This window comes from Arthrobacter antibioticus, from assembly GCF_030063205.1.
In the GTDB taxonomy this organism is placed as follows: Bacteria; Actinomycetota; Actinomycetes; order Actinomycetales; family Micrococcaceae; genus Specibacter.
This window is the reverse complement of the sequence record NZ_JASISQ010000001.1, coordinates 811,497-926,839: the sequence shown is the minus strand read 5'-3', so window position 1 is coordinate 926,839 and position 115,343 is coordinate 811,497. Positions and strand designations below refer to the sequence as shown.

Below are 115,343 nucleotides of genomic sequence, written 5' to 3'. Positions count from 1 at the left end.
CTGGCTTTGCTGCTGATTAATCACCGAACCAGAACTCATGAAGGCGCCGGTGCGTTGTCCGGCTTCGGCCAGGGCATGGGCTACACCCTTGCTTGCACGGGCCCGTTGTTCTTTGGATTGCTACGTCAATGGACGGGCTCATGGACGGGTCCCTTTGTGTTCCTTTTTGCTACCTTGCTGCTCCTGGGCACCGGGGCATGGATTATTTGCCGGCCCAGAATGCTTGAAGACGACTTCGAACCGCGCGCGGCTACTTCCTAACACGGCGACAACTCCGTGCGCAGCGGAAGTGTCCGCCATAAAAAGTTGTGCCACAAACTGGACAAAACATCGGCGGATTGGGGGAGGATGCGGGCGGAACCGTACACTTAGAAGCGTGACTCCTGAAGAACTTTCCACCGCCATTACCTCCTGCCTCAAAGAAGCCGTCGACGCCGGTGAACTCAGTGTTCCGGCCTCGGCCCTACCCACGGAAGTGCGCGTTGAGCGGCCTAAAAGCCGCGAGCACGGCGACTGGGCAACGAATATTGCTTTGCAGCTGGCCAAACCAGCCGGTGTTCCGCCACGGAACATTGCGGCGATCCTGCAAACGCGACTGGGCGATATTCCGGGTGTGTCCAAGGTGGATATTGCCGGACCAGGCTTCTTAAACATCACCGTTGACGCTGCGGCCGCTGGCGAACTAGCCAAGGCGATCGTGGAGTCCGGAGAGAACTTTGGTACCAACACTGCCATGGCCGGAACCAAGATCAACTTGGAGTTTGTCTCGGCCAACCCCACCGGACCCATCCACCTCGGTGGCACCCGCTGGGCAGCCGTAGGTGATTCCTTGGCACGTATCTTCATCTCCCAGGGTGCGGATGTAACCCGTGAGTACTACTTCAACGATCACGGTAATCAGATCGATAAATTTGCCCGCTCATTGCTCGCCAGTGCGCAGGGGGCTCCTGCTCCCGAAGATGGCTACGGTGGAGCGTACATAGAGGATATTGCCAAAGATGTCATGGCCAAGAATCCTGGCATTCTGGAATCAGCGGACCCGCAGGAAGAGTTCCGCGCCCAGGGCGTGGAACTGATGTTTGCGGCTATCCGCTCCTCACTGCATGATTTTGGCGTTGACTTTGACGTGTACTTCCACGAAAATTCCTTGTTCCAGGATGGTGCGGTGGAGGAGCTCCTTGACCAGCTCAAGGGGTCCGGGAATATGTACCTCAAGGACGGCGCCTGGTGGCTGAACTCCACCGACTACGGCGATGACAAGGACCGGGTTGTCATTAAGAGTGACGGCAACGCCGCCTACATAGCTGGTGACATTGCCTACTTCAGGAACAAGCGCGAGCGCGGCTTCGACCTGTGCATCTACATGCTTGGCGCCGACCACCACGGTTACGTAGCCCGGCTCAAGGCGGCCGCTGCAGCCATGGGAGATGACGCCAACCGTGTTGAGGTGCTCATTGGCCAGATGGTGAATCTGGTCCAGGACGGCAAGCCCGTACGCATGTCCAAACGGGCGGGCACAGTGGTCACCATGGAGGACCTGGTTGATGCTGTGGGTAATGACGCAGCCCGCTATTCTTTGGCCCGCTTCTCCAGTGATTCCAACATCGATATTGACTTGGACGTGCTGACTAAAAAATCCAACGAAAACCCCGTGTTCTACGTGCAGTACGCTCACGCTCGCACCTGTGCTGTGGGGCGCAACGCGGCTGCGGCCGGCATTGAGCGCAGCAGTTTTGACGCGGCGGCGTTGAACCATGCCACCGAATCCGAGCTGCTTGCTGTTCTGGGTCAATACCCCGGGGTGTTGACCCAGGCTGCCACGTTCCGCGAACCGCACCGTGTGGCCCGCCACCTGGAAGTCATTGCCGGCGCCTACCACCGCTGGTACGACGCCTGCCGGGTGACCCCCATGGGCGAAGAAAGCATCACCGATGTGAACCGCACCCGTCTGTGGCTCAACGACGCCGTGGGCCAGGTTCTTGCCAACGGGCTCTCACTGCTGGGCGTCCACGCCCCGGAACGGATGTAGGACTATGAGCCAAACAAAGATTGCCGGCGCCGAGCTGGCACCGAAGTGGCTACCGGCCGCTGGAGACCTGAACACCTTATTGCCGGTCATGTGGTCGCACGACGTCGAACGCGGCCAAAGTGGCGAAGTCACCATCAGCGGTGTGCCCGTTAGCGAGTTGAAGGCACAGTTTGGCACACCATTGTTTGTCATGAGTGAAGATGATTTCAGGGCCCGTGCACGCATGTTCAAGACGGCATTCGATGACGCCTTCAAGGACATCTGTGGCGGTGTGGACGTTTACTACGCTGGCAAGGCGTTCCTGTCCATCGAGGTGGCTCGTTGGGTTGACGCGGAAGGTCTGCGCCTTGACACCTGTTCCGGCGGCGAACTGGCACTGGCTCGCAGGGCCGGGCTGCAAGGTGCCAACTTAGGGCTGCACGGCAATAACAAATCCGACGCTGAGATTAGGCGGGCGCTGGATATGGAGCTGGGCCGCATCGTGGTGGATAGCCTCCATGAGCTCAAACGCGTTGCAGAGTTGGCAGCTGCTGCGAACACCACGGCCAACGTCATGCTCCGGCTTACCCCGGGAGTGCACGCCCACACCCACGAATCCATCGCCACGGCGCACGAGGACCAAAAATTTGGGCTCTCCTTCATTGCCGAAGACCCCGAAGCGCCCGGAATGAGCGCAGCAGAGGCAGCCTCCAAGCTGGCAGTGGAAGCAAAGAGCATCAATTTCCTTGGCTTCCACGCCCACATTGGCTCACAGATTTTTGAGCCGGAAGGCTTTGAAATTGCAGCCCGCAAACTGCTGCACTTCACCAGCGAAATCCAAAACAAGTACGGCATCACGCTGCCCGAGCTTGACCTGGGTGGCGGCTACGGCATTGCCTATACTGCGGTGGATACCCCGCGCCCAGCTGGGGAAATCGCAGTAGCGATGGCCGCCGTCGTCCGAGACACCTGTGCTGAACTGAACATGAACGCTCCGCGGATATCCATTGAACCGGGCCGCGCCATTGTTGGCAGCACAACGTTCACCCTGTATGAGACCGGGACGCTGAAAACCGTGCAGGTTGAGGTTGCTGGCCAACCTGATGTGACGGCCCCGCGGCGTTATGTGTCGGTGGATGGTGGCATGAGCGATAACGCTCGTCCGGTGCTTTACGACGCCGATTATTCAGCAATTCTGGCTAACCGTGCCTCCGGCGCCACCCCTGCGCTGTCCCGAGTGGTGGGCAAACATTGCGAGAGCGGTGACATTGTTGTTAGAGATGTATATCTGCCCAATGACGTGGCGGCCGGGGATCTGCTGGCAGTTCCCGGAACGGGCGCGTATTGCTGGGCACTTGCCAGCAACTACAACTACGTGCCCCGGCCGCCCGTTGTAGCCGTAAGAAACGGCACCGCACGCTTGATTGTGCGGGGCGAAACAGAAGACGATTTACTGGCACGCGATTTAGGGGCCTAGAGACCTTTGACAGAGCGCAATACCGTGGAGAATTCAGTATCCACCCACATCAAAACCCTGAAGGTGGCGCTCCTTGGCGCAGGAAATGTGGGCTCGCAAGTTGCCCGCATTCTACTTGAGGACAGCAACACTTTGGCCGCTCGGACAGGAGCCCGGCTTGAGCTTGTCGGCATTGCCGTGCGCAACCTCGGAACTGTCCGAGATTATGCCGCGCCCCAGGAGCTTTACACAACGGATGCCTCGGCACTGGTTCGTGAAGCGGACATCGTCATTGAGCTCATGGGCGGCCTGGAGCCGGCCCGCACGTTGATCCTGGAAGCTATTGAACATGGCGCCGCTGTTGTGACAGGGAACAAGGCGCTGCTGGCAGTTGACGGACCCACCCTGTACGAGAAGGCCGACGCCGCTGGTGTCCAGCTCTCCTACGAGGCTGCCGTAGCTGGTGCCATCCCGATTTTGCGCCCCATCACTGACAGCCTGGCCGGGGATAAGATCACCCGCGTCATGGGCATAGTCAATGGCACTACTAATTTCATTTTGGACGCCATGGACTCCACGGGCGCCGAATTCTCCGATGCCTTGGCTGAGGCTACCCGGCTGGGCTATGCGGAAGCGGATCCTACCGCCGATGTGCAGGGCCTGGACGCAGCAGCCAAAGGCGCGATTTTGGCCTCGCTGGCATTCCACACCCGCTTTGCACTTGAGGATGTGCATTGTCAGGGCATCACCTCCGTAACAGCCACCGACATTGCTGCAGCAAAAGATGCCGGTTACGTTATCAAGTTGCTGGCCATTGCCGAGAAGATCACGGAAACTAACGACGCCGGTGAGCTCACCTCCGGCGTATGCGTCCGCGTGCATCCCACACTTCTTCCCCGTGAACACCCGTTGGCTGCTGTGCGTGGGGCGTTCAATGCGGTGTTTGTGGAAGCGGAATCAGCCGGAGAGCTCATGTTCTACGGACCAGGCGCCGGCGGTTCCCCCACTGCCTCGGCCATCATGGGCGATGTTGTATCAGCGGCCCGCCGCCTAGTGCTGGGTGGGCCCGGCCGGACAGATTCAACCATTGAGGTCCTGCCGGTGCTTCCCCTGGAGGCTGTATCCACGCGCTACTACATTGATTTGGATGCAGCAGATCAGCCGGGGGTTCTCTCAAAGATTTCCGCACTCTTCGCCGAGAACGGTGTATCAATTGAATCGATGCGCCAAACAGTTCACCGGGAAAGTGGTGAACGCGATGGAGACGGCGCAGCCGAGCTGCGTATTGTCACTCACCGAGCAAGCGAGGCTGCCTTGGCAGCAACCGTTGCAGCCATCAATGGCCTAGACGTCATAAATTCAGTTACTAGTGTCTTGAGGGTGGAGGGAGTCTAATGGCTCACCAGTGGCGCGGGGTTGTCCGCGAATATGCAGAGCGTTTGCCTGTCACGGCAGAAACTAAGATCATCACCTTGGGTGAGGGCGGAACACCGTTGGTGTTTGCGCGGCATCTTTCTGAACTAACCGGTTCCAAGGTGTATTTGAAGGTGGAAGGAATGAACCCCACAGGTTCATTCAAGGATCGCGGCATGACAATGGCCATGACAGCCGCCGTTGCATCCGGAGCCAAAGCTGTTGTGTGCGCCTCCACGGGCAACACCTCTGCTTCAGCGGCTGCCTATGCCAGAGCTGCAGGGCTGACCTGTGCCGTGCTGGTTCCCGAGGGTAAGATCTCCATGGGTAAACTCAGCCAGGCAGTGGCCCATGGGGCCACCATTTTGCAGGTGGACGGTAACTTCGATAACTGCCTCGATGTAGCCCGTAAGCTTGCGGATTCCTACCCGGTCTTTTTAGTTAACTCGGTTAATCCCGCCCGCATTGAGGGCCAGAAGACTGGTGCCTTTGAAGTGGTGGACGCACTAGGGGATGCGCCGGATTACCATGTGCTGCCCGTGGGCAACGCCGGGAACATCAGCGCCTACTGGAGGGGCTACCGCGAGTACGCTGCCCCGTATGAGAGCGCAACTGCGGGAACACTGCCAGCAGTGTCCACCCACACACCCATCATGTGGGGCTTCCAAGCAGCTGGTGCGGCACCCTTCGTGGCCGGTCACCCCATCACCGAACCCGACACCATTGCCACGGCCATTCGAATTGGCAACCCGGCATCATGGGACATGGCGATTGCTGCAAGGGATGAGTCCGGCGGGCTCATCGAAGCGGTCACCGATGAGGAAATTCTTGCCGCGCACCGCTGGCTTTCAGCTAAGGAAGGCGTGTTTGTTGAGCCCGGTTCGGCAGCAGGCGTTGCGGGACTTATCAAGAAGCACGCGGCCGGAGAGGTTCCCACAGGCAAGACATTCGTCATCACAGTCACTGGGCACGGACTCAAGGACCCTGATTGGGCGCTGAAAAACGCAGACGGCAGCTCAGCGGCTCCACAGTCGGTTGCCTTTGACGTGGTTACAGTCGCCGATGCTCTGGGCCTGACAGACTAGCCGCACACCATCATGACAGGCACCTCCATGACTTCCTCGATTCTAAAAACGCCCGCCATTGGGGCTAGCGTGACGGTGCGTGTTCCAGGCACAAGCGCAAACCTTGGGCCGGGCTTCGATTCTTTAGGCTTGGCAGTATCGCTGTATGACACCCTGAACATCGAAACCCTGGCCGCCAATGAGCTGGAGTTTGAACTCAGCGGAGAAGGGATTGCGGACCTTCCACGAGATGCCAGCCACCTGGTTGTTAAGACTATTGATCTGGTGTGGGCACGCCTGGGCTACAGCCGTCACGGACTGCGGGTCACAGCAGCCAATGTGCTCCCACACGGCCGTGGTCTAGGCTCCTCGGCCTCGGCCATAGTGGCGGCCATTATGGCCGCCAATGCTTTGGTGGAACCGGAGGATCGGCAAGACAAAGCCTGGATTCTGCAGTTGGCCTCAGAGCTTGAAGGTCACCCGGATAATGTTGCGCCGGCAATATATGGTGCCGTCGCCGTCTCCTGGCAGGAAGGCTCGGGATACGCCAGTGCCAAGGTCACGCCGTCGTCCATGGTTATTCCTGTGGTGGCAATCCCGAACGTTGAACTGAAAACTGAACAGGCCCGCGGAATGCTGCCGGCTATGGTCTCTCACGCTGACGCGGCGGCTAATTCAGGCCGGGCCGCGGTGCTGATGCATGCGTTGACGAAGGATCCGTCTTTGCTCTTTGCTGGCACGCGGGACTACCTGCACCAGGACTACCGGGCTGCGGCGATGCCGGAGAGTGCCGCTCTTGTTCGGCAATTGCGGGCGGAGGGTTTCGCAGCTTTTATTTCGGGAGCGGGTCCAACCGTTATGGTGCTGGCCAATGGCGGTGCCGAAGCGGAGCGTATTGTGGGCTACATCACAAAAAACGGCGGGAATTTCCTGAATTCGTCCGAACACGGCGTGTCCTGGCGAGTAGCGCGGCTTCAGATTGACCTTGAAGGTGCTAAAGTGGAAGTACATCCGTAGCCCATAAATGCTTTCCCTGAATGGCTGCCATCTGGCCAGTGCGGAAATAAACTTTGTTTATAGGACACTTGATGCCACTCTAACGGTCTGTGCGTTCTTGCACGGTGGCCGCTGGATCAACGCATGGCAGCCGCCGCATTGCTCCTAGGATCACTCCCATTTCAGATTTGATTCATAGAGTGAACCACACCATTTCCTGGATCCCTGACGTTGTTCAGGAACAGAAATGGAACCTCAGATTTTTCCCCTTGCCAGCCAGTGCGGTTGCACTTGGGGAGTCTGACACTAATCATCGCGGCCTCAATAATTGGGCCCGCCATCGAGGGGGAAGGATCCTTCGTGACCGAAACCGTAACTTCAGCCGCTGCTTCCAAAGCTGCTGATTTGGACACCACTGCTACGAGCGCACCTGCCAAGTCTGCAGGTTTAGCTGGCCTGAAATTGGCTCAGCTGCAAATTCTGGCAGGCCAGTTGGGCATCACTGGCGGATCGAGGATGCGCAAGGGCGACCTTGTTGAATCAATTTCCGCACACCAGCGTGGGTCTTCTGTAACTGACCGTCCGGCACGCTCAGCTGCTAAGACTGCTGACACGCAAGCTCCGGCGGCTTCTGCCCCTAGTCGGCGCGGAGCAGCCTCGAAGAAGACGTCTCAGGCACCGGGGCAACCAGCTGCTGATTCCTCGGAGACCAGCAATGGTGGCTCCAGCAACGGAACTGCCTCGGGTGCCAAGGCTCCGGAAGTAGCTGCAACAGATTCCAGCTCAGCCGCTGAACGACCAGCCCGCGGTCGCGGCCGAAGCCGCCGTGCTGCCAGCAGCGATGGCATCATCACCACCAGCGCAGGAAATGGCTCCGGAACTTCGGCACCAACTCAAGAGAACAGCGCACCGGTAGCGGCCGCTGTTCAGGAGCCGGCAGAGTCCAACGCCCAGGCCGCAGATTCCACCAATGCGGGTAACCGTTCAGGTGAGAATGACGGTGAAAACCGTCGGCAGCCACGTACACGTAACCGCCGTTCACAAAGCAACACACGCCAGCAGGATGCGGCTTCCGAAGCCCACGGGGACAATGAGGCAACTCATGCCGAGTCCGCCGAAACGACCAATACCGGCCAGAGTGCTCAGAGTGGCCAGACTGATTCCGGCCAGGGCGAGAGCGGCGAGAACGCCGATCGTAATTCACGTAACCAGCGCGGCAACCAGCGCGGCCAGCGCAACGGTGGCGATCGTTCTTCCAATGATCGTTCAGGTGGTGAGCGTTCAAATAATGACCGCAACACCTCCAATAACAACAGCAATAGCAACAACAACAGCAATAACAACGACGACGATGACGGATCGCGCAATAACCGCAACCGTCGCAACCGCCGTGACCGGAATTCCAACGATTCCAACGACCGCAACGACCGCAACAGCCGTAACGACCGTAATGATCGCAACGATCGTTTCCGTGACAGGAACGAACGCCGCCGCGGTCGCAGCCAAGGTCCTGACTTCGATGATACTGAAGTAACTGAGGACGACGTTCTGTTGCCAGTGGCCGGTATTTTGGACATCCTGGAAAACTACGCATTCGTGCGCACTTCCGGGTACCTGCCGGGCTCCAACGACGTCTACGTTTCTCTTAACCAGGTCAAAAAGTACAACCTGCGCAAGGGTGACGCCGTCGTCGGTGCCATCCGAGCACCGCGTGAAGGCGAAGACCGCAGCCAGGCGCAGAGCGCCCGCCAGAAGTTCAACGCCCTAGTGCGCGTCACTAGCGTAAACGGTAAGAACCCTGACGAGCTCAAGGATCGGGTGGAGTTCGCCAAGCTCGTGCCGCTGTACCCGTCAGAGCGTCTGCGCCTGGAAACCGATCCTAAGATCATCGGCACCCGTGTGATCGATCTGGTGGCCCCCATCGGCAAGGGCCAGCGTGGCCTGATCGTCTCGCCGCCCAAGGCCGGTAAGACTTTGATCCTGCAGTCGATCGCCAATGCGATCACGATCAACAACCCCGAGGTTCACCTCATGATGGTTCTTGTTGACGAACGCCCTGAAGAAGTGACGGATATGCAGCGTACCGTCAAGGGTGAGGTCATCGCCTCAACCTTCGACCGTCCTGCAGATGATCACACTCAGGTGGCCGAACTTTCCATTGAGCGCGCAAAGCGTTTGGTTGAAATGGGCATGGACGTAGTTGTGCTCTTGGATTCCATGACCCGCTTGGGCCGTGCCTACAACAACTCGGCACCATCCTCAGGGCGAATCCTCTCAGGTGGCGTGGACTCTGCGGCGCTTTATCCGCCGAAGCGCTTCTTTGGTGCGGCACGGAACATTGAAAACGGTGGCTCGCTAACCATTTTGGCAACAGCACTGGTAGAAACCGGTTCCAAGGCTGACGAGGTTATCTTCGAAGAGTTCAAGGGCACAGGCAACATGGAACTGCGTCTCTCACGCCAGCTCGCCGACAAGCGGATCTTCCCCGCTGTTGACGTCAACGGCTCGGGTACACGCCGCGAAGAGAACCTGCTTTCCCCTGAAGAAGTCAAGATCATGTGGCGTTTGCGCCGGGTGCTCTCCGGGTTGGAAATGCAGCAGTCCCTTGAACTGCTCACCTCCAAGATCCGTGAAACGCAGTCAAACGTCGAGTTCCTCATGCAAATCCAGAAGACAACCCTGGGTGCCAAGGCCGAACACGATAAATAGCGCAAGTAACGAGACCGCCTCATTTGTAAAGGGGCACACCGGCAGCGTTCAGTTAGCTGCCGGGCCCCTTTACAACGACGGCGGTTTTGTGCGTTAACTGCAGTTATAGATCCCGCCACGCAGAAGTAATTAGACTTGACGTACGTCGAGAGAGGTTTTTGAAATGTTTGAATCCATCCACGGGCTCCTTGATGAGCATGCCGAGCTTCAGATGCGCCTCAGCGAGCCTGAAGTGCATGCCGATCAGTCATTGGCGCGCAAATTAGGCCGCCGTTACGCGGAGTTGAGCAATGTGGTTCAGGGATACCATCAAGTTGAATCACTGGGAGATGACCTAGGTGCCGCCAAGGAGATGGCTGCTGAGGATGCAGATTTTGCTGCCGAGGTTCCCATTTTGGCAGAACAGCTGGCAGCCGCGCAGGAGAAACTACGCCGCCTGCTGATTCCTCGTGATCCTGACGACGCCCGGGATGTGATTCTTGAAGTCAAGGCCGGTGAAGGTGGCGACGAGGCTGCGCTGTTTGCCGCAGACTTGGTGCGCATGTACACGCGGTATGCAGATTCCCGCGGCTGGAAGACTGAAGTTATCTCAGCCACAGAGTCGGATCTTGGCGGGTACAAGGATATTTCCATCGCCGTAAAAGGCCGCTCAAACGATCCCGCCGAGGGTGTTTTTGCTCGCCTGAAGTTTGAAGGTGGCGTCCACCGAGTGCAGCGTGTGCCAGCAACAGAGTCTCAGGGACGTATCCACACTTCGGCAGCCGGGGTTTTGGTGCTTCCGGAAGTTGATGAGCCTGAGGAAGTGGATATCAGCCAGAATGATCTCAAGATTGATGTTTACCGTTCTTCCGGTCCTGGTGGCCAGTCGGTGAACACTACGGACTCCGCTGTTCGCATCACCCACCTTCCAACAGGCATTGTTGTTGCCATGCAGAATGAGAAGTCGCAGCTGCAAAACCGTGAGGCAGGTATGCGCGTGCTTCGGGCACGTATCCTGGCCCACCAGCAGGCCATCATTGATGCGGAGAATTCGGCTACCCGTAAGTCACAGATTCGGACCATGGACCGCTCGGAGCGTATCCGTACCTATAACTACCCGGAAAATAGGATCGCTGACCACCGTACTGGCTACAAAGCGTACAATCTTGATGCCGTCATGAACGGCGATTTGGAGCCAGTGGTGCAGTCAGCCATCTCCATGGATGAGCAGTCCCGATTGGACGCCCTTGGCGACTAGTCCCCACGCCCTCCCAAACCCTGACGCTGGCGCGATTTCTTCGGAACCGGGCGAACGTGGGCCCACCCGCGCCGTCCCAAACCCTGACGCTGGCGCGTCAGTGCCCGGGGCCCTCGGGCGCGGGGGCCCAGGGTCTTCGGAACCGGGCGAACGTGGGCCCACCCGCGCCGTCCCAAACCCTGACGCTGGCGCGTCAGTGCCCGGGGCCCTCGGGCCCGGGGCCCTCGGGCGCGGGGGCCCAGGGTCTTCGGAACCGGGCGAACGTGGGCCCACCCACGCCCTCCCTGAAACTCGGTTGGCAGATGCCGTGAACGCGGCAACGCAGATTCTCGGCGCGGCGGGCGTCCCTTCTCCAGCCGTGGACGCGCAACTTCTGGCCGCTCACTTGCTGGGGGTAAGCCGCGGTGAAGTAGCTGCAATGTTATTTGGTACAGCTGTAGTACCTGCTGGTTACGACGCTCTCATTGCTCGCCGTGAAGCGCGGGAACCGTTGCAGCACATCACGGGAGTTGCCTATTTTAGGCACCTGGAGTTGGCGGTGGGGAAGGGTGTTTTTGTGCCCAGGCCTGAAACCGAGTCAGTGGTTCAGCTGGCCATCGACGTTTTAACACACATGTCTCAGGAACGTGCCGACAAGTCTGAACTGCTCGCCGTCGACCTCGGCACAGGTTCGGGGGCAATCGCCGCTGCTATGGCGACTGAGGTAGCCGGTACCCGGGTTTATGCTGTAGAGCTCAGCGATGAGGCTTATCCATGGGCGCAGCGAAATCTTGCTGGCACCGGAGCAGTCCTGATTCGCGGGGATATGCGCGACGCTTTTGTAGAGCTGAACGCCTTAGTGGACGTGGTTGTTTCAAACCCGCCCTACATCCCTGCTGATGCGATCCCGCGGGATATTGAAGTGCGCTTACACGATCCCCATATGGCACTTTATGGTGGAGGAGCCGACGGTATGGAAATTCCCGCGGCAGCCGCCGAAACGGCAGCACGTCTTTTACGTCCGGGAGGATACTTTGTTATGGAGCACGCTGAAGTGCAGGGCGAACAAATCTCCCAGCTGCTAAAGCAAAGCGGACACTGGGAGAATGTTCGTTCCCACCAAGATCTGACCGGGCGGGACAGAGCAACCAGCGGATACCGCTGCTAAATTCCCAAGTACCAATTTGTGATTGGCTGGACGCGTTCAACTCCATGGACGCCGTGATGAAAGAATGAGTCTGTGAGTACCACTTCTTATAACTGCACCAATGAAGCCCAGCGCGCTGAAGGTCTGGCCCATGCGGCGAAGGCAATAGCTGCCAAGCAGGTCATCGTCATGCCCACGGACACCGTCTACGGCATTGCCGCGGATGCTTTCTCGCCACAGGCAGTGGCGACCCTGCTTGCAGCCAAAGGCCGTGGACGGAACATGCCACCGCCTGTGCTTATACCTCGCATCGGCACCATGGACGGTCTGGCCGTTGAAATCTCCGACGATGCACGCAAGCTCGCTGAGAAGTACTGGCCAGGGCCGCTGACCCTGATCTTTCACGCTCAACCAACACTGACTTGGGATCTTGGTGACACAGTGGGAACCGTTGCACTGCGTGTCCCAGATGACCAGCTGGCCCTTGACCTGCTCACCATTACCGGGCCCTTGGCCGTTTCCAGTGCCAATAGGACCGGCCAGCCCGCCGCGCAGACCGGATCTGAGGCGCGTGCGCAGCTTTCTGAAGCCGTTGAGGTGTATTTGGAAGGTGGCTTCCGGCCAGAGGAAGGCACTACTGGGATTCCCTCCACTATTGTCGACGCCACGGGCCTACGCCTGCGAGTGGTCCGTGAGGGTGCCATTTCACTGGCGGAAATCCAGCGTATGATTCCCAGTGCGCTTGGAGCCGAGGCAGAGCCGCAAATGTGGTCTCCGGTAAATCTCACCAAGAGCCAGCCTGCGGAGGCCGCCGAAACCACTGTTCCTGCCGTCGATGAAGTTGAAGAAATCAAGGACCCTGCCGAGTAAACCGGACTGATGGAGCTAAGCCGAGGGGCGAGGTGTCCGGGCTTGCTCAAGCACTGTGCGCACGGACTGTTCGGCACTGAGCCCTACCGTCTCCGCCCAGCCGGGGGCTTGGACTTGGCCAAACCACATCAACTCGACTCTTCTGATGGGGCCGTGTAGGCGTTCCTTGATGAGCCCAGAGGCTAAGTATCCGCAGCGCAAGACCGTATGGCACAGCCATGGGGGCAGGCGTAGGGGACTACGCCCTCCTGCAGCAGCTAAAACGTCCGTGACGGATAAGCCTTCCCACGGTTGCAAGACCAATGGTGGAACAGTCCCTGGGTACTGACCGGCTTCCACCACAAACCATGCGAGGGCGTTGATTGAGCTCACTGGCGTGGGTGCCGTGCCCGGTGCGGCAACGGATGACAGCGGCGAGCTGGCGACCTTCACCAGAGACAATGTTGTGGGGCGGGAGGGCCCTTGCACAGAAGTTGCCCGCACACTCACCCAAGAGGTTTTTCCGGGCCCCGAAGCGCCATCCACGATGGCGGAATCCCTGGCCAACTCCTCCAGTGCTTCTTCTCCGAGCGCCTTCGAGCGCGAATAAGCGGAAAACGGCGCACGGCTGGTGGTTTCATCAATAAATTTCCGGTGTCCCTGCACCGATGCGCTACTGACGTGCACAAAACGCCGTACACCAGCAGTCTTTGCGGCCAGTGCTATGACGGGCGGAAGCAGGGCATTGGCACCTGTCAACGAGGGGGATTCGCTATCCCCTGGCGTGGCCAGCCCGGCGGCATTGACCACCACGTCAACGTTGGCAAATGCGCTGCACAGTAAGCGAAAAGCTGACGCTGACGCAGAATCACAGATGGCATGAGCTTCATCGATAAGGGCTTGAGCCGTTGTGGCTTCACTGGAAAGTCTGGGCGCAGAAAGCGTGTCAACAACCAGACCACGTTCTCGCAGTTGCGCAACAATGGCAGTGCCAACAAAGCCTGAAGAGCCAACGACTAACCAGCGCAACGCGGAGGAATCACCAGACATGCTATTTTTCCTCCGCTAGTGGCGCCATGATTTCAAAATCGGTGTCAGCTAAAATCTTGCGGGATTCACGCCAGCCGGCAAGAAGCTTCCCGCTGCCACGCAGCGTCCTTTCAACCCCCACCAGACGTAACAGTTCTTTGGCAGCGGTCAGGGCTGTGCCCAGTGCGAATCCGACTGGACTGAACTTTCCGTGGGCACGCAAGTACTGCCCTACCAAACCGCGATTGCGCATCACATAATAACGGCTCAGATTAGAGGAGTCATTGAGGTGTCTAATGCCCAAATCAATGGTTCGCTGCGTACGCGCCTTGTGCAGCACAAACTCATTGACATACATAACTGGGCGCTGAAGTGATATTTGCCACCCGTAGATGGTGTCGTCCCAGTTTAAAAAGAACCGTGGATCCGGCAAACCTACGCCTTGAACGGCGTCCGAGTGCAACAGCATTCCCTCGAAGCAACCAACGTTGGTGGCGAATTCGTTGGAGGTTTCAAAAACATCCCCGCGCACCGGCAGCGGAAAACCAAGGAAGGTGCTGAAATTATTTTGCCAGTAAAAAGGTTCCCCTGCGGCATCGTAACGGCGCCCTACAAGCGCATCGTATTTATCCATCCACGGACCAAAAGCGCCGATAGCCCCGGGAACGCACGTGACGTCGTCGTCCATCAGCCACATCCATTGGGCGCCATGGGCCAAAGCCTGCTCCACCCCCGCTGAGAATCCTCCAGCCCCACCAACGTTCTCAGGAAGCTGATGATTGACCAACACAATAGGCGAGGGGAGCCCCGCAAATTCTTCGACGGCGGCGTCAACAACCGAACTGGTCGAGTCGGTGCTGGCATTATTGACAACAATGACGCCATCCGGGGCCGGGGTCAGCTCAGCAATTGAGGCCAAGAGGTCCTTCAAATAGTCAACACGGTTGAAAGTGGTGATGACGATGAAAAAGCGATCTCGCCGGTCAAAACTCAAAACTGTTGATCCTTCATGGGGCCGAAGTGTGGTCCCCGCAGGCCGGCGCCGTAGGTTCGCGCCCATTTGGCCAGACCTTTAAGGTCACCCTTTTTAAGGAAATACAGGGGGTACCCGGCGGCGTCGGCCACCAGGGAGCGCACGCGGCGGTGCTTGCGGCTGAGAAATCCGCGGTTGCGGTAGTAATAAAAGCGCTTGAACGGGGTTTCCGGAACAAGCACATGGAGCCTGTCCCCAAGAACTTCCTGAACCTCGCCCCAGCCCGCCGGATGGGTCAGAGCCACGGAGGTGACAGTGCCAAACTTCACCTTGGCTTGGCGCAGTCGAAGCATGAAGTCAGTTTCATCACCACGGATGAACAGGCGCAGATCCGGAAGCCCAACCTTGAAGAAAACGTCTGTGCGGATCAGAGCGCCGTTAAAGAACTGCCCAACATTGTCAATGAAACCCAAGGGCTCCACCACTGAACGATCGTGGGTTAGATGACCGTCAATACGGAATGGAAAAGATAACTTGGTTGGCTCACCGGGTGCCACGATCAATGGCACAACAACATCCAAATTGCGGCTTTTGGCGGCCTCCAACAGGGTGGCCAGGCAGGCGGGGTCTTCCGGGTGGGCGTCGTCGTCCATGATCCAGACCCAGTCGGCGCCAGAGGCAATGGCGTTTAGGATGGCGAGGGAGAATCCGCCGGCACCGCCCAAGTTCGCCAAAGACCGAACGTAGGTAACAGGCGAGGGTGCTTGTGCCGCAATCGACTCCACCGACTGTGTACCTGAATCGACAAGTGCGATGGCATGTGGGGTGTGGGTTTGAGCTGATAAGGCCCCCAACAACGTTCGCACGTCCTCCGGCCGATCAAAAGTGAGCGCAGCGACGGCTACTGTGTCTATCAAGGGTAGTCCTTTCGGGTGGTGCTCGCGGCGTTGCCCGGCATCCGGCACGGCTAAACCGTGAGTAAGCATCTGGAGGGATTACTATTCTTGTGTAGCTTCTACTTTAGTACAGCCGCCGACCGGTGGACTATTGCGCCGTGAACAACAGCTCCATAGCAATCACCACCTTGGCAGAATACGGATATAAGAATCACGTTGAATACCTCAAGCACCCAGCCAAACGCAAAAGTCGCTGTCACTTCCACCGACGGCGAACGTAAACCGAGGCTGTGGCTTTGGTCGCAAGGAATTCTTGATTCGTTGTGTTGGGCGATCGCCTTGATGCTAGCCGTATTGCTGCGTTACGAGCTGGACGTCAACCTTATTAACTTCCCCGGCATGGCGTTGCTGATTGCTATAGCCGTTGCCACTCAGCTGATTGCCGGCTGGTACATGGCCTTGTACCGCGGCCGCCATGTGTTCGGCAGTATTCATGAGGCCCGCGTGCTGATTGCTGTGACATTAATAGTCGGCGTCGTGACAAGTATTTTATTGTCAGTTTTCATCAATGAGCTCCATATTGCCCGTTCGGTGGCAGTTATTGCGTTCCCCTTCGCCGCGCTTTCCATGGCGGCTGTGCGTTATGCAAAGCGACTCTACGTTGAAGGCAAACCAATTTTTGGGGAAGAAGCCCAAAAAACTTTGATCTATGGTGCCGGTTTTCTTGGTAATTCACTTGTCACCCGTATGGTTCAGGACCCTGAATCGCCTTACGTCCCCGTTGGACTAATTGATGATGACGCCTCTAAAAAGCATCTGCGTCTGAGCTCGGTTGGCGTCCTCGGCGGTGGAGACGACCTCCCTGAGATCATCAAACGCACCCGATCAACTGTTGTGGTCCTTGCAGTTGCCCACATCAGCGCAAAGCGGATCCGCGAAATCTCCGACAGTGTCTCAGGTCTTGGCGTGAAAGTCCTTGTGCTGCCGCCGCTGCAGGAGATGCTAAGTCCGGATACCAACCGGGACAGCAAAGGTGGCCTCACAGATTTCCGAGAGATTGACGTTGCTGACCTTATTGGCCGCACCCCTGTAGAAACACAAGTGGAACAGATCGCCGGCTATGTCAGAGGAAAACGTGTTCTGGTGACCGGTGCCGGAGGCTCGATTGGTTCCGAGTTGTGCCGCCAGTTACACAACTTTGACCCTGCGGAACTGATCATGCTTGACCGTGATGAATCCGGATTGCAGCATACTCAGCTCTCTATTGAAGGCCACGGCCTGCTGGATGATAAGAATATTGTGTTGGCAGACATCCGGGATGCGGACTTCTTGAATGACATCTTCGCCAGACGCCGTCCAGAAGTAGTGTTCCATGCGGCCGCGCTCAAGCATGCACCACTGCTACAGATGTACCCCGAAGAGGGTTGGAAAACTAACGTCATTGGTTCCTTGAACGTGCTTCAAGCTGCTCGCAGTGTGGACGTGGAAACCTTTGTGAACGTTTCCACCGATAAGGCGGCTAGTCCCACAACGGCGTTGGGCCACTCGAAACGGGCCGCCGAAAAGCTCACATCGTGGATGGCGGGGGAGACGGGCATGCGCTACGTGTCAGTCCGGTTTGGCAACGTCATAGGCAGCCGAGGCTCCATGCTTCCCTTATTCACCGACCAGATCAATAACGGCGGTCCCGTCACTGTCACGCACCCCGATGTGACCCGTTTTTTTATGACCATTCCGGAGGCTTGCCAACTTGTCATTCAGGCAGGAGCGATCGGCCACGGTGGGGACGTTCTGATCTTGGACATGGGGGAGCCAGTGCGCATCATGGACGTGGCAGAACGCATGATTGCCATGTCAGGACGCGATATCAAGATCAAGATCACTGGCCTGCGCCCTTCAGAGAAGCTGCACGAACAGCTGACAGGAGATGACGAGGTTAAGGACCCCGATGGGCACGCCAAAATTTCGCACACGCATGCTCGACCGCTCAGCCCGGAGAGTCTCGATCTTGCCCTATGGTTGCAGCGCTGCCGTGACGAGGCCGGGGCGCAGGCCCCCAGCATTGATGAGTCCGACGGCGACGTTGCGGCGGGTGCATGATGGAATTGTGGGCTCAAATCACTGTCGGCGCTCTTGCGCTTGTTCTGGCACTTCTGCTTCCGCTGGTAGCCCGGCCATTGTTGGCGCGGGCCGGGGTACTTGATGTTCCCAATGCCCGCTCCTCCCACACAATGCCGACAATCCGGGGTATGGGTATTACCACCGCCGTAGCCCTGTCTGTGGCGATCATTGTGGCGGTCTTTTTGCCCCAGACCGGTGCAACCAACCAGGGTGCGGCGACATTGTTGGTGATATTCGCCGTCGTGCTCGCTGCCTCAACAATCGGCTGGTTAGAAGACATCCGTGGTCTGTCTGTGAAGGTTCGGGCGGGTCTTCAGCTGTCAGTGGGCGGATTGGCCACAGCTGCCGTAGCGCTAATCGATCCGGGTCAGCAGCAGTTGTGGTTGATTCCTGCAGGGGCAATAGCGGTTGCCGCCTACGTCAACGTCACCAACTTTATGGATGGAATTAACGGAATTTCCGGGACACATGGCTTGCTCGTGGGAGGGTTTTACGCTTATGCCGGGCTTACTACGGCTCACGCCTGGCTGGTTTATGTTGGCATTGCCATCGCCATGTCGTTTGCGGGGTTCCTGCCCTGGAACCTGAGCCGCAACAAAGTTTTTCTTGGGGATGTTGGAAGTTACCTGCTCGGCGCGTCAATTGCTGTTACTGCCATGTGCGCATTTTTGGTGGGAGTGCCGGTTGAGTACATCTTCTCGCCAGTTCTGATCTACCTCACTGACACCTTTGTAACATTCTTGCGCCGGCTCCTTGCCGGTGAGCGTTGGTACGTTGCCCACCGCCAGCATGTCTACCAGCGCCTAACAATTGTTGGGCTCAGCCACGTACAGGCAACTGCTGTTGTTTCTCTCGCCACCATTCTTGTGAGCCTGCTCGGTGTTACAGCAGCCCAAGGCGGGGAGGTAGCTCAGATTCTCGCCACAGCCGCCGGTTTTATTGTTGTTCTGGCGTATCTGCGCACGCCAACCTTCTTTCAGAAGCTCTTGAGTAAGCGCGAGCAAAAGACTGGGTTCATCCACGGGACAGATGAAAATCTGTAGGACTAAACTCGGGGCATGGGACCTGTCGATGTTATGCGTCAACTTCAAGTTCTATCTCGTGTAGAATTCCCTGTGGTGACATTCACCTGGTCTACCCGGCCAAACTGTTTAACCTCTTGTGTGCCGCTGGAATACGGCAGGCCGCCCCAATGATGGAGATCTCATGAAGGACAAAAGTGCCCGCAACGGTGCTGTGAGGGCTCCGTTGACGGCGTCGGGTCCATCTGCGAGTCCCAGCTGGAACATTTTAAAAAAGTGCGTCTTCGTTGACGGCATTGCTGTTGTCATCATGGTGGTTTTAGCATTCATTCTTACCGACCCATACGGCGTGCTTAGCGTGTTGTTTGGTTCATTTCTTGTGATTGCTTTCTTCGGCTTAAGTCAGCTTGTTGGGCACCTCTTCAGCAAAAGGATGCCGGAAGCGGTGATGGGTATCTTTGTGATGACCTATTTCGTCAAGGTGGTTGGATTTGCCGCCGTGCTATTTGCTCTTGGCACCCCCACATGGCTGAACAAACCTTGGTTTGCTGGCGCAGCGGTGGTTTGTGTCCTACTGTGGCAGGCCACAGAGGTCATTATTTTCAGCAAACAGCGCTTCCTGATCTTTGGCGCTCCGGAGCAGAAAGTTACGCCAGCGGAATTTCCCCCGGAAGTGGCTTCATCACTCGAGGGCGACACAAAGGACGCAACGCATGACAAATAAGTTACCGGATGGACAGGAACCACAGCATGTTGTGGTTCCACCCCAGTCCAATACGGGAAAGCTGGACTACACCTACATTATTGGCGGAATCCTGCTCTGGGGTTTGATAGGGTGGGGACTGGACTTTTTGTTGGACACTGCTTGGATTTTGTTCGCTGCCATCCCCATCGGGGCTGTCTGCGGATATTACCTAGCCCGGCATCATCAAAGGCATGGTCGCCAAGATGATGGCAAGCAGCAATGAAGCCCACCATCAGACTTTTTCACGGTGCTGACCATCTTTTGATGGACCACCACACTTGCCCTATGACCGAAACTGCAGAGAGGACAGCGCGTTGACCGCGTTTGCGCTTCCGATGGCCTCGAATGACGGTGGTTTTATCCCACCGACGATTAGCGACACCCACCTCCCAGACATCCTTCCCTGGATGGCCGAATATGGCACCGGGATTGGCAAGCAGATGATCTTGGTCGTCTTGTCGGTGGTTTTGATCGCAGTGTTCTTTAAGGTCGCGATCCGAAACCCGAAACTGGTTCCGGGCCGAGTCCAATTCTTCGCCGAAGGCTTCTACAGCTTCGCGCGCAATACAGTTGGCCGCGACATCATGGGTGAGAAAAACTTCCGCCCCTGGGTACCGCTGCTATTCTCCGTGTTCTTGTTTGTGCTGCTGAATAACATCTTCGGCGCCATTCCATTCTTGCAACTGCCCTCCTTCTCCCATGCCGGCAGTGCTTACGCAATTGCCCTGATCATCTACTTCACGTGGATTGGTGTTGGAGTGCAGAAGAACGGTATCCGATTCTTCAAGCTGGCAGTTGTTCCGTCCGGGGTTCCCGGCTGGATTCTGCCGTTGCTGGTGCCGCTGGAAATCATTTCCAACTTCATTGTTCGTCCCCTGACGCACTCCTTGCGTTTGATGGCAACAATGCTCGCTGGGCACATGATTGTGATTCTTGCCGGTAGCGGCGCACAGTACTTGATCATGGAACAAGACAACATCTTGCTCAACGCCACCGGCGTTGCAGTGATCGCTGGTTCTGTGGCCATGTATGGCCTGGAACTGTTGATTATGGTTCTGCAAGCATTCGTCTTTACCTTGCTGACAGCGATCTATATCCAGGGCAGCCTGGAAGCTGACACACACTAAACGTTTTCCCCAGCAACAACCAAAGCTTTTCCCGAAATCAAGAATCACCTCCCAAACTGCCGGCACAACGTCGGTATCTTGAAAGGAACAAATAATGCACGGCTCCCTTAATATGATTGGTTACGGCCTAGCGGCTATCGGCTCGGCTATTGGCGTGGGCATGATCTTCGCTGCCTACATCAACGGTGTAGCCCGCCAGCCGGAAGCTCAGCGCATCCTGCAGCCCATCGCCCTGCTTGGCTTCGCCCTTGCAGAAGCATTGGCTATCCTTGGTCTGGTCTTCGCCTTCGTCGTTGGCGTCTAGTTCAAAGACTTTTTGTCCTTTCTTTCCAGGACTGAAATTTTCATGGACGTATATCAGATAAAGGATAAGTGAGAAATGGTTACCGCAGCAGTAATCCTCGCTAGTGAGGGTGCTAACCCGCTCCTGCCAAACTGGTGGGAAGTTCTAGTCACGGCTGTAGCCTTCGCTGTCCTGCTCTTTGTGGTGAAGAAATTCATTGCACCCAGCTTCGAGAAGTCATACACGGATCGTGTAGAGGCCATTGAAGGTGGGATCGAGAAGGCAGAAGAGGCTCAGGCTGAAGCTAACGCCCTCTTGGAGCAGTACAAAGCTCAGCTGATGGATGCTCGTACGGAAGCCAATGGCATCCGTGAGACCGCCCGTTCAGAAGGCGCCCAGATTTTGGCAGACCTGAAGGCGAAAGCTGCAGAGGAATCTGCACGCATCACCGCCCAGGCTCAAGTTCAGATCGAAGCCGAGCGCGTTGCCGCAGTGAACTCCCTCCGCAATGAGGTTGGCACATTGGCTACATCGCTTGCCAGCAAAATCGTTGGGGAAGCCCTTAACGATGATGCGCGTTCCAACCGTGTGGTTGAGCGCTTCCTGGCCGATCTGGAAAATCAGTCGAACGCGGGTGCATCGAAGTAATGGCAGGTGTATCAAGCAAGTCATTGGCAGCGGCTTTGGAGTCGTTGGAACCTAAGCTCGCCACTGCGTCGATCGTGTTGGCTCAGGATCTCTTTTCAATATTGGAGCTTCTGGACAGCAACGCCGGCCTGCGTCGCGCTTTGACCGATCCCACTCGAAAGAGTGCGGACAAAGCAGTTTTGGCCACCAAGCTCATTGCGGGCAAAGTCAGTGCAGAGGCACAGGTTGTGTTTCTGGAACTGGTTGCCGCGCGGTGGAGCACTGCACGTGACCTGGGCGATGCACTGGAAGTCTTGGCTGCAACATCGGCGATCGCGGTTGCCGAAGGTCAAGGTGGCGGTTCTGCCAACCTGGACAGGCTTGAAGAGGAACTCTTCTCGTTTATCCGAGTTGTTGAATCCAGTCATGAACTGCAGCGTGCCTTTGACGATGCACAGGCCTCGAACTCTGCCAAGGGCGTTTTGGCGCACAAGGTTGTTCCTGGGGCCAGCGACGTCTCCACGCTGTTGATCCACCAGGCCGCAACTTCCCCTCGGGGGCTCAAGTCAACGGCCTTGGTGCAACGTTTCGTGGAATTGGTTGCCAAACGCCAGCAACGCTGGATTGCCTACGTCAGTGTCACCCGTGACCTGAGCGCAGAGCAGTTGAGCCGTTTGCAGGCCGGATTGAACAATCTCTACGGTCGCGATTTGAAGATCAATGTCAATATTGACCCGACGTTGGTCGGCGGAATCAAGGTTGTTGTGGGGGACGAGGTTGTTGACGCAACCTCAGCCACGCGACTGGCTGATCTTCGCCGCCGGTTGGCAGTCTAAGTAACTTACGTTTCTTAGCTGCCAGTCCACAACAGACTGAATCAAACATTTAGGCTACCGCAGCAACTATTTACGCGGCGGTATCCACAACTTAGGAGAGCAGGGACTGCAGATGGCCGACTTGACCATCAATGCCGACGACGTCCGCAATGCCTTGAATGAGTTCGCAGCGTCCTATGAACCGGGCAACGCGGAACGCGTCGAGGTTGGCCGGGTCACCACGGCAAGTGACGGCATTGCCAAGGTAGAGGGTCTTCCCTCTGTCATGGCCAACGAGCTGCTTCGATTCGAAGACGGCACACTGGGCTTGGCCCAGAACTTGGACACTCGCGAGATTGGTGTGGTTGTTCTTGGCGACTTCACTGGCATCGCCGAGGGCCAGCAAGTCCACCGCACAGGGGAGATTCTCTCCGTACCGGTTGGCGATAACTTCCTAGGCCGCGTCGTTGATCCCTTGGGTCAGCCGATTGATGACCTGGGCGAGATCGAATCCGAAGGCCGTCGAGCTCTGGAACTTCAGGCACCCGGCGTTACCGAGCGCAAGTCGGTTCACGAGCCGCTGCAGACCGGTATGAAGGCCATCGACGCCATGATTCCGATCGGCCGTGGCCAGCGTCAGCTGATCATTGGTGACCGCCAGACGGGTAAGACCGCACTGGCCGTTGACGCCATCATCAACCAGAAGGCCAACTGGGCTTCAGGGGACGTGAAGAAGCAGGTTCGTTGCGTTTACGTAGCGATCGGGCAGAAAGCATCGACGATCGCAGCAGTTCGCCAGACCTTGGCCGATCACGGAGCTCTCGAGTACACCACCATCGTGGCTTCTCCGGCTTCTGACCCGGCTGGTTTCAAGTACTTGGCACCGTACGCCGGTTCGGCCATTGGCCAGCACTGGATGTACAGCGGCAAGCACGTTCTGATCGTGTTTGATGACTTGTCCAAGCAGGCGGAAGCTTACCGCGCAGTCTCACTGCTGCTGCGTCGCCCGCCGGGCCGCGAGGCTTACCCCGGTGACGTGTTCTACTTGCACTCCCGCCTTCTGGAACGTTGTGCCAAGCTCTCTGACGAGCTCGGCGCAGGTTCAATGACCGGTCTGCCGATCATTGAAACCAAGGCGAATGACGTTTCGGCGTACATTCCCACCAACGTTATCTCCATTACCGATGGTCAGATCTTCTTGCAGTCAGACCTCTTCAACGCCAACCAGCGTCCCGCTGTTGACGTGGGTGTATCTGTATCGCGTGTTGGTGGCGCGGCACAGGTAAAGGCCATGAAGAAGGTTGCCGGTACTTTGAAGCTGGAACTGGCTCAGTACCGTGACATGCAGGCGTTCGCCATGTTCGCCTCCGATTTGGATGCCGCTACAAAGCAGCAGCTGACTCGCGGAGCGCGTTTGATGGAACTGCTCAAACAGGGACAATACGCACCGTTCCCGGTTGAGAACCAGGTCGTCTCGATCTGGATGGGCACCAATGGCTACTTGGACACGGTCCCGGTGGAGGATGTTCTCCGCTTTGAAACCGAGTTCCTCGAGCACCTGCGTCACAACACGTCGATTCTGACCACGTTGGCTGAAACCAACCTGCTGGAACCTTCGACCGTAGATGCGCTCAAGTCCAATATTGACGCCTTCAAGAAGGGCTTCTTCGGGCAGGGTGACGACCAGTTGGTTGGCGCCGGCCATGAGGAGTTCGGTGCTCTTGCCGCCGAGGACGTTGACCAGGAAAAGATCGTCAAGCAGAAACGCTGACACCATCCCTGACTAGGGCTGCTGGCACCTTGGTGCCAGCAGCCCAAACAAGGATAAGGAAAGGACAAACATGGGAGCCCAGATACGGGTTTACCGCCAGAAGATCGCTTCGACCACGTCGATGCAAAAGATCTTCAAGGCGATGGAACTTATCGCTGCGTCCCGCATTGGAAAGGCACGTGTACGTGTCACGGCTTCATTGCCGTACTCCAATGCGATTACCCGTGCCGTTTCTGCCGTTGCGTCCCAATCCGAGGTCGACCACCCGCTAACCACCGAGCCCAAAGAGATTCGTCGGGCCGCGGTATTGGTGATGACTTCTGATCGTGGTCTTGCCGGTTCCTACTCCGCCAGCGTTTTGAAGCAGGCAGAGCACCTAATCGAGTTGTTGCACGGAGAAGGCAAGGACGTCTCGACCTATTTGGTCGGCCGCAAGGCTCAGGCGTACTTTGACTTCCGTGGCCGCGACTACGCCAAGGTGTGGACCGGTGGAACTGATGCACCGGATTTTGAAACTGCACGTGAACTACGCGTGGCCTTGCTAGAGGACTTTGCAACAGATTTTGAAGAAGGTGGCGTCGATGAGATCCATGTCGTTTACACCGCATTCAAATCAATGGTTGTTCAGGAACCGACAGTAATTCGATTGCTACCGCTGGAAATTGTTGAGGAAGAAGTTGAATCTTCATCCGAGTTACTTCCGCTGTATGAGTTCGAACCGCAGCCGGAAGACGTCCTTGACGCCTTGTTGCCACGGTACATTGAGTCACGAATCTTCGCGGCACTTTTGCAGGCGGCAGCTTCCGAGCTTGCCGCACGCCAGCGGGCGATGAAGTCCGCCGGTGATAACGCCAGCGACCTCATCAAGAAGTACACGCGACTTCGTAACAACGCCCGACAGGCTGAAATTACGCAGGAACTCTCCGAGATTGTTGCTGGCGCTGACGCGCTCAACGCCTCCTAGTAGCCCGAAACATACTTATTCAATGCATCCACACAAGTGAAGTGAGAGAGATGACTGCCCAACTTAACGAGCAGGGAACCGCTGCGAAGGCCGGTGCCACAGGCCGCATCGCGCGCGTCATCGGCCCGGTTGTCGACGTCGAATTCCCGGCAGACGGCATTCCCGCCATTTACAACGCGCTGACCACTGAGATCACTCTCAATGGTCAGACCAAAACCATCACCTTCGAAACCAGCCAGCACCTTGGCGACGGTCTCGTGCGTGCCATTTCCTTGCAGGCCACCGACGGACTTGTCCGTGGGACCAGCGTGCAGGACTTGGGTGCCCCCATCACCGTGCCTGTTGGCGACGGCGTCAAGGGTCACATCTTCAACGTTCTGGGCGAACCCCTGGACGTGCATGAGTCTGAGCTGAACATCTCCGAGCGGTGGCCTATCCACCGCAAGCCCCCGGCTTTTGCCAGCCTCGAGGGTTCCACGGAAATGCTTGAGACTGGTATCAAGTCCATTGACTTGCTCACCCCGTACATCAAGGGTGGAAAGATCGGATTGTTCGGTGGTGCCGGTGTCGGTAAGACCGTTTTGATCCAGGAAATGATCACCCGTGTTGCACGTAACTTCGGTGGGACCTCGGTATTTGCCGGTGTTGGTGAGCGAACACGAGAAGGTAACGACCTTTGGGTTGAAATGGAAGAAGCCGGAGTTCTTAAGGACACTGCGCTAGTCTTCGGCCAGATGGATGAGCCGCCGGGAACGCGTCTGCGCGTAGCTCTGTCAGCTCTTACCATGGCTGAGTACTTCCGCGATGTGCAGAACCAGGACGTGTTGCTCTTCATCGACAACATCTTCCGTTTCACACAGGCCGGTTCAGAGGTTTCCACACTGCTGGGGCGCATGCCTTCTGCTGTTGGTTACCAGCCAAACCTGGCCGATGAGATGGGCCTCCTGCAGGAGCGCATCACCTCGACCAAGGGCCACTCGATCACGTCCATGCAGGCAGTTTATGTCCCTGCTGATGACTACACCGACCCGGCTCCCGCGGCGACCTTCGCCCACCTGGATGCAACCACGGAACTTTCCCGTGAAATTGCTTCTCGTGGACTGTACCCGGCCATTGATCCGTTGACCTCCACATCACGTATCCTTGACCCGCAGTACGTCGGTCACGCACACTACAACACTGCGGTGCGCGTCAAGCAGATCCTACAGAAGAACAAGGAACTCCAGGACATCATTGCGATCCTTGGAATTGACGAGCTCGGCGAAGAGGACAAGATCGTTGTATCGCGTGCTCGACGCATCCAGCAGTTCCTCTCGCAGAACACCTACACCGCCAAGCAGTTCACCGGCGTTGACGGCTCAACGGTTTCCATCGCTGACACCATTGAGGGCTTCACTGCCATCTGCGACGGCGACGTGGACCACATCGCTGAGCAGGCGTTCTTCAACATCGGCGGCATGGATGATGTTGAGCGTCAGTGGGCCGCAATCCAGGAATCGACTAAGTAAACATGGCTAACCTCGAAGTTGAAATCGTAGCGGCCGACCACGCTGTGTTCTCGGGTGCGGCGACCCTGGTCAAGGGTTTTACCAGCGAGGGCGAGATCGGCATTTTGCCCGGTCACACCCCTTTGCTCGCGGTTTTGGCGCCGGGCTTGCTGGAGATCGCACCCGTGGAAGGCCCCCGCTTCTTCGTTGAAGTGGACGGCGGATTCTTCTCGGTTGATGAGAACCGGGTCGTGATTGTGGCCGACAATGCGCAGTTGAAAGACAGCGCAACTTCTGGCTCTGGTATTCGCTAGCTATCCATTGATGAACGAACTTGGTATTCCGTTCATCATACTGGCTGGAGCATTCCTGCTAGTTGTTCTAATGCTGTGCCTGTTCGGGGTGCGCCGCCTCATGTTGCGGCGTGCCCTGGGCACAGTAGACGCCTCCATTTCCACTGCGAGTAATCGCTGGGCGATGGGGGTTTGTCGTTATCAGGAGTCGGTCCTTGAGTGGGTCCGGCTCCTTTCGTTAAGCCCTATACCTGCCCGAACCATGCAACGCAGCAAGATTGTGTTGATTGGGCGCCGCGAGCCCAGCGAGAGTGAACTAACGCGTGTGCCTCCCGAAGTTGTCATCGTGGTGCTTTCTTATGAGGGAAAAGAAGTGCTGTTAGCGATGAAATTCGGCGCCTACGCCGGCTTATCTTCCTGGCTTGAGGCTGGTCCGCACACTGGCGTGGGCACATGGCGATAACGCTCAGCTGATTGCCAGCAAATGCCGTTAGCATCACTTTGCTGCCGCTTTCTTTCGGCAGATATCCCTCCTAAAAGTGCGGCAACGAAGTGAACTGGATCCAAAACCTTAGCCTGATCAATGGCCCCCTGCCCAGCATTTTTGGGATAATGTGTGTGGCTTCTTTAGTCTTCCTGCTCCTAAGACGTTCCGTTCGCTGGTGGCTGTTTGCGGTGGCATCTGCCATTGGCGCTTTCCTCATCAGTACGCTCGCCTGCTGGGCCGTGATCCACGCCTTTTACTGGTGGCCGGAGGACTTGCCCTCGGCCGTTGTTAACACTGTTGCGTTGATGATCTGGGCCGTGGCATTGGGGAGTGCGACGGCGTTCGGTGGCCTGCGTCGTCGTCGGAGAGGACAGAAATCCGCCGCCCGTGACGCTTCCACCGCACCAGTTTCCCGTCAGCGGATCTCGCCCTGGCGTCGAGGGGTGGCCATTCTTGCCACTGTGGTTGTCCTTGCCTCTAGCGGCCTACAGGTCAATGCCATCTTTGGCCAGTACCCTACAGTTGGCAGACTATTGGGTGTTCATACGCAGTTATCGGCGGCACCTGCGCCTGCTTTGCAACATATTCTCAGTTCGCGTTTTATGGACAACGCGGTGTTCCAGCGGTGGAGGGCTCCTGCAGGGTTGGCAACTTCAGGGACTGTGCTTTCAGCAGCTATTCCCGGCACCATCTCCGGTTTCAAGGCTCGCAACGCTCTTGTGTATCTGCCGCCGGCTTACGCATCCGCGAACAGGCCTGTTCTGCCAGTGCTGGTTCTTGTCAGCGGGCAGCCGGGATCGCCGGAATCGTGGCTGCAGTCCTCCGAGCTAATTCGTGAGCTGGACGTCTATGCCATGGCACATGAAGGATTGACTCCCTTGGTGGTGATCCCTGACCCCAATGGCGGGGAACAGGCAAACACCATGTGTATGGATTCAACACTTGGCCAAGCCGATACTTACATGTTCAAAGATGTCCCTGAGTGGATTAAGACCCATCTGGATGCCGACACCAACCCTGCCCATTGGGCTGTGGGGGGTTTCTCTTTCGGTGGCACGTGTGCCATGCAGATGGTGACCCGGCATCCGGATATTTTCCGTTCTTTCATGGCCTTCTCCCCAGAACGTGAGCCCGCTCTGGCCGTGAACCGTTCGGTGACAATCAACCGTGCCTTTCATGGTGACACTGCGGCTTTTGATGCTTTGGTGCCGCTGACCCTGCTCTCTATAAAAAAGTATCCAGAGATTGCCGGCTGGTTTGCTTCTGGAAGCCAGGATGCTGTGTATTCTGCGAATGTGTTGGTACTTCTAAACGCCACCCGCAAAGCAGGGATGCGAACTGACAGTGCGCTCTTTCCTGGTGGGCACTCATGGACTGTGGTCAACGAGGGCTTACCTGAGGGACTGGCGTTTATTTTTGAAAGAATGGGCCTGCCGTGACCATTCGGGACCCATCGAGTGCTAGCAGCACCGCCGCTGCTGTGGCCCCGGGAGCCATCGCCTCTCTAGCCAGAGCAACGGCGACCTGGATCGGAGGCACGCCCTTTAGCTCAGGTTTAATCGTTGCAGTAGTGTTTGCCCACTTCGTTTCAGGTGCATTCCTGCACCGTCTGCCCAGCCCTGTGGCCGGTACCTGGGGTTACCAGTCCGCTGATCTTTTCAGCAGCCACTGGTGGAACATGTTCACTACCTTGTTTCTTAGCTCCAGCACGGCCGCGATGCTCCTTAGCGTGGCTGTTCTAGGCACGGTCTTGGGACTGGCAGAAGCTACCTTAGGCACCCTGCGCACAGCAGTGCTGTTCAGCGCAACGCAAATTGCCGCCGTCGTGCTCTATACACTCATTATTGCGCTGGGCAGCATGGATGCGGTGGACCTGCCTGCAGGGATGGAACAAGCAACACTCTTGGGGCCGTTTGCAGCCTCAGCAGGGACCCTGATGGCAGCCAGCCAGGCCATCAGTCTGCTGTGGAGACGCCGTGTGCGAGTACTAACTGTGGCAACGGCGCTGATGCTCAGTGTGTATGTGGGCCATGCCCAGCACGTATATATTTTACTTGCATCCTTGACTGGGCTTGCTCTGGGGCTGCTGTTTGTCAAGGCAACAAGTCACGGATTCGCCAGACGATCAACAAGCCAAGAAGTGCGAACAATCTTGGCAATGGTGGTTGCGGTGTTCGCAATCGGTCCCATCGCGGCTGCTGTGGCGCATGTAGCCGTGGGGCCTCTCGCTGTGATGCGCACCTGGATCACCAATCAGGATCCTACGCTGGCACAATGGCAAGGCAGCTGCCATGTAGCCGATGCTGCCTGCCATGGGATGGTTCGTAACATGGGTCTGCTGGGATCCGGTGGCCATATTCTGGCGTTGATGCCGATGCTGTTGTTGCTTGTGTGTGCCGAAGGCCTGCGACGCGGGAACCGTTTGGCATTATGGGCAGCAGTGTATCTGCACCTGGTAATTGGACTAGTCTCAGCCATCTATTTCCAGGTCTTTGCCGGGCTAGGCCTGCCGTTGCGGCGCGGGCACCGCAGCCTGAGCATCAATGAATCGGTGTGGGAGCTCTTGCCGGTGGTGCTGGTGCCGGTGCTTATAGCCCTAGCCTTGGTAGTTTTCCGAAGGTATTTCCGGGTGGATCCCGATCCTGCACTGCGCAGACGGTCATTGATTTTCCTGCCCCTGCTGCTGCTAGCCGTGATTGTGCTCTACAGCGTTGCGTGGTTGGCCGAAGGAAATCTGGACAACCGTATGGGGATTGCGGCCTTGGTGGCTGGGATTCCGCGCATAATACTGCCCTATCCGTTTCCTTTTAGCTACGCGGCCAACGTTTATCCGCATGGATTCTTCTCTGAGCTTCTATTCAGTTTTGGTGGGCCAGTGCTGTGGCTGCTGAGCGCTGTGAGCATCTTTGTTTTGTTTCTTAGCCGGCGCTTGCGCAGCGGTGCTGATGATGCTCAGCGCGCGCAGGAGCTTGTGCGCAGGGGAGGAGATTCGCTGTCTTGGATGACGCTGTGGCCGAACAATCAATATTGGTTCAATGACGCAGGGACAGCCTGTGTGGCTTACCAGCCGCACAGTGGCGTCGCCGTTACAGTGGGCGGGCCAGTGGGAGCCGCCGATCAGTATTCAGAGGCAGTGGATGATTTCATTGAATTTTGTGCCGAGGAGTCACTGACACCCTGCTTTTATTCGGTGACGGGCGCGGCCGTTGAACTGCTGGGTCAGCGCGGATTCCGGCGGATTCAGGTGGCTGCCGAGACACTTCTTGATGTGCGGAGTATGGACTTCAAAGGCAAAGATTGGCAAAACGTCCGCACCGCCTTGAATAAAGCAACAAAGCTGGGCGTCACGGCACAATGGTGTAACTATGCAGAGCTCTCCACGGGACAACGTACCCAGGTCCATGAAATCTCGGAGGACTGGGTCAGCGGCCAAGCCCTGCCAGAACTTGGCTTCACTTTGGGCGGACTTGAAGAACTGAAGAATGAAAACGTCCAGCTTTGTCTTGCCATCGATGACTCAGGACGGATCCATGCCGTGACGAGCTGGCTCCCTGTGTTTGATCAGGGAGAAGTTGTGAGCTGGACCCTTGATTTCATGCGTCGGAATTCCGGAGCTTTCAACGGCGTGATGGAATATCTGATTGCCCAAGCTGTGCGTCATTTTGCCGCGACCGTGGAGTATATTTCGCTCTCTGGCTCGCCGCTGGCAAGCAACGTGGCGGGCGAAGGGGAAGAAAACGGCAATTTGGCCCGGATACTGGCTCTGCTTGCCCGCACTTTGGAACCTGTCTACGGTTTTTCTTCACTGGCAAACTTCAAGCAGCGCTTCAAACCACGCCACAGACCCCTGTACTTGATGTATCAGGACCCGTTGTCACTGCCGAGCATTGGCCGGGCTGTGGGGGAGGCCTATATGCCCAATATGTCTGTGCGGTCGTTGGCAAAGTTGCTGCGGAAGTCATAATCCTCCACGGGCGTCCCGATCTTGCGCGCCCCGAACCCGCCAGTTGCCACATATGGTGTCCAAAAAGTATTTTTGGGCACCATATGTGGCAACTCGCGGTACCATCAGAGCCGGGTTAGCTCAGCCACTCTCCAGCACGCATGACGTGCTGGAGTTCCAACTCAGCATCAACAATAAGCACATCGGCACGCAGTCCACGCCGCAGCGCACCCACCTCATCGGTCAGGCCCAACACTGCTGCCGGAACAGTTGTGGCGGACATAAGGGCATCTGTGAACGCCACACCGGATGCTGTGGTGCGTCTAACAACCTCAAGTAATGTTGCTGTGCCGCCGGCGATAGAGCCCGTGGCATCAAGTGTTGCCACACCGTTGGAGACTGTGACGGGGGAGGGCCCCAGCATGTATTGGCCATCGGCAAGTCCTGCCGCGGCCATGGAGTCCGTGACAAGTAAAATATTGGCCGCGCCCACAACGCCAAAGACCATTTTCACTGTGTCCGGGTGCAGGTGGGTGTTATCAGCAACGAGTTCGACGGCGGCGTTCCCGGCACTGGCGGCGCCCAAGCACGCGGCCACGGGGCCAGGTGAACGGTGGTGCATGGGCGGCATGCCGTTGAAGAGGTGGGTGACTGTGGGCCGTCCGGAAACGCTATCGAAACCAGTGGAATCCAGCCCTTCAAGGGCCTGCTCCAAGGATTCGGTGGTGGTGGCCGTGTCGGCGTTTGTGTGACCCACTGAAGGGGTGATGCCATGCCGTGTCAGCAGGTCCACCAGGTCGGCAGCACCGGCCAACTCCGGAGCGTACGTCATGGTGGTGATGGCACCACGGCCGGCCTCGATCAGTGTGGACATCAGTGCCATGTCAGGATCAAGAAGGAAAGCCGGATTCTGCGCCCCGCAACGTGCATGAGAGAGGAAGGGGCCCTCGAGGTGGATGCCGGCCAGCAGACCTTCAGCCGTCATTTTGGCGTAGATGCCAATCCCTTTGAGAAGGTCTTCGGGGGCTGCCGTGACCATGCTTGCAAGCAATGTGGTAGTTCCTGCGCGGTGCAGGAACTCCACTGCTATACGGGCTGAGGCCTCGTCCGCACTGGGGAAGTCTCCTCCATTGCCGCCATGGTTATGGACATCGATCAGACCAGGCAGGACTAGCTGACCGGCAGGCAATGAGACAATGTTCGCCGCGTCCATATCGGTTTGGCCAAAGCCAGGCTCATCAAAATGGTCGGCACGTCCGGCATACACAATCCTGTCACCTTCGACGGCCACCAAGCCACCTTCAACGATGCCGTCGTCGGTGACGACAGCGCCTTGGATCATGTATTTTGTGGATACTGGTGCAGGGTTCGGAGCAGTCATGCCTCAAGTCTAGTCAAGCTGGGGCCAGGTTGGTTAGAACAGCCGTGAGGCGCTGTCATCCACGCCGCGCATTGCGTCGTAATCGAGGGTTTTACACTCTATACCTCTGTCAGTGGCCAGCGTTTTAGCCTGAGGTTTGATTTGTTGGGCGGCGAATATTCCACGCACAGGTGCTAACAGTGGGTTCCTGTTGAGCAGTTCCAGATAGCGTGTGAGTTGTTCGACGCCGTCAATGTCACCGCGCCGCTTGAGCTCGATGGCGACAGTTCCGCCAGTAGCGTCGCGAGCAAGTATGTCCACCGGGCCGATGGCAGTGAAATATTCGCGTCGAATGAGCGTAAAACCCGCGCCCAGGAGCTCGATCTGTTCGGCCAGCAGACGCTGCAGATCCGCTTCTACGCCGTCCTTGATCAAACCCGGGTCGGTCCCCAAATCGTGGCTTGAATCGCTGATGTGCTCATAAATGTTGATGATCAAGCGGTCGTCAGTCTTGCTTGACTGCACTATCCACTGATCAAGGACCCCTTCTTCAAGATCGGTGTCCTCCGGACTGACTATGCGCAGCGTGGCAGGTGGGCTCATCCAGTTCAACGGCTTGTATGAGCCGCCGTCTGAATGCACAAGAACTGAACCGTCGGCTTTGAGCACTAGAAGCCGGACGGCGAGGGGAAGATGGGCTTTGAGGCGTCCGACGTAGTCGACGGAGCACTTTGCAATCACTAAACGCACGCCCTCCACTCTAGCCGTTGGGAGGCTGACAGTGGTGTCACGGCCAGTGGTGGACGGAAACCATGTATGCGGCGCACCTCGCCGCACCATAGAAAGCAAACGCGAAGCCGGCCCCCGTGCGGCACAATGGAAACATGCCCCGCTCGAACCAGCCCCGCCGCCGTCGTACATCTTCACGACGGAGCACCAACCCGGCGTTGAGTCCCAATGAAGAGGAAGAATTTGATCTGAACCGGGTCAGAATGGGTATACCGGCCACTGAAACGGCCCCTGACGGTGTCTGGGCTGTGCGCGCCATCAGTGTGGGGAACGCGCAGAAGGCCTATACGTGCCCCGGCTGCCACCACCAAGTTTTACCGGGTGTTGCACATTTGGTTGTGTGGCAGGAGGACGCCATGTTTGGGGCGGAGGCAGGCTTGCGAGACCGCAGGCACTGGCACACTAATTGCTGGCGTGGACGAAGCTATAGGTACAGATAACTTAGCTTCGCGGAGCTCGAGGCCCCAGGCCGGTAGGGTAGAAGTCATGGTTTTTGATCCCGCAACTTTTGATTACGTTGACTCCGGCTCGCCCGTTGCAGTCCGCGCTTCCACCATCTTGCCCGCCACTCGGGAGAACATTGAGCTCAGGACCGAGGACGGCCTCTTGCTGGTGGGTGAACTGGCGATACCAGCCGACGGCGTAGTGATGGCGACATTGATCACCCTCCACCCGCTGCCCACACACGGCGGTTTCATGGACTCACACGTATACAAGAAGGCCTCTTACAGGCTGCCGGCGTTGGCGGGAATAGCAGTGCTACGGTTCAACACCCGTGGCACATCCTCGCCTCGGGGCACCAGCGAAGGCTCCTTTGACGAGGGTATTGGCGAGCGTATGGATCTGGAAGCAGCCGTACAATTTGCCATTGATCAAGGCCTGCCCAACCGCTGGCTAGTGGGCTGGTCCTTCGGCACCGAACTAGTACTTAAATATGGAGTTTTACCGTCGGTAGCGGAGCACATAGAAGGCGCCGTTTTGCTCTCACCGCCGCTGCACAGGGCTGGGGAAGTGGACCTCCACGCGTGGGCTGCCAGCGGCAAACCATTGAGTGTCCTAGTACCCGAATTTGATGATTACCTGCAACCGGAGACGGCCACTGAGCGTTTCTCCCTTGTGCCACAGGCACACCTAGTTGCAGTAGCAGGCGCCAAGCATCTTTGGGTGGGGGAGAAGTATGCTGCACGGGCTCTCAACGAGATTTGCTCCACCGTGTTGGGAGCGACAGTTGAGCTACCTGTGGAATGGAATGGCCCCGTAGCAACGCTGCCTGCCTAATTTTTATCTTGCCTTGAGATGAACACTTCCTTCACCAAAAGCATGACTGCTGCTGCGGTTGGGATGGCAATGAGTGCACCAAGAACGCCCAAGAGGCTGCCACCTGCGATCACGGAAATCACGGCGACTGCGCCAGGGACGGCGACAGCCTTTTGCATGATGCGAGGCGAAACAAAGTAAGCCTCAAACTGCAGGTACGCCAAGTAAGCGATCGCGTAGATCAGGGCCGTCTGCCAGCCGGCAGTCAGGCTCACAGCAATGACAACAACCGCAGCGAGCATGCCACCAACCAACGGGATGAACGCCAATAAAGCCACAAGAAATGTCAAAAGCACACTGAACGGGACATCCAAAATAGTCATGAGAATAAAAGCTACTGTTGCATTCAGTGCCGCTACGCAGACCTGACCAATGACGTAGTTGCCCACGCCTCGGGTGATTTGTTCGCTGAGCTCTTCAACACGGACCCGACGTGAACGCGGTGCAAGACGGTAGCCCCATTTTTTGATGGCAGGCAGTGAAGCCAGGAAGTACAGACTCAGCACCAGGACAATTAGGGTGCCAAAAAGGCCGTTTGCAATGGTGCTGCCAACTCCTAGTACACCGCCAAAGATACCGCCAACTGCCTGGGCATCCTGAAAGAACTTGGCTACTTGCTCATTGACTGTGTCAATTACACGGTATTGACCATCAATTTGCTTGAAAAAATCAGAGTCAAGGAAGTCCTTGATCCACGTTGGTGCCTTAGTAACAATCTGGGTGGTTTGCTCAACAATCGTCGGGATGAGTGTGGCGAAGAAAGTAGCCACCAATCCCAACAGGGCCAGGAGCACCAAGACTATTCCCAGCGGCCGCGGTACCTTGCGCCTCTCCAGCCAGCGAACCACAGGATCCAACCCCAACGCAATGAACAAGGCCGTCACGATCCATAGCAACAAAGACTCCGTGTTGGCGAGCATGTAGCTCAAGAACAGGGCGATTCCAACACCTACAGTGCCCATGAAACCAAAATAGATGGGGTGACGGAACATGCTTGCCGTTGAGGCCGCATCAGCAGTTGTTTCAGCTGCATCTTTAGCGCTTCCGGTGGGATCAACCGGTAAGTCAAAGCGGACCCGTGGCTGTGCGCCCGGCAATGGTTGGGTAACTTTCTTGAGCACCCATGCTCGCCAGCCCTTGGGCTCAGCCACCCGGAAGTCCTGTTCGGATGCGGCTGCCGCAGCTACAGGCTCGGCGGTGGCACGGGCAGACTTAGGGTGTTCTCTGCCAGAATTCTCGAGGGTAAAGGTCGAGGAGGAGTTACCGCCGTCGGCCTGGGCATCCTGTTTCTCCGCGGATCCAGTCTGGGCTGCGGGTGGAACGGGGGTGCTCTCCGGGGCGGAATCTGCGGCGCTCGGATCAGGGGTGGTACTCACTGTTATTGCCTTCGGTTCAGGGGAGATGAGGATAGCTGCCTGCAATGCTCAATTGTCAGTAGACAATATCAGCGCAGAGGCTCACAGGAGGAGAGCCACGGGTTGTGGAACGTGATAAATATCAAAGGAAAATGCTCTATGTATAACGGTTCGGTTACCCTTGAAATAACGACCGCAGCAGTGATCCGTCGATGATAGGTAAGTTCTTGCGTTTTAAAATTGCAATCGTCATGGCTATTCTTGGCCTTTTGGTGTTGGGTACTGGCATAGGTCAGCGCACCATTTGGCTCCCGCCTGCCACTCTTACGGCCTCGGTTTCCTCCGATGTGAAGGCAGCGCCTTTGACAGTTATTGGACCCGAGTTGCTCAAGACCCGGGATGGCCGGTTCACCTTGACCGTGAAAAACGACGGCCCCATCCAGCTGGCCGTTGGTCGCGTAGATGACATCGCCGGTTGGCTTGGCGACGCCGCACACACCAGCATTGGTGCTGCCAACGAGGACTTCACCTCGTTGACCGCTGAGAGCACCGGAGGTGTTGAGAAAGTGCCCAATCCAAGTGGTTCGGACATGTGGGTCACTGAGGAAAAGGCTACTGGTGAGTTGAACTACACGTGGCAGTCGCCGGGCCGTGGTGATTGGGCGTTGTTGCTCTCAACTGACGGAACAGCACCTGCGCCGACAGATATTTCAATAACCGCTGATAACGAGACCGGAACCCCGTGGGCGATTCCGCTGATCATCCTTGGATCTATCCTGCTTGCGTTGGCAGCTCTGCTGTTCCTTGTGGCCCCCCGAAAGCCCAGGGCCGCCGAAGTTGGCGTCGGACGCCGCTCGGCCGGGCGAGCCGCAACGGACCCCGCCACTGGTGCGCTGGAAGTTGACAAAATTGTAGCGGCTCGCAGTGCCGCTCAAGCCAAGACCACTATTGCGCAAGCCCAGCGGGCCGAATCAGGGCCCTTAGTTTCAGATAGCTCAGCTGATTCAGAGACTGCGGCGAAAGCAGCTGCCGCTGGGGACGCAACAGCGTCGCTGCCCGCATCATTGCGAGGCGTGGAGGCCGATCCTGCAAACCAGGATACGGAAAATACCGTGAATCCAGCACCCGAGGACAGCTCCAACTCTGCGCCATCCGTGAGCGCGGATGATTCAAACTCATCCGCATCTACAGACGAGGGCAGTGTTGAAACAGGCACTACTGAAATATCTGACATAACCCACATCACGGAATCGGATTCAGACTCCAACTCCGGTTCGAAGAATGATTCAGACTCTCCTTCCGGCTCAGGAGGAGTAGGCCCAGCGCCCAAATCTGCCTCTGGGCGGAACGAAAAAGCAGCCAAGAAGCCGGGTAAAAAACAGGCCAATAAACAACGCCCTGCCAATGACACGGTTGAAGACGGAGACAAATCTGAGTTCCAGGTTCTGCCTCCTGCTAAAATCCGTGCTGATACACCAGCGCGGGAGCTCCAGCGCGTGAAGAAACCCTTCACTATGAAAGCGCGTTGGGGTGCCATGGTGGCAGCCGTTCTGCTAGCGGGAAGCGTTAGCCCAGCCGTGGCTGATGACGCCAGCACTCCGGCGCCGGCACCTAGCCCCACAGCCACCGAGCAATCTTCCACTGCGGGGTTCCCTAACTTAGTTGACAGCCAGGTTCAGCGCATCACCGAGTCGGTGGCTACTGTAGTTGCCTCCGGTGACAACGCTAAGAATGCACAGGAGCTTCAATCTCGTGTGGCAGGGATGGCGTTGGAAGTCCGCACCGCCAACTACAAAATTCGCGCCTCAGTTGAGAAGCAACCTGCTGTTGAACCGGTCAACGCAACGAAGCTGCTAGCCAAGGTGGTCACCACCACTGAAACGTGGCCCAGATCAGCAATGTTTGTCACACAGGGCGAAAATAATACCCTGCCGCAGTTGTTGACACTGGTTCAAGAAAGCCCGCGGGAAAACTACAAGCTGACCAAGGCCACGCCATTGCTGCCTGGCCAGACTTTCCCCACCGTTGACAAAGAAGGAACCAAGGTAGTAACGCTTGACTCCTCTGAAGGTTTGAAGATGAGCCCTGAGGCTGCCATCACGGCCTTGAGCGACCGGTTGACAAACGAAGACAGTAAATTCAAGGATTCTTTCACCGAGAATGTCTACCTCACCAACGTCTTTGATCTGCAGAAGAAGGTAGCTGCGGACGCCAAGGATGCCAGCTACGTGTTTAGCCACAAGGCAAACAAGGACACAGTTGTTTCCATGCGAACTGCCGACGGCGGTGCCATGGTGGTGGTTGGTTACACCTTTGGTATTGATGCAACCAGCAAGGCTGAAGCCACACTGACAGTGGGGGAGGATGCTGCGGTATTCACCGGTGGTAGGGAAACCACTAAGGGATTCAACCTCAACTACGCCGAACCCGTTGTTATGTACATCCCGCCCGCCGCCGGGGATGGAAAGATCACAGTTCTTTCTGCCACCCGCAACCTTGTCAGCGGAGCGTTCAAATAGTCTCCCGGATATAAGTCCCACCGAAACCGACATCCTAAAGTTTCACCCGCGGCGAGAAATCAAAACGTCGTGGGCTGGCACAGTTAGAGTGAGTTCATGAGTCAAAACAGCCCCATGCCGTCCAACGCCGCGCCAGGGATCAATCTTCGCGGTGCCGTCGATCTTTCAGCCTTGAAGAACCGGGCCACAGCCACCCAAGCGGGAGCGCCTACTGGTGGCTCGCCCTACGCTGTTGATGTCAACGAACAAAGTTTTCAGGAGTTTGTTCAGTTGTCCCAGAAAGTCCCCGTGGTTGTCTCATTGGGTTCAGGGCGGTCCCAGCAGTCGGCTCAGGTTAATTCGCTGCTTGAACCACTCATCACTGAGTACGGCGGCAAGCTTGCTCTGGGGCGGGTGGATGTGGATTCCAGCCCTCAGATCGCCCAAGCATTCGGCATCACGGCCGTACCTACTGTCATTGCACTGATTAATGGCCAGCCTGTCCCGATGTTCGAGGGCGAGCTGCCAGAGGAACAAATTCGTGAGTTCTTCACCGAATTACTGAAGGTGGCTGCCAGCAACGGTGTCACAGGCACGCTGGGTGGCCCTGCGGAACCAGCCGCCGAGGCGGAAGAACCGCCGCTACCTCCACTACATCAGGCTGCCCGGGATGCTATTGATGCCGGTGATTTGGCGCTGGCACAGTCGAGCTACGAGAAGGCCCTCGCGGAAATGCCCAATGACTCGGCTGCCAAGATTGGGCTTGCCCAGGTTCACCTGATGATTCGTACCGCTGAAATCAACGTTGTCCAAGCCGAAGAATTCCGAACTCGGGCAGCAGCTGATCAGGACGACCTTGAGGCCCTCCTGACCGTGGCCGATCTAGATGTTATAGGTGGGCATGTTGAAGATGCGCTGGCTCGTTTGGTGAAGTACATTAGTACGCATTTTGGTCCCGAACGTGACACTGTCAGAGTCCGCTTACTGGAGCTGTACGAAATTGTTGGTGTCAGCGACCCTCGGGTTTCCGTATCCCGCCAGGCTTTGGCGCGCGCCTTGTTCTAGGGCACAGCGCTTTAGCGCACCGGGCCTGGCAATCTCGTCCTTTTAGATGAGTCGTAAGACCAACCCCGGTTGCTAGGGTTTGAACCATGAACAACTCTTTTGCACAAACGCCAACTGAGGGACGCCCGCCAGCCCTGTCTATCCGTGGACTAACGAAACGATTTGGTCCTAAAATCGCCGTGGATAACATTGACCTGGATGTTCCGGCAGGTTCCTTCTACGGACTTGTGGGACCCAACGGTGCAGGCAAGACAACGGCACTGTCTATGGCTACAGGCTTGTTGCGCCCCGACTCCGGGGAAGTGTGGGTCCACGGGGTGGATGTGTGGCAGCATCCGCTGGATGCCAAGCGACTCATGGGTCTGCTGCCCGATGGGGTGCGTCTTTTTGACCGCCTGAGCGGCGAGCAGCTGGTGAGCTACGCGGGTTTGCTCCGTGGCATGGATAAAGACACTGTTGCTTCGCGTGTGAAGGACCTTTTAGCGGCACTGGACCTGAGCAAGGACGCGGGAACCTTAGTGGTTGACTATTCAGCCGGTATGACCAAAAAAATTGCTCTCGCGGCAGCGCTAATCCATGCGCCGAGACTGCTCGTTTTGGATGAACCGTTTGAATCTGTGGACCCGGTTTCCGCCGCGAACATTCGCGATCTTTTGCATGACTACGTCAACTCCGGTGGTACGGTCATTGTCTCCAGCCACGTCATGGACCTGGTCCAGCGTATGTGCGATCACGTTGCAGTTATTGCAAACGGTAGAGTTTTGGCTGCCGGCACAGTGGACGCCGTTCGCGGCAGTCAAAGTCTGGAAGAGAAGTTTGTTGAGCTGGTTGGCGGACGTCATGAGAGTGCAGGGTTGTCATGGTTGCGCAGCTCGTAAAACTTAAACTGGCACTTTTGCGCAACTCTCTCAAGCGCAGCCCATGGCAATTGGTGGGCTTGATTCTGGGCGGTTTGTACGGGCTCGGCGTCCTGGGCTTGGTAATCGTTGGGCTGGCAGCTCTGGGCTCGAACTCACCAGAGGCCATCGGCACGGTGATTGTTTTGGCCGGCGCTGCGTTGATTCTTGGTTGGCTGATTATCCCTGTGGTAGCTGCTGGTTTGGATATGACCCTCGATCCAGCACGTTTCACCACCTATGCCATCCCGATGAAGTCCATGCTGGCCGGATTGCTGGTCTCGAGTTTTATTGGAGTGCCGGGGCTGATCACTTTGCTTGCCTCTATTGGCACCGCAGCGTCCTGGTGGGGTCACCCGGCCGTTGTGCCGCTTGCGCTGCTATGCGGTGTGCTTGGCGCAATTACGTGCATTGCAGCCTCACGCGCCATTACGGCTGCTAGCGCTAGCTTGGCCTCAAGCCGGCGTTTCAAGGACATCAGCGGGATCGTGGTCCTTGTCCCCTTGATGTTCCTTGGCCCCATCATTTCTAACATGGCCATAGGCATCAGTGACCTTCGTGAGTATCTGCCGGCGCTGGCCAACAGTGTTTCTTGGACGCCGCTGGGCGCTATTTGGGCTGTACCAGCGGAAGCGGCTCAGGGTCACTTTGGTCCGGCTGTACTGAAGTTCTTGATAGCCATGGCAACCATTGCCGTTCTTGTCTGGGTGTGGAAAGTCTGCCTCGCGCGAGCCCTGGTGACTCCGGCTTACTCTGGTGGAACGCGACGCGGGAACGGCAAGTTGGGCTTTTTTGGTTGGTTCCCGGCTACTCCTACAGGGGCGGTTGCCGCCCGCTGCCTTACTTACTGGTTCCGGGATCCCCGTTATAGCGCGGGCTTGCTTATTGCCCCGCTGGTGCCGTTGGTTTTCGTTTTTGCCGGTTCGCAGACAGGGGCAGGAAACACTATTGGGGTGGCTCTAGGGTTCGGTGGAGCGTTAGCGGCATTCCTGGTGGTTTGGTCCATCAGCTCGGACATCTCCTATGACAACACAGCATTCGCCCTTCACATAGCGGCAGGTGTGGACGGCCGAACGGACCGCACTGGACGTGTCATTGCAGCTGCCGTGTTGGCGCTTCCGTTGGGCGTTTTGTATGCAGTTGTTGGAGCCATTGTGGTCCAGGACTTTGTTCAGTTGCTGGCAACTCTTGGGTTAGTGATCGGTGTTGTGGGATCAGGGTTGGGACTGTCAAGTGTTTTTTCGGCTCGTTTCACCATGAATGCACCACTGCCTGGGGAGAGCCCCTTGAAGAGCCGACCTGGTAACGGCTTATCCACCGCGTTGATACAACTGGCCGGATTTGGCGGCCTGGGCTTGTTGGTACTGCCTGAACTGATACTCGCCATCGTGGCAGTTGTAACGGGTCAGGTGTTCCTGGCCTGGGTGACGTTGCTGGTCGGAATCGTGCTGGGAGCCATCCTCCTTATTCTCGGGATTCGCCAAGGCGCCGGTATCTACAACAGGCGTGCACCGGAGTTGTTACTTGCTGTTTCTCTCGACCGTTAGTGGAAGACGCTGGGTAAAAGCTAAGGTTGAAGCAATTAATGAGCGATACTTGAGAACTGCACAGGCACAGGTGTGCCGCGAAGGGAAGCGTGTTTCATGGAGGTCATTATCCTCCCAAGCAGGAAAGAAATTGGGGCCTTGGCGGCTGACGCCATCGAGTCACTGGTGCGCACTAAGCCCAATGCCGTCATTGGCCTGGCCACCGGTTCCTCTCCGCTGCCGATCTACGACGAGCTGGCCCGGCGTCACGATGAAGAGGGTCTAAACTTCGCTCAAACGCGTGGCTTTGCCCTAGATGAGTATGTGGGCCTGCCCGTGGGACACTTTGAGTCTTACCGCGAGGTGATCAGGCGTGAGTTCACCAACCGTGTGGACGTTGCGGCGATTAACGTCCATGGCCCTGATGGTGCTGGGGCAGATATTGATAGTGCGTGTAAGCAATACGAAGATGCCATTGCTGCGGCTGGCGGGATTGACCTGCAGATTCTGGGCGTTGGCACCAACGGTCACATCGGTTTTAACGAGCCTGGTTCTTCGCTGGCTTCGCGCACCCGCATCAAAACCTTGGCAGAACAGACTCGCCAGGACAATGCACGGTTTTTTGAGAACATCGACCAAGTTCCGCATCACGTGGTGACCCAAGGTCTAGGCACCATTATGGATGCCCGGCACCTGGTTCTTGTTGCTTTTGGGGAAGGCAAAGCCGACGCTGTAAGGGACTTCGTTGAGGGCCCCGTATCCGCTTCCTGCCCGGCCTCGATTTTGCAGTTCCACCCCCGCGCGACAGTCATTATTGATGAGGCCGCCGCATCTAAGCTGGCAGATGCACCCAGCTACCGCAACGCCTACGAAAATAAGCCAGACTGGCAGAGCGTCTAGGCCCACGGGTTCGAGGGTCCCGGGCTGAGCTTGCGAGGTTTGGGAGAACTTGGGTGGGCCCACGGGTTCGAGGGTCCCGGGCTGAGCTTGCGAGGTTTGGGAGAACTTGGGTGGGCCCACGGGTTCGAGGGTCCAGGGCTGAGCTTGCGAGGTTTGGGAGAACTTGGGGAACGACGCCGGGAGGGGAGTTAATCACTTAACTCTCCTCCCGGCGTCGTACTTTCTGCGAACCCTTGTGCGCAACCCCCGTGAGATTGGAGATAATGACAGCTCCGAGGATCGGAACCTCGGTGAGTCGTGAACGCGATGACGCTAGAATAGTTTTTATGAGTTTGCCTCCAGACCCCTTTGAAAATGACCCGCTGGGAAATCCTGAGCGCAGCGGCGGTTCAACAGCCGTCATTGAGCGCGAGGAATTGCGCCAAGAAGTTGAACCAGGAGATAGTGAACGGTTCTCGCACTATGTGCGCAAAGAAAAAATCATGGAATCCGCACTGACAGGTGACCCGGTTGTGGCACTGTGCGGCAAGGTCTGGACTCCTGGGCGTGATCCCGAAAAGTTCCCCGTGTGCCCTGACTGCAAGGCCATCTATGAGGGATTGATGCCAGAAGGTGGCAAAGGTAAGGGCAAGGGCCCGAAGAACCCCAAGAAATAGTTTGGGGCAATAATCTTGTTTGTAACGGCACATTAGCCGTTGATTTACCGTGCCCGGATAGGGGTGCGTGCGTATGAGAGAAGTGATTGGATGGCGGAACTTTCGTGACGGAGACTTTGTTTGGTGGCCCGTCGCTGCCTCCGGCGTACCCCGAGCGTGCTGCGTGGGGAACGGCCCAAAAGCTAAGAGCCTGGCAGTCCGAGGCCATGGAAAAATACTTCCAAGAAAGCCCTAGAGACTTCCTGGCGGTAGCAACCCCTGGGGCAGGAAAAACCACCTTCGCCCTGCATATTGCCACTCAGCTGATCGCCCGGGGAACCATTAATAGGGTCACCATCGTCACGCCCACAGACCACCTGAAACGTCAGTGGGCCGATGCGGCTGCGAAGGTTGGCATCGCCATCGACCCCAACTTCAAAAACGCAGACGGTCGCCACGGCAAGGGTTTTATTGGCGTAGCCGTCACGTACGCGCAGGTTGCTAGTAAACCCCTTCTGCACAGGGCCAAAACCGAGGCCGCTAAAACCCTTGTCATCTTGGATGAAATTCACCATGGCGGCGACGCACTCTCCTGGGGTGATGGCATCCGGGAGGCATTTGATCCTGCCATGCGGCGCCTGGCGCTGACAGGAACACCTTTCCGCTCCGATACAGCCGCCATCCCGTTCGTGGAATATGCCGAGGACCGGGATGGGATTCGCCGTTCCAAGGCAGATTACACGTACGGTTATGGCGAAGCGCTCAAGGACCATGTGGTCCGTCCAGTGATGTTCATGGCCTATTCCGGACAGATGCGCTGGCGCACCAGTGCCGGCGAGGAAATGGCTGCCACTCTTGGCGATGCAGTGACCAAGGATGTCACCTCGCAAGCGTGGCGTACTGCGCTGAACCCGGTAGGGGAGTGGATACCCTCGGTGTTGGCTGCCGCAGACAAGCGACTCACTGAGGTTCGCCGGGCCGTTCCCGACGCCGGTGGAATGGTTATTGCCACCGACCATGAGGACGCCCGCGCTTATGCGACGCAACTAAAAAAGATCACCGGGGAAGCGCCCACAGTGATTTTGTCTGACGATGGCAAGGCATCGGATAAGATCGACGCTTTCTCAGCGGGAGAGAATCGGTGGATGGTGGCCGTGCGGATGGTATCCGAAGGTGTTGACGTGCCACGTTTGGCCGTCGGCGTCTATGCGACATCAACGGCAACGCCCCTGTTCTTCGCCCAGGCCGTGGGCCGTTTTGTGCGTGCGCGTAAAAGAGGCGAAACTGCGTCCATCTTCCTGCCCTCTGTGCCCAACTTGATGGCATTGGCCAACCAACTGGAGCTTGAGCGTGATCACGCCCTTGACCGGCCTGACAAGGATCCGGACGGATTCATCGAGGAAGACTCCGAGATGGACGAGGCCAACCGTGAGGAAAAAGCCTCGGACACCTTGGAAAAGTTCAAGTTTGAGGCACTAGAATCCCAAGCATCTTTTGACAGGGTCTTGTTCGACGGCGGTGAATTCGGCACAGGCGGTGCCATCGGCAGTGAGGATGAGCTGGACTTCCTTGGTATCCCTGGCCTACTTGATGCTGAACAAATGGGCGTCCTGCTGCGACAACACCAAGCCGACCAACAAACACGCCGTAGCAAAAAAACCGTACCCGAGCCGGAAGCTCCGCCGATGGTTGACCACCGGATGCTCATGGACCTGCGTGGTGAATTAGCTAAGAATGTCTCCGCCTGGAGCGCCCGCTCAGGGATGCCACATGGCATGGTGCACAGCGAACTGCGGCGCATCTGTGGCGGACCGGCCGTGGCCCAAGCCAATGAATCCCAGCTGCAAACACGCTTGAAGAAGCTCCAAGACTGGTTTATCGGCCGAAAATAGTCGCCGGAAAAATGACGGCCCCCGTGCCAGCAGTGCCGGGGCCGTCGCCAGCAGCGCCGTCGCCGTTAGCGGAAGACTACTGAGCTCCTGGAGCGGCTAGTTGACCTCAACACCAGCGTCTTCGAGTTCTTCAAATGCTTCTTCGATGGCCTCGTCGGAAATACCTTTGACGTAATCGCGCAGGACTGTGGTGTTGTAGCCGGCATTGACGGCGTCGATTGCTGTGGCACGGACACAGTGTTCGGTGGCGATGCCAACGATCACAACGTCATCGACGTCGTTCTCGCGCAGCCAATCATCCAGACTCACGGGTGCCTCGGTGTCCTCCCCAGCGGATTCGTGCGCCTCACGTTCTCCCACCGCAACTTCGTCCTCGGGAGCCAGGAGCCCGTCGAAGCCGGAGTATGCGGCATCAAACTTGCCCTTGCGGAAATAGGCATCGATGTCTTCGGTGTCCAGGTTGCGGTGCAGTCCCGCTCCTTGTGAACCGGCAGTGCAGTGCACCGGCCAGCTGTCCACAAAATCCGGGGTGTCAGAGAAGTGTGTGCCCGGGTCTATATGCCAGTCCTGTGTGGCTACAACGAAGTCAAAGTCCGTGGCGTTTTCTAGCAGCTCGCTGATCTCAGTGGCAAGATCGGCGCCCCCGGGAACGGCTAATGAACCGCCCTCGCAGAAGTCGTTCTGTACGTCAACAATGATTAGGGCCTTGGCCATGGGGTACTCCTTTTAGTTTGGTGCGGGCAAGTCTTGTTCGTATTCGGTGGGGATCAGTGGCTCCCCACGCTGGAGCCGCCGTGCTGCTCCGGGCATTTCTGCCATTGATGCTTTATGTCTAGCGGTGGCGCGCACTACGCCGTCGGCCCCGGTCCAGCCTGGCACCAGCTCACCGTGGTGCATGAACTTCTCCAACAACAACCGATCATTGCTGTCACCTTCAGGCACGTGCCCAATGCCAACAACTTCGCTGGCGGCGATTCCGGCGCCATTGAGGCGCCGTAAAGCGTACTTCCGTCCGCCCACGCTTGACTTGTTCTTTGCTGCCTTCGCTACTGAAACGAACTCTCCGTCGTCACCCTCGCGGGATACCAATTTATACACCATTGAGGCTGTCGGCGCACCCGAGCCCGTCACCAGCGAGGTCCCAACCCCGTACGAATCAACAGGGGCTGCGGCCAGGGCTGCAATGGCATATTCGTCAAGATCACTGGTGACGGTGATGCGCGTGTTTGTGTTCCCCAGCGAATCCAACAGAGCCCGCACGTCCCTGGCCTGGGCCAAGAGATCGCCGGAGTCCAAGCGCACTCCTCCCAAGGCGGGACCGGCAATGGAGACAGCTTTACGGACGGCGGCTTCGACGTCGTAGGTGTCAACTAGCAGCGTGGTGCCAGAACCCATGGAGCCAAGTTGGGCGCGGAAGGCCTCTTCCTCGGAATCGTGCAGAAGAGTGAAGGAATGTGCGGCCGTGCCCTGGGTCAGGACGCCGTAGCGCAGGCCGGCTTCTAGGTTTGAGGTGCTATGAAAGCCGGCAATGACGGCGGCCCGCGAGGCGGCTACGGCAGACTCTTCATGCGTGCGTCGCGAACCCATTTCAATGCAGGGCCGTGAGCCGGCAGCACCAATCATGCGTGAGGCGGCGGAGGCGATCGCGGAGTCGTGGTTCAGGATCGAGAGCACGTAGGTTTCCAAGATACAAGCCTCGGCAAACGATGATTCGATGGACAAAATGGGCGAATTCGGGAAGTAAAGTTCGCCCTCTGCATAACCGTAGACGTCCCCGGAGAACTTAAAATCGGCTAACCACGCCAAAGTTTCATCGTTGACGACCTCGTTTTGGGCCAGAAAATTTAGTTCTTCTGCGCCAAAACGAAAATGTTCCAATCCTTCAAGCAGCCGTCCAGTTCCGCCTACAACACCGTATCTGCGGCCTTCTGGCAGCCGCCTGGCGAAGGCCTCAAACACGCTGCGGCGGTGCGCCGCACCCGAGTGCAGCGCTGCCTGGAGCATTGTCAGCTCGTAGTGATCCGTAAACAATGATGTGCGGGGGTGGGCCCAGCTTGATGGCGTAGTCACGGCACTTAGTTTAGTAGTCCAACACTAGAATAGACACATGAGTGTCAGCACAGCCCCGGAAACAGACCGGGAAGTCACAACCAGCGAACTCATCTCCCCGGATATTCCCTGGGAATTAATCGTGTGGAATGACCCGGTTAATTTGATGAGCTACGTCAGTTACGTCTTCCAAAGTTATTTTGGCTATTCAGAGGCAAAGGCAGCGGAATTAATGCTGCAGGTACACACCGAGGGAAAATCGGCGGTGGCCCATGGAGCAAAGGAAAAAATGGAAGCGCACGCTGTGGCGATGCACGGATTTGGTTTGTGGGCCACCGTCCAGAAGGGCGGCCCCCGTGGCTAAAGCCTTCACTGCCGGGCGCCGCGGAATCACCGGCTTCCTTGAGCCTGCTGAGCGTGAGCTTCTACGCAAACTTTTCGCAGATATCATCACCATGCTTGAACCTGCGACCCCTGCCCATGAGGACCCGCTGGCGGCTTTGATCGGGCTGGACATGGATGTTGGAGTTCCGGCGGATCCGGCACTATTGCGTCTGCTTCCCAACGCGGTAATGGACGACGACGAGGGTGCCCTTGAGTTCCGCCAGCTCACCGAACGCTCGCTACGAGAAACAAAAATAGGTGCCTTGCGGGCCGCCGCACTGGGTTTGGACAGCGAGAAGCTGCTTCTGAATGAGGAAGCTGCGAAACTGTGGGCCATGGCCTTGAATGATGTCCGATTGGTTCTGGCCGAGCGGTTGGACATCAGGGATGAACAGGACGCTGAGAGGGTGCATGAAGTCCAGGACTGGGCTGACGCGGACGACGTTGAAAGTTACCTCAGCCTTGTTTACAACTTTGTGTCCTGGCTGCAGGAGAGCCTTGTTCAAGCCATGTTGATGGCGCTGCAACGCCAAAAGTGAGTCAAAGTTAGAGAACTCAAAGAACTCAAAGAACTCAGAGAACATGGGCGCAAAGTGTGTTCTTGGGCGCAAACGGGGCACATGGACGGGGTAACAAACTATTGTTGAAACGATCATGAGCGAAAAATCAGGAAGTTCAGCCCCTGCGTCGGCAACGCGTGCCGGTGCGCATCAGAATGCTGCCGCTGAGAGGCCGATCGGAATTTTTGATTCCGGCGTAGGCGGGTTGACGGTCGCCCGCGCGGTTATTGACCAGCTGCCCAACGAATCGATCCTCTATGTTGGCGATACGGCGAACGGTCCCTACGGTCCACTTCCCATCGCCGAGGTCCGCGCCAATGCGTTGGGTGTCATGGATGAACTTGTGGGTTCAGGGGTGAAGCTGCTTGTCATCGCCTGCAACTCAGCCTCTGCGGCAGTTCTTCGTGACGCCCGTGAGCGCTACACGGCCCGCTATGGAATTCCTGTTATCGAGGTGATCCAGCCGGCTGTCAGGCGCGCTGTTGCGGCCACCCGGACAGCGAAGATCGGCGTGATTGGCACTGTTGCAACAGTGGGCTCCCGGGCTTATGAAGATACCTTCGCGGCCGCCCCAAATCTGGATATCACCTCCGTTGCATGCCCGGACTTTGTTCGGTTCGTGGAGTCAGGAGTCACCTCAGGAGCAGAACTGCTGTCCACGGCAGAGCAGTATTTGGCGCCCCTGAAAGCCGCGTCGATTGACACGCTTGTGCTTGGCTGCACTCACTACCCGCTGTTGACGGGTGTTATTTCATATGTCATGGGTGATTCCGTCACACTTGTTTCAAGTGCCGAGGAAACGGCCAAAGACGTGTACCGGGCACTGGTCAATCATGACCTTGAGCGGTTATCACCGGCAGCCCCCACCCATCAATTTTTATGCACCGGAGATGCTGCAAGTTTCGGTGTGTTGGCTAGGCGATTCTTGGGACCCGAGGTGCACGGGGTTGAGCAGGTTAATCATGTCTCGGCTCACTATCCAACCGGATCACTGGCCCGCATCACGGACGACATGCTAGCCGCTGCAAGAGAAACTACACCAGGGCCTGGTACCGGCCGCGTCTCCAATTTTGTTTTGGCCGATTCGATGGGCAGACTGGCATCTCCGGGAAATGGCACGGGGGAGCGAACATGAAGTTGACGATTGTTGGATGCAGCGGGTCTTTTCCAGGCCCCTCATCGCCCGCGTCATGTTACTTATTGACAGCGCACGACGGCGTTCGGCCTTGGCGGGTGCTCATGGATTTGGGTAGCGGCGCTCTCGGTGCAGCACAAAAATACATGGATCTAGAAGACATAGACGCAATTTTCCTTAGCCATTTGCATCCTGACCACTGCATGGATTTGTGCGGACTGCATGTGGCCGTGCGGTGGAATCCCCATGGCTGGCACAGGGGCAGGATTCCTGTCTGGGGCCCCGCCGAGACTGCCGATCGGTTGGCAACCGCCTACGGTCTTGAACTCGATCCTGGCATGCGCGAAGAGTTTGATTTCCGTAACTGGCAGGAGCGCAGCCCCGTTACAGTGGGACCTTTTACGGTAACCCCTTATGCTGTCAACCATCCTGTTCCGGAGGCGTACGCGCTCCGGGTTGAGGTGAAGGAATATGACGGTACTGGTCTTGACCGGACAACAGTGTTGACTTACTCAGGGGACACTGACAGCTGCCAAGGTCTGGAAGATGCGGCAAAAAACGCACATTTGTTCCTGTGCGAGGCTGCGTTCGAAGAGGGCCGCGATGACCATATAAAGGACGTCCACCTGAGCGGCAAGCGGGCAGGTGAGGCTGCTGCCCGGGCCAATGTAAAGCGGTTGCTGTTAACCCATATTCCTGTCTGGACTGACACAAACAAGGTTGTTGCTGAAGCCGGTGAGGTCTACGCCGGAGACGTAGCAGCCGCAGTAGCCGGCGTGCACTACACGATCTAGGCCCTGTGAGCGCCTCCCCAACCTCGCTTCGCTCGCTCGTGGCCCCTCGGCCAGTAGCGCCTACCGGCCTCCCCAACCTCGCCTCGCTCGCTCGTGGCCCCTCGGCCAGTAGCGCCTACCGGCCTCCCCAACCTCGCTTCGCTCGCTCGTGGCCCCTCGGCCAGTAGGCTTAGTCCATGACATCCAGTGAAACGCTCCGCGCCGACGGGCGCACCAATGACCAACTCCGCGACATCACCATCACCCGTGGCTGGTCCAAACAGGCCGAAGGTTCGGCCCTGATTGAATTCGGCAACACGCGCGTGCTCTGCACCGCATCGCTGACTCCCGGCGTGCCGCGTTGGCTCAAGGGCGAGGGGACGGGCTGGGTTACAGCGGAGTATGCCATGCTTCCGCGTGCCACGAATACCCGCAACTCCCGCGAATCCGTCAAGGGAAAAATTGGCGGCCGTACACACGAGATTTCACGTCTGATTGGACGCTCGCTCCGCGCAATCATTGACACGAAGGCATTGGGAGAGAACACTATTGTGCTTGACTGCGACGTTCTCCAGGCCGACGGCGGAACCCGCACCGCAGCGATCACCGGTGCTTACGTGGCACTCGCCGATGCGATCGCCTTCGCTAAGGAAAACAAGCTCATTGCCAAGAACGCGCAGCCGCTGATCGACACCGTCTCCGCCATCTCCGTGGGCATCATCGATGGTGTTCCCATGCTGGACCTGCCCTATGTGGAGGATGTTCGGGCTGAAACTGATATGAACGTTGTTGTTACCGGATCCGGTAAATTCGTCGAGGTCCAAGGCACGGCCGAAGCCGCCCCCTTTGACCGTGAAGAGCTAAACCAACTCTTAGATTTGGCCCTGATCGGAACCACCGAGCTCGCACAGATCCAGCGCGAGGCCTTGGCTGGCTGATGAGCGTGCCCAAACTGGTACTGGCCACACAAAATCAAGGCAAGCTACGGGAATTGCGTGAACTTCTCCGAGGCCAGGTGCCGGGTCTGGACGTTGATACTCACGTGCTCGACGCCGGAGCCATCCACGCGCCAGACGTCGCCGAAACGGGTGTCACTTTCGCAGAAAATGCACGGCTCAAGGCTCACGCCGTGGCACAGTTCAGCGGCGTCCTAGCCATTGCCGATGATTCCGGATTGGCCGTTGACGTTCTGGGCGGCGCCCCCGGCATATTCTCGGCCCGGTGGGCTGGCAGGCATGGCGATGACACAGCAAATCTGAACCTGCTGCTGGCCCAGCTCTCCGACATCGGCGAAGAGCATCGTGGCGCCCGGTTTGTGTGTGCAGCCGCGCTAGCAAGTCCGGATGGCACGCTGGATCTAGTTGAGGAAGGGACCCTCGAAGGGGTCCTGCTCCACAATCCACGAGGAGAGGGTGGCTTTGGCTATGACCCCATTCTGGTTCCCACGGGTCTGGATAAATCGTGTGCGGAGCTCACAGGTGAGGCAAAGAATGCCATCAGTCACCGGGGAAATGCGTTCCGGGCACTGCTGCCGCACATTATTAAGGCACTTTCTTAGCAAAGCTCCTTCTCAGCAGGGCACTCTCAACAAGTACCCTCAACAGGCACCCTCAACAGGCACGGCACTCCTGCTTCACTCAGGCGTTAGTTGCGCGGCGTTAGTTGAGCACAGAATGACGGCGACCCCAGGCACATAAGCCGGGGGTCGCCGTCGTACTTTAATGAGGAAGTTTTTTCCGGAAGAACTTAGATCTGCTTTGACTTCTTGCGGCGGTTAGCCATGGCCCGGATGAACTCGATGCCGATGGGGATTACTGAAACGGCCACGATGGCAATGAAAATGATGTCCAAGTTATCGCGTACCCACGGCACCTTGTTGCCTAGAATGTAGCCCAGAAGTGTGATGCCACCGGCCCACAGGACGGCACCGATGGCGTTGAAGAACACAAATTTGCGCATATCCATTTTAGCTACGCCCACAATGACTGGCACAAAGGTGCGCACAATAGGTACGAAACGGGCCAGGATCAGGGCCTTGCCGCCATGCTTCTCAAAGAAGGCATGTGCGCTGTCAACATGCTGTTTCTTGAAGAGTCGTGATTCTGGCTTGTTGAAGATGGCCGGTCCAGCCTTATAACCAATGAAGTAACCCAGCTGGTTGCCAATAAACCCGGAGACGATCAGCAGTGCCATCAGGGCCCAGATGTTCACGGGCATGGTTCCGGTGCTGACAAGCAAACCTGCCGTGAACAGCAATGAATCGCCGGGAAGGAAGAAGCCCACCAAGAGGCCTGTTTCGGCGAAGATGATGGCACAGGCAATCACTACCACCCATGAGCCTATGGCCTCATTGCCGAGAATGGTCATGGGATCGAGCCAGTCGGGCAGCAGGCCTAAGGCTGGAACGGCCCCGTGTCCCATGAGAGCGGGCAGGACAGAGGCACTCAAAGCGGTTATCATCACGCACTCAAGATTACGTTACTTCCCTGAATGATCCCTCCACCCCAAGGATGAGTTTGGGGGTTGACAAGTCAATCCAAGGTTATATGGTTAGTTGCATGAGTAATGAACCAGTGAGGCGGCAAAGTTACTTGGTTGACGGTTTGACGGAGGTGCCTTGGTGATAGATGAGAGTAGACCGATCTATGTGCAGATTGCTCAGATGGTTGAAAACGACATTGTGGACGGTCTCGTGGCCGAAGAAGCACAAGTGCCCTCTACCAATGAGTTTGCCGCTTTCCACAGAATCAACCCTGCCACCGCTGCCAAGGGTGTGAACCGGCTTGTTGACGACGGAATTCTCTACAAGAAACGAGGAATCGGCATGTTTGTTGCCACCGGTGCGCGTGCCGTGCTTGTTGAACGGCGCAAGGACGACTTTTACGAACAATTTCTCCGCCCACTAGCTAGGGAAGCCGCCAAACTGGGCATCGACTCACAGCAGTTGCAGGCCATGCTGATACGTGAAGCGGAGAGCGCAAGTGGAGAAAAGCTAAGCAGTGAGAAAGCAGGCGCGCTATGAGTGATCCCATTGTGAGCGTGAAAGATCTGTGTCGGGAGTACCGCCATGTTAAGGCGCTCGACGGCGTTAGCCTCACCCTGGAGCGGGACAAGATCTACGGTTTGCTTGGCCGTAACGGTGCCGGCAAGACGACTCTCATGTCCATTTTGACCGCTCAAGGCTTTGCCTCCTCTGGTGAGGTTACGGTTTTCGGTGAGCACCCCTACGAAAACGAGAAAGTCCTGAGCCGGATTTGTTTCATCCGCGAATCACAGAAGTATCCGGATGATTTCAAACCGCTTCATGCTTTCAGGGCCGCCGCTCTGTTCTACCGGAACTGGAATAACGAGCTGGCGATGCAGCTTGCAGAAGACTTTGGACTGCCACTGAAGCGGCGCATCAAGAAGCTCTCACGCGGCCAACTTTCGGCAGTGGGCATCATCATTGGCCTGGCATCCAGAGCTGAACTGACATTCTTTGACGAACCCTATTTGGGTCTAGATGCCGTGGCCAGGGCGCTTTTCTACGACCGGTTGCTGGCCGACTACAGCCAGTACCCGCGCACAATTGTGCTCTCATCTCACTTGATCGATGAAGTGGCGAATCTTCTAGAACACGTCATCATTATTGATAAGGGCCGCATTCTTGTCGATGACGATGCCGAGAACATTCGTGGTTCCGCCGTCAATATTTCCGGGGCCAGTGCCGCAGTTGAATCCTTTGCCGCCGGGCGCGCTGTCATACATAGGGAGTCACTTGGGGGGATCGCCTCTTTGACCATTGATGGTGCGCTCTCGCTGGATGAACGCCGTGAGGCAAAGGAATTGGGCTTGGAATTGGGTGCGGTGTCACTTCAGCAGATTGTGATTGGAAAAACTCTTGAGGCCGGGCGGGTTATGAACGCGCCGCCACAGCACGGGCGTCCGCACGGCGGCCGTGCTCAGGGTGAGCCAGAGACGGACCTCAAGACCGTGACAGGAGCAAAGTGATGAACCGGGCATTGGGAGTTGCCAGGATGCAACTCATTAACAAGTGGACTTTTTTGGGTATTCCAGCTGTCATTATTGGCAGCTCGTTTCTGCTGAGTGTGGTGATCTGGGCGCTGATACCAAACACGGTTGAGGTTAAGTACTCCGGCGCTGGTCAAGCCGTTATGTGGTATTTCTTCGGTCTAGGCATCCAATCGCTGACCTTGTGTTTTCCGTTCTCGCAAGGCCTGAGTGTGAGCCGCCGGAACTTTTTCCTAGGGACGGTGGGACTGTTCACAGCCCTCGCTGCCGTGATTGCAGGCCTGTACGTAGTGCTTGGCTTTGTGGAACAGGCCACGAATGGGTGGGGGTTGCACGGATACATGTTCGCTATCTCGTGGGTCGCAAATCAACCGTGGGGCATCCAGTGGTTCTTTTACTTTGTGGTGATGATGTTCTTGTTTCTCCTCGGGTTTTGGGGCGCCACCGTCTACAAGCGCTGGCAGGCAACGGGAACGCTCATCATGTTCCTCTCACTGGCCGTGCTGCTTGTCGGTGCCATCGCATTAATCACCCTCTCTGGTTGGTGGCCGGCAGTGGGGGCATGGACCATTACCCTCACACCGTTGTCCATCGGGGCCATAGCATTCCTGTTCGTGGTGGTGTTGGCAGCGGCAGCATTTACAACGCTCCGGCGCGCCACACCGTAGCGTTTCTCCCGGGCGGTGCCTGTGATGCGGCACTCCCGATGCGTTCCGAGTCAGAGCCGGGGAGTAACCTTGAAAGGTGGCACTGGACTTTACTGCAATTGATTTTGAAACCGCCAACGGATTTAGGGGATCGCCCTGCTCCGTCGGTTTGACGAAGGTTCGTGGTGGGGTGGTGGTTGATGAGGGGTACTGGCTCATGCGGCCCCCGGAAGGTCACGACCACTTCGACTCCCGCAATATCAGCATTCACGGCATCACCCCAGATGCCGTAGCAAGCTCACCTCGCTTCGCCGCGGTGTTCCCAGAAGTACAGCACTTTATTGGTCACGACGCCCTTGTGGCGCACAACGCAGCCTTCGACATCGGCGTTATTCGTTCGGCCGCGGAAGTCTCTGGGATGCCCGCGCCAGCCTTTGATTACGCGTGCACGGTGATTTTGTCGCGGAAAAATTATTCGTTACCGTCCTATTCGCTACCGTTTGTGGCCGAGGCTGCCGGTGTGCCGCTACTGAACCACCACGACGCCGTTGAAGATGCCCGGGCGTGCGCCGGAATCATGGTGGACATTGCTGCCAAACATGAGGTGGCTTCGATTCGCGGTGTTTTTGAATCAATGAAACTCGCCATGCCACGCATCGAGGCTTACAACCCGCAAACGGATCAAATCTCGAAGGCGACGCGTTCGGCATTGGCGAAAATAGCTGAGATGAAGGAGGGGCTGGCCAATGGGACCGCCCGTAATGGCCGTTCCAGCTGGTCAACGGAGGGCCCCAACCCAGTGCCGAACCCGGAAGCCGATGTTTCCCACCCGCTGTTTGGGCAGACGTTGGTGTTCACAGGGGACATTGGACTGGGCAGACCCGAAGCGAAAATCAGGGCTGCCGGCTACGGTGCGCAATGCGCAAGCAGCGTGACGCTGAAGACAACTGTGCTTGTGGTGGGTAGCGGTTTTACCGCAACTGATTTGCGCAGCGGCAGACTCACCTCAAAAGCTCAGCGGGTACTTGAGCTCCAGCGCAGAGGTCAAGGCATTGAAGTGCTCTCAGAGGGCGAATTTATGCAGATGATCGGCTAGAAAGCAAGAAGCGTTCCGCGCAAAGCATCGGTTCATAAGAACAGCTACTAGACAAGTGGACCTAGTGCCCGGTGGTGAGCTTGATGAACTCAGCACCTAGATGACGGATGAGATGAGGGGCCTCACACAACGCCAACCACGAAGGCGGCAAAGCGGCCTCGCCGTAAAACGCCCCCAGGATGTTCCCGGCGATGGAAGCCGTTGAGTCGCTGTCACCGCTGTGATTGGCAGCCAATCGGATGGCGAGCAAGAAATGCTCCACAGGGGAGGGCGCCTTCGCAAAGGTGACTAGGACGCTGTACAAGGCCACAGCCATTGCCTCTTCACCCACCCAGCCCAGCCCCAGTGCATCGGTGAGGGCATCTCCTGACAGGATGACGGCGTCGTTCGCGTCATGAGTGGGCAGGGACAGCAGCAGCGCTGTTTCCAAGCGGGAGAGTAGGTGCGGATCTGCACCCGTTTCTGCCACGGCACGAGCCAGAGCGGATTCGGCAGCTGCACGCAGCGAGAGTCCACCTATGACAAGTTGGTGGATAAGCCAGCTAAAAGCCCCAGCTGATTGGCGGGCAGACGGGTGGCCGTGGGTTAGAGAAGCCGCATCGGAGCTGATCTTGTAGATGGTTTCAGCCTCCAAATTAGGCAACAAACCGTAAGGTGCCGAACGCATGACGGTTCCGCAACCCTTCGATTCCGGGTTCACAGGACGGAACGTGGTGCCCATCTCTCCTGTTGCTAGAGCGGTGATGCAAGCATTGCCCGGGTGCCGCTGATGGTGGAGCACACTTTGGCTATCTATCCAGCGTGGTGACTGCGCGGGGGCATGCTCGGCCGTAGCAATGTCTTGGGTTTTCAACCACCGCAGGTAGGCCAGCCACTGGCAGGCATTGATATCAGCGCCCACGCCCTGGTTGGCCCATTCCAAAACATCCAGCAACCCATCAAGCGTGTACAGCGTCATCTGGGTGTCATCAGAAAAATGTGCAGCGGAGCGAGCCTGGGAAAGATCAACAAGCAGAGCTGGGCCGTACTTGGCTGCAATCTCCGCCAATGAATCGAATTCAACCAGGTAGCCGAAGGCGTCACCGAGAGCGCCGCCCATGAGCGTGCCCTGAACGCGGGTGGCAAAATCTGTCGGTGGCGTACTGACGGGGCCTGCTGGAATAGTCATGCCTTCTAATTTACCGGCTCACGGAGACATCCATGGGGCCGAGTAGACTTGACTCTGGGCAATCGCCCCGGTTTTGATGAGGAGACCCATGCGCGAACCTGCTTGGCGAAGGACGGGGAAGACCCCCGACTACCGTTTTTCACTAGCCAACGAACGAACATTTTTGGCCTGGGTCCGAACCGCTTTGGCACTTTTGGCTGGTGCTGTGGCTATTGACCAACTGGCACCGGAGATTGCCCCTCCGCTGATCCGCATCATCCTTTGTATGGTTTTGGCAATGATCGGTGCAGTGCTTGCCATCGTCAGCTACCGACGCTGGGCGCACCAAGAACTGGCCATGCGCAAAGGACTTGAACTGCCACATTCCTGGCTGATGCTGGGAATGACAGTGGTGGTGTCCATAGCCGCCATCATTTTTGCCGTGCTGATTTTGATCCGGCCGTAGCGTGAGCGCAGCTTTCCCCGACGGCCCTGCGCCTACTGCTGGCGATCCCGGGTTGCAGCCGGAACGCACGGCCCTGTCGTGGCGCCGGACAGTCATCAGCGCCGTTATTGCCGACGTGTTTATTTGGCGTGGCTGGTTGGGGGCATTAACAGGAGCAAACAATGACTCCCTGTTGGCCAACGAGGCAGAGCTTTTTACTACAGGTCATTCGGCCCAGGTAATTGGACTGGGCGTGTGTACTATGGTCGCGTCGTTGATGACAATGGTCTTGGTCTTGTGCGCAGTCAGCCGTATCCGCAAACTTCACGCCGGGGTTGGTGTGCTTGAGAGCAGCGATCACATCAGAGCTTCGGCACTTATGTTACGCACAGCCTCGGCCGCTATAGTTGCTCTGGCTGCGGCCATAGTGTGTGCGTTGGCGTTGGGTGTTTAGCCCCATGGGCCCTCACAGCCTGCTCTGCCCCGAGTGGTGCGGCACATGACGCGCTGCCTGCAATAAAGGTTCTCATCATTTTTCAACCGAAGGATTTTTTCACGCCATGACTACAACTGGAACGGCTGCGGCCCCGGTGCATGCCTACCCGCTCAGTATCCGTGTTGCCATTGAGGGACTCGGCAGCTTTTTCATCGTGTTCGCAGGATTGGGCACGGCGCTGTTTAGTTCTGGAGGCACAGGATCCACCGTTGGGTTCGCCTACGGGTTAGCGATGGTTGCCGCGATCATCTCCTTCGGCCACATTTCCAACGGCTATTTCAACCCGGCGTTTTCACTTGGTATGGCTGTGGCGGGGCGGCTGAAGTTTTCCGCTATGGCTTTGTACGTGGTGGCGCAGACCGTTGGTGGGTTGCTGGCATCAGCGCTTTGGTTGGCCCTGATGCAGGTCATGCCGGCCGGGGCCACACCTAAAACCGCCGAGCTGTTCGGCGCCTTGGCCAACGGTTTTGATGCGCATTCCCCCTCTCAGGTGCCCATGATCGGGGTGCTGATTGTGGAAATCGTGGCTGTAGGCGTGCTGACAGCAATGATCCTGGGTGTCACTTCGCCAGGGAATAAGACAACGTTGGGTCCGGTTGCGGTTGGTTTGGCGTTTGCCGTAGCTGTGGGGATCACCATGCCGCTGAGCAATGGTTCGCTGAACCCGGCGCGCGCAACTTCCGTGGTGTTCCTGGCTGATTCCTGGGCATTGGGCCAGTTGTGGCTGTTCTGGCTGGCACCGCTGTTTGGTGCCGCATTGGCCGCCGCCATCTACCGCTCTTTTGCTCCCTCGAAGTCGCTGAGAACTGATGTCCTGATGGACGACGCCGATGCCCCCATCGCAGCAACCGGCACCCCGGTGTTTCTGGAAGCACCGGTGACGGAGGAAGCACTGGACAGCTATGAGGCACCGGCGGTTATCCCGACACCGACTAACCTGACAGCGGTTAACCCAACAGCGGTTGGGCCGGACGCCACAACAGCGACAGGTGCCGGCAACATAAGCGCCCCCGGAACAGGAGATGGAACAGGAAGTAGCGATGCTCAAGCCTTTTTTGACGCACCGAAGAAGTAGCCAACTCCTTCTCGCCGGTGATGGTGCGCACGCTGAATTTTCGGTGAAGTGGCTAGATCCGTTTACGGCTACTGTTAAAAGATGCTGATCTTCTCCCTCCTACTTCTTGCCCTGTGTTCACTTGGGATTGCCGGGCTCAACCATGCCTGCGCCTTAGGTAAAATCAAAAGAAATCCATTCGTGGGTATCCGGACGGCCAAGACCATGGTTAATGAAGAAACGTGGCAGGCTGGGCACGGCGCAGCGGTTCAGTCCATGTGGGTCAGCGGGATTGCTGCTGCAGCAATCTCACTGGCAGGGCTGCTCTTTTTAGACTCACCCAATACTCAGATCATCATGGCCCTACTGGCATGCGCTTTGTTGCTCACAGCCGTTATTTACGGTTCCAAGCTGGCGAATATTGCCGCCGTTGAAACAATCACAGTTGAAAAGAAGAGCCGCTAACCCACCCTCAGCACTCTCACCGTGGGCAACTTCCGGGCAGGCCAATCTGGGAATGTCAGCGGCCTCCGATACCGTGGAGGCATGAAGCTACTACACACCTCAGACTGGCATTTGGGCAGGTCGTTCCACGGCATTGGCACACTTGCCGCCCAACGGCGTTTTGCCGACCAGCTTCTGGAAACCGTCATCACAGAAAACGTCGACGTCGTTTTGGTTGCCGGCGACGTCTATGACCGTGCTTTGCCCAGCGTTGACGTAGTGAACTTATTTGATGAGATCCTGGCTAGGCTCAACGCCACAGGGGTACAAGTGGTTGTTACAAGTGGTAATCACGACTCCGCCAGCAGACTCGGCTTTGGTGGCCGTTTGCTGGAGCGCGCAGGAGTGCATTTGCGCACGCGCCTGAGCGATCTGGCAACACCTGTGCTACTTCCACTTATGGGCAAAGACGCCGGCCCAGACAGCACCACTCAGGTGGCAATTTACGGGATTCCGTTCCTTGAACCTCGGCTGGTGGCGGAGGAGCTTGACGTTGAAAATGGGACGCACTTTAGCGTCACCGAAGCAGCCGTGAAGCTGATCGCCGCCGATCTGGCCACGCGTGCACCAGGGACGGCCTCAGTTGTGCTGGCACATACATTCGCCAGCGGTGGAGTCTCCTCCGCCAGTGAGCGGGAGTTGTCAGTTGGTGGAGTGGGCGCTGTCCCTCTTGACCTCTTCGAACCCTTCACTTACACCGCACTTGGCCATCTACACGGGCCACAAATACTGAGCGAGTCTGTTCGCTACAGTGGCTCACCACTGCCCTACTCTTTTTCTGAAGCTAGGCATAAAAAGGGTGCATGGCTGTTAGAGATAACAGCCAGTGGACTCGGCGAGGTGCGGAAAGTTCAGTGGGATCCGGAACGCGCCTTGAGTATCCTGTCCGGGAAGATTGATGAGCTACTGAGCAGCGAAGCGTTCTCCCAGGATGAAGGGAATTACTGCCAAATCACCCTTACGGACAATGACAGTCCGGAACTGGCTATGGATCGGTTACGGACACGCTTTGAACACACACTGGTTCTGATGTTTGCCCCCGAAACGCCCCGGAACCCCGAGCAGCAAAGCTATGGCGATCGCATTGCCCAGGCCACTGACGAGTTGGAGTTGTGCTGCGGCTTCCTTGATCATGTGCGCCACCGAAGCGCCAGTGATGATGAACAGCAAATTCTGCGGGCTGCGTTGGCCGGCGTGCGGGAACAGGAGAGTGCATTGTGAGGATCCACCGCTTAGAAATTCAAGCCTTTGGTCCCTTTGCAGGCCGTGAAATTGTTGATTTTGACAAGCTGGGCGCCCAAGGACTGTTCCTTCTCAACGGTTCCACAGGAGCAGGCAAAACCAGCGTTCTTGACGCTATCGCCTATGCGCTTTATGGCCGAGTGCCCGGTGCACGGCAAGGAGCCCAGAACCAGTTGCGCAGCCATCATGCAGCCGAGGGCGTTGTCCCCGAAGTTGTGTGTGAGTTTAGCGCTGGTGGTCGGCGCCTGGAGGTGCGCCGCAGCCCCGAATGGATGCGCCCGCTCAAACGCGGCACTGGCACAACGCGAGAGCAGGCAAGCACCCAGTTACGTGAAAAAACTACCGCAGGATGGGAGGTCAAATCAGCCCGCAATGACGAATCGGCTGCTGAGATTCAAGACCTTCTCGGCATGAACATGGCGCAGTTCACCAAAGTTGTTTTGTTGGCGCAGGGTGACTTTGCCGCTTTTCTGCGTGCCAGCGCGGAAGAGCGGCAGGTGTTGCTGCAAAAACTGTTTGGCACCGACGTTTACAAAGACCTAGAGAATCGTTTGGCCACCGATTCAAGGACCGCTCAACTGGCCGTTGCTGCTGGGTTGGGTGAGCTGGCGGCGACCGAGCAGCTTGGCCGCGGCCAAGCGGCGCCGGTTCTGGCCGCCAACGCTGCCCAGGTCGCAGAGAAGAACACAACGTCGAACGAGCCGGAGGCCTCAGGCGGTGTTGAATTTAACGAGCTGCATGGGTCTGAGCTATTTGAGATACTGCGCGTTGGCCTTGCTCTGGGCGTTGACCGTGCCATGAAACGTGCAAAGGAATTCGAGGCTGAGTCCGAATCATTGGTAAACGCCGTGGCGGAAGCAGAAAGTCGTAGCAGCCGTCACAAGGCGTTTGCCACAGCGGTTGCAGAACGCGAAAGACTGGAACATCTGGGACAAACGGCTCTGCAATGGCGCCACCAACAGGAGCAACACCATCAAGCACAGGTCTTGGCAGCAGTGCTGGCTGCAGCCAAGAGAACGGGCAGCGAGAGTGAGCGAGCGCAGAGACGAGTAGCTGCTGCAACGGCAATCTTTGACGGAAATGACATTGCAGGTGCCTTGCTGGGTCAACCGGCGCACGCGGCAGAGATCTCCGACTTAGAAAGATACGATCGTGAGCTGAGCACACGGCTTGGAACCGTAGATGGGGCACTACCTGATGAAGCCCGGCTACTACAGAAAACTGCAGATCTTATCAAAGGCGAAAAAGCGCTGGCTGCGGCACTTACACACCAGGACGAGCAAGCTAGCTCTGCCTCCGCCGCCAAAACACGCTTGAGTCAGGTACTTCAATCTCAGGAGAAGTTGCGCCCGGTGGCCCAAACCATGGAGCATTCGAGCCAAGACGCCGCGCAAGCACAAGTGCTTGTTGTAGCCATTGAAGAGCACCAGCGCCAGAATCACAAGGTATCCGAGCTCGCCGTGGCTGAAGCTAACGCTCGTGAAGTGGCCCTGAGTGCAAAGGAACGCTGGCTGGGGGCATTCAACGACAGGCTCAACCACGTCGCCGGAGAACTGGCTGCCAACCTCGTCGATGGTGAACCATGCCAAGTATGCGGCAGCAAAGTCCACCCTGCTCCCTCACCACTGGCCGGATCCGGCGCTGATCTGGTAAGGGCTGAAAAGGTCGCCAAGAGTGCTTTCGAGGCGGCTGAAGGGCTTGCCGTCACGGCTGGCACACAGCTCGCAGAGGCCAAAAACCGTCTTGTTGTCCTTGCCGAACGTGGAGGTGAGAGTGATCTGCAAGAAACGAAGGACAGAGTGCAGCGGGCCACGCTTGCGCATGGCCAAGCCACCGAGGCAGCGTCGGAACTGGCAGCCTTGAGTTCAGAAGCCGTAGGACTCCAAATCCGCATAGATCAGGCTCAAACGGAAATGCTGGCAGCAACCGGACAGGCTGCATCGTTGGGAGCTGGCACTGCTGCGGTGGGCGAAGAAATAGCGCTTTTGCAAGAACACCTGGCCGTCGTTCGTGACGGATACGAATCGCTGTTGAAACGCCGTACTGCGTTGGTGCAGGCTCAAATTCCAGGACAGGAGCTCCTGGTCGCCGTGCGCAACCGGGCCACAGCCGAGGCTGCCAAGGAGGATGCCGCGGTTGCGCTGGAACAAGCGCTCGCAGACTCAGCGTTTGACGACGTCGAAGCGGTCCAGGCAGCTCTGCTCACTCCGGCCGCTGCGGCGGCCCTGGATAAGGACATCAAGGGCCATGCCAGAGCTGTGGCGGTGAACGCTGACAGACTGGCTATGCCTGAGATCATTGCCGCCCAGGTTGAAGTGGACGCTAATATTGGTGCGGCAAGCGGAGAGGTCCTTGCGGAATTGGCCCAGGGGGCACGGCATGCTCAAACGAAGGCACGCGAGGGTGCGCTGGCCCTGGGGCTGGCACTTTCGGCCGCGGAACAGCTCCGGAACACAGCAGCCGCATTCCAGGAACAGGAGAGAGTTGTTGCTCCACTTCGTGAAAAAGCCCGGATGCTGGCTGGGCTTTCAGAGACAGTCCGCGGATTGGGGGATAACAACTTGAAGATGACGCTGACAAGCTACGTTCTGGCTGCGCGCTTGGAGCAGGTAGCCGAGGCTGCCTCGACGCGTTTGGCAACCATGAGCGACGCCCGCTACACGTTGCGGCATAGCGATGCGAAATCAGGCAATAAGAAATCCGGACTAGGCCTGGAGGTCGTAGACCAATGGACGGGGATGAGCCGTGACACAGCGACGCTTTCAGGTGGGGAGTCATTCATGGCTTCCTTGGCTCTGGCATTGGGCCTCTCTGATGTGGTCCAGTACGAATCCGGCGGCCTAGATATTGAGACACTCTTCGTCGATGAAGGTTTTGGCAGTCTCGATGAGGACTCCCTTGAGCAAGTGATGGAAGCCCTTGAGTCTCTGCGCGACGGCGGACGGATGGTTGGGCTCGTCAGCCATGTAGAGCAGATGAAGCAGCGGATCCCCCTGCACCTGCACGTGAACAAAGGCCGTCATGGCTCCACCTTAGAGCTGAGAATGGCGGGCGCAGCGGCTCCCTAAAAGGGTAGACTTGGGCGGTCTGTGGATCAAATGAACCGGTGGTTGATACCGGCAGAGTCCAAGGCAAAAAGATTCGAAAGTAGCTGAGTTCCTCGTCTTCCCCCAACGCTCCCGCGCCCGCTGCCACTGCTGTGAAGGGTGGCCGCTACTCCGTGCTGCCCAGATTGGCCGGAAAAAGTTATATTCCCTTGGGACTCTTTGCCCGTGTTCCTCTAGCGATGCTGACAATCGGTGTGCTGACAATGGTCACCCATGTCAGCGACTCGTACGCGATCGGAGGGTTCGCGGCGGGGTGCATTGGTTTGGGTGCAGCCGCGGGGGCGCCAGTTGTGGGCTACCTGGCAGACCGGCTGGGACAGCGGGGGGTGCTGCTGGTTGCTGCTGTGGTGAATTTCATTTTGGTGACGGCCGTCGTTGTGCTGGCCTATTTGCTCTTGCCTGACAGCGGTGCCCAGCTCACTGACGGCGCAACAGTGGTGGTGCTCCTAACGGCTCTGGCGGCTGGGGGAACCTCGCCCCAGGTGGGCCCACTGTCCCGTGTGCGCTGGATGGCGTTGAGTAAGAAACTCCCTGCGAGTCAGCGCGGACCCATGGTTGACACGGCCTTGTCCCTTGAAGGAACAGCCGATGAAGTGACATTTGTCTTGGGCCCGGCCCTTGTGGGTCTGCTGGCGTCACTTGTGGCGCCTTGGCTGCCGCTTGTTCTCGCTGCTGTCATGACAGTGTCACTTGTAACACTTTTCGCTCTCCACCCAACCGCGGATTACGTCAGTGCACGCCCAGCTGCAAGCAGCACGGTGGGCAATGCAGGCTACGTGAGCGAGGAAAGGCCCAACTGGTTCCTCGTGGCAGTGCCGGTGGCTGCGATGCTGTGCATGGGGACGTTCTTTGGTTCTTCGCAAACAGCGCTGGCAGCTTTTACAGGTGTCTATGGTTCTGTTGACCAGGCCGGGCTGATGTACGCGATCATGGGTGCCAGCTCGGCGCTGACGGCCCTGTCAGTGGCCTATTGGCCAGTGAAGTTCAGCTATGCGTGGCGGTGGGTGCTGGCATCTGGCTTCATGGCAGGCGGGACTGTGTTTTTCTTGGCGCCGGAGTCGTTAGGCCAGATGGCTTGGGTGCTGCTGCTGGTGGGTTTGCCCGTAGGCCCCACCATGGTGACAATCTTCAGCGTTGGCAGTGTTGTAGCCCCGCCGCAGTGGATGGGCACCGTCATGACAGCCTTAGCTAGTGGCATTGTGGCGGGCACGGCATTGGGTTCGGCACTTTCGGGTTCGCTGGCGCAAAGTGTTGGCTACGATGCCGCGTTCCTTGTCCCGATTGCAGCAGCATCAACGTTATTCGTGCTCGGCATTGTAGCTTCAGTGGTATTGCGAAAGCAGCTGACCCGCGCGGAGTAGTTCCCAAGCCTTGGAACCGTTTGTTCGACATCTTGTGATAGACATCCATCTTTGGCGATGTACGGTGGTGTGGTTCGCTGGTCATCCCACTGAATCTGTGTACACGCTGGGAGTTTCTGACCCGGACTGGTCATGATGTCTGCGATTCGTCTAGGGTGGGAAATGGACGAAAGGAGCACCTCATGAAGAAAATCCTCATGGTACTGACCAGCGTTTCCGAGATCGGTGACACCGGAGAAAAGACCGGCTACAACGTAGGCGAAGCTGCACATCCCTGGAAAGTCTTCAAAGACTCCGGACATTTCGTTGACTTCGCATCCATTAAAGGTGGTCAACCCCCGCACGACGGCGTTGACGTGGAAGACCCCATTCAAGTTGCCTTCACAGAGGACGAGACAACGCGAGCTGGCCTGTACAACACGGCCCGCGTCGATGTCATTGACCCGGAACAATATGACGCCGTCTTCCTCGTGGGTGGCCACGGCACCATGTGGGACTTCCCGGACAGTGAAGGCCTTCAAAAGCTAGTTGCTAGTATCTACAACTCAGGCGGTGTTGTGGGTGCTGTCTGTCATGGGCCTGCTGGCTTAGTGAACGTGGAATTGGCCAATGGCATACACCTTGTCAACGGCCGAAATGTTGCGGCTTTCACCAACGACGAGGAAGTAGCCGCAGGCAAGGACAAAGTCATTCCCTTCTTCCTGGCAGACAGGCTCGAAGAACTAGGGGCAACTCATGTTTTCGCGGATGTCTTTGAGGAGAAGGTGGTAGTTGACGAGCGACTTGTTACCGGCCAAAATCCCGCATCAGCGGCAGGGGTTGCCAAGGAGATGGAGAAGCTCTTGGCTGAAGTCATCCATCAGGAAAAGGCAGAAGAGCAGCATGAAGCAGATGCTTTGCGTGCGGAGAAAGACGCCAAAAAGGCGGCTGCTGCGGCAGAGGAACACTGACTCTGAGCACACACTAGCGCAGTGAAATGACGGCCACTCCACATCCGGGGCGGCCGTCATTTCTCGTTTCTGGCGAAGCCATAATCAAAGACTTCCAAGACTAGTGCAGCCTGTTCAAAGAAGGGTGCCATTGTTGGATTTGAACCAACCAAGCAACCCGGCTGGTGCTGCTATCCGAACAATGAAGCTACAGCGTCGGATTCGTCCTTGTAAATACTGTGAATGAGCGGTAATAAAATTAAGAGTCCGAATTCGGCCGTACCCGGTACGGCCTCTGCAATCTCCACTCGAGTCCTGGCCAAAACGCCTCCTGGTTGGAAACGGCCGAGCGCTTTGCGTTGCGCAGTTACTACAACGGAACCGTCCCAGTCCTCTCGAGCGGTGATTACCCCACCGTTAAGTTGGCCTTTGACTGCAAAGTAAAGAAAATTCTCTCCGAGCCGATCAACAAATATGTCGGCAACGCCATCATGAATGACCTCGTAGGTCGGTCTGAACAGCCGCGAAAAGGCGGATCTGATCGTTGCTCTACGCACGCCGATGCTTGTATGCGGACCTGTCTCCGGGGTGAACTGAAAAGTACCGGCTATCTCACAACCAGGTATTTTACCGCGAGTGATAACGCCAGCGATTGAACCATCACTTGCGAGGACGTTCACAGGCTCCATTGATTTCGTCACCGAATCAAATGCACCCTCGTGAAATGAGTAAACCTTCATCGGTCCATTCCTTGTAAGGGGTGGCCCCGGACCACATCCTGCTGATACAGCTGGCTGGCTTCCAACGCTTGACCTTGAGCTTCCTCGTGCAGTGCTTGCAAACGGCCTTGTATGTTCTGGTCAAAGCATAAGCGGTGTGATGAAGATGGGCCGCGGTCTCGGAAATATAATTGCGCTCTCTGCCTCTTCGGTTCGGTAACTTTCTTCACACTATTCTCCTACTACTGACTTAGAATTATCAAAAAAATATAGGCTGTCCCGTTGACCTCTGTAAGGGACGCTGCGCTGTACAGTTCCAGGGCAAACGCCTTTGTGCACTGAAGGTGTTAGCAGGAGGCCAGCTCATTACGATCCTCGTATTCGAGGAAAATCAGCACACTTTCGCTGCCTTGCTTCTACCACGGCCGGCTAATTAGCGATGGTGGCTGTCACTTCTTGGAAGTCATTGGCCATCTCGGGGCGTGGCTGCTTTTTGCCGCAGCTCTTTGCCTGAGGGAGAAGAAGCAAAAGGGGTATGATCTAAATCACCATCAAATCTACTTTAGTAAAAGGAGTTGTTGGCAGTGAAGGAAATTCGAAACCTACCACGATGGGCCATGATCTTCTCATTCTGCATAGCCCTATTGGCTGCTGCTTTTGTGATCATAGGGGTAATCGATGTCTTAAACGGAGCGGGGGCGGATAAAGTAATCTTCAACGCTCTAGCCGCCGCCGCGTTTGGGCTAGGTGCCTGGTCCATCGCAGTGAAAGGAAATCCTGCGCTGTCGAGGCGTCACGAAGGCGCGCCCAACCGTCAGAGCCCTACCCGCTGGTGACTGCGGGCGAATCGCTTGAGGGGCCCACTTGGCCCAGACTAGGACTGCGTTGGGAAGCCAAGCGGTTTCTATAGAACACATTGGTTCGACGTCGGTCCCAACTCTGGCGGCGAAACCCCTTGTCGATATTTTGGTGACGGTTGCAGATATTACCGCTGAAGAGGATTATCTGGTCCCACTTCTCAAAGCTGGATATGAGCTTCGAGTCCGCGAACCCGGACACCGCATGCTCAGAACGCCGGCTCTGAAGGTTCATATCCATCTGCTTGAAAACGACCATCCCAATGTCAACGCTTACCTCATGCTCCGCAACAGGCTTCGAAATAACCTCGAAGATCGAGAGTTGTACGCGCGTACCAAACGCCAGCTCATGTCCCGCGGCTTTTCGGATATGAATGCCTGCGCCGATGCCAAAACCGGGGTCATAGAAGGCATTCTGTCGCGGGCGCAATTCGCTCCTCACCGTTGAACATCAACAAGAAACGTTCTCCGGTGAGAACAATGGCCGGATGAAAATACTCACACTGGATGAGGGAATACAATCGCTGAACCTTGCCACGGTCCGCAACGGCTAGGAAACCATCGGCGCGTATGCCCGCACCGGTTCTAAAGGTAAATTTTCCGCGTGATACATTAAAAATTCAATCCTCTTACGCGCATGACATGGAATGCCTGCCCACGCCTCGAACGCCTCTCCAGCTCCTTTCCAACCGACTTGTTGTCATCGCAACCACGTCTATCGAAAGCAGTGGAAATGAACAATAAATATGTGGCAATAGTTGGGGCCGGTCCCGGCGTTAGTGCCGGAGTCGCCAGGAAATTCGGGGCCAACGGCTTCACAATTATCCTACTGGCCAGAAACCCTGAATCACTTGCACTCCGGGTATCAGAACTTCAAGATGCTGGGATCCAAGCCCACGGCATCGTTTCAGATGTGAGCGATGAGCAGAGCCTGAAATCGGCTTTTGCCCGCATCCAGGCAGAACACGGAACATTGGATGCCTTGGTCTACAACGCCGGTGCCAACACGATTGCCAACCCGTCCGTCCTAGACCCTATGGACCTAACCAAGGATTTTTCGGTCAACGTGGTCGGGGCGCTGATCTGCGCTCAGCTGGTGGCTCCTGCCATGATTGCACACGGTTCGGGTTCCATTCTTTTCACGGGAGGCCTACTGGCCCTGAATCCCGTTGCGTCGAGGGCATCCGCCGCCATCAGCAAAGCCGGCCTTCGCAATCTGACCTTCACGCTCGCTGAGGAGTTCGCCAAGCACGGCCTCAAGGTGGGTACGGTGACCATCGGGGGTGCCGTTGCGTCAGGTACTTTCTTTGATCCGGATTTGATCGCGGAAGCATACTGGGATCTGCATAGTGGAAAAGCGGCAGGAGAGATCCTGTACATGCAGTCTTAATAATCGATCCACCGAATTGCCCCGGCGTCCAAGTGAGCTTGGACGCCGGGGCAATTACTTTTCTCATGTTCACCAAGTCAGCAACGCAGACAGCTTCCCTGATGCAGTTATTTGTGGAGAATGGAATGATGAAAACACTTCGTGATGAGCTTCGATCCGCTCCATCCATTGTGGGCCAGGCCCCGAAATTTGATCCAGCCGCGGCGCCCAATGATCCCCATGAACTCTTCACTTCATGGTTCCGGCATGCCTTGAATGCAGGGGTCCCGGAAGGCCATGCGGCCACGCTTGCCACCGTCGATCAGGACGGTGTTCCGGATGCCCGAGTGCTGATTGTCAAAGACGTCACCGAAGACTGCGTTTTTAAAATTGCAACAAGCGACGAATCGGCCAAAGGGCGCCAACTGCTCCAGAACCCGAACTGCGCCCTCACGTTTTACTGGAGCACACTGGCCCGGGCGGTGCGGGTCCGTGGGAGAGCACAACGTGCATCCACGGCCGAGTCGGCCAAGGACTTTCTAGCTCGCCACCCGCTAGCCCGAGCGATTGTCTTAGCTGGTCACCAGAGTTCCGTCCTCACAGATGAGGACGTTCGCGAAGAAGCAATCGAGCGAGCCAAGGCGGCTATAGAAGCTGATAACAATATTGTCTCTCCGCACTGGGCACTATGGCTGATTGTGCCAAGCTCCATTGAATTTTGGCAGGGCGATCAGAGCCGGGATCACCAACGCCTGCGCTACAACCGTGACGGCGACAGTTGGAATAAGCAGCGGCTGTGGTCTTAGTGCGACAAAAAGTTGTGCGGGAAATATGAGTATGTTCGGTGTTTTTTGGGGCTGAGAGTCATGTTCTCTCAGAGGGCGTGGCGACTAGCTCGAAGTCGAGGAACATTTCACTTATGGTTGTACGTACGTTCCTGATAGGCATGAAAGATCTGATCAGGTACCGAACTGGATGCATGAGCGGCTTGTTCAGCAGCCGCAATTTTTCGCTTTCGCAGCTGAAACTCGTGCATCACAAGCGGAGCCGCACTCAGCGCCAGAATAAAAAGCTTCTCCCACAATGAAGCGTCAAGGAAAAAGACATACACGAGTGCCGCTGCAAATATTCCAGAGTATACAATTCGAAAAATCCCCATGCAACGAAGCTACCAGCTAAGCAAAGAACAAGGAACTTTCTGCCGAAACACGGGGCTGCAGAGCCGCTGCCCGAGGCGAGATCGTCCTGAAGGGAAAGGTCGCATAATGGCTGTATCTGGTCTTCGCCCGCTGGCTGCGGGTCAGGTAGAACTGCACGACGCGCGGCGGCATCGCCGATGGGTAGTTGATCTTGAGCACTTTGAAATAGGGTTTGTTCCTGTCACCACGGCTCAGTTCGTGAAGCTGATGGGCGGTGCGGGGGGATCCTCGAGTCCTGTTGTGAATATCAGTTGGCTAGACGCCATAGAGTTTTGTAATCGTGCCTCAGTACGTGAGGGGCTGGTTGCTGCCTACCTGGTGGAAGGTGACCAGGTCAGGTGGCAAACGGACGCCTCCGGATACCGTTTGCCAACGGAGGCAGAGTGGGAATATGCCTGCAGGGCCGGTACCAAAGGGCCGCACTACGGGCCACTGGAGCTTGTTGCTTGGACTGGCGCCGATGAAGTGGATGAAGCTCAAGTTGTTGGGTTGAAACATCCCAATGAATTTGGGATCCACGACACCCTCGGCAACGTATGGGAATGGTGCTGGGATCATCTCGATCCGGCGCGCTATGGGGACTACCGCGTCTTTCGTGGCGGTGGCTTTGCCGATGAGTCGTGGAGCGTCCGTGCCTCAGCTCGACGTGGGGGAGCGCCTGGGATGACTCACCCGGATGTTGGAATGCGGTTGGCGCGCGGAGCATTCGAGGGCAACCAGGCAGCCCAAGGCTGGTCAGCGAAGGTGGATACCGAACGTGGAACCATTGCGGGTGCGCTGCCCTCAGGTTGGACGCCGCGAGGGGCCTGAAACTGCCAACACTGCGTGCAGCAATGCTGTTGGGGGAGTCGACTAGTCTGTGCCGGGAGACAATGACAAGGAATCGACGAAGAGGATAGTGGCAACTATTGACGCTGTGGCACGCAACAGGTTCGCTCTACTCCATCCCTGATCAAATGTCTTCCAAGAATCGCGGCAGTTCCCTAAGTTAGGAGGAACCTGAGCAAGTCTGTTGTTCAGGGGAACATTGCGAACCATGGTGATGCCCAATGATGCCAGAACCAAGCCTGCACCAATCAACCGCCTTGAAGCGCCCAAAGCGGTTCCGCCTATGGCGGCTTCCGCAACAATAAGGGCGAGAGCGGCTGCTGTACCGCCAAAGAAAATTGCCATGAAAGGCAGCTTAACTGCGCTGATGTTGATGCCTTGCATCGTAGCTACTGCCTCGGAACTGGGGAGGCTGCGAAGTGCTGGCATGACAATAACGGCAAAGCCCAAGTAGACCCCTCCGGTGACTCCGGCGCAGACAGCGGACGCGAGCGTTAGAACACCTGGGAGATCGTAGCTCATGAGGCAGCCGCAGATTCGCGATGCCCTAGTCCTGGGATGGCAGCGTCTGGGATGGCAGCGCCTCGGACGGCAGTCCCCACAGCCGGGGCGTCGCGATCAGTGCGTTCCCACGTTGCTCGGTCTTCCCTGCTGAACGGGCTCTCTCCCTGCCGAGAAGCGATACGTGTTTGCCTGCCGCCGTGCTGAGAATGGCGGACAATCCGGCTGCCTGTACGACCCGTGCCACCAAATACAAGTGCTTTTGAATGTGTCATACTTCTAGTCAAGCTCAGCCGTGGTGCGTTTTGAATAGTCCAAAGGTGTAATTCCATACGTGATCGTCTAGATTTGTCGCATGGATCCACTGACTCATCTTTTGGACGGGCCCCGGGCTCGGCGCGCCTTTGCCCTCCGTATGGTCATGTCGCCTGGCTGGTCTGTTCTGGTGGCGGACCGTGCGTCTCTCACTGTGATGGTCATGATGAAAGGCACGGCGTTCTTGGCCGCAGATAATGAAGCGTTCCAGTTAGCACCTGGTGACGTGGCTGTTGTTCGGGGGCCAGCCCCATATGCTGTGAGTGATGATCTCCTGCGCGACGCGGATGTGATTATCCATCCCGGGCAGCGGTGCACTTCTCCTTCCGGGGCGGACCTGGTCACAAGCCTGAGTCACGGGATCCGCACGTGGGGCAATGCCTCTTCAGGGTCAACAACGATGCTCATCGGGACATACGAATCTGACGCAGAGCTTGGAGCAGTCCTCACCAGTGCCTTGCCACGAGTAGCCCTAGCCCCCTCCGGCGAAGTCAGCCAGTCTTTACTTGGTTTGCTCGAAGCGGAAATCACTACAGAGGCACCGGGGCAAGGCAGTGTCATTGATCGTCTACTGGATGTGCTGCTGGTTCAAGCTATCCGCGCATGGGCCAGAGGCAACCCTGCAAAAGCACGAGGCTGGCTAGCGGGTGGGATGGATCCGCTCAGCGCCCAGGCGTTGGCGATTTTTCATGAGTGGCCCGCAGAGACGTGGAGTCTTGAATTGCTGGCACAAAAGTTGAATGTATCTAGGGCGACCTTTGCTCACCGCTTCCGCAGTTCGGTAGGTGAGCCACCCATGACGTACCTGACGAATTGGCGGATGCTCCTTGCCAGCGAATTACTGACAGACCCTGCGTTGACTACTGCGCAGATCGCTGCGGAGGTGGGCTACGGGAGCCCTTTCGCTTTGAGCACTGCATTCAAAAGAAGGTTTGGTGTCAGTCCCAGTCGCTACCGGAGCCAGTGCGCAGGAGAAACCTAGTCAGGAGCATTCCCCCGTGTCGGTAGCTGGCCACCCATCAAGGCCACTGAATGGGGAAAGTGCGGTAAATCCTACAGCTGTGGGTCACTTGAGGAAGTCGATCGCCGCTTTTTTAAACTCCCCTGAGGTCACGGTGTTGCCGTGGGTGCGCCCCTCAATCACAAGCTGCTGAGCCGCCGGATTCAATGCGGCTAGTTGGCTCATGCGCCGGGCACGTTCGTCCAGGCCCCCTGCAACAAGCAGTACTGGCATGCATGGCACGGCGTCCGTGGGTTCAAAGGGTTCCATTTTCACGGCATGGATAAGTGCCAGCAGGGCAAAGATGTCATTGGATGGCACCGCTTGGGCCATGCGCAGTAGCCAGGCCGTGGATTCATCGGAGATGGGTGTGCCGTCATTGAGAAAGTCCTGGGCGGCTCGCAGATCAAAATCGGCCAGTGGATCTTCCGGGTTGGGCCCCCCCAAAACCATTTTTCGCACGAGCTCTTTTTGTGTGGCGCCAAACTCCCACGCCAACCGGGAACCAAGTGAGTAGCCTATGACGTCAACGCCGCTGGCAGCATCTGCATGTGTAAGCGGGCGGATCCCTTGATCAAAAAGGATCTGCAGAATCTCAGCACGGATCTTACCGGGAGTGTAGGAATCAAGGTCATAAGGTGCGGCGCTGCGCCCGTGCCCTGGCAAGTCAACGCTGAAGACTCGACGCCCTGCCCGGTTCAGCGCCGTAACCCAGCCGGTTTTAACCCAATTCAGTTCTACGGAGGATCCGAATCCGTGAATCAAAAAGACGGGGGGAAGCGGAGCGGGTGATTCGGGCTCAAAGACCACCACGTTAAGCCCTGGGGACGCGCCCTCAGTTTCGTGAGGAGCCGCTGCTGCCGCGTGCTTGCCGGGGGGAACCATTGCCCAACCTTTCTTGCGGCGGGCAGTGCCGCCGTCGTATCTCAACCATAGCGACTATGAACCATGGAGAATACTGTGGCGCTTCAGTGGCGAGTCAGTGGAACCGGTTCTGCGATTAGTTGCGGCCCTGGAGATGATTCTGGCCATACCAGCGACCCAGCTTGCTCAAAATTGCGATGACAGCAACCAAGGCAAACGTACTCAATAGCTGATTGCGACTCGCCGGAGCGGTGAAGCCGATGAGAAAAATAATGCCAAGAAGTGCCAAGCCAGCCAACGTTAGTCCCGGGAAGCCGCGCATTCGCAGAGGAAGGACGGTTCCGTCTCGCTCAGCCCGGCGACGCAGGATGAACTGCGAGACCAGCGCTGAACCCCAGACGATCAAGCACGTGGAGCCAACCAAGTTCAGCAATGCCGTGAGGACAACCCCGGGATATAAAAAATCCAAGAGCACTGTAACAAAGCCAAAGCTCACCGACACCGCGACGGCGGGAACCGGGACAAAACGCTTGTTGGTGCGGGCCAAAAACTCTGGGGCCTCGCCACGGTGGGCCAGTGAGTGGACCATGCGCGAGGCGCCGTACAAGTTGGCATTCAGGGCTGAGAGTAGGGCCGCAACTGCCACCAAAGTGATGGCTGTCCCCGCCCAAGGCAACCCGGCCATGTTCAAAACGCCAGCAAAAGGAGAACTCAGTGCCGTTGAGGTCCACGGCAGGATGGCCGCAATGACGAAGATAGAGCCTACATAGAAAACGAGGATGCGCCACACCACAGTACGCACCGCTACTGCCACACTGCGTGCAGGAGTGAATGTTTCCGCAGCAGCCACAGCCACAATTTCGGTGCCTCCAAAAGCAAAAATTACAACAAATAATGCCGAAGTAATCCCGGCCATGCCGGCCGGAGCAAACCCACCGTGAGCGCTAAAGTTCCCGAACCCCGGTGAGGTAGCACCTGGAATCCAGCCGAGGAGCAATGCTGCACCAAAGGCCAAGAAGAGCACAATGGCAGCGACCTTCATGAGCGCAAACCAGAACTCAAATTCCCCATAATTTTTCACCGAGGTCAGATTGATGACTGTGAAAATCACCATAAAGATCAACGTCAGCAGCCACGAAGGTAGCACCGGCCAAATAGTGACAAGGAGCTGTGCGGCACCCAGTGCCTCGGCCGCGATCACCACCACTAGCTGCAGCCACCACAACCAACCAATAGTGGCGCCAGCATTCTTGCCCATAGCTTTTTCTGCGTAGACCGAGAAAGCACCAGAGTTGGGGTTTGCCGCCGCCATCTCGCCCAAGGCCCACATGACCACAATGATCAACGTCCCGGCCACTAGGTAGGAGACCAAAACGGCGGGCCCCGCCATCCTGATTCCTTCACCCGAGCCAAGAAAAAGCCCTGCACCAATGGCACTGCCAAGGCCCATCATTGTCAGCTGGCGTTGCTTGAGCGAGTTGCCCAGACCGGTCTTGGTGGGCGCGGCAAGAGCAACGTCAGGCTGGGGGAACATGAAAGAAAAGGCCTTCTTCAGTGGTGCGCGCCTTGCACGGGACCGTGGAGCGGGGAAAACAAATCCCCGTCAAGAATTATCCCCCATGGAAATGCACAACCAAATCTGCCGGTGGTCCGGCCCCAGGCCCGGCTCGCGGGCAGGTGTGAAGCAATAATTTGTTTCCCGCTGCCACAAGGTCGTAGAATCAGTTGTAGTCAAAGTGACTTTAACTAAGTTTGGGTAGAGACGGAAGTGGGTGGAGAACATGGACAGCACGCAGTTTGTTAGCGCGGCCAACATCAGCGAGCGCATGGCTCAGCCGCCAGCACTAGCCATCTCCACAGTCATCTTCGCCCTGCGACCCAGCGAAAATAGTGGCCGCCCCACCCTGTGGTTGCCGCTGGTGCGCCGTATCCGTGAACCGTTTGAAGATATGTGGGCCTTGCCGGGAGGACCGCTGACTCAGATGGATTCCCTCATGGACGCCGCAGCCCGTAACTTGCAGGACACCACGGGGCTGGCCCCCAGCTATCTTGAACAGTTATACGCCTTTGGCGGCCTACACCGCTCGCCCAGTCAGCGGGTGGTCTCGATTGTGTACTGGGCTCTGGTGAAATCAAGTGAGGCTGAATTGGCGCAGGAGTCTGCGAACGTCCAGTGGTTCCGCGCGGACGGGCTGGCGAAATTGGCATTTGATCACAATGAGATTGTTGATTACGCGCTCTGGCGGCTACGCAACAAAATTGCTTACGGCTCCATTGCTCACCACCTGCTTGGCGAGAAATTTACGCTAGCCCAGGTGCGTGAGGTGTATGAGGCGGTCTTGAACCGCTCAGTGGATCCCGCCAATTTTCGCCGTCAACTTAAACAAACCGCCCACATTGAGCCCACTGACGAATTCCGTCAAGGCGGCAAACACCGTCCGCCCCGCCTGTATCGCTATTCCGGTGACCCCACCGCCGAACATTCCGGGAACCCCCCGTTGCGGCTCTAAACCCCACCGAATATAGATCCAGCCGCCCATGAATTGCACCTCTTCGCATAGCCGCTAACCAAACTGCCTCACACCTTGGAGCACACCATGTCATCTGTGAACACCACCATTTCGCTGATCACCCGCGAGCAAGCGCAGGCTCAATCGAAGCTTGTTGGCGCTCCTGGCCGCGCACAGGAGAGTTGCAACGACGAACTTGCCAAGGGACCTTGGGAATTTGACCTCGCCGAAGCGCTCGCCGGCACTCCGGGCTATGGCCCCGGTGCCTCGCAAGAAGATGTTGCTCCAACAGCCACACCCCGCCAGGGCCAGCTGCCACAGGAGTACAAGGACGCCTCTGAGGCCAATCTTGAGTCACGCATACTCTCCGCGAAGGCTGAACTGGGGGAGCGGGTGGTGGTGCTGGGACACTTTTATCAGCGCGATGAAGTGGTTAAGTTTGCTGATTTTGTGGGGGATTCCTTCCAACTGGCAAATGCGGCCAAGAATCGGGACAAGGCAGAGGCCATTGTTTTTTGCGGTGTGCACTTCATGGCGGAGACGGCGGACATGCTCTCCGGAGCCCACCAGTCCGTGATCCTGCCCAACCTGGCAGCCGGTTGTTCCATGGCGGATATGGCCGATCTGCCCTCTGTGGAGGCGTGCTGGGCTGAACTTGAAGAACTGTACGGCACCGAGCCCGACGCCGAGGGCCGGGTACCGGTTATTCCTGTCACCTACATGAACTCTTCCGCCGCGCTCAAGGCCTTTTGCGGCGAGCACGGCGGGATCGTCTGCACCTCATCCAATGCCTCGACAGTGCTTGAATGGGCGTATGAGCGCGGCCAACGGGTGCTGTTCTTCCCTGACCAGCACTTGGGCCGCAATACTGCCAAGGCTATGGGTATTGCCTTGGAAGCAATGCCGTTGTGGAATCCACGGATGCCCTTGGGCGGTAACAGCGAACATGTCATGCGTGATGCCAAGGTGGTGCTGTGGCAGGGATTTTGTTCGGTTCACAAGCGCTTCACGGTAGCCCAGATTGAGCAAGCCCGGGTGGACTTCCCGGGAGTGCGCGTGATTGTGCACCCGGAATGTCCCATGGAAGTGGTGGATGCCTCCGATGAGGCGGGCTCCACGGATTACATTCTCAAGGCCATCCAGGCTGCCCCGGATGGCAGCACCTTCGCCATTGGTACTGAGATCAATATGGTTAACCGCTTGGCGGCACAGTACCCGCAGCATACGATCTTCTGCTTAGACCCGGTCATCTGCCCGTGCTCCACCATGTACAGGATTCACCCCGGCTACCTGGCCTGGATTCTTGAGGGGCTCGTGGCCGGAGAGGTGTATAACCAAATCACTGTCCCGGAGGCTACTGCGGTTAACGCGCGCATTGCTCTTGAACGGATGCTCGCCGCTAAGCCCAAGCCTCTGATCGCCGCCCGCACAGCCGCACGCACATGAGTAATTCGCACCTGATTGTTATTGGCAGCGGTATCGCCGGACTCTACGGCGCGTTGCTTGCTGCCGAATCAGGCATGCGCGTGAGCTTGATGACCAAAGGCACGCTGGGGCAAAGCAACACGCACTTCGCTCAGGGCGGGATCTGTGCGGTACTGGACCCTGGTCAGTGCGCTCCCGGGGACTCTGTGGAGGCGCATATTGCTGACACGCTCAAAGCAGGGGCGGGGCAGTGCAACCCAGACGCCGTCACAGTTCTGTGCAGCGAGGCCGCCGGTGACATTGCGTCCCTAGAGCGATTCGGCGTGATTTTTGACCGGGACGCGGCCACGGGAAGCCGGGCGCTTGGATTAGAAGGTGCCCATTCTGCGGCGCGGATTCTGCACGCCGGTGGGGACGCTACGGGAGCGGCCATTGCCGAAGGGCTGATCAGTGCCGTGCTTGATGCCGCCGCGCTGGGTCTTATCACCCTGATGGAGCATTGTCTGGTCACCGAGTTACTCACGCAGATCCCGGCTTCTGCTAGCGCCGCGGGTCATCTTGCCCCAGAGCGTAACCCTGAAGCGGACGACGCCGGGACCTCGCCCCGCGCCGTCATAGCCGGGGTTGCTTACCTTGCCCCAGATGATGATGCGGTGGATGAGCGGCGGGTGTTGGTTGCTGATGCTGTGTTACTGGCTGCAGGTGGGGCCGGGCAGCTCTTTGACGTGACCACCAATCCGCTCAGCGCCACAGGAGATGCGCTGGCACTAGCATGGCGTTCCGGTGCCGTGGTGGGGGATCTGGAGTATTTTCAGTTCCATCCCACTGCCTTAGCTATTGGCGGGAACTTTCTCATATCCGAGGCCGTGCGCGGTGCCGGGGCCGTGCTACGCGATGCCCACGGCGAGCAGTTCATGAAGCGCTATCATCCAGAAGGTGATCTTGCCCCTCGGGATGTTGTCTCCCGCAGCATTACCGAGCACCTTAGGGGCAGCACCGAGGCGGTGCCTTCCGTGTATCTGGATGCAACAGGCGTTGAAGAAGCTCATGGGCAAGGTTACTTGGCGCGGCGGTTCCCCACCATTGCTGCCGCGACCACCGCACTCGGTCTTGACTGGCGGCAGGAATGGTTGCCAGTGGCACCGGCGGCACATTATTGGATGGGGGGAGTAGCCACCGATCTGCACGGGCGAACCTCAGTGCCCGGACTCTACGCAGCCGGGGAGGCCGCCTGCACAGGGGTCCACGGAGCGAACCGCCTTGCCTCCAACTCTTTACTGGAAGGGCTGGTCTTTAGCCGCCGGGCAGTTGCCGCCTTTACGGCTTCAATGTCCACCAAAATCACCAGGCTTACCAGGGATGTACATCGCTGGCCGGTGCTGGACGTTGATGCACGTCCTATGCAAGGTGCCCCCGGGCCCCTTGCCCCTGATTCTGCCAGCCCGGGGCTCTCACGCACGGATTTACGCCACATCATGGGTGCCCAGGCAGGGGTGGTTCGGGACGCTGCGGGACTCGCTCAGGCAGCAGCGATTCTGGCCGCGAGCTCCAGTAGTTTCGGTACTGCCTGCCAGGGGCAGGGGCGGGAGGCGGCCGAGGATCAAAACCTCCACCTCATAGCCACGCTCCTTGTTTACGCAGCACTCGCCCGAGAAAACTCTGTGGGGGCGCATTTCCGTCACGATTTCCCACAAAGCCCTGCCGCAGCCGGAACCCGGAACTCTCATTTCTGGCGGCACCCAGACCCGTCGCAGCTACCAGCAGCTGATTTTTCCACCGCCCCAACCCAGCGTGAAAGCGAAAGAGTATGAACGCCGTCGAACCTGTCCTGCAGAAAACTGCCCCGCCCCAGCCGGCTCTGCCAGCACTGCCGGAATTACCAGCACTGCCGGAATTACCAGCGAGCGCTGTGCAGGAGATCCTACACAGGGCCTTCGCCGAGGACGCCCCGTACGGGGACATCACCTCGGCAACCTTGCTGCCCGCCACTGCCAGGGCAAGTGCCTGGTTGGTGGCGAGGGAGCCGGGCATCTTCTCCGGTGGGGCCGTATTCACCGCGGCCATGAAGATGCAGGACCCGGAAGCGCACGTGGTGCAACTTATTGCTGATGGCAGCACCTTTGGGGCCGGGGATCGAATCATGTCAGTCAGCGGATTGGCCCGCGGAGTGCTGACGGCTGAGAGAATCGCCTTGAACCTCACACAGCGTATGAGCGCCATCGCTACCCAAACCGCCGAGTACGCGGCGCTGTTGGTAGGCACAAACGCTCGTGTCACCGACACTCGTAAAACTACTCCGGGACTGCGCATTCTGGAGCGGTACGCGGTGCGTTGCGGCGGCGGGCACAACCACCGGTTCTCGCTTTCTGATGCTGTGCTGGCCAAAGACAACCACTTGGCCGTACTCACCGGGGGAGACCGGACCAAGTTAAGCGCTGCGCTCGCAGGCGTGCGGAGCCGGTTGCCCCATACGGTCCATTTTGAGGTGGAAGTAGACAGCCTGGAGCAGGTGGAAGCCGTTCTGGCTGCCGGAATTGACACCATCATGCTGGACAATTTCACGAACGCGGAGTTGGTAGAAGGCGTTGCATTAGTCAATGGGCGTGCGCTGGTTGAAGCCAGCGGCAACGTGAATTTATCCACCATTGCGGGGATTGCACAAACAGGTGTGGATATTATCTCGGTGGGGGCACTAACTCACAGTGTGCGGGCGCTTGATCTGGGGTTGGACATGGAAGTGAGCCATTCGTTGTGATTTTTCTCGATGCGGCCGCAACCACCCCTGTCAGACGGGAAGTGATCGAGGCCATGTTTCCTTTGCTCACCAACCAGTTTGGCAACCCCTCCAGCCATCATGGACTTGGTGAGCAGGCAGCGGCTGCCCTGGCTGATGCCCGGCAACGGTGTGCCGTTGTGTTGGGCGCCCGTGCCGAGGAGCTCGTGTTTACCTCCGGCGGCACCGAAGCAGATAATCTTGCGTTGAAAGGCATTGCACTGGCGCGCAGGAGCGCTGATCCCTCGCTTAACCGCATCTTGATCAGTGCCATGGAGCATCCCGCTGTGGTGGAATCCGCGAACTATTTACATCGGGTTCATGACTTCAAGGTGGATGTGGTTCCGGTGGATAGCAACGGGTTGGTTGATCCTGACGTGTTTGAGCAGATGCTGGAGAGCACAAGCAACGTTGCAGTGGCCTCCATCATGTACGCCAACAATGAGGTGGGCACCGTCCAGGACATTGACGTGCTGGCTCGTATCGCTGCGGCCAGCGGGGTGCCCCTGCACACCGACGCCGTGCAGGGGGCCGGGTGGCTATCACTGAATGTGCAAGAGCTAGGTGTCAGCGCACTGAGCATTTCCGGTCACAAGATGGGAGCGCCCAAGGGAGTAGGGCTGCTCTATGTACGCGCAGGAACACGTTATGAACCGTTGATCCACGGGGGAGGCCAGGAACACGGGGCACGTTCCGGTACGGAAAATGTGGCTTTTGCCGTGGCCCTGGCTACGGCGTTGGAGCTATCGGAAGCAGGCAGAGGCGCTGCACTGAGCCGTGTCAGCGGGTTGCGGGACGGGTTTATTGACTTTGTTTTAGCAAGCCTTCCTGCGGCTGTTCTGACTGGGCACAGGATGCGACGGTTGCCCAATGTGGCCTCGTTTTGTTTCCCCGGCACCAGCGGTGAATCAGTGCTTCTGGAACTTGAACGCCGCAACATTATTTGCTCGTCAGGATCAGCCTGTGCGGCCGGATCCGATGAGCCCTCTCCTGTCCTTTGCGCCATGGGGGTAGAGCGAGCCGTGGCGCAAACTGCACTACGGTTTAGTTTTGCTGTTGACGTGACCCAAGACCAGCTCTCCACTGCCGGCCAGGAGTTGGTTGAAGCTGTGGGAAGGATGCTGCGGCTTGGCCGCTAAAGACCAGTGCCGCTAGGAATGAGCGGGAACAGGTGCATCCTTGGGGTGCGCCGCGCCCGCGTGCCTGACTCTGCGGAAGATCCAGTACCGCAGCAGGACGAATCGGGTGATGGCTGAGGCAACATTACCAAGCACAATAACAGCAAGTTCGGTCACTATTGAGGCCTCGGGTGCGGCATGGTGCAGTACCCACAAGCTTCCACCGGTCATGCTCAAAGCCAGGAGCATGACCCATAGCCCGCGTCGCTGGTCACGCCACCACAGGTGGCGGTCGCGGATGCCAAAACTAATTCTGCGGTTCAGCTCAGTGTTCAGCACCGAACAAAGCACCAAAGAGATAGCGTTGGCCCACTGCGTGCCATATAGGGGGCGTAAACCAGCAAAAATCGCCATGGAAATAACGGTGCAAATGATGGCCACTACCGCGAAACCGCGCAATTGAGAGGCCAGTTTTGGGTTGCGAGACACCCATGCTGCGGGCAAGGCAAAGTAGCCGCGACCCGTTGCGCTGGCATCTGCGGTGACTGGTTGTGAGGGTGTTGCTGTTGCCATAGGTAACCAATCCTGCCAGCTGAAATTCAAAAAACCCAATGAGCGCCGTGGCGCGGAATCATACAATGAGGCTCACGCCCCAAGTGAGGCAACAGCCTTTAGATAGCCGTGCTGACTTTTGGCACCGTCAATACCCTTTTGGAACTAATCCACAATCCGTTAGCTTTTTATGTGGGCCAAGACGTCATTGCCGATCATGAAGCCTAAAACAACCTCGCGGGCATTCTCCAACGTGAGGTTGCGCAGAGTGAACTATGACGATGGCAGGCTCGGCTTCCGGATCAATATGACCGACGTCGGGGCTCAGCACGATTGCATCTCCTGGGCCCACCATTGAACTGGTCTTCGCCCACCGTTGCCCCAAGGCCCCCGCCTGGGCGGGCTGCCCTGTTTTGGTTTTCCCATGAGCTGACAAAAAGTGTAGAGGCAAGCGTCCAATGACGATACGGGGCAGGACCAATCAGGAAAACCTACCTCTGAGGGGGTGGGGATTATTCATCCAAGTTCTCACTGATAACCTCCAACGCCAGGGCCTTGGCCGCCGCAGCCTTCTCACCCAATTCTTCCGTGAGTGCTGCAATCAGACCCTCCATGAGGATAGTCTGGGGAATTCTGCTGGTGACCGTTACCTCTTCGCGGAAGCTGAGATCTCCCATTCCCACGACCAGTGAGAAGTCAGCTATTGCTGACAGGGGTGAGCGCGCAAAGGCTGTGATGACCACCAGTGTGGCATGGGCGTCAAGGGCAGCTTTGGCTACACGCAAGGTGGAACTATTGGCGCCACTACCGCTAATGATGAGTAAGACGTCTTCCGGGGTCAGGAGCCGTGCAGCGATCTGTTGACCAATGACGTCCAGAGAAGACTCTGCTGGCCGGCCGATGGCGCTCAGCCTCGCGGCCATGTCCGCCGCTAGTGGTGCGGAGAGACCATTGCCGACAACAAGCATGCGTCCAGCGCCTGCCATGGCCTGCACAGCACCCGTTACCGCATCCGGGTCCAAGAGAGCAGCCATGGATGTCACGGCGTTGCCCACCTGCACAAAAGCGTCGGCCACCATGCCGGGCGCCCCTACCGCTTTGGCGCGTGGCTCTGGACTGGCGTACCCGGCGTCGCGTGCCAGAAGGACGCGCAACTGCTGATATCCGGAATAGCCCAAGCTTTGACAGGCCCGCACTACGGTGGCACGGGAGGCCCCGGCCAGCTCTGCTACCTGCTGAGATGAGAGTTCGATGATTTTCTGGGTGTGGCTCAAGAAAACTGCCGCAACGGCTTGCTCGGCTGGCAACAAAGCTGGCCGGGAGGACCGGATGTGAGCCAGAATCTGACCGGGAGCGTACTCCGTCATCGGGTGATCTTTCACATTTTCTTCTTTCCTTGAGGCATTCTTCGCGCTCTGGTAACTGGCAGCTTAGCTGCCGCTAGCTCTGCCGGGGATGCAGCGATGGAGGCGCTGATATTTGAAACCTGCGCCGGACTTAGTTCATGGACAAGAGGTGGACTCACTTCTGGGGGAAGCTGAAAACGAAGGGGCAGCGACCTGACCCGGGCGCCCGTGATACGGCTGGTGGATGTGCCGGGGGACCCTGCACTGATGCTAAGAAGAGTTCCACCGCTTCCTGCACCTGCCCGCTCGTGGCCTGGGGTGGCCAGCACATCATTGGAATTAACTACACCAGAGCTCACTACCACGGCAATGTCATTAGTCCCCGTCTGAAGAACGTCATTGAGGTGATGGTGGTAATGACCGCTCAAGATGGCCACGGTGTCGGAGCCCTCTAGCGCATGCGCCAACTCATCAGCGTTTATGAGCTCGATGCCGCGGTGCAGGGGGGTGACAGGCTCTACTGGTGGGTGATGGACTATCACCACCGTCCCGTGCCCGGAATCAGTGGCCAACACAGAACGTAGCCATTGCAGTTGGGCACTATCCAGATGTCCGTGAGTACGGCCCGGAACGGAGCTGTCCAGGGTAATGATGCGGAACCCTGAAACCATGCTGACGCCAAAAATCGGGCTGACTTCACCAGCCGGGCTGGCTTCACCCTCTGTGCTCGCTTCACCCTCTGTGCTCGCTTCACTGGCCACGGCAGGATAGTTCTGCGTGGAGTTAGGGTGCCCGGATCCAAGAACTTCACGGAACCCGCCGCGTTGATCGTGGTTGCCCATGGCATAAACAGACACAGCCCCGTGGCGTTGGGCAAAGTCTTGGGTCAGCGAACGCAAGGTGTTGTAGGAAGCCGGGGACCCGTCGTCGGACGCGTCCCCGGATATGACCACCAAGTCCAGCGGACCGGCATTTTTAAAGGCGCCAAGAGTCCAGCGGTAGGCAGCCACCGTATCCACGACGCCGCCGTGGAGAGTGCCATCACCGGTCAGATGGGTGTCGCTGAGGTGAAGGATGCGCAGCGTTGTCATGAAGCCAGCTTAGGTGCCCGCCACGTACCGTGGATGAGCTTGTTGCGCACAGCGCCGGAGATCTGATCGATGCACATGGTGAGCACCACCACCACAATGAGCAACATACCCACGGCATCCCAATTGCGGAATTGCACGTTGTCCTGAAGCATCTTGCCAATACCGCCAGCGCCGATGAGTCCTAAAATGGCTGATGCCCGCACATTAATTTCAAAACGGTATAACCAAAATGAGAACACCTCAGGAGCGGCCGAGGGCCAAACGCCCCAACGGATCAAAGCCAGTGTGCCACCGCCGGTAGAACGAACGGCTTCCTTAGGGCCGGCGTCAACAGACTCAAAAGCTTCATAACCCCACTTTCCCAAGGTGCCGATCGAGCCCACAGCCAGGGCCAAGGCACCCGTAAAAGGTGTCAGGCCGGTGACGGAGAGGATCAAAATGGCAATAACCACCTCGGGCACGGCACGGATCACGGCGAAGAGTAGTCGAAGGGGTGCTGTGACAACCTGGGGTGCGAGAGATTTCGATGCCAAAAAACTCAGTGGCAACGAGATGACGATGCCCAAGACTGTGCCAATCCAGGCCATTTGCACGGATAAGATCGTGGCGCCAAATGCTTCGGAGAACTTACTCCAATCGGGCGGCAACAACATCGCAGAGATGTATTTGAAGAGTTGGGCGGGGAAGTCGGCCAGTGCGGACCACTGGATCTTCACCGACCAGAAAGCTGCAACAACAATCAGGGACACTACCAGCCATAAAGTGGTGCGCAGCTTTGTGGTTGGTTTCACGGGGCGTGAGGTGCGCTGTTTCTCGTCAATAACGGTGGCCACGTTATACCAACTTCTTTCGAAGCCATGAAGAGATCGACTCCAGCACTAAAACCAGTATGAGGATCTCCATAATGATCAGGGACAGCTCGTGGTACCTAAAGAAGCTGCGGACGTTGTCAATCAAAATACCCAGACCCCCGGCTCCCACCAGCCCAATGACAGCCGAGGCACGAATATTTAGCTCGAAAGTGTATAAAAGCTGTGAGATGAAACTGGGCAGGATCTGGGGAAGCATGGCCGCCCGGTTGGCTTTGGGCCAGCTGGCACCGGCAGCCAAAGCGGCCTCTTGAGCGCCTGTGTCCTCGCCATCCAGGGTCTCCGAGACCAGCTTCACAATGATGCCAATATTGAACAGCACCAGCGCCATGATGCCTGAGAGTGCACCCACACCGACAACTGCCACCAGAATTGCCGCGAAAAGAATTTCTGGCACGCTGCGGATCATGTTCATGACAAAACGTACGCCAGCGAGCAGCCACGGCTTAGGGTTGGTTGCCCTGGAGGCCAAAAAAGCCAGCGGCAGCGAGATGGCCGAACCCACTACCGTAGCAATGACGGCCATCTGCAGGGTTTCCACCAGGGCAGGAATGGTTTTGGGGAAGAACCCATAATCCGGCTGCAGCAGCGCAATGACGTTGCTGGTGGCGTTGCGCCAGTTCTGTACTATTGCCGCCACATCAACCTGGACCCCAAATCCAGCCCAGAGAGTGATAGCCAGCAGAAGAACGACGGCGGCAGCTGACTTTGCGCCATGGCGCGGCTTGGTAGGGCGGCCGGGTTCGGTCTTCACGGTAGTGGCTGAGCTCATAACTGGCCTTTGTTGGGCAAAACATCTTCGGCCGTTAGCGAGCGGCCGTAGATGTTTTCAAAGACAGACTCGTCGGCGTCGGCTCCGGCACCGTCAAAGACAACTTCCCCGGAACGCAGCCCGATTAGCCTGTTGCTGTACCGCCTTGCTAAATCCAGGAAGTGCAAATTCACCACCACCGTGATGCCAAGCTCGGCGTTGATGCGCTGCAGATCACGCATCACCACGTGGGACGTTGGCGGATCAAGGGAAGCCACCGGTTCATCAGCAAGTATCACCTTTGGCCTCTGGGCGAGAGTGCGGGCAATGGCTACCCGCTGCTGTTGTCCGCCGGAGAGACTTGAGGCTTTTTCGTAGGCCTTAGGCACTATTTCGACCCGCTCCAAAGCAGCCATGGCGAGCTCCACGTCGTCGTTCTTCCAAGCACCCAGAAGCGTCCGCCAGGCGGGAGAGTGGTACAGCCTGCCCATCAGAACATTGTTGATGACAGTAGTGCGCTTGGCCAGATTAAAGCTCTGGAAGACCATGCCCACATTGGAGCGCAATTCACGCAAGTCCTTGCCACGGAGCCGGGGTTCTCCGGAACCATTGAGCTGGTGATCGCCTACAGTGATGTGGCCACTGGTGATGGGAACAAGCCCGTTGATGGTGCGCACCAATGTTGACTTGCCAGCCCCTGACAGGCCAACGATACCCACCATGTCACCGGAAGGAATGAACAGGTCAATGTTCTTCAAACCGGTGTAACCATTGGGATATCTAACGCAGACATCGCTAAAGCGGATATCCGCCCCCGTGTGCTCCATGAGCTCTGCTTTCTTGTGTCTTTGTAAGGGTGCTGGAATGGATCAGAACGTGCCGGCGATATTGTGGCTAAGCGGGTCCAATGGATCTAGCCGAGTCCAATGGATTTCGCGGCTTCCTGGGTAATGGACAAGCTCTTCGGGTCTGCCACAGCCATACCCGTGATTTGGTAAATAGCCTTCAACGCTTTGACGCCTTCTGTGGTGCCTGCGAAATCCAGCATGGCGTCACTGATCTTCTGCTGCCACTCTGAGCTGAGCTTGCTGGAGATGGACATGCCGTCGTTGGGGACCTCATCCGTCAAGGCAAAAACGACCACTTTACTGCCAATATCCGGAGTGTCTGAGGCCACTACCTCGCGGGCATCCCAGTAGCTGAAACCAACCTCGGCGTCACCCTTATAGACGGCGAGAACCGAGGCATCATTAGCGGTGACTTTGATGGCAGAGATGTCTTCAAGGGCGATGTCCGCGGTTTTCATTGCAGCGACGGGGAAAATGTATCCTGCGGGCGATGCTGACGAAAGCATGGCCACTGTTGAACCCTTGATCTTCTTCACGGCGTCGAGGCCCGCGGGGCCGTTCCCTGATGCTGTGCCATTGCAATAAAGCATCCCGTTGGGTCCCTCTGCGGGCTTGTCGGTGCAGTACTTATCGGGGTTGTTGGTGAACATCTGGGCGGCGTAACTGGACTTTTCCTTCCGCACTGTCTGCAACGCGGGGATGGCGCCGTATTTATCGCAAGCCTGGCTCATCTGCAGGGATGGGAGCATACCTATCTGGGCCTGGTTGGCGCCGATGGCTTCGACTGCTGCTTGGTAGTCTGCCGTGATGACGCCAGTGACCGGGATCCCTAGTCGGGAAGAGAGCGCTTCTTCTAACGGTTTGACTGTGTCAACGAGTTTCTTGGCGTCTCCGGAAGGGACAAGTGCAAGCGTTAGCTTTGAAGGAGCTGGGCCGGAGCTCTCATTGGTGCCGGTACAGGCAGAGGTTGACGTTGCGGCCCCTGACGCGGAGCTAGCCTGGTCTTGGCTGACGCCACAGGAGGACATTGCAAGGGTTCCGGCAAGAGCCAAAGCTGCCCATGCTGCGTTTTTAGAACGGTTGTTTTTCACAGTGGTGCCTTTTCTGAGGAAGGAGTGGAGATGCTGGGTTGGTTGGAAATAAAGACCGCTGGGTTGTGCGCCCAGTCGGTGATTGCCGCATACAGCAGCTCAAACCGGGCGGCGCGCAGAGTTGCGGCGCCGCTTTGGTGGTTGAACCGGTCAATGAAAGCGGTAGCGCAGCCCGCTCGGGCCGGCACCTCAATGTCGTTACTCCAAACGTCGCCCACACTGAGTAATTCGTAGGGTGCCCTGCCCTGCAAGAAGATCGGGAGCAACTCGGTGAATCCACCGGGTTTATTTGCATCAGCAATGATCAGGTCTATGGATGGGGCCAGACCCAGAGTGGTGAGAGACTCCGCCACGCCTGTTAAGGGGGCGTTTGTCAGCACTATTCGGAAAGCGACGCCTTCCAACTGATCCAGAAAGGCGGCTAACCCATCCGGGGCACTGATGGTCACTTCTCCCACAGCGAGCTGGCGTCGGCTCTCCGTATAGGCCTGACTCAGTGCTGCTTCATCCAACAGACCCTCGGAAAGTGCCGCCACCGCCGCATACCCGTCCTTGTAGGCCGGAGCATTGGAATCTTGCGCCAGAAATTGGGCCAGTGCTTCATGGAGACTTTTTCTAGCGCTTTCCGGGATCTGATCCGCAACAGCGGCGGCATAGGCCAATACTGGGCCGTCACCCAGACAAAGAGTGCCATCAAAGTCCAATATCAGAAGCGGGAGGGGTTGCTCTGCAGCCCGTTGGGCCAACGTCATTGTGCTCACAAAAAAGAGCGTACGTGCCGATAAACACTTTGTCCACGAAAACTGCGCCCATGAAACAACTGTTCATCTTGTGTTTACTTGTGCTTCTTTTTAGTCCTGATACCAAGCCAATCATCAGGGCCGTGGCATAGAATCCGTCTTATGCGTAAAGGATCAGCCAGGCCTCTTAGCCATGCAGCTAGAACAGGCAGTGCAGCGCGAACAGCCCGAGCAGTGGCAGCGGCCTTGGTGGTCAGTGCTGGCGGTACGGCCGCCGTCATTGGTGCGCGTGCCCACAGTGCTGGAGCTGCTCCACCCGCATACGATCAAGCGCCGGAGACTGGGGTGCAATACGCTCAACCGGCGGCTGATCAGCTCAGTGAGCTGATCGGCTTCCGCACCGTGTTTGCCAGTGCTCGGGACCTCATTGAGCTCGATCAATTCACGGGATTCATAGAAGCGTTGGAGCGCCTGTACCCGGGTGTGCACACGGTACTGTCCCGGGAGTTTGTCAATGGGCACGCGCTTCTTTTCAAATGGGCCGGGTCCAAATCCGATGCCGATGCCAAACCCACTGTGCTGATGGCTCATTATGATGTGGTTCCCGTTGACACTCGAGATGATTGGAAGCACCCGGGGTTCTCCGGCCATCAGGAGAACGGGTGGGTTTGGGGCCGCGGGGCATTGGATGACAAGGGTGCCCTGGTTGTCATCATGGGAGCCATTGAGACATTGATCGATGATGGTTTTGCGCCAGCCTACGATCTCTACCTATCCTTCGGTAACAATGAGGAGAGTACCGGTGACAGCGCGCGCGCTGCGGCGGATCTACTCGCCCGCCGTGGTGTGAAACCGTGGCTGGTCCTTGATGAAGGAGGGGCTGTTGCCCTGGACGCCTTCCCTGGTCTGAAAGCGCCGGCGGCTGTTATCGGTGTGGCTGAAAAGGGAAGTTTAGACTTGGAACTGCTGACCCGAGGGGCCGGTGGGCACGCTTCCACTCCTCCGCGTATGGGGGCAACTGCACGTCTTGCCCAAGCCATTGTTGCGCTCGAGGAGACACAGTTTCCGGCATCCATGCCAGCACCCATTGTGGAAATGATGCGCCGGATCGGGTTGCACAGCAGCTTTGCTTTGCGGCTCATAACAGAGAACATGTGGATTTTTAAGACACCCTTGACGCAAGTATTTTCTTGGGTGGGCGATGAAACGCGTGCCCTGACCCGCACCACAGTGGCCGTCACAATGCTGGAGGGCAGTAAAGCCTCAAACGTGCTGGCTTCCACGGCTCGTGCCAATGCCAATATTCGCATTGCCGTGGGGGAGTCTGTTGACTCGGTGGTTGAGCAAGTTCGAACAATCATTGACGATCCGTCCGTGGAACTAAGAGTCCTCTCAGGGCATGATCCATCGCCGATTTCTTCCTTTGAGAGCGATCAATTTGCGCTGCTGACGCGTGCAGTGGCCGCGTCGTATCCCGCAGCCGTTGTGACGCCTTATATCCAAACCGGTGCCACGGACTCACGGCACTTGTGCACAATCTCCCCGGCCGTCTACCGTTTCTCTCCACTCTTAATGGATGCCTCTGACAGGGCCAGTTTGCATGCTGTCAATGAACGGGTGCGAATCGGCTCGCTGGGTGCGGGCGTAGTTTTTTACCGTGAACTGATCCAAAATCTGAGGTGACAACCCAACTTGCCGGTGGCATGGGCGCATCAGGGCTCAGGCCTCAACCTGCTGCGGAACCACCACGGGAGCTTCGGAATCATCGGATTCGGCAAGCCAACCAGCCCAAGTACATGCGAGCGCTAGTCCCCAAACTTTCACGACGCCCTCGAACTCCAGCTCGGACAGTACCAGCCTAGCGCCGGAGCGGTTCGCCTTGAGGTGAGGGCTGCTTCCTCAGATGTCATGGCTGTGCTGAACACTCACATATTGGGTTTGGGTGGGGCCTGCCAGCCGGACTCCAGCAGACCGTACACGGTGCTAGCCAGTCTTCCCTTGGCGATCCCGTCAAACAACGAATCTATGCTTGCCGTGGAGCCCCGGTTCACCTACCGCATCATCCAAGGCGAAACTCATCACTTTGCCTCCTACGGAATCACGGATCAAGCGGCCGGTCCCGATGGCAAGGCCTGCTTGGTTTACAACACCGTCACATCAGAGAAGCTGGGCATCTACATGTTTGGCGACGTTCTTCAATTCACCAGTGACCCCAACGGCTCACCCGGCTTACGGGCTTTCGCCACGATCACTGATGCTCAGGCCTACATGCTCACCAGCGAATCCCAGAACATCCAAAAAATGATCACATCATTCAAGGTGCTCGGTTAGCTGCCGGCTAAGGAAGTGCGCAGTTTGGTTGTTAACTCCAGCAACGTGCGCATCTCTTCGTCCGTGAAAGCAACTTCCATACGTTCCATGATGTTCTTTACATGTACACGCCCTACTTTTTTCTGCAGCTCGGCTCCTGCTTCGGTTAGCCCGATCAGCACCCCGCGTTTGTCATCCTGGGCAGTTTTTCGCGCGATGAGCCCACGCTGCTCCAGCCTGTCAACCATGCGCGAGATACTCGGCTGCGTTAGCAGGACATAATCGTTGAGTTCATTCAGGCGCAGCCAACCACTCGGGCAACGAGAAAGGCTGTAGAGGACATCATATTCGCGGCTGCCCACTTCTTTGAAGATGGCTTCCCTATGCAGTTCACGCACCATCGCCACCTGCGAACGCAGCAGTGATTCCCACGAATCGGTAGTCAGCCTGCGGTGTGTGGCAGCGGACATCTCAGTTCACCCCTTTTGTGCTGGAACCAGGTGTGTGTGCTGCAGGCTCGACGGCGGCAGCCTCCTGTGCAGCGGAACGCCGAGCTGCGAATGTGGGCCCGTTAGGGACGTTCGCGGGACGGTTGGTGGCGAATTCCTGCCGAAGTGTGGGTAGGACCTCCGCAGCAAACAAATCTAGCTGCTCCAACACCGTTTTCAGTGGCAAGCCCGCATGGTCTATGAGGAACAGCTGTCGTTGGTAATCGCCGAAGTAGTCGCGGAAGGTGAGAGTTTTTTCAATCATTTCCTGCGGGCTACCCACTGTTAGCGGGGTTTGTGAGGTGAAGTCTTCCAAGGAAGGTCCGTGGCCGTAAACGGGGGCGTTATCGAAGTAGGGGCGGAATTCATTGACCGCATCTTGTGATTTTTTGCGAATGAAAAACTGTCCGCCCAAACCCACGATTGCCTGTTCTTGTGTGCCATGGCCGTAGTGTGCGTAGCGTTCCCGGTAGAGGTTGATCAGCTGGATGTAGTGTTCCTTGGGCCAGAAGATATTGTTCGCGAAGAAGCCGTCACCGTAATACGCGGCAATCTCGGCAACCTGGGGCGTGCGAATGGCGCCATGCCAAACAAACGGAGCCACCCCATCTAGGGGTCTGGGTGTTGAGGTGAAGCCGCGCAGCGGTGTACGGAATTTACCTTCCCAGTTCACTACCTCCTCATCCCAAAGCCGGCGTAGCAGCGCATAGTTCTCAACCGTCAGCTCCACGGAATCGTGGTTATTTTTACCAAACCACGGATAAACGGCACCCATATTCCCACGCCCCAGCACAATGTCAGTCCTACCGTTGGAGAGGTGCTGCAGGGTGGCAAAGTCCTCGGCGATTTTTACCGGATCATTCGTCGTGATCAAAGTTGTGCTGGTGGAGAGGATGATGTTCTGAGTTTGCGCGGCTATGTACGCCAAAATAGTTGTTGGTGAGCTGGGGTAGAACGGCGGGTTGTGGTGCTCGCCGGTCGCAAACACGTCCATTCCCACGTCCTCAGCGTGTTTGGCGATCGTAGTGATTGCTTGTAGGCGCTGGTGCTCGGTGGGGGTGCGCCCAGTGGTGGGGTCCATTGTAATGTCACCAACACTGAAAATTCCGAACTGCATTAGCTGCTCCTTGACCCTGCGGACTCGCCGTGAGGTATATGCGTTTGTATCTAATACTAAGGCTAACGTTGAGAAGCGCCAGAATGTTCCGACACCGGAAGAGGAAATAAAAATCCAAGAATCACCCGCTGAGTTACCCGCGGGTACTAGGATGCCGTTCAAGGACTTGCCATCTATGCCAGCGCAATTGTGGAGGAACCCCATGGCTTCATTCTCACGTGCGATCGCCGGGAAACGCGGCACAGCGGCCACGAGCGCCACAGCAATCGTGGGTTTTCTGGTGCTTGTGGAGCTTACAAGCGGGATCATCCAAGGCTATTACACCCCGCTACTGACAGACATTGCCCGCTTCCTGGGCATCCACGACGCAGACGTCAACTGGTTTGAGGCGGCTCAGTTGATGGTCAGCGCACTCGTGGTTCCCGTACTGGCGAAAATGGGCGACATGATCGGGCACCGCAAGGTGCTCCTGATTTCCACAGCACTGACGGCAGCGGCGTCATGGGGTGTGGCTTTCGCTCCGAACTTCTGGTTCTTCATCATTGCGTGGGCGCTCCAGGGCTTCTACGTGGTGTGGCTACCGCTGGAAATTGCACTCATCTACAGCCGCTCCCATCATCGTCCTGACGGTGCCGCACTTACCCGCAGATCCGCCGGGATTCTTGTTGCTGGACTGGAGTTCGGTGTCATTGTCGGGGCGCTGGCCGGTGGGTTCATTGGTGGGGCTTTGCCTGATCAGCTCTGGCTGACACTGATGATCCCCGCGATCGCCGTCACTTTGTGTTTCTTCGTGATCTTGTTTGGTGTTCCCGAATCTGAAAGCCGAACCGGAGGCCGTCTGGACATTATGGGGCTGACACTGCTCTCCACGGCTCTGCTACTCATTACCACGGGCCTGACATTCATGCGTATCAACGGGCCCGGCACCTGGTGGGCGTGGGCTGGCGTGGTGCTTGGAATTATGGCGCTTGCACCGTTCACCAGGCACGAGCTGGGCCATAAAGATCCACTGATTGATATCCGCCTGTTGCGCCAACCCAGCATGTGGCCGATCCAGCTCACAGCATTTCTATTCGGCGTCTCCGTGTTGGGCGCGCAGGCGCCGCTGTCAACATTTGCCCGGACCGATCCGGACACGGTTGGTTACGGGCTCGGGGCCAGTTCCGGGCTGGTTTCAATCTTGATAGGTGTTTACGTTTTGGGCCTCTTATTTGGCGCCCTGCTTTATCCCATCCTCACTAAATGGACGACGCCGAGAATCACCTTGCTGGGAGCGGCACTCCTTGTCGCTGTTGGTTATCTTTTGTTCCTGCCGTTCCATGATTCAATGAGCCAGGTTCTGCTGAACATGGCCATTGCCGGCATTGGCAGCGGCGCTTTGGTGGCGGCCTTGCCCTCAGCGGCGGCCGCCGCTGCTCCGTTGACCCAAACAGGGATGGCGGCCGGGCTCACGAACGCCACAAAAACGCTGGGCGGCGCCTTTGCTTCCTGTATTTTCGGCATCGCCTTGGCAGGGCAGGCACTTGGGTCGCTGACCGCCGAAGCAGGGAGCACTGCAGCCCCACTAGAGGGCTACATGTTGGTGTGGAGCATCTGTGGTGTCACCGCTCTGGTAGCGGCCCTAGCACTGTACTTTGTGCCCAAACTGGCGTTTGGACCCACCCTACCTAGCTAGTCGCTTGCGGCACGGCGCCCGCGAACCTTGGGAATGGCTCCAGTTGTCCAATCTTGGAAGTCCGCAGATGGACCTGCGGGCACATGGACAACCTTCAGGGCCTTGAGTAAATCGTGGCGTTCCTTGCGGCCCTCAACCAGGCGGTACAGCACAGGAACCAGAATCAAGGTTAGCGCGGTGGAAGATACCAGCCCGCCCACAACCACGATGGCCAAAGGCTGGGAAATGAAGCCTCCACCGCCTGTCAGCCCCAACGCCATGGGAGTCAGGGCGAAGATGGTGGCAAGTGCCGTCATCAAGATGGGGCGTAGACGTTGGCGGGCACCGTGCTCAATGGCGTCCGCAACGTTCATGGCGGGCCTGTCGCCTGCTGGGTGCCTGTACTGGTTGATGAGGTCAATAAGCACAATGGCATTGGTCACCACAATGCCAACCAACATCAACATACCGATCAGAGAGGGCAAACCCAGGGGGATCCCTGTGATGAGCAGCAAACCAATGGCCCCGGTGGCCGCAAAGGGGATGGAGACCAGCAAGATCAGCGGTTGGATGAGCGATTTGAACGTGGCAACCATGATCACGTAAACAATGGCGATGGCGGCAAGCATGGCCAAGCCCAGCTGCTGGAATGATTCGGCCTGCTGTGTTGCTGCGCCACCAAGGCTGGCAACAACACCGGCTGGCAGTGTGGTGGAATCCAGGTGTTTTTGTACTTCTCCGCTAAGGGATCCTAAGGAGTTGCCCTTAGGTGTCACTGAAACGGTGGCGGTACGTTGGCCATCAGATGAGGTGATCGTCAGCGGTGTTTGAACTTCCTTGACGCTGGCCACCTGCGAGAGGGGCACAGGTCCGGCCGCGGTGGGTATTTGGGCACCCGCGAGTGCCTCAAGGGAATCGAACTTGGTGCCCTGGCCAATCTGGACCTTGTAATCGGTGGTATCAATGCGCACGGTGCCGCCCGGGATGGGGCTAACAGTTGCGGCCAGCAAGCCGGTGATCTGTTGTTCCTCGAGTCCGGCAGCAACAGCCTTTGCCCTGTCAACACTGACCTGGATGACCGGTTGAGCTCCGCTGAGATTGCTGGCAACTGACTGCGCACCGGGGAGCGAGGCCATGGTTTTGACCAGCTCTTCGCTTGCCTGTTTCAGTCCCTCACCGGTGGTTGCCTTAACTGTGATGTCCACAGTGTTTGACATACCCAGGCCACCGCCCTGGGAGCCAATACTCAGCTCACCAGCATCTTTAACCCCTTCTACGGCGGTACGGACTGTGTCCTGAAGCTTTACTTGGTCTGCATCGGGGTTGGTGATGACCTGAAAGGCCGCGCTGGAGGCACCTGAAGAAAGCAGTGCCGAGAAACCACCGGAGGCATTACCCACAGTGACTTGAACATCCGTGACACCGTCAATACCGCGAAGAACTGCCTCCACTTTTTTGGCGGCCTGATCCGTGACCGTCAGGCTAGTGCCGGCAGGCATGTCCTGCTGGATGCTGACACTGTTTTGCCCCGAGTCACCCAACAGGTTGGTAGGAAGCAACGGAGTCATTGCCAACGTGGCTGCCAACACAATTCCACCGGCCAGCAAGGTCACTACCGGATGTTTTTGTGTTTTGGCAAGGATCGGTAGATAGCCGCGCTGTAGCCAGGAAGAGCGTTCCTTCTCTTCCACAGCGCTCAGCAGAGCCTGCCCACTCAAGGCGGTTCCGGCGTCGTCCGCTGCCCCTGCACTTTCCGGGGATTTCAGGAACCAGTAAGCCAGCACAGGAACAATTGTGAGAGAGACCAGCAGTGAGGCAAGCAGTGCGAACGTGACTGTGAGCGCAAACGGCCGGAACAGTTCCCCGGCCAGGCTGCCAACAAAGGCGATCGGCAGGAACACGGCGACGGTGGTCAGCGTGGAGGCCGTGATGGCGGCCGCAACTTCCTTGATGGCAGCGAGAATGGCAGTCTTTTTATCCTCCCCATAGCTCAAGTGCCGCTTGATGTTTTCAATCACCACAATGGAGTCATCAACCACCCGGCCAATGGCAATCGTGAGTGCGCCAAGGGTCAGGATATTCAGTGAATAGCCCGTGGCCCACAGGCCAATGAAGGTGACAAGTAGTGAAAGCGGGATGGAGATGGCTGTGACAAGTGTTGACCGCACGGACATGAGGAAGAGCAGGATGACAAGGATCGCGAAACCCAGTCCTAGCAGGCCCTCAACTGTGAGGTCATGGATGGACTTTACAATAAACGGTGCCTGGTCCAGGACTGTGGTGAACTTAGTGTTGTTGCCCATCGAAGCAGTGATTTCCGGCAGGACATCGTTGACCTGCTGGGACAACGTCACAGTGTCAGCTGAAGGTTTCTTGGTGACGGACAGGGCCAGAGTTGCCTTGCCGTTGGTGCGCGTGATGGAAGTCTGGACGTCATCTGCCAGTGAGACAGCCGCCACCGAGGCGATCGTGGGGGCGCTGGCAGGTGCTTGCGCCCCGGAGGTTCCAGCCAGCGGCAACGCCTTGACGGCGTCCAGGGAATCAACAGGACTTCCAGCCTGGATGGACAACGTGGTGCCCTCGGTACTGAGGGAACCAATAGGAACCAGCGTCCCATTGTTCTTGAGGGCGTTGGCGATGGAGCCGGGATCCACCTCGGCCGCAGCCATTTTGGCCGGGTCCGGGAGGATCTCAATATGCTGGGAATTGGCGCCTGTCACATCGGCGCTGCGCACACCCTCGATCTTCATCAGCCGGGGGACGGCAATACGTTGCAAATCGGTGTTCAGGGCGGAAAGGTCCTGATCGGAGGAGACAGCGAGGAACACAATGGGAAAGTCGGCGATGCTGCCCGCTATGGGCTGGGGCTGGACACCCTCAGGCAGACGTTGGGTGACATTGGAGATCGCCCGGTCAATTTGATTCCGCGCGCGGTCAAGATTTGTACCGTAGGTGAAAGCAAGGTTGATCGTTGAGACACCGCTGCGCGAGGTGGAGGTGCTGGATTCCAGTCCCTCCACCGCGTTTAGTGCCGCTTCCAGCGGTTCACTGACCTGTTTGTCAACCACTGCCGGGGAGGCGCCGGGCATAGCGGAGACAACAGTGATTTGCGGGAACTCTATGCTGGGAATGAGTTCCTGCTTCAGTGAACCAAGGGTGATCACCCCAAACACCATCGCGAAGATAGTGATCAGGGCAATCAGTGCCCGATTCCCCAAAGACATTTTGGCCAAATTAAACATCAAGTAACTCCCACTGCTTTATGCCGGTCCCCGTCCAGCCATGTGGGGTACTTTAGGCTTTGTCTGTCTCCAACTGCAAAGAGGTTGCCGTGGCGGCAAGGCTCTTGTTAAAAAGTTCTGCGTTCTTGTTCAGCTTGGTGCCGTAAGTTGGCATCATTGCACGCAGAGATTCCTGCCAATCGAGCTTGAATTTGCGTGGGAAGCAACGCTGCAACAGCTCAATCATAATGGGAACTGCGGTGGATGCCCCCGGTGAAGCGCCCAACAGCGCGGACAGGGTGCCGTCGGCCGCTGTGATGACCTCGGTGCCGAACTGCAAAATACCGCCCTTTTTGGCGTCCTTTTTGATGATCTGCACGCGCTGGCCTGCTGTAATGAGCTCCCAATCGCCGCCCTCGGCTTCGGGGAAGTACTCGTGGAGTGCTTCAACCTTGCCGCTGCGTGACTTGGTGACTTCACTAACGAGGTACTTCACCAAGTCCAGGTTGTCTTTGCCCACCGCAAGCATGGGAACAATGTTATTGGGCCGGATTGAACCGGGTAGATCCATGTAGCTTCCGGTTTTAAGGTACTTGGTGGAGAAGCCGCCGTAGGGGCCGAACAACAAAGAACGCTGGCCGTCAACGTAGCGGGTGTCAAGGTGGGGCACTGACATGGGTGGGGCACCCACCGACGCCTGACCATAGACCTTGGCGCTGTGTTGAGAGGTGATCTTTTCATCGGTGCAACGGAAGAACTGACCGGAGACGGGGAAACCGCCAAAGCCCTTGCCCTCAGGGACGCCCGACTTCTGCAAGAGGTGCAGGGCGCCGCCACCGCTACCAATGAACACAAATTTTGCTTTAATCCGGCCGCGTTCACCGGAAGAGGCATGCTTGAGGGAAACATCCCAATCGCCGTTGGTGCTACGGTCCAAATCGGTGACTGTAGTGCCGTAGTTTACTTCGACGTCGTTCTTGCCCATGTAGCCGATCAGCTCACGGGTCAGTGCACCAAAGTCAACGTCGGTGCCCTCAGCTGCGCGGGTAGCCGTGACCTGCTCTTGAGGGTCGCGGCCCTTCATGACCAGCGGAGTCCACTTGGCGATGGCGCCCGGATCCTCGCTATATTCCATGGAGGCAAATAGCGGGTTCGTTTTCAGCGCCTCATGCCTGGCCTTGAGGAACGTCCGATGCGCCTCGCCTATAACAAAGCTCATGTGCGGAACGGTGTTGATGAAGCCCTTGGGGGAGCCGATCAGCGATTCATCAACCAGGTGCGCCCAGAATTGACGCGAGAGCTGGAACTGCTCGTTGATGTGGATGGCTTTGCTTGGGTTGACGATGCCATCTTTACCCATCGGGGTGTAATTAAGCTCACAGAGCGCGGAGTGGCCGGTACCGGCGTTATTCCACGGGCTGGAAGATTCCAATCCTGGTGTATCGAGCTGTTCAAACAGCACAATCTTCCAGCTTGGTTCGAGTTGCTTGAGCATAGTGCCCAGCGTGGCGCTCATGATGCCGCCCCCGATGAGGACAACGTCAGCGTCTTTGGTGTTCGAAATGAAGGTCACAGTCAACTCCGGTAGAGGCTCTTCCTAGCGATTGAAGCGTATCGCGGCAGGCACTGTATACGTAAATCAAGGCCTTGACAGTGGCCTTCACCACTTCTATGCGTCTGGTGGGTAACTGCGCGTTCGGGTCAGCCTGTTGGCGGGGCCGGCGTGAGCTTGACGTGGTTGAAAACTTCGTTGAGAACAGGACTGAGCGGGTAGGAGAGCACTTTATCCGAGAGCGCCACAGCTGAAATGGGAAACGCAATGGGAACAGCCGGGACTGTGGCAGCTAGTTGCTTGCTAATGGACTCGTAAGCGGCCACCCGCTCCGGTCCGTTAGGAAGACTGCGTGCACGCGTGATTTTGGAGACCAGTTGCGGGTCATTCATGCCCAACTCCGCACTTGGGGAACCAAATATTGGCCCCACAAAGTTATCGGGATCGGCATAACTGCCATTCCAACCCAACAAACTCAGTGCATGGTCGGTATCCTTCGTGACGGCGTTGAGATACCCGTCATTCCAAGGCACAGGCACTGGCTTGATGTTCAATCCTATGGCCGTAAGCTCGGTGGCAATCTGGGCGTACACCTTTTCAGGCGAGGGAAGGTAGGTCCGGGCGGCATTCACCGGGTAATAAAACTTCAGTTCTTCACCGTTATATTTGCTGGCAGCCAGCAAATCCTTCGCCTTTTGCGGGTCATAGGGAATACCCTCAACGCCGTTGTTGAAGCCGCTGAGCTTGGGTGGGATGAACTGGGCTGTGGTGGCCGTACCCGCAATGAAGTAGTTACTGGCAAGGGTTGTCTTGTTCACGGCAGCTGCAATAGCCTCACGCACCTCTAGTTCAGCCATGACAGGTATTTTCTGGTTGATACCTAAATACATGACGGAAAAGGGGTCGCGCTGCAGTACCTGTTTACCGCCCTTGATGAGCTTGTCAAAATTGCTGGGCGTGACGGGATCGAAACCATCAAGGGTGCCATCGTCAAGGGCAGCAAATCTGGTTTCGGGCTGCTCGAAGGTTGTGAATTTCAGTGTGGTGATCTGGCTCTTTTCACCCCAGTAATCCTTGTTTGCTGCCATGGTGACAGTCCCGGGGGCGGCCGAGACGAACCTGAAGGGGCCTGTGCCCACAGGGTGCAGGGCGTAACTGGAGACCTTGTTGGCGGAGAATGACTTATCCAGGACGTTGGCTGTGCCAAGCTTCAGCGCCGTGGGGGAGGAGATGGCAAAAGCGGGCAGCGTGAGCGCGTCTAGGAACCCGGTGAGCCGCATTTTTAGTCCCAGCGTCACCTCTAGTGGCCCATCAACCGTGCATCCTTTGTAGAGCGAGTTTTGCGGATTGTCTGAAAATTCGCGGAACACCTGTTTGAACATGGCTGAGGAACCATCTGCTCGGGTATCGGAGGTCAGCGCGTACCAGCGTTCAAAATTTGTGCACACGGCGGCCGCGTCAAAGTCGGTGCCGTCGTGAAATTTCACACCTCCGCGGAGCTTGAAGTTGTAGCTAAGACCGCCGTCGAGCTGTTTCCAGCTGGTAGCCAGGCTCGGAGCTGGCGCTCCAGTAACGGGGTCGATCGTCAGTAACCCCTCAAGTACCTGCCGAGTCACCCGGTACGACTCCGTGTCCGCCACCAGAGCCGGATCGAAACCGAGCGGGTCGGTGCCCGTGCCGAAGTTGAACGTGGTTTCCGCCGGCGGCGTCGTTGCTGAGGCGCTGGCATCTGGCCCGGGCAGAGGGGGCGCCGTGCATGCGGTTGCAGCGAAAAGTACGACGGCGGCCATTGACACTGCGCGCCGGTAAGCCTTTCGCAGGGGGCCGGCAGGGCTGGGCACGTTCTGATTCTCCTTGCAGCGTGGACACTCCATCAGCCACTCATCCTAACGGCTGATTCTCAAGAGTTGCTGGGTTTCTTCCCAACCGTGGTGCAATGCACTCATTTGAACCGGTAGTATTGTGGTTGCTTCAATGCACTCGCGCGAGTGGTGGAATTGGTAGACACGCAGGTTTTAGGTACCTGTGCCTTCGGGCGTAGGGGTTCAAGTCCCCTCTTGCGCACTTATGAAAGGACTCCACCGGGTTTGGTGGGGTCCTTTTTCGGGTTAGGGGCCAACCCGGGGTTGGGGGCTAGGCGTCCTCGAGGTTCAAGTCCCGGCGAAGCTTGGCAACGTGACCTGTCGCGCGGACGTTGTACTGGGCGTGGGTGACCTTACCTGCGTCATCGAGGACAATGGTTGTGCGAATCAGTCCCTCATAAGTCTTGCCGTAATTTTTCTTCTCCCCCCAGGCGGCATAAGCCAAAGCCACTGCATGGTCCGTGTCGCTGAGTACGGGGAACGTGAGACTTTCCTTGGCAACAAATTTCTCCAATTTCGCCACGGAATCTGGTGAAATGCCTACCACTTGGTACCCGGCTGACTGCAGAGACGCCAAATTATCGCGAAAGTCGCAGGCCTGTTTGGTGCACCCGGGGGTCATAGCGGCCGGGTAGAAGTACATGATCAACTGGCGGCCGGCAAAATCTGACAGCGAGGTAGTACCGCCTTCTGTGTTGGGCAGGCTGAAGGCCGGGGCAAAATCGCCGGGGACAAGACGTTCGGTCATGGAAAACTCCTGATGAAAATGCCAGCGACGCGGTGAGGCGTGCCTGGACCAGTGGGGTTGAATCAACTGATTTCAGCGTAGGCGACTTGCTGGCTTGGACTAAATTGGTGGGGCAGACACTTCGCCACTTTGGCAGCAGAATATTTCCTTATGGTTGATTGAGGCGAATTCGCTGTCCAAATCCCGTGCTTTCCACCCAGCGATGCCATCGCGGAGGTGGGCCTTTTGAATCGGTGGATTCGGGGTCTGGTTCAAAGCTTGCTGGTCTCCATCAGCCCGGACGATTATTACGTAGTGGCAATCGAGGATAACGGGAATATGACACTGGTACATCGAGGGACTGGGATGCCCTCCATACTCGCTCCTGAAAATTGATGTGCTTCCCACGCTTGCGCATTGGTTAGAGAAGTGTGCTCAGGAATGGTTGGACGGGTGAAGGCCATCGGTGCCGGCTACAAGCTCTACTTCGAACCCGTCAGAGTTTTCTAGATACGCACCATAGTGACCAGCTCCGCCAGCATGGGGATACTCTTGCGTAAACAACGGCGTCCAGCCATGCTCCGCGCTAGTGCTTGATAGCGAATCAACGTCAGCGCATGAGCCGGCGTGGAATGCTAAATGGTTTAAACCGGGAGACTTTCGTTGATGAATTCCACTGGTGAGATCCGGGGACTGTTCAACAACAATGTACGTTGCTCCCTGCTTCCAACTGCACCCTCGCGACCATTTTTGAAAGGTCGTGTAGCCGAGGCTGGAGAGTAGCCAGCCCCACTCTTTCTCCGCACGTGCAAAGTCAGGTACCCAAAGTTCTACGTGGTGCAGCGTTCCAAAAGAGTCATCCGTCATCGTCTGAGTCTTGCACGCAGTGAGCACGGAGGCTTTCACCGTTGTTGCCCCGCTCCGGGGTTTAACGGTTCAATCGTTTAGATACGGCGAAATCAACGGGGATTTCTTATGCGCTGATGTCCCGCCTGCGCAAAGCAACGACCGCGACGACGATGAAAAGGATGCTAAAACCATAGAGCAGTGCGAGCCCGCCCCAGTCGGCGCCGCTGGCTAGTGGGGTGTGGTGATAGGCCCAGCCGTAGGGTGAGAAGTCTCGCAGGTGGTCAAGGTTTTCGCTTTGATTGCCGATGGCATTGAGGACATAGCCGAGTACGGCGATGCCGGCCGCGGCAGCGACAGCAACAATGTTGGCTGGCAGCAACTCAAGCTGTGAACTTGTGTTCAGAGCAAGGATCATAAGAGCGCTAAAGGCAGCTAGCCAGGCCAGTCTAAGCACTACGGCAAGAGTTCGCTCGAGTACCAGCTGAGTCCGACTGACCGCGTGTGCGAGCACGATTTCAAGTGTGCCGTTTTCTTCATCGCCAGCGATTGCAGCCGTACCCCAAGATGTTGCTGCTATGACAATCAGCACGAAGCCTAGTAGGCCAAAAAAGGTCGATTCCGTATAGCCTGCCCCCGTGGTGATACTTCCATAGTTGAGGGTGTTGACCAGCTGGGACGGCAGGCTGTTGATCAGTTGAGCCATCTGGGAGTCTTTGCCGCCCAGTGCCGGGAATAGCGGAAGGTATAGCAGCAGAGCAGCCGTGACTCCTATAGTCCAGCCGAGGGTGGATCGCCACGAGTCCCCGATCGAGCGGCGGAACAGTGGCAGTGCGCTACTTCGCATCAGCTGCTCCGCCTCGGTAAAGATTCAAAACCGACTCTTCAAGATCGGGTTCCTCAATGGCCAGCTCGGCAATTGAGAAGGCGGCGATAGTGCTAATAAAAGCATAGATGTCCCCACTGATCGTTGCCGTTAATTCCGTGAGCCCATTTCTTTCCGTGGCATCAAACTCGGTGAGGTTACTGATCTTCGAGAGAGTCATCCTTAGCACTTCAGCACTTATTCGGGTAAAACGGGCACGGACCTTACGCACGGCGCTCTCTCGCAGCTCATCTACCGAGCTCACAGCAAGGATCTTCCCCTGTCGCAGGATGGCAACAGTATCCGCCGCCTGGCCTACCTCGCGCAGAATATGTGAACTCAGGAAGACTGTCGCTCCGGAATCTCGAGCCTCACGAACCATGGACAAAAATTCCTGCTGAACAAGCGGGTCCTGGCCACTGGTTGGTTCATCTAGCACAAGCAGCGCGGGCTTGTGCATAAACGCCTGCACCAGCCCGAGCTTTTGCTTGTTACCTTTGGAAAGAGTTCGTACTTGGCGGTCGAGATCAAGATCCAGCCGCTCGGCCAGGGTGGCGATCGCACCTTTAGATATAGGGCCGCTGATGTCTGCGTAATGACGGATCAGTTCGCGGCCGCTGACTCTACCCTGAAGCTTCAGCTCACCGGGGAGGTAGCCAATTTGCTCTCGCAAGCTTGGACCGCCGGAACGCGGATCCTTACCAAGCACAGCCACGGTGCCGGAGGACGGCCGAATAATATCCAAGAGCAGCCGAATGGTGGTGGTTTTACCGGCTCCATTGGGCCCAATCATTCCAAAGACCGAGCCGGTGGGAATCTTCAGGTCGATGCCGTTGAGGGCGGTCGTGCGGCGATAGCGCTTCGTGAGCGCCCTCATTTCGATAGCTGCCGGCAACGAGATCATGGTGTGACTGCCTGGTCATACAGACTACTCCAAGGCTAACCAGATTCGGCATAGATGGGACGGATCAGGAAGGGCCCTGGTGGCTCACTCCAGATAGATGGCACCTGCCGCGATAGCTTGTAGAGCGCCAGAATGTGTTGCCAGCGCCTTCAACCCCGGCGGCGACGCTCTCACCCAGGTACGGGGCTTGTTTGCCACATAACCTTTACGGATGGAAACGTACCCCACCCGTTGAAGGTAGGCGATAGCTTTACTCAGTGCGGAATCATCAGTCTCAATGAGATCCCGCAGTGTCGCGAAGTCGATTTCAAGTTCGGCACGCAGCGCTGCCATCGTGGAGAAACGAACAGGTGTCATGAAGGCATCATCTAGTTGATGCCGTGGATGTTTACGCATCTCCTCCGAAGTGGTCATGGCTTGCTGCGCGAAGTGGCGGCAGAAATAACAAGTGGCAGAGCGATGGCAGCGCCTCCGAGGATTCCAACCAGAGGAGTGTTCCAAGAGGTCTTAACAACAAGCAGCACGAACGCGAAGAACAAAACAAATGAGATCCCGAAAGCAACCCAGTGTCGAGCTTGCCATTCGGAACCAACACTAGTTAGACCCCAGCGTTTGTTTGCGAAGCACACCGAAACGAGTAGGAGAATCAGCATCGGCAATGCAGCCAAGGGGAACCAGGGAAAGACCATTACAGCACTTGCCGCCCCTAAGTAGATCCCAAGCACAAAGCTAGTTGCTCTGGCGGTACTGCTGAGCACTGGGGATGGAGTTCTCTGACCGCGGGTGTATCCGGAGCTCTTGTGGGCCCGGGTACCCACCTCTCTAAGAGAAGGGGCAGCAACTCCCACCGCAACGAGAATACAAACCCACCAAGGAATCTTGACTCCAAAGAGGCTAACGGCAAGTATCGCTATGAAAGGAACCACAGTGAGAAGCTGCAATATTGTTCGTCCTCGCGACATTGAGATATCTGCAATGGGGAGACGGTTTCTGGCTCCTTGTACCAACTGGATTTGCATCAATAGCGGAATGATGAGGAGGTTTGCATACTTGGCCCCTGGTAATAATGGATTTGGGGCCGAAGCGCTGCCTTGATCCGAAAAGACCAAGAGAAAGCTCACAGCGTATATGAACAGGACCACGGGGGTCCATCGCCGTATAACTACCAACGGACCGGGGTCTATACCCTCCGCAGCCCGTTGACTCACACGGTCTGCTTCGGTGAGCATTTGTGCTGCTGCAGCTGGATCGATTGGCCGGTTGCCAGCGGTCGGATGACTAAACGGTAGATTCGTCATACTCGCACGTTAGCATGTACTTGCTAACCGGCAAGTGAAAAAAGTGAGTTCCTTTGGGTGGTGCTCAAAGCCTCAAATACCCCTGACGACTGCACTCAATCGCTAGGGGGATAATGGCCCAAGCTGCAGATATTCTCCCATGTACTCTTGTTCGCCCGTGCATTGCTCGTTGGCATCGACTACAACCAGACACGTCTTCTTTGGAGTCGAGTCCACCAGTGTCTGAGCGACATAATAATCGGCGCCGTTCCTGCTTTGAATGAGGTGCCGGCTGCTTGCGCCATCGGGCTCAGAAAGACTGACAATCGAAGGAATGTTGTCTACTGGGGGTTGAGGCTGCTCAAAAAATGGGGTGATTGGGTACGCTGGCGAATCCACACTTCAAAAGTCATCCACCGCACGGATAATTTTGACCGGAATGCCGGTATTCCGTGTGTAGTAGGCCCAGGGGAACCACATGCGCCCAATTCGCTGCCATCCTGCCGCTTCCAAGGAGGAGCGCGAACTCGTTGCCGGCACTCGGAGGTGTTCCCATTGTTCCTCGGTCTTCTCGATGAGGTGGTAAAGAGTCCCGAAGCCGATCGAGTGCCAGCCGTCTTTGCCTGCACGATCGAGGGCTTCCATTTCGTCGAATGCAGTTAGGGGGTGAAGTTTTTTGGTTGCACCAACGGCTTTAGCTGGCGTTTGATCCGCGGCAGTGAAGCGTTGTTGGGCAGCCTGCCTGCTCATCCCTAGTTCTGCTCCGATCTTCGCCCAACTGTGGCCAGCTGTCCTGGCGGCTGCTACGGCCGAATTGAGTAGGAGCGGGAGCCTCTCGAGCGCTTGGGCCGAGAGTGAAATAACGCGAAGGTAAGCGTCCGCATCCTGTTCCAGTGCTTTTTCTAGGCCAGGCTCGGCTGTCAGTATCGCTCTACGGAGAGAGACATCGAGATTATTTTCTATCATAACGTCAACTTAAGGTTGACGCGCCATTGTTGTCAAGCTGGGGTTGACAAGAAGTCCTATTGAGGCTGACCTATGCGTAGTTGTCAGTACCGCCGAACCGGCTCAGCCAGTGTCCCTCTCCTGCGGCGTGAGTTGTAGGCTCGCACTTATGGATAAGAAAAGTACCTTGCCGTCATTATTGTGCATTATTGGGTTGCTCACTCTTGTCCTGTCTGGCTGCACTGGCGTTGATTCATCCCCTGCCCCGACATCAGGGAGCGCGGAAACGTCAACTTCGAGCCCTTCGATAGCTCACGAAGCGATAGTTTTTGAGGTCCAAAAATCAAGGGTGGAGAATGCGACGCCAACAGGACTGGTCCTGAAGCAATTTAGCGGTACAGGCTCAACAACAATTCACCTCGACCCACTGCCAGAGGGGTACAAGAATCTGGGGACAACCGTGAATTGCGGTGGATCAGGTGATTGGAAAACCAGCATCGTTCAGAAGGAGTCTGGATGGGGCAGCGCCGTTTGCACAATGCAAGGCGGGGCCTCGGTTGCGTATCCAGTCGATGACCCCTCGAAAGAGCAGACTATTGAAGTCACCGTCGATCCCGGCACCGAATTCTGGATCACAGTCTTCGCACGGACTTAGAAATCACTGGCTTGTTCAGCCATCACAGGAGGGCTTCGATTCGTGGGGTGCAGCCTTCGAGGGCAACGAGTTCGGCCTCAACTATGACGTTGGGGCATAAGAAAACCGCTCCAACCCCGGCGAGAGCCAGCGTTGAAGCGGTTTCACTTTGTGCACCCCTCCGGACTTGAACCGGAAACCCATTGATTAAGAGTCAATTGCTCTGCCAATTGAGCTAGGGGTGCAGACTATTCTTATGTATTTTTCTTTGCAGTAAAAAACCGCACCAACACCGGTTGTTACCAGCGCTGGAGCGGCAATACCAGTGCACCCCTCCGGACTTGAACCGGAAACCCATTGATTAAGAGTCAATTGCTCTGCCAATTGAGCTAGGGGTGCATCTTTCACTGCGTAGAAGCACTTCGGTTTGTGTCCATCGTGTTCCTCGCAACGACATGAAACTATACGGCCTTTTTGGTTCCGTGTGAAATCGAAGTCTCAGCTTTTGCCGGTTTTGAGTTGTGTATCACACTAAATCTCCCGCTCTTCCCTGTGAAGACACGGGTTTAGGTGCAGAAAAGCCACCATAAAAGTTTCCTCCACTCCGCGTTGGGTCCTCTCTGTTGAACCCTGCGCGTGGCCTACTGGCTAGTGTCAACTTTATGAAGCGCGGCAGGGGAACAAAGTTTAATGGTGGCCTCTGTCGCTACTTCAGCCATAGAATGGCGCTCATGAGTGTGAATATCAATTCAGCGGAATCATCAGAGGGCATCATCCGTACCGCCGATGGCAAGCCGGACATCAAACCCCGGAGCCGGGTTGTTACGGACGGTATTCATGCCGCCCCAGCGCGCGGCATGTTCCGTGCTGTGGGCATGGGAGATGACGATTTCAGGAAGCCTCAGATTGGTGTGGCTAGCTCTTGGAATGAGATCACCCCCTGCAACCTCTCCCTGAACCGCCTTGCTCAAGGTGCCAAAGAAGGTGTTTTCGCAGCCGACGGCTTCCCCATGCAATTCGGCACCATTTCGGTCTCCGACGGAATCTCCATGGGTCATGAGGGGATGCACTTCTCCCTAGTTTCGCGTGAGGTCATTGCCGACTCTGTGGAAACGGTCATGATGGCTGAGCGTTTGGACGGCTCCGTGCTGCTGGCCGGTTGCGATAAGTCCTTGCCCGGCATGCTCATGGCCGCCGCCCGGCTGAATCTTGCCAGCGTCTTCCTCTATGCCGGTTCAATCATGCCCGGCTTTGCCAAGCTGGAGGATGGCACGGAGAAGGAAGTCACCTTGATTGACGCCTTCGAAGCCGTCGGCGCCTGCGCCGCAGGCACCATGAGTTTGAAGGATCTTGACGCCATTGAGCGCGCCATCTGCCCCGGCGAAGGCGCATGCGGTGGAATGTACACAGCAAATACAATGGCCTGCATCGGCGAAGCGCTAGGCATGTCCCTGCCAGGCTCCGCCGCCCCGCCAAGCGCCGACCGCCGTCGTGACATGTATGCGCGCAAGTCCGGTGAAGCCGTGGTGCACCTGCTTGAAAAGGGCATCCGCGCCCGCGACATCATGACGAAGAAAGCCTTTGAAAACGCCATCGCCGTCACCATGGCATTTGGTGGTTCCACCAATGCCGTGCTGCACTTGCTGGCCATTGCTCGCGAAGCCGAGGTGGATCTGAGCCTGGATGACTTCAACCGGATCGGCGATAAGGTCCCGCACCTGGGTGATCTCAAGCCTTTTGGCCGCTACGTGATGTTCGACGTCGATAAGATTGGCGGTGTGCCTGTGATTATGAAGGCCCTGCTCGACGCCGGCCTCCTCCATGGTGATGCTCTCACCGTTACGGGCAAAACAGTTGCCGAGAATCTGGCTGAGATCAACCCGCCGGATCCAGATGGCAAGGTCCTGCGGGCTATGGATAACCCGATTCACAAAACCGGTGGAATCACCATTTTGCACGGTTCCATGGCACCGGAGGGTGCCGTCGTTAAAAGTGCCGGGTTCGACCTTGACATCTTTGAAGGTACCGCCCGTGTGTTTGAGCGTGAGCAGGGTGCCCTGCTGGCTTTGGAAAAGGGCGAAATTCAGGCCGGTGACGTGGTCGTTATTCGCTATGAAGGCCCCAAAGGTGGGCCGGGGATGCGAGAGATGCTTGCCATTACCGGTGCCATTAAGGGTGCCGGGCTGGGTAAAGACGTTCTCTTGCTCACCGACGGCCGGTTCTCCGGGGGCACCACGGGGCTGTGCATTGGCCACGTTGCCCCTGAAGCGGTCGACGGCGGTCCCATCGCTTTTGTCCGCGACGGGGACAAGATTCGTGTTGATATTGGGAATCGCAGTTTTGACCTACTGGTTGACGACGCCGAATTGGAGTCCCGCAAAATTGGTTGGACACCATTGCCGGCCAAGTTCACGACAGGCGTTTTGGCTAAGTATGCAAAGTTGGTCAACAGCGCTTCGACGGGCGCCTATTGCAGCTAGAGGTAAGCGCATTCCTCCCCGTAGAGTGGCAGGTAGGGAGCTACTTTACGGGGTCCCGTTCGTGACCATCCGAAGCACCTACCCACAGAGTGGACTTCGGGTCCATATAGTGAGACGGTATCGTTCGCTGTTTGACACTTAAGCGTTGAAAACGGGAGACTTACACACATGCAACGAAAGCTTCCAAGCGTCATTAGCTAGCGCGTGAGGCGAAATGACCGCACCCATGGTCATGGCTCCAGTGGCGTTCTCCAATGAGAGAACTTCACGACACGTGCATACCCCTCGCTGAGAGCCTTATGGGCTGAGGGGTTCTTTTTGTTTCCACCACCAGCGGCAACTCGTATAACTGCGTTCGGCACCCAGAACTGAACGCAAATAAATAAGAAACACCTAAGAGCATGAGTTTCCCGAAGGAAGAACCGATGAGTAAAGGAACGCCCGGCAGCCCATCGCTGATGGCAGCCAAATCCTCTGGACACGGTGCCCAAGCCAGCACCACTTCTGGCGCAGTGAGCACCCTCAAGCCAGCCTCCGACGTCGTAGGTCCCAACAATGTTGTGGCACCTATTCAGATGACAGGCTCCGAAGCGCTTGTGCGTTCCCTTGAAGAGCTTGGTGTCAAGGACATTTTTGGTTTGCCCGGTGGAGCGATCCTTCCCACGTATGACCCGCTCATGGCATCTTCCCTCAATCACGTTCTTGTGCGACACGAACAAGGCGCCGGTCACGCTGCCCAGGGCTACGCACAGGTCACAGGCAATGTTGGTGTTTGTATTGCGACTTCCGGCCCCGGTGCCACCAACCTTGTAACGCCCATCATGGACGCGCACATGGACTCGGTTCCGTTAGTGGCTATCACCGGCCAGGTATCCAGTTCAGTCATTGGCACCGATGCTTTTCAGGAAGCAGACATTGTTGGCATCACCATGCCGATCACTAAACACTCCTACTTAGTGACTGACCCCAATGACATCCCTCGCGTTTTGGCTGAGGCATTTCATCTCGCCTCCACCGGGCGCCCCGGCCCCGTTCTGGTTGACGTGGCCAAGGACGCCCAGCAAGGCCAAATGACCTTTTCCTGGCCGCCTGTCATTGACCTGCCCGGCTACCGCCCGGTTTTTCGCGGCCATTCCAAGCAGTTGCGTGAAGCTGCCCGGTTGATCCGTGAATCAAAGAAGCCGGTACTTTATGTTGGCGGGGGAGTCATCAAGGCCAACGCCGCCACCGAGCTCATGGCACTGGCGGAACTCACTGGTATCCCCGTCGTCACCACTCTGATGGCTCGCGGAGCATTCCCGGACTCGCACCATCTGCACGTTGGCATGCCCGGCATGCACGGCGCCGTTTCCGCAGTCACGGCACTGCAGCAGTCAGATCTGCTGATCACCTTAGGTGCCCGCTTCGATGACCGCGTGACCGGCGTGCTCAGCAGCTTTGCACCGCATGCAAAGGTCATCCACGCAGATATTGACCCTGCGGAGATTTCCAAGAACCGCACGGCCGATGTGCCGATCGTGGGATCGTTGAAAGAAATCATCCCCGACCTGACCGCCGCACTCAAAACGGAGCTGGACGCCAACGGCACCCCGGATCTGGGTGATTGGTGGGCGTTCCTGGGCAATCTGCGTGACACGTACCCGCTGGGCTGGACCGAGCCCGAAGACGGGCTTATGTCTCCTCAACGCGTCATCTCCCGCATCGGAGCATTGTCAGGTCCCGAGGCTGTGTATGCTGCCGGAGTTGGCCAGCACCAGATGTGGGCGGCGCAGTTCATCAAGTACGAGCGTCCCCGTTCCTGGCTGAACTCAGGAGGCGCTGGCACCATGGGGTATTCGGTGCCTGCTGCCATGGGAGCAAAGGTTGGCAACCCCGACCGCGTTGTCTGGGCAATTGACGGTGACGGCTGTTTCCAGATGACCAACCAGGAGCTGGCCACCTGCCGGATTAACAACATTCCGATCAAAGTTGCCATCATTAACAACTCCTCTTTGGGTATGGTGCGCCAGTGGCAGACACTGTTCTACAACAGCCGCTACTCAAACACGGACCTGAACACCGGCCACGACACCATTCGGGTCCCTGACTTCGTCAAGCTTGCTGAAGCCTATGGCTGTGTTGGTCTGCGCTGCGAACGCGTTGAAGACATTGACGCCACCATTGAAGCGGCCTTGGCCATCAATGACCGTCCAGTGATCATCGATTTCGTTGTCAGCCCGGACTCCATGGTTTGGCCTATGGTGCCCTCAGGTGTCAGCAATGATCAAATTCAAGTTGCCAGGAACATGACCCCAGTGTGGGACGAGGAGGACTAGACATGACTCGACATACTCTTTCCGTACTGGTTGAAGACAAACCCGGTGTTTTGACCCGTGTGGCAAGCATGTTTGCCCGCCGCGCGTTCAATATCAACTCCCTAGCAGTTGGCCCCACAGAGAATGCCGGAATTTCCCGCATGACAGTTGTGGTTGATGCTGACGGTGAACTGATTGAACAAGTCACCAAGCAACTGAATAAGCTAGTCAACGTCATCAAGATTGTTGAACTTGTTTCAGAGAATTCCGTACAACGGGACCACATTCTGGTCAAGGTACGGGCGGACGCCGCTACGAGATTGCAGGTAACCCAGGCTGCAGATCTCTTTAGGGCTTCAGTAGTTGATGTGTCCACAGACTCATTGACCATCGAAGCCACCGGTTACGCGGACAAGCTTGCAGCATTGCTCAACGTCTTAGAGCCATTTGGCATCCGAGAAATCGTGCAATCAGGCACCTTAGCCATTGGGCGGGGATCCCGCTCCATGAGCGATAGGGCGTTGCGCGCCTCATAGCGCACACCATCCGCACACGCCGGCCCATGCGTCCGGCATGAAATACTTTTCACCATTGGCAACACACACCATTCATTCAAGGAGCAATACAGTGACCGACATGTTCTACGACGACGACGCAGACCTCTCCATCATCCAGGGTCGCAAGGTCGCCGTCATTGGCTACGGCAGCCAGGGCCACGCACACGCACTGAGCTTGCGCGATTCAGGTGTTGACGTTCGAGTGGGCCTCAAAGAAGGCTCCAAGTCACGTGCCAAGGCAGAGGCAGAGGGCCTGCGCGTCCTCAGTGTTGCAGAGGCAACCGCAGAAGCCGATCTGATCATGATCCTTACACCGGATCAGGTTCAGCGCTTTGTTTACGCAGAAGAAATTGCACCGAACCTCAAGGCAGGCGACGCACTGTTCTTCGGCCACGGCTTTAACATCCGCTACGGTTACATCCAGCCGCCGGCCGACGTTGATGTTGCCCTCGTTGCCCCTAAGGGTCCGGGACACATTGTGCGCCGCGAGTTCGAAGCCGGCCGCGGTGTGCCGGACTTGATCGCAGTTGAGCAGAATGCCACAGGCAAAGCACGCGAGCTGGCACTGTCCTACGCCAAGGGCATCGGTGGAACCCGTGCAGGCGTCATTGAGACAACGTTCACCGAAGAGACCGAAACGGATCTGTTCGGCGAGCAGGCGGTTCTTTGCGGCGGTGCTTCACAGCTGGTTCAGTACGGTTTCGAAGTATTGACCGAAGCCGGTTACAAGCCCGAAGTTGCTTACTTCGAGGTCCTCCACGAGCTCAAGCTCATTGTTGACTTGATGGTTGAAGGTGGCATCGCCAAGCAGCGCTGGAGCGTTTCCGATACAGCAGAGTACGGCGACTACGTCTCCGGTCCTCGCGTGATCACCCCCGAGGTGAAGGAAAACATGAAGGCTGTCCTGAAAGACATCCAGAATGGCGCGTTCGCCAAGCGTTTCATTGACGATCAGGACAACGGCGGCGCCGAGTTCGCTGCGCTGCGCAAGCAGGGCGAGGACCACCCGATCGAGGCCACCGGCCGCGAACTGCGCAAGCTCTTCTCCTGGATCAAGACCAGCGATGACTACACAGAAGGCTCCGTAGCCCGCTAACGCAGCTTATCTATCAACCTTCGACGACGGCGTCTGCCGGACCTGCCTGGTCCAGCGGACGCCGTCGTGCTTTGCCACTGCAGGCACAGTCTGTGCGGAGGTCAACACACGCTGGGCGCACGCTGAATTTGCTGTGTGACCTACATCGCTTGCGACGTACTTTGTTGCAATTGTTACGTCTGATCAAACCGGCCTCCCATAAACTGAAGCCCGTCTTTTGTTGTTGAATTAACAAGACAAGAACCAGTCACCAAGAATCTCCACAAGATTACAATCGAAAGCTAAAGAGGTCACCAGGTGAGCGCCACCAAGCCAGTAGTACTCCTCGCTGAGGAACTGTCACCCGCCACGATCGAGGCCCTGGGGCCCGATTTTGAGATCCGACATGCAGACGGCGCAGATCGCTCCGCTTTGCTTTCCGCCATTGTTGACGTTGATGCGATCCTGGTTCGCTCCGCAACGCAGGTAGACGCCGAGGCCATCGCCGCGGCGAAGAAACTGAAGATCATTGCACGTGCGGGTGTGGGGCTGGATAACGTTGATATCAAGGCCGCAACCCGGGCCGGGGTCATGGTGGTCAACGCACCAACATCGAACATCGTTTCTGCCGCCGAACTGACAATCGGTCACATTCTTTCCCTGGCCCGGCACATTCCGGCCGCCAGTACCGCGCTGAAAAATGGTGAGTGGAAGCGTTCCAAGTACACCGGGACCGAACTGCTGGAAAAGAAGCTCGGCATCATTGGTTTGGGCCGTATCGGCGCCCTGATCACCGAGCGCGCCAAGGCATTTGGCATGGAGATCGTTGCCTACGATCCCTACGTCACCTCAGCACGCGCCGCCAGCCTGGGAGTGCAGCTCCTGTCCCTAGATGAGCTGCTGGAGCAGTCGGACTTCATCACCATCCACATGCCCCGCACCCCAGAAACACTGGGCATGATTGGCACCGAAGCATTCGCCAAGATGAAGAAAACCGCCTACGTCATCAACGTGGCCCGTGGTGGTTTGATCGATGAAGCTGCCCTGAACATCGCCTTGCGCAACGGTGACATTGCCGGTGCTGGCATTGACGTATTCGTCAAGGAACCTGCCACCGACGTTGACTTCCTGGGTCTGGATAACGTCATTGCCACA

The 115,343-nt window shown here is 57.2% G+C and carries 107 protein-coding genes and 3 tRNA genes (2 of these 110 cut by a window edge); 73 read left to right on the top strand and 37 right to left on the bottom strand.

The genetic code is table 11. The annotated features are described in order from the left end of the window. The 10 genes from QMG40_RS04270 to QMG40_RS04225 form a co-directional block, all read left to right on the top strand. Nucleotides 1–261 carry the 3' portion of an MFS transporter gene (locus tag QMG40_RS04270; protein WP_283528235.1) on the top strand. The gene continues 1,023 nt to the left of window position 1, outside the view, so the window shows 261 of its 1,284 coding nt (coding positions 1,024–1,284); its start codon lies beyond the left edge, outside the window; the stop codon is at nucleotides 259–261. Between the two features lie 115 nt (nucleotides 262–376). Next, nucleotides 377–2,029 carry an arginine--tRNA ligase gene (gene argS / locus QMG40_RS04265; RefSeq protein WP_283528233.1) on the top strand — a complete coding sequence of 551 codons (1,653 nt, stop codon included), beginning with the start codon at nucleotides 377–379 and terminating at the stop codon, nucleotides 2,027–2,029. 4 nt (nucleotides 2,030–2,033) lie between these two features. Then, complete coding sequence (gene lysA, locus QMG40_RS04260) at nucleotides 2,034–3,485, top strand: diaminopimelate decarboxylase (RefSeq protein ID WP_283528230.1); 1,452 nt, start codon at nucleotides 2,034–2,036, stop codon at nucleotides 3,483–3,485. 48 nt (nucleotides 3,486–3,533) lie between these two features. Next, nucleotides 3,534–4,859: a homoserine dehydrogenase gene (locus QMG40_RS04255; RefSeq protein ID WP_283528642.1), complete on the top strand. Its 1,326-nt coding sequence runs from the start codon at nucleotides 3,534–3,536 to the stop codon at nucleotides 4,857–4,859. Then, complete coding sequence (thrC, locus tag QMG40_RS04250) at nucleotides 4,859–5,962, top strand: threonine synthase (protein ID WP_283528228.1); 1,104 nt, start codon at nucleotides 4,859–4,861, stop codon at nucleotides 5,960–5,962. Before QMG40_RS04255 ends, thrC begins: the two co-directional genes overlap by 1 nt. Nucleotides 5,963–5,989: 27 nt before the next feature. After that, the gene (gene thrB, locus QMG40_RS04245) at nucleotides 5,990–6,958 is read left to right on the top strand and encodes a homoserine kinase (RefSeq protein ID WP_283528226.1); all 969 of its coding nucleotides are present in this window, start codon (nucleotides 5,990–5,992) and stop codon (nucleotides 6,956–6,958) included. Between the two features lie 339 nt (nucleotides 6,959–7,297). Then, the gene (gene rho / locus QMG40_RS04240; protein WP_283528224.1) at nucleotides 7,298–9,646 is read left to right on the top strand and encodes a transcription termination factor Rho; all 2,349 of its coding nucleotides are present in this window, start codon (nucleotides 7,298–7,300) and stop codon (nucleotides 9,644–9,646) included. 163 nt (nucleotides 9,647–9,809) lie between these two features. Beyond that, nucleotides 9,810–10,883, top strand: a complete 1,074-nt coding sequence (gene prfA / locus QMG40_RS04235) for a peptide chain release factor 1 (RefSeq protein WP_283528223.1) — start codon at nucleotides 9,810–9,812, stop codon at nucleotides 10,881–10,883. A gap of 295 nt (nucleotides 10,884–11,178) precedes the next feature. Further along, nucleotides 11,179–12,030, top strand: a complete 852-nt coding sequence (prmC, locus tag QMG40_RS04230) for a peptide chain release factor N(5)-glutamine methyltransferase (protein WP_283528640.1) — start codon at nucleotides 11,179–11,181, stop codon at nucleotides 12,028–12,030. Nucleotides 12,031–12,102: 72 nt separating this feature from the next. After that, nucleotides 12,103–12,879, top strand: a complete 777-nt coding sequence (locus QMG40_RS04225) for an L-threonylcarbamoyladenylate synthase (protein WP_283528220.1) — start codon at nucleotides 12,103–12,105, stop codon at nucleotides 12,877–12,879. Nucleotides 12,880–12,894: 15 nt separating this feature from the next. Here the strand turns inward: QMG40_RS04225 and QMG40_RS04220 are convergent, their stop codons facing one another. From QMG40_RS04220 to QMG40_RS04210, 3 genes are read right to left on the bottom strand one after another with little or no spacing between them, the layout of a single operon-like run. Continuing rightward, nucleotides 12,895–13,908: an NAD-dependent epimerase/dehydratase family protein gene (locus QMG40_RS04220; RefSeq protein ID WP_283528218.1), complete on the bottom strand. Its 1,014-nt coding sequence runs from the start codon at nucleotides 13,906–13,908 to the stop codon at nucleotides 12,895–12,897. Nucleotide 13,909: 1 nt separating this feature from the next. Continuing rightward, nucleotides 13,910–14,881 (bottom strand): glycosyltransferase, encoded by a 972-nt coding sequence (locus QMG40_RS04215; RefSeq protein ID WP_283528216.1) that lies wholly within the window; start codon nucleotides 14,879–14,881, stop codon nucleotides 13,910–13,912. After that, nucleotides 14,878–15,777: a glycosyltransferase gene (locus tag QMG40_RS04210; protein ID WP_283528637.1), complete on the bottom strand. Its 900-nt coding sequence runs from the start codon at nucleotides 15,775–15,777 to the stop codon at nucleotides 14,878–14,880. Before QMG40_RS04210 ends, QMG40_RS04215 begins: the two co-directional genes overlap by 4 nt. A gap of 195 nt (nucleotides 15,778–15,972) precedes the next feature. Here QMG40_RS04210 and QMG40_RS04205 point away from each other — a divergent pair, with 195 nt between their 5' ends. The 15 genes from QMG40_RS04205 to QMG40_RS04135 all read left to right on the top strand — a co-directional run bounded on the left by QMG40_RS04205 (nucleotide 15,973) and on the right by QMG40_RS04135 (nucleotide 31,462). Continuing rightward, nucleotides 15,973–17,856: a polysaccharide biosynthesis protein gene (locus QMG40_RS04205; protein ID WP_283528214.1), complete on the top strand. Its 1,884-nt coding sequence runs from the start codon at nucleotides 15,973–15,975 to the stop codon at nucleotides 17,854–17,856. Further along, nucleotides 17,853–18,920, top strand: coding sequence for an MraY family glycosyltransferase (locus tag QMG40_RS04200; RefSeq protein ID WP_283528212.1), 1,068 nt, complete (start codon nucleotides 17,853–17,855; stop codon nucleotides 18,918–18,920). The genes QMG40_RS04205 and QMG40_RS04200 overlap by 4 nt, the downstream gene beginning before the upstream one ends. A 163-nt stretch (nucleotides 18,921–19,083) precedes the next feature. Next, on the top strand, nucleotides 19,084–19,623 hold the full coding sequence (locus QMG40_RS04195; RefSeq protein ID WP_283528209.1) for a hypothetical protein: 540 nt from the start codon (nucleotides 19,084–19,086) through the stop codon (nucleotides 19,621–19,623). Continuing rightward, nucleotides 19,613–19,867 carry an ABC transporter permease gene (locus tag QMG40_RS04190; RefSeq protein WP_283528207.1) on the top strand — a complete coding sequence of 85 codons (255 nt, stop codon included), beginning with the start codon at nucleotides 19,613–19,615 and terminating at the stop codon, nucleotides 19,865–19,867. The genes QMG40_RS04195 and QMG40_RS04190 overlap by 11 nt, the downstream gene beginning before the upstream one ends. Before the next feature lie 91 nt (nucleotides 19,868–19,958). Further along, nucleotides 19,959–20,771, top strand: coding sequence for a F0F1 ATP synthase subunit A (gene atpB, locus QMG40_RS04185; RefSeq protein WP_283528205.1), 813 nt, complete (start codon nucleotides 19,959–19,961; stop codon nucleotides 20,769–20,771). A gap of 94 nt (nucleotides 20,772–20,865) precedes the next feature. Beyond that, entirely contained in the window at nucleotides 20,866–21,075 is a 210-nt protein-coding gene (locus QMG40_RS04180) for an ATP synthase F0 subunit C (RefSeq protein ID WP_233911837.1), read from the top strand. A 75-nt stretch (nucleotides 21,076–21,150) separates the two neighbouring features. Beyond that, nucleotides 21,151–21,702 (top strand): F0F1 ATP synthase subunit B, encoded by a 552-nt coding sequence (locus tag QMG40_RS04175; RefSeq protein WP_283528200.1) that lies wholly within the window; start codon nucleotides 21,151–21,153, stop codon nucleotides 21,700–21,702. Next, the gene (locus QMG40_RS04170; protein ID WP_283528198.1) at nucleotides 21,702–22,517 is read left to right on the top strand and encodes a F0F1 ATP synthase subunit delta; all 816 of its coding nucleotides are present in this window, start codon (nucleotides 21,702–21,704) and stop codon (nucleotides 22,515–22,517) included. Before QMG40_RS04175 ends, QMG40_RS04170 begins: the two co-directional genes overlap by 1 nt. Before the next feature lie 112 nt (nucleotides 22,518–22,629). Further along, a complete protein-coding gene (atpA, locus tag QMG40_RS04165; RefSeq protein WP_283528195.1) occupies nucleotides 22,630–24,267 on the top strand; it encodes a F0F1 ATP synthase subunit alpha in 1,638 nt (545 codons plus the stop codon). A gap of 70 nt (nucleotides 24,268–24,337) precedes the next feature. Then, nucleotides 24,338–25,231 carry a F0F1 ATP synthase subunit gamma gene (locus QMG40_RS04160; RefSeq protein WP_283528193.1) on the top strand — a complete coding sequence of 298 codons (894 nt, stop codon included), beginning with the start codon at nucleotides 24,338–24,340 and terminating at the stop codon, nucleotides 25,229–25,231. A gap of 50 nt (nucleotides 25,232–25,281) precedes the next feature. Next, the gene (gene atpD, locus QMG40_RS04155; RefSeq protein ID WP_283528190.1) at nucleotides 25,282–26,739 is read left to right on the top strand and encodes a F0F1 ATP synthase subunit beta; all 1,458 of its coding nucleotides are present in this window, start codon (nucleotides 25,282–25,284) and stop codon (nucleotides 26,737–26,739) included. A gap of 2 nt (nucleotides 26,740–26,741) precedes the next feature. Beyond that, nucleotides 26,742–27,032 (top strand): F0F1 ATP synthase subunit epsilon, encoded by a 291-nt coding sequence (locus tag QMG40_RS04150; protein WP_283528188.1) that lies wholly within the window; start codon nucleotides 26,742–26,744, stop codon nucleotides 27,030–27,032. 10 nt (nucleotides 27,033–27,042) lie between these two features. Beyond that, a complete protein-coding gene (locus QMG40_RS04145) occupies nucleotides 27,043–27,474 on the top strand; it encodes a DUF2550 domain-containing protein (protein ID WP_283528186.1) in 432 nt (143 codons plus the stop codon). 155 nt (nucleotides 27,475–27,629) lie between these two features. Next, nucleotides 27,630–28,937: an alpha/beta hydrolase gene (locus tag QMG40_RS04140; protein ID WP_283528183.1), complete on the top strand. Its 1,308-nt coding sequence runs from the start codon at nucleotides 27,630–27,632 to the stop codon at nucleotides 28,935–28,937. Next, nucleotides 28,934–31,462, top strand: coding sequence for a bifunctional lysylphosphatidylglycerol flippase/synthetase MprF (locus QMG40_RS04135; protein WP_283528181.1), 2,529 nt, complete (start codon nucleotides 28,934–28,936; stop codon nucleotides 31,460–31,462). The genes QMG40_RS04140 and QMG40_RS04135 overlap by 4 nt, the downstream gene beginning before the upstream one ends. 115 nt (nucleotides 31,463–31,577) lie before the next feature. Here the strand turns inward: QMG40_RS04135 and QMG40_RS04130 are convergent, their stop codons facing one another. Beyond that, complete coding sequence (locus QMG40_RS04130) at nucleotides 31,578–32,822, bottom strand: N-acetylglucosamine-6-phosphate deacetylase (protein ID WP_283528179.1); 1,245 nt, start codon at nucleotides 32,820–32,822, stop codon at nucleotides 31,578–31,580. A gap of 33 nt (nucleotides 32,823–32,855) precedes the next feature. After that, nucleotides 32,856–33,551, bottom strand: a complete 696-nt coding sequence (gene nucS / locus QMG40_RS04125) for an endonuclease NucS (RefSeq protein WP_283528177.1) — start codon at nucleotides 33,549–33,551, stop codon at nucleotides 32,856–32,858. 134 nt (nucleotides 33,552–33,685) lie between these two features. On the opposite strand from nucS, the gene QMG40_RS04120 reads away from it, so the two are divergent. Continuing rightward, nucleotides 33,686–34,030, top strand: coding sequence for an ATP/GTP-binding protein (locus QMG40_RS04120; RefSeq protein WP_283528175.1), 345 nt, complete (start codon nucleotides 33,686–33,688; stop codon nucleotides 34,028–34,030). 46 nt (nucleotides 34,031–34,076) lie between these two features. Then, complete coding sequence (locus QMG40_RS04115) at nucleotides 34,077–34,868, top strand: alpha/beta hydrolase (RefSeq protein WP_283528173.1); 792 nt, start codon at nucleotides 34,077–34,079, stop codon at nucleotides 34,866–34,868. Here QMG40_RS04115 and QMG40_RS04110 read toward each other — a convergent pair. Then, nucleotides 34,865–36,283 (bottom strand): AI-2E family transporter, encoded by a 1,419-nt coding sequence (locus QMG40_RS04110; RefSeq protein WP_459252946.1) that lies wholly within the window; start codon nucleotides 36,281–36,283, stop codon nucleotides 34,865–34,867. The genes QMG40_RS04115 and QMG40_RS04110 overlap by 4 nt on opposite strands. A gap of 206 nt (nucleotides 36,284–36,489) precedes the next feature. Here QMG40_RS04110 and QMG40_RS04105 point away from each other — a divergent pair, with 206 nt between their 5' ends. The 7 genes from QMG40_RS04105 to QMG40_RS04075 all read left to right on the top strand — a co-directional run bounded on the left by QMG40_RS04105 (nucleotide 36,490) and on the right by QMG40_RS04075 (nucleotide 45,674). Next, a complete protein-coding gene (locus QMG40_RS04105; RefSeq protein WP_283528171.1) occupies nucleotides 36,490–38,781 on the top strand; it encodes a hypothetical protein in 2,292 nt (763 codons plus the stop codon). A gap of 96 nt (nucleotides 38,782–38,877) precedes the next feature. Continuing rightward, the gene (locus tag QMG40_RS04100; protein ID WP_283528169.1) at nucleotides 38,878–39,825 is read left to right on the top strand and encodes a tetratricopeptide repeat protein; all 948 of its coding nucleotides are present in this window, start codon (nucleotides 38,878–38,880) and stop codon (nucleotides 39,823–39,825) included. A gap of 86 nt (nucleotides 39,826–39,911) precedes the next feature. Then, entirely contained in the window at nucleotides 39,912–40,703 is a 792-nt protein-coding gene (locus tag QMG40_RS04095) for an ABC transporter ATP-binding protein (protein ID WP_283528167.1), read from the top strand. Next, nucleotides 40,685–42,268 (top strand): transporter, encoded by a 1,584-nt coding sequence (locus QMG40_RS04090; RefSeq protein WP_283528165.1) that lies wholly within the window; start codon nucleotides 40,685–40,687, stop codon nucleotides 42,266–42,268. The genes QMG40_RS04095 and QMG40_RS04090 overlap by 19 nt, the downstream gene beginning before the upstream one ends. A 96-nt stretch (nucleotides 42,269–42,364) precedes the next feature. Next, nucleotides 42,365–43,147 (top strand): glucosamine-6-phosphate deaminase, encoded by a 783-nt coding sequence (nagB, locus tag QMG40_RS04085; RefSeq protein WP_283528162.1) that lies wholly within the window; start codon nucleotides 42,365–42,367, stop codon nucleotides 43,145–43,147. A 326-nt stretch (nucleotides 43,148–43,473) separates the two neighbouring features. Continuing rightward, nucleotides 43,474–43,803 carry a DUF3039 domain-containing protein gene (locus QMG40_RS04080; RefSeq protein WP_283528160.1) on the top strand — a complete coding sequence of 110 codons (330 nt, stop codon included), beginning with the start codon at nucleotides 43,474–43,476 and terminating at the stop codon, nucleotides 43,801–43,803. A gap of 104 nt (nucleotides 43,804–43,907) precedes the next feature. Then, on the top strand, nucleotides 43,908–45,674 hold the full coding sequence (locus QMG40_RS04075) for a DEAD/DEAH box helicase (protein ID WP_283528158.1): 1,767 nt from the start codon (nucleotides 43,908–43,910) through the stop codon (nucleotides 45,672–45,674). Between the two features lie 96 nt (nucleotides 45,675–45,770). Here QMG40_RS04075 and QMG40_RS04070 read toward each other — a convergent pair whose 3' ends face one another. Both QMG40_RS04070 and QMG40_RS04065 read right to left on the bottom strand, forming a co-directional pair. After that, nucleotides 45,771–46,388, bottom strand: a complete 618-nt coding sequence (locus QMG40_RS04070) for an isochorismatase family protein (protein ID WP_283528157.1) — start codon at nucleotides 46,386–46,388, stop codon at nucleotides 45,771–45,773. 12 nt (nucleotides 46,389–46,400) lie between these two features. Further along, on the bottom strand, nucleotides 46,401–47,744 hold the full coding sequence (locus tag QMG40_RS04065; RefSeq protein WP_283528154.1) for a nicotinate phosphoribosyltransferase: 1,344 nt from the start codon (nucleotides 47,742–47,744) through the stop codon (nucleotides 46,401–46,403). 37 nt (nucleotides 47,745–47,781) lie between these two features. Here QMG40_RS04065 and clpS point away from each other — a divergent pair, with 37 nt between their 5' ends. The 6 genes from clpS to rdgB all read left to right on the top strand — a co-directional run bounded on the left by clpS (nucleotide 47,782) and on the right by rdgB (nucleotide 52,133). After that, nucleotides 47,782–48,087, top strand: coding sequence for an ATP-dependent Clp protease adapter ClpS (gene clpS / locus QMG40_RS04060; protein ID WP_283528152.1), 306 nt, complete (start codon nucleotides 47,782–47,784; stop codon nucleotides 48,085–48,087). Further along, nucleotides 48,080–48,646 (top strand): DUF2017 domain-containing protein, encoded by a 567-nt coding sequence (locus tag QMG40_RS04055; protein ID WP_283528150.1) that lies wholly within the window; start codon nucleotides 48,080–48,082, stop codon nucleotides 48,644–48,646. Before clpS ends, QMG40_RS04055 begins: the two co-directional genes overlap by 8 nt. Before the next feature lie 115 nt (nucleotides 48,647–48,761). Beyond that, the gene (gene murI, locus QMG40_RS04050; RefSeq protein WP_283528148.1) at nucleotides 48,762–49,802 is read left to right on the top strand and encodes a glutamate racemase; all 1,041 of its coding nucleotides are present in this window, start codon (nucleotides 48,762–48,764) and stop codon (nucleotides 49,800–49,802) included. Then, entirely contained in the window at nucleotides 49,799–50,596 is a 798-nt protein-coding gene (locus QMG40_RS04045; RefSeq protein ID WP_283528147.1) for an MBL fold metallo-hydrolase, read from the top strand. Before murI ends, QMG40_RS04045 begins: the two co-directional genes overlap by 4 nt. A 176-nt stretch (nucleotides 50,597–50,772) precedes the next feature. After that, on the top strand, nucleotides 50,773–51,513 hold the full coding sequence (gene rph / locus QMG40_RS04040) for a ribonuclease PH (protein ID WP_283528145.1): 741 nt from the start codon (nucleotides 50,773–50,775) through the stop codon (nucleotides 51,511–51,513). Then, entirely contained in the window at nucleotides 51,513–52,133 is a 621-nt protein-coding gene (rdgB, locus tag QMG40_RS04035; RefSeq protein WP_283528143.1) for an RdgB/HAM1 family non-canonical purine NTP pyrophosphatase, read from the top strand. Before rph ends, rdgB begins: the two co-directional genes overlap by 1 nt. Before the next feature lie 188 nt (nucleotides 52,134–52,321). Here the strand turns inward: rdgB and QMG40_RS04030 are convergent, their stop codons facing one another. After that, complete coding sequence (locus QMG40_RS04030; protein WP_459252957.1) at nucleotides 52,322–53,035, bottom strand: VTT domain-containing protein; 714 nt, start codon at nucleotides 53,033–53,035, stop codon at nucleotides 52,322–52,324. Nucleotides 53,036–53,195: 160 nt separating this feature from the next. On the opposite strand from QMG40_RS04030, the gene QMG40_RS04025 reads away from it, so the two are divergent. From QMG40_RS04025 to QMG40_RS04010, 4 genes are all read left to right on the top strand, one after another. Beyond that, a complete protein-coding gene (locus QMG40_RS04025; RefSeq protein WP_283528141.1) occupies nucleotides 53,196–53,597 on the top strand; it encodes a GntR family transcriptional regulator in 402 nt (133 codons plus the stop codon). Continuing rightward, entirely contained in the window at nucleotides 53,594–54,565 is a 972-nt protein-coding gene (locus QMG40_RS04020) for an ABC transporter ATP-binding protein (RefSeq protein WP_283528139.1), read from the top strand. Before QMG40_RS04025 ends, QMG40_RS04020 begins: the two co-directional genes overlap by 4 nt. Continuing rightward, the gene (locus tag QMG40_RS04015; protein WP_283528137.1) at nucleotides 54,565–55,254 is read left to right on the top strand and encodes a hypothetical protein; all 690 of its coding nucleotides are present in this window, start codon (nucleotides 54,565–54,567) and stop codon (nucleotides 55,252–55,254) included. The genes QMG40_RS04020 and QMG40_RS04015 overlap by 1 nt, the downstream gene beginning before the upstream one ends. A gap of 76 nt (nucleotides 55,255–55,330) precedes the next feature. Next, complete coding sequence (locus QMG40_RS04010) at nucleotides 55,331–56,329, top strand: 3'-5' exonuclease (protein WP_283528135.1); 999 nt, start codon at nucleotides 55,331–55,333, stop codon at nucleotides 56,327–56,329. Between the two features lie 61 nt (nucleotides 56,330–56,390). Here QMG40_RS04010 and QMG40_RS04005 read toward each other — a convergent pair whose 3' ends face one another. After that, the gene (locus QMG40_RS04005) at nucleotides 56,391–57,497 is read right to left on the bottom strand and encodes an ADP-ribosylglycohydrolase family protein (RefSeq protein ID WP_283528133.1); all 1,107 of its coding nucleotides are present in this window, start codon (nucleotides 57,495–57,497) and stop codon (nucleotides 56,391–56,393) included. Between the two features lie 88 nt (nucleotides 57,498–57,585). Here QMG40_RS04005 and QMG40_RS04000 point away from each other — a divergent pair, with 88 nt between their 5' ends. The 8 genes from QMG40_RS04000 (at nucleotide 57,586) to QMG40_RS03965 (ending at nucleotide 66,635) form a co-directional block, all read left to right on the top strand. After that, nucleotides 57,586–57,942 carry a YidH family protein gene (locus QMG40_RS04000; RefSeq protein WP_283528130.1) on the top strand — a complete coding sequence of 119 codons (357 nt, stop codon included), beginning with the start codon at nucleotides 57,586–57,588 and terminating at the stop codon, nucleotides 57,940–57,942. 1 nt (nucleotide 57,943) lies between these two features. After that, complete coding sequence (locus tag QMG40_RS03995) at nucleotides 57,944–58,375, top strand: DUF202 domain-containing protein (RefSeq protein WP_283528128.1); 432 nt, start codon at nucleotides 57,944–57,946, stop codon at nucleotides 58,373–58,375. A gap of 106 nt (nucleotides 58,376–58,481) precedes the next feature. Further along, the gene (locus tag QMG40_RS03990) at nucleotides 58,482–59,492 is read left to right on the top strand and encodes an aquaporin (RefSeq protein ID WP_283528126.1); all 1,011 of its coding nucleotides are present in this window, start codon (nucleotides 58,482–58,484) and stop codon (nucleotides 59,490–59,492) included. An 81-nt stretch (nucleotides 59,493–59,573) separates the two neighbouring features. Then, the gene (locus tag QMG40_RS03985) at nucleotides 59,574–59,936 is read left to right on the top strand and encodes an SdpI family protein (protein WP_283528124.1); all 363 of its coding nucleotides are present in this window, start codon (nucleotides 59,574–59,576) and stop codon (nucleotides 59,934–59,936) included. 81 nt (nucleotides 59,937–60,017) lie between these two features. Then, on the top strand, nucleotides 60,018–61,196 hold the full coding sequence (locus QMG40_RS03980) for an exonuclease SbcCD subunit D (protein WP_283528122.1): 1,179 nt from the start codon (nucleotides 60,018–60,020) through the stop codon (nucleotides 61,194–61,196). After that, nucleotides 61,193–64,285 carry an AAA family ATPase gene (locus QMG40_RS03975; RefSeq protein WP_283528120.1) on the top strand — a complete coding sequence of 1,031 codons (3,093 nt, stop codon included), beginning with the start codon at nucleotides 61,193–61,195 and terminating at the stop codon, nucleotides 64,283–64,285. The genes QMG40_RS03980 and QMG40_RS03975 overlap by 4 nt, the downstream gene beginning before the upstream one ends. Nucleotides 64,286–64,437: 152 nt before the next feature. Beyond that, nucleotides 64,438–65,685, top strand: coding sequence for an MFS transporter (locus tag QMG40_RS03970; RefSeq protein WP_283528118.1), 1,248 nt, complete (start codon nucleotides 64,438–64,440; stop codon nucleotides 65,683–65,685). Nucleotides 65,686–65,867: 182 nt separating this feature from the next. Continuing rightward, the gene (locus QMG40_RS03965; protein ID WP_283528116.1) at nucleotides 65,868–66,635 is read left to right on the top strand and encodes a type 1 glutamine amidotransferase domain-containing protein; all 768 of its coding nucleotides are present in this window, start codon (nucleotides 65,868–65,870) and stop codon (nucleotides 66,633–66,635) included. A gap of 170 nt (nucleotides 66,636–66,805) precedes the next feature. Here QMG40_RS03965 and QMG40_RS03960 read toward each other — a convergent pair whose 3' ends face one another. Beyond that, entirely contained in the window at nucleotides 66,806–67,354 is a 549-nt protein-coding gene (locus tag QMG40_RS03960; protein WP_283528114.1) for a hypothetical protein, read from the bottom strand. Between the two features lie 563 nt (nucleotides 67,355–67,917). Here QMG40_RS03960 and QMG40_RS03955 point away from each other — a divergent pair. From QMG40_RS03955 to QMG40_RS03935, 5 genes are all read left to right on the top strand, one after another. After that, nucleotides 67,918–68,169 carry a hypothetical protein gene (locus QMG40_RS03955; protein ID WP_283528112.1) on the top strand — a complete coding sequence of 84 codons (252 nt, stop codon included), beginning with the start codon at nucleotides 67,918–67,920 and terminating at the stop codon, nucleotides 68,167–68,169. A 28-nt stretch (nucleotides 68,170–68,197) separates the two neighbouring features. Next, complete coding sequence (locus QMG40_RS03950; protein WP_283528110.1) at nucleotides 68,198–68,638, top strand: GrpB family protein; 441 nt, start codon at nucleotides 68,198–68,200, stop codon at nucleotides 68,636–68,638. Nucleotides 68,639–68,923: 285 nt separating this feature from the next. Continuing rightward, nucleotides 68,924–69,580 carry an SDR family NAD(P)-dependent oxidoreductase gene (locus QMG40_RS03945; protein WP_283528108.1) on the top strand — a complete coding sequence of 219 codons (657 nt, stop codon included), beginning with the start codon at nucleotides 68,924–68,926 and terminating at the stop codon, nucleotides 69,578–69,580. A 125-nt stretch (nucleotides 69,581–69,705) separates the two neighbouring features. Continuing rightward, on the top strand, nucleotides 69,706–70,365 hold the full coding sequence (locus QMG40_RS03940) for a pyridoxine/pyridoxamine 5'-phosphate oxidase (protein ID WP_283528106.1): 660 nt from the start codon (nucleotides 69,706–69,708) through the stop codon (nucleotides 70,363–70,365). 459 nt (nucleotides 70,366–70,824) lie between these two features. Beyond that, nucleotides 70,825–71,568: a formylglycine-generating enzyme family protein gene (locus QMG40_RS03935; RefSeq protein ID WP_283528104.1), complete on the top strand. Its 744-nt coding sequence runs from the start codon at nucleotides 70,825–70,827 to the stop codon at nucleotides 71,566–71,568. Between the two features lie 42 nt (nucleotides 71,569–71,610). On the opposite strand, the gene QMG40_RS03930 is transcribed toward QMG40_RS03935, so the two are convergent. Beyond that, on the bottom strand, nucleotides 71,611–72,108 hold the full coding sequence (locus tag QMG40_RS03930) for an anthrone oxygenase family protein (RefSeq protein ID WP_283528102.1): 498 nt from the start codon (nucleotides 72,106–72,108) through the stop codon (nucleotides 71,611–71,613). Beyond that, complete coding sequence (locus QMG40_RS03925; RefSeq protein ID WP_283528099.1) at nucleotides 72,105–72,362, bottom strand: NAD(P)-dependent oxidoreductase; 258 nt, start codon at nucleotides 72,360–72,362, stop codon at nucleotides 72,105–72,107. Before QMG40_RS03925 ends, QMG40_RS03930 begins: the two co-directional genes overlap by 4 nt. A gap of 80 nt (nucleotides 72,363–72,442) precedes the next feature. Here QMG40_RS03925 and QMG40_RS03920 point away from each other — a divergent pair, with 80 nt between their 5' ends. After that, nucleotides 72,443–73,384, top strand: a complete 942-nt coding sequence (locus QMG40_RS03920; protein WP_283528097.1) for an AraC family transcriptional regulator — start codon at nucleotides 72,443–72,445, stop codon at nucleotides 73,382–73,384. 84 nt (nucleotides 73,385–73,468) lie between these two features. Here QMG40_RS03920 and QMG40_RS03915 read toward each other — a convergent pair whose 3' ends face one another. Together QMG40_RS03915 and QMG40_RS03910 are read right to left on the bottom strand one after the other, a co-directional pair. Next, nucleotides 73,469–74,287 carry an alpha/beta fold hydrolase gene (locus QMG40_RS03915; protein WP_283528094.1) on the bottom strand — a complete coding sequence of 273 codons (819 nt, stop codon included), beginning with the start codon at nucleotides 74,285–74,287 and terminating at the stop codon, nucleotides 73,469–73,471. 115 nt (nucleotides 74,288–74,402) lie between these two features. Next, nucleotides 74,403–75,800, bottom strand: coding sequence for an amino acid permease (locus QMG40_RS03910; protein ID WP_283528092.1), 1,398 nt, complete (start codon nucleotides 75,798–75,800; stop codon nucleotides 74,403–74,405). Between the two features lie 247 nt (nucleotides 75,801–76,047). Here QMG40_RS03910 and QMG40_RS03905 point away from each other — a divergent pair, with 247 nt between their 5' ends. The 5 genes from QMG40_RS03905 to QMG40_RS03885 all read left to right on the top strand — a co-directional run bounded on the left by QMG40_RS03905 (nucleotide 76,048) and on the right by QMG40_RS03885 (nucleotide 82,113). Beyond that, on the top strand, nucleotides 76,048–76,776 hold the full coding sequence (locus tag QMG40_RS03905) for an NUDIX hydrolase (RefSeq protein ID WP_283528090.1): 729 nt from the start codon (nucleotides 76,048–76,050) through the stop codon (nucleotides 76,774–76,776). Between the two features lie 87 nt (nucleotides 76,777–76,863). Beyond that, nucleotides 76,864–78,222: a quinolinate synthase NadA gene (nadA, locus tag QMG40_RS03900; protein ID WP_283528088.1), complete on the top strand. Its 1,359-nt coding sequence runs from the start codon at nucleotides 76,864–76,866 to the stop codon at nucleotides 78,220–78,222. After that, complete coding sequence (nadB, locus tag QMG40_RS03895; RefSeq protein WP_283528086.1) at nucleotides 78,219–80,012, top strand: L-aspartate oxidase; 1,794 nt, start codon at nucleotides 78,219–78,221, stop codon at nucleotides 80,010–80,012. The genes nadA and nadB overlap by 4 nt, the downstream gene beginning before the upstream one ends. After that, complete coding sequence (nadC, locus tag QMG40_RS03890; RefSeq protein ID WP_283528084.1) at nucleotides 80,009–80,956, top strand: carboxylating nicotinate-nucleotide diphosphorylase; 948 nt, start codon at nucleotides 80,009–80,011, stop codon at nucleotides 80,954–80,956. The genes nadB and nadC overlap by 4 nt, the downstream gene beginning before the upstream one ends. Beyond that, complete coding sequence (locus tag QMG40_RS03885; protein ID WP_283528082.1) at nucleotides 80,953–82,113, top strand: cysteine desulfurase family protein; 1,161 nt, start codon at nucleotides 80,953–80,955, stop codon at nucleotides 82,111–82,113. Before nadC ends, QMG40_RS03885 begins: the two co-directional genes overlap by 4 nt. A gap of 12 nt (nucleotides 82,114–82,125) precedes the next feature. Here QMG40_RS03885 and QMG40_RS03880 read toward each other — a convergent pair whose 3' ends face one another. The 8 genes from QMG40_RS03880 to QMG40_RS03845 all read right to left on the bottom strand — a co-directional run bounded on the left by QMG40_RS03880 (nucleotide 82,126) and on the right by QMG40_RS03845 (nucleotide 89,401). Then, entirely contained in the window at nucleotides 82,126–82,665 is a 540-nt protein-coding gene (locus QMG40_RS03880; protein WP_283528080.1) for a GtrA family protein, read from the bottom strand. A 491-nt stretch (nucleotides 82,666–83,156) separates the two neighbouring features. Further along, nucleotides 83,157–84,011, bottom strand: coding sequence for a MurR/RpiR family transcriptional regulator (locus QMG40_RS03875; protein WP_283528077.1), 855 nt, complete (start codon nucleotides 84,009–84,011; stop codon nucleotides 83,157–83,159). Between the two features lie 11 nt (nucleotides 84,012–84,022). Then, nucleotides 84,023–85,081 carry a metallophosphoesterase gene (locus QMG40_RS03870; protein WP_283528075.1) on the bottom strand — a complete coding sequence of 353 codons (1,059 nt, stop codon included), beginning with the start codon at nucleotides 85,079–85,081 and terminating at the stop codon, nucleotides 84,023–84,025. Then, entirely contained in the window at nucleotides 85,078–85,914 is an 837-nt protein-coding gene (gene phnE / locus QMG40_RS03865) for a phosphonate ABC transporter, permease protein PhnE (RefSeq protein WP_459252945.1), read from the bottom strand. The genes QMG40_RS03870 and phnE (QMG40_RS03865) overlap by 4 nt, the downstream gene beginning before the upstream one ends. 1 nt (nucleotide 85,915) lies before the next feature. Beyond that, nucleotides 85,916–86,722 carry a phosphonate ABC transporter, permease protein PhnE gene (gene phnE, locus QMG40_RS03860; RefSeq protein ID WP_283528073.1) on the bottom strand — a complete coding sequence of 269 codons (807 nt, stop codon included), beginning with the start codon at nucleotides 86,720–86,722 and terminating at the stop codon, nucleotides 85,916–85,918. Continuing rightward, nucleotides 86,719–87,528 (bottom strand): phosphonate ABC transporter ATP-binding protein, encoded by an 810-nt coding sequence (gene phnC, locus QMG40_RS03855; RefSeq protein ID WP_283528071.1) that lies wholly within the window; start codon nucleotides 87,526–87,528, stop codon nucleotides 86,719–86,721. The genes phnE (QMG40_RS03860) and phnC overlap by 4 nt, the downstream gene beginning before the upstream one ends. A gap of 86 nt (nucleotides 87,529–87,614) precedes the next feature. Then, nucleotides 87,615–88,640 carry a phosphate/phosphite/phosphonate ABC transporter substrate-binding protein gene (locus QMG40_RS03850; protein WP_283528068.1) on the bottom strand — a complete coding sequence of 342 codons (1,026 nt, stop codon included), beginning with the start codon at nucleotides 88,638–88,640 and terminating at the stop codon, nucleotides 87,615–87,617. Further along, complete coding sequence (locus QMG40_RS03845; RefSeq protein ID WP_283528066.1) at nucleotides 88,637–89,401, bottom strand: HAD family hydrolase; 765 nt, start codon at nucleotides 89,399–89,401, stop codon at nucleotides 88,637–88,639. Before QMG40_RS03845 ends, QMG40_RS03850 begins: the two co-directional genes overlap by 4 nt. Nucleotides 89,402–89,542: 141 nt before the next feature. Here QMG40_RS03845 and QMG40_RS03840 point away from each other — a divergent pair, with 141 nt between their 5' ends. Continuing rightward, a complete protein-coding gene (locus tag QMG40_RS03840) occupies nucleotides 89,543–91,063 on the top strand; it encodes a M20/M25/M40 family metallo-hydrolase (RefSeq protein WP_283528064.1) in 1,521 nt (506 codons plus the stop codon). 225 nt (nucleotides 91,064–91,288) lie between these two features. Beyond that, a complete protein-coding gene (locus QMG40_RS03835; RefSeq protein ID WP_283528062.1) occupies nucleotides 91,289–91,711 on the top strand; it encodes a hypothetical protein in 423 nt (140 codons plus the stop codon). On the opposite strand, the gene QMG40_RS03830 is transcribed toward QMG40_RS03835, so the two are convergent. Together QMG40_RS03830 and QMG40_RS03825 are read right to left on the bottom strand one after the other, a co-directional pair. Beyond that, on the bottom strand, nucleotides 91,708–92,160 hold the full coding sequence (locus tag QMG40_RS03830; RefSeq protein ID WP_283528060.1) for a MarR family winged helix-turn-helix transcriptional regulator: 453 nt from the start codon (nucleotides 92,158–92,160) through the stop codon (nucleotides 91,708–91,710). The genes QMG40_RS03835 and QMG40_RS03830 overlap by 4 nt on opposite strands. A gap of 1 nt (nucleotide 92,161) precedes the next feature. Further along, nucleotides 92,162–93,295, bottom strand: coding sequence for a CE1758 family FMN-dependent luciferase-like monooxygenase (locus QMG40_RS03825; RefSeq protein WP_283528058.1), 1,134 nt, complete (start codon nucleotides 93,293–93,295; stop codon nucleotides 92,162–92,164). Nucleotides 93,296–93,497: 202 nt separating this feature from the next. Between QMG40_RS03825 and QMG40_RS03820 the strand changes: the two genes are divergently transcribed. Next, on the top strand, nucleotides 93,498–94,970 hold the full coding sequence (locus QMG40_RS03820) for an MFS transporter (protein ID WP_283528056.1): 1,473 nt from the start codon (nucleotides 93,498–93,500) through the stop codon (nucleotides 94,968–94,970). Here QMG40_RS03820 and QMG40_RS03815 read toward each other — a convergent pair. The 3 genes from QMG40_RS03815 to QMG40_RS03805 form a co-directional block, all read right to left on the bottom strand. Further along, the gene (locus QMG40_RS03815; protein ID WP_283528054.1) at nucleotides 94,967–98,191 is read right to left on the bottom strand and encodes an efflux RND transporter permease subunit; all 3,225 of its coding nucleotides are present in this window, start codon (nucleotides 98,189–98,191) and stop codon (nucleotides 94,967–94,969) included. The genes QMG40_RS03820 and QMG40_RS03815 overlap by 4 nt on opposite strands. Nucleotides 98,192–98,243: 52 nt before the next feature. Further along, entirely contained in the window at nucleotides 98,244–99,743 is a 1,500-nt protein-coding gene (locus tag QMG40_RS03810; protein WP_283528052.1) for a malate:quinone oxidoreductase, read from the bottom strand. A 128-nt stretch (nucleotides 99,744–99,871) separates the two neighbouring features. Continuing rightward, complete coding sequence (locus QMG40_RS03805) at nucleotides 99,872–101,563, bottom strand: ABC transporter substrate-binding protein (protein ID WP_349361590.1); 1,692 nt, start codon at nucleotides 101,561–101,563, stop codon at nucleotides 99,872–99,874. A gap of 141 nt (nucleotides 101,564–101,704) precedes the next feature. Between QMG40_RS03805 and QMG40_RS03800 the strand changes: the two genes are divergently transcribed. Continuing rightward, nucleotides 101,705–101,786 (top strand) — tRNA-Leu (locus QMG40_RS03800). A gap of 69 nt (nucleotides 101,787–101,855) precedes the next feature. Here the strand turns inward: QMG40_RS03800 and bcp are convergent. From bcp to QMG40_RS03765, 7 genes are all read right to left on the bottom strand, one after another. Further along, on the bottom strand, nucleotides 101,856–102,332 hold the full coding sequence (gene bcp / locus QMG40_RS03795; RefSeq protein WP_283528050.1) for a thioredoxin-dependent thiol peroxidase: 477 nt from the start codon (nucleotides 102,330–102,332) through the stop codon (nucleotides 101,856–101,858). Nucleotides 102,333–102,746: 414 nt separating this feature from the next. Next, complete coding sequence (locus tag QMG40_RS03790) at nucleotides 102,747–103,178, bottom strand: VOC family protein (protein WP_283528048.1); 432 nt, start codon at nucleotides 103,176–103,178, stop codon at nucleotides 102,747–102,749. Between the two features lie 106 nt (nucleotides 103,179–103,284). Further along, on the bottom strand, nucleotides 103,285–104,004 hold the full coding sequence (locus QMG40_RS03785; RefSeq protein ID WP_283528046.1) for an ABC transporter permease subunit: 720 nt from the start codon (nucleotides 104,002–104,004) through the stop codon (nucleotides 103,285–103,287). Further along, on the bottom strand, nucleotides 103,994–104,926 hold the full coding sequence (locus QMG40_RS03780; protein ID WP_283528044.1) for an ABC transporter ATP-binding protein: 933 nt from the start codon (nucleotides 104,924–104,926) through the stop codon (nucleotides 103,994–103,996). Before QMG40_RS03780 ends, QMG40_RS03785 begins: the two co-directional genes overlap by 11 nt. 84 nt (nucleotides 104,927–105,010) lie before the next feature. After that, nucleotides 105,011–105,283 carry a transcriptional regulator gene (locus QMG40_RS03775; RefSeq protein ID WP_283528042.1) on the bottom strand — a complete coding sequence of 91 codons (273 nt, stop codon included), beginning with the start codon at nucleotides 105,281–105,283 and terminating at the stop codon, nucleotides 105,011–105,013. 53 nt (nucleotides 105,284–105,336) lie between these two features. Beyond that, nucleotides 105,337–106,224, bottom strand: a complete 888-nt coding sequence (locus tag QMG40_RS03770; RefSeq protein WP_283528040.1) for a hypothetical protein — start codon at nucleotides 106,222–106,224, stop codon at nucleotides 105,337–105,339. Between the two features lie 381 nt (nucleotides 106,225–106,605). Further along, the gene (locus QMG40_RS03765) at nucleotides 106,606–107,169 is read right to left on the bottom strand and encodes a hypothetical protein (RefSeq protein WP_283528038.1); all 564 of its coding nucleotides are present in this window, start codon (nucleotides 107,167–107,169) and stop codon (nucleotides 106,606–106,608) included. Nucleotides 107,170–107,317: 148 nt separating this feature from the next. Between QMG40_RS03765 and QMG40_RS03760 the strand changes: the two genes are divergently transcribed. Further along, a complete protein-coding gene (locus QMG40_RS03760) occupies nucleotides 107,318–107,803 on the top strand; it encodes a hypothetical protein (protein WP_283528036.1) in 486 nt (161 codons plus the stop codon). Nucleotides 107,804–107,954: 151 nt separating this feature from the next. On the opposite strand, the gene QMG40_RS03755 is transcribed toward QMG40_RS03760, so the two are convergent. Both QMG40_RS03755 and QMG40_RS03750 read right to left on the bottom strand, forming a co-directional pair. Beyond that, nucleotides 107,955–108,027, bottom strand: a tRNA-Lys gene (locus tag QMG40_RS03755). A gap of 81 nt (nucleotides 108,028–108,108) precedes the next feature. Then, nucleotides 108,109–108,181 (bottom strand) — tRNA-Lys (locus tag QMG40_RS03750). Between the two features lie 332 nt (nucleotides 108,182–108,513). Here QMG40_RS03750 and ilvD point away from each other — a divergent pair. The 5 genes from ilvD to serA form a co-directional block, all read left to right on the top strand. Further along, entirely contained in the window at nucleotides 108,514–110,262 is a 1,749-nt protein-coding gene (gene ilvD / locus QMG40_RS03745) for a dihydroxy-acid dehydratase (RefSeq protein ID WP_283528034.1), read from the top strand. Nucleotides 110,263–110,687: 425 nt separating this feature from the next. Further along, nucleotides 110,688–112,577, top strand: coding sequence for an acetolactate synthase large subunit (locus QMG40_RS03740; protein ID WP_283528032.1), 1,890 nt, complete (start codon nucleotides 110,688–110,690; stop codon nucleotides 112,575–112,577). 2 nt (nucleotides 112,578–112,579) lie between these two features. Beyond that, the gene (ilvN, locus tag QMG40_RS03735) at nucleotides 112,580–113,092 is read left to right on the top strand and encodes an acetolactate synthase small subunit (protein ID WP_283528030.1); all 513 of its coding nucleotides are present in this window, start codon (nucleotides 112,580–112,582) and stop codon (nucleotides 113,090–113,092) included. Between the two features lie 91 nt (nucleotides 113,093–113,183). After that, complete coding sequence (gene ilvC, locus QMG40_RS03730) at nucleotides 113,184–114,209, top strand: ketol-acid reductoisomerase (protein WP_283528028.1); 1,026 nt, start codon at nucleotides 113,184–113,186, stop codon at nucleotides 114,207–114,209. A gap of 297 nt (nucleotides 114,210–114,506) precedes the next feature. Continuing rightward, on the top strand, nucleotides 114,507–115,343 hold the 5' portion of the coding sequence (gene serA, locus QMG40_RS03725) for a phosphoglycerate dehydrogenase (RefSeq protein ID WP_283528026.1). It continues 759 nt past the right edge of the window; the window shows 837 of its 1,596 coding nt (coding positions 1–837); its start codon is at nucleotides 114,507–114,509; the stop codon falls past the right edge of the window.

Excerpts from the sequence above, each read along its gene's own strand:
- lysA (WP_283528230.1), top strand. The coding sequence starts at position 2,034 with ATGAGCCAAACAAAGATTGCCGGCGCCGAGCTGGCACCGAAGTGGCTA.
- thrC (WP_283528228.1), top strand. The coding sequence starts at position 4,859 with ATGGCTCACCAGTGGCGCGGGGTTGTCCGCGAATATGCAGAGCGTTTG.
- thrB (WP_283528226.1), top strand. The coding sequence starts at position 5,990 with ATGACTTCCTCGATTCTAAAAACGCCCGCCATTGGGGCTAGCGTGACG.
- prfA (WP_283528223.1), top strand. The coding sequence starts at position 9,810 with ATGTTTGAATCCATCCACGGGCTCCTTGATGAGCATGCCGAGCTTCAG.
- QMG40_RS04220 (WP_283528218.1), bottom strand. The coding sequence starts at position 13,908 with ATGTCTGGTGATTCCTCCGCGTTGCGCTGGTTAGTCGTTGGCTCTTCA.
- QMG40_RS04200 (WP_283528212.1), top strand. The coding sequence starts at position 17,853 with ATGATGGAATTGTGGGCTCAAATCACTGTCGGCGCTCTTGCGCTTGTT.
- QMG40_RS04195 (WP_283528209.1), top strand. The coding sequence starts at position 19,084 with ATGAAGGACAAAAGTGCCCGCAACGGTGCTGTGAGGGCTCCGTTGACG.
- QMG40_RS04190 (WP_283528207.1), top strand. The coding sequence starts at position 19,613 with ATGACAAATAAGTTACCGGATGGACAGGAACCACAGCATGTTGTGGTT.
- QMG40_RS04180 (WP_233911837.1), top strand. The coding sequence starts at position 20,866 with ATGCACGGCTCCCTTAATATGATTGGTTACGGCCTAGCGGCTATCGGC.
- QMG40_RS04175 (WP_283528200.1), top strand. The coding sequence starts at position 21,151 with ATGGTTACCGCAGCAGTAATCCTCGCTAGTGAGGGTGCTAACCCGCTC.
- QMG40_RS04170 (WP_283528198.1), top strand. The coding sequence starts at position 21,702 with ATGGCAGGTGTATCAAGCAAGTCATTGGCAGCGGCTTTGGAGTCGTTG.
- atpA (WP_283528195.1), top strand. The coding sequence starts at position 22,630 with ATGGCCGACTTGACCATCAATGCCGACGACGTCCGCAATGCCTTGAAT.
- QMG40_RS04160 (WP_283528193.1), top strand. The coding sequence starts at position 24,338 with ATGGGAGCCCAGATACGGGTTTACCGCCAGAAGATCGCTTCGACCACG.
- atpD (WP_283528190.1), top strand. The coding sequence starts at position 25,282 with ATGACTGCCCAACTTAACGAGCAGGGAACCGCTGCGAAGGCCGGTGCC.
- QMG40_RS04150 (WP_283528188.1), top strand. The coding sequence starts at position 26,742 with ATGGCTAACCTCGAAGTTGAAATCGTAGCGGCCGACCACGCTGTGTTC.
- QMG40_RS04145 (WP_283528186.1), top strand. The coding sequence starts at position 27,043 with ATGAACGAACTTGGTATTCCGTTCATCATACTGGCTGGAGCATTCCTG.
- QMG40_RS04130 (WP_283528179.1), bottom strand. The coding sequence starts at position 32,822 with ATGACTGCTCCGAACCCTGCACCAGTATCCACAAAATACATGATCCAA.
- QMG40_RS04120 (WP_283528175.1), top strand. The coding sequence starts at position 33,686 with ATGCCCCGCTCGAACCAGCCCCGCCGCCGTCGTACATCTTCACGACGG.
- QMG40_RS04115 (WP_283528173.1), top strand. The coding sequence starts at position 34,077 with ATGGTTTTTGATCCCGCAACTTTTGATTACGTTGACTCCGGCTCGCCC.
- QMG40_RS04100 (WP_283528169.1), top strand. The coding sequence starts at position 38,878 with ATGAGTCAAAACAGCCCCATGCCGTCCAACGCCGCGCCAGGGATCAAT.
- QMG40_RS04095 (WP_283528167.1), top strand. The coding sequence starts at position 39,912 with ATGAACAACTCTTTTGCACAAACGCCAACTGAGGGACGCCCGCCAGCC.
- QMG40_RS04090 (WP_283528165.1), top strand. The coding sequence starts at position 40,685 with ATGGTTGCGCAGCTCGTAAAACTTAAACTGGCACTTTTGCGCAACTCT.
- nagB (WP_283528162.1), top strand. The coding sequence starts at position 42,365 with ATGGAGGTCATTATCCTCCCAAGCAGGAAAGAAATTGGGGCCTTGGCG.
- QMG40_RS04080 (WP_283528160.1), top strand. The coding sequence starts at position 43,474 with ATGAGTTTGCCTCCAGACCCCTTTGAAAATGACCCGCTGGGAAATCCT.
- QMG40_RS04070 (WP_283528157.1), bottom strand. The coding sequence starts at position 46,388 with ATGGCCAAGGCCCTAATCATTGTTGACGTACAGAACGACTTCTGCGAG.
- clpS (WP_283528152.1), top strand. The coding sequence starts at position 47,782 with ATGAGTGTCAGCACAGCCCCGGAAACAGACCGGGAAGTCACAACCAGC.
- murI (WP_283528148.1), top strand. The coding sequence starts at position 48,762 with ATGAGCGAAAAATCAGGAAGTTCAGCCCCTGCGTCGGCAACGCGTGCC.
- QMG40_RS04045 (WP_283528147.1), top strand. The coding sequence starts at position 49,799 with ATGAAGTTGACGATTGTTGGATGCAGCGGGTCTTTTCCAGGCCCCTCA.
- rph (WP_283528145.1), top strand. The coding sequence starts at position 50,773 with ATGACATCCAGTGAAACGCTCCGCGCCGACGGGCGCACCAATGACCAA.
- rdgB (WP_283528143.1), top strand. The coding sequence starts at position 51,513 with ATGAGCGTGCCCAAACTGGTACTGGCCACACAAAATCAAGGCAAGCTA.
- QMG40_RS04030 (WP_459252957.1), bottom strand. The coding sequence starts at position 53,035 with ATGATAACCGCTTTGAGTGCCTCTGTCCTGCCCGCTCTCATGGGACAC.
- QMG40_RS04020 (WP_283528139.1), top strand. The coding sequence starts at position 53,594 with ATGAGTGATCCCATTGTGAGCGTGAAAGATCTGTGTCGGGAGTACCGC.
- QMG40_RS04015 (WP_283528137.1), top strand. The coding sequence starts at position 54,565 with ATGAACCGGGCATTGGGAGTTGCCAGGATGCAACTCATTAACAAGTGG.
- QMG40_RS04005 (WP_283528133.1), bottom strand. The coding sequence starts at position 57,497 with ATGACTATTCCAGCAGGCCCCGTCAGTACGCCACCGACAGATTTTGCC.
- QMG40_RS04000 (WP_283528130.1), top strand. The coding sequence starts at position 57,586 with ATGCGCGAACCTGCTTGGCGAAGGACGGGGAAGACCCCCGACTACCGT.
- QMG40_RS03990 (WP_283528126.1), top strand. The coding sequence starts at position 58,482 with ATGACTACAACTGGAACGGCTGCGGCCCCGGTGCATGCCTACCCGCTC.
- QMG40_RS03985 (WP_283528124.1), top strand. The coding sequence starts at position 59,574 with ATGCTGATCTTCTCCCTCCTACTTCTTGCCCTGTGTTCACTTGGGATT.
- QMG40_RS03980 (WP_283528122.1), top strand. The coding sequence starts at position 60,018 with ATGAAGCTACTACACACCTCAGACTGGCATTTGGGCAGGTCGTTCCAC.
- QMG40_RS03965 (WP_283528116.1), top strand. The coding sequence starts at position 65,868 with ATGAAGAAAATCCTCATGGTACTGACCAGCGTTTCCGAGATCGGTGAC.
- QMG40_RS03960 (WP_283528114.1), bottom strand. The coding sequence starts at position 67,354 with ATGAAGGTTTACTCATTTCACGAGGGTGCATTTGATTCGGTGACGAAA.
- QMG40_RS03945 (WP_283528108.1), top strand. The coding sequence starts at position 68,924 with ATGAACAATAAATATGTGGCAATAGTTGGGGCCGGTCCCGGCGTTAGT.
- QMG40_RS03940 (WP_283528106.1), top strand. The coding sequence starts at position 69,706 with ATGATGAAAACACTTCGTGATGAGCTTCGATCCGCTCCATCCATTGTG.
- QMG40_RS03935 (WP_283528104.1), top strand. The coding sequence starts at position 70,825 with ATGGCTGTATCTGGTCTTCGCCCGCTGGCTGCGGGTCAGGTAGAACTG.
- QMG40_RS03930 (WP_283528102.1), bottom strand. The coding sequence starts at position 72,108 with ATGAGCTACGATCTCCCAGGTGTTCTAACGCTCGCGTCCGCTGTCTGC.
- QMG40_RS03925 (WP_283528099.1), bottom strand. The coding sequence starts at position 72,362 with ATGACACATTCAAAAGCACTTGTATTTGGTGGCACGGGTCGTACAGGC.
- QMG40_RS03920 (WP_283528097.1), top strand. The coding sequence starts at position 72,443 with ATGGATCCACTGACTCATCTTTTGGACGGGCCCCGGGCTCGGCGCGCC.
- QMG40_RS03915 (WP_283528094.1), bottom strand. The coding sequence starts at position 74,287 with ATGGTTCCCCCCGGCAAGCACGCGGCAGCAGCGGCTCCTCACGAAACT.
- QMG40_RS03910 (WP_283528092.1), bottom strand. The coding sequence starts at position 75,800 with ATGTTCCCCCAGCCTGACGTTGCTCTTGCCGCGCCCACCAAGACCGGT.
- QMG40_RS03905 (WP_283528090.1), top strand. The coding sequence starts at position 76,048 with ATGGACAGCACGCAGTTTGTTAGCGCGGCCAACATCAGCGAGCGCATG.
- nadA (WP_283528088.1), top strand. The coding sequence starts at position 76,864 with ATGTCATCTGTGAACACCACCATTTCGCTGATCACCCGCGAGCAAGCG.
- nadB (WP_283528086.1), top strand. The coding sequence starts at position 78,219 with ATGAGTAATTCGCACCTGATTGTTATTGGCAGCGGTATCGCCGGACTC.
- nadC (WP_283528084.1), top strand. The coding sequence starts at position 80,009 with ATGAACGCCGTCGAACCTGTCCTGCAGAAAACTGCCCCGCCCCAGCCG.
- QMG40_RS03880 (WP_283528080.1), bottom strand. The coding sequence starts at position 82,665 with ATGGCAACAGCAACACCCTCACAACCAGTCACCGCAGATGCCAGCGCA.
- QMG40_RS03875 (WP_283528077.1), bottom strand. The coding sequence starts at position 84,011 with ATGACGGAGTACGCTCCCGGTCAGATTCTGGCTCACATCCGGTCCTCC.
- QMG40_RS03870 (WP_283528075.1), bottom strand. The coding sequence starts at position 85,081 with ATGACAACGCTGCGCATCCTTCACCTCAGCGACACCCATCTGACCGGT.
- phnE (WP_283528073.1), bottom strand. The coding sequence starts at position 86,722 with ATGAGCTCAGCCACTACCGTGAAGACCGAACCCGGCCGCCCTACCAAG.
- phnC (WP_283528071.1), bottom strand. The coding sequence starts at position 87,528 with ATGGAGCACACGGGGGCGGATATCCGCTTTAGCGATGTCTGCGTTAGA.
- QMG40_RS03840 (WP_283528064.1), top strand. The coding sequence starts at position 89,543 with ATGCGTAAAGGATCAGCCAGGCCTCTTAGCCATGCAGCTAGAACAGGC.
- QMG40_RS03835 (WP_283528062.1), top strand. The coding sequence starts at position 91,289 with ATGGCTGTGCTGAACACTCACATATTGGGTTTGGGTGGGGCCTGCCAG.
- QMG40_RS03830 (WP_283528060.1), bottom strand. The coding sequence starts at position 92,160 with ATGTCCGCTGCCACACACCGCAGGCTGACTACCGATTCGTGGGAATCA.
- QMG40_RS03825 (WP_283528058.1), bottom strand. The coding sequence starts at position 93,295 with ATGCAGTTCGGAATTTTCAGTGTTGGTGACATTACAATGGACCCCACC.
- QMG40_RS03820 (WP_283528056.1), top strand. The coding sequence starts at position 93,498 with ATGGCTTCATTCTCACGTGCGATCGCCGGGAAACGCGGCACAGCGGCC.
- QMG40_RS03815 (WP_283528054.1), bottom strand. The coding sequence starts at position 98,191 with ATGTTTAATTTGGCCAAAATGTCTTTGGGGAATCGGGCACTGATTGCC.
- bcp (WP_283528050.1), bottom strand. The coding sequence starts at position 102,332 with ATGACCGAACGTCTTGTCCCCGGCGATTTTGCCCCGGCCTTCAGCCTG.
- QMG40_RS03790 (WP_283528048.1), bottom strand. The coding sequence starts at position 103,178 with ATGACGGATGACTCTTTTGGAACGCTGCACCACGTAGAACTTTGGGTA.
- QMG40_RS03785 (WP_283528046.1), bottom strand. The coding sequence starts at position 104,004 with ATGCGAAGTAGCGCACTGCCACTGTTCCGCCGCTCGATCGGGGACTCG.
- QMG40_RS03780 (WP_283528044.1), bottom strand. The coding sequence starts at position 104,926 with ATGATCTCGTTGCCGGCAGCTATCGAAATGAGGGCGCTCACGAAGCGC.
- QMG40_RS03775 (WP_283528042.1), bottom strand. The coding sequence starts at position 105,283 with ATGACACCTGTTCGTTTCTCCACGATGGCAGCGCTGCGTGCCGAACTT.
- QMG40_RS03770 (WP_283528040.1), bottom strand. The coding sequence starts at position 106,224 with ATGACGAATCTACCGTTTAGTCATCCGACCGCTGGCAACCGGCCAATC.
- QMG40_RS03765 (WP_283528038.1), bottom strand. The coding sequence starts at position 107,169 with ATGATAGAAAATAATCTCGATGTCTCTCTCCGTAGAGCGATACTGACA.
- QMG40_RS03760 (WP_283528036.1), top strand. The coding sequence starts at position 107,318 with ATGGATAAGAAAAGTACCTTGCCGTCATTATTGTGCATTATTGGGTTG.
- ilvD (WP_283528034.1), top strand. The coding sequence starts at position 108,514 with ATGAGTGTGAATATCAATTCAGCGGAATCATCAGAGGGCATCATCCGT.
- QMG40_RS03740 (WP_283528032.1), top strand. The coding sequence starts at position 110,688 with ATGAGTAAAGGAACGCCCGGCAGCCCATCGCTGATGGCAGCCAAATCC.
- ilvN (WP_283528030.1), top strand. The coding sequence starts at position 112,580 with ATGACTCGACATACTCTTTCCGTACTGGTTGAAGACAAACCCGGTGTT.